Genomic DNA, 115,343 nt, shown 5'->3' on the forward strand with positions numbered 1-115,343 from the left:
CTGATTTGGTTTTTTGTTTTTTCTCAATAAACATTCTTACCAAATTAATCTACGAATTTACGAGTAAGGAGCTAGTTTCGTTCATGATAACTCGTCGCACTAGCGTGCTCCTGTGGGGTCTTCAGCTATTGCTTTTCCCGCTGGAGTCGCCGCCTTCCACTCCTTCGAGAGTGCAAACAACAACACGGACTTCGTATTTTTAGGCTAGACCTCTAGGCAATAGTAATTTTGCACCATGGAGAATGAATATACAAGTTTTTATTGCAGTTGGTGTGAGCGGAAGCCTACGAGAAGCCGACTGTCTCTTCCTCTACAAGCTTATGCTTAGTAGCCTATGCGTTGAGACAACTCGAAGCTTAGTCAAAATGTAAATGCTCGTTCCTGCGGGAACAGCGAGCCAGGCAAGACCACACAGGGCGAAGACCGTGGGGGCTTGACAGGTCGTCCTTGGAAAGGGAGTGGACCGTAGCGAATGACAACTAGATTCGAATTCTCAGGATAGACCCCCATACAAATACATTTGCACCATGGATGATGAAAAGTGCCGGCAACGGCTCCGCTCGCCGCGCGGTATCTAGGAGAAGAGCGCTCATAGATACCTTTGTAAAGATTGCGGCGGCTTCGCTCATTTTAGTATTTTGTTGAGGAAAATACTTACAATAATTTTCAAGTGTGGCAAACCATTTATTAGGAAAAATAACAGTGTATTTAAATGTTATGGAGGTTAGATAATGTATGGATAAGCAAAAGTTAGCACCCCATGAGTCGGTAGACTTACATGAAATAATAAACTTTAAAACACTGTGTTTAGCCAAATCAAAGTTAATGCAAGGACTTGTTTTTGACCAAGACCTTAAGAATCTTATGCAAAAGGACGTGGAACAAACCATAAAAGATCTGTCTGACTTACAAACAATTTATGAGCGGGCACCATTTGAAGCCCCTGTACCAGAAAGTCGTCCTACACCAATTATCAACTGAAAGGAAGGTAAACAACATTGAACCAAGATTATCAAGATCCCATTAATTCATTAAATGTTCCTGAGCTTGCAGATACAACATTTGCCGTGGACTTCCTTATCCGTTCAAAAGAAGGTGTGAGAAACATTGCTACAGCACTAACGGAAACGGCCTCACCTGATGTTAGAGCTCTTCTGAGGAAACAGCTTATGCAAGGCATTGCCATGCATCAAGAAATTACAGAACTTATGGTCGAAAAAAAATGGTTCCACCCCTATGAACTTAGTGAGCAGTATAAGTTAGACCGGCTTTCTGCCAAGAATACAATCATGATCGGCAATATGAATCTTTTTCCAACGGAAACAAATCGAAAAGGGATGTTCGATCGAACACCTGATGAACATTGACATTGGAGGTAACATTACATGAAGGCAGTAACCTATCAAGGCATCAAAAATATTGTCGTAAAAGACGTGCCAGATCCCAAAATTGAAAAACCTGATGACATGATTATTAAAGTAACAAGTACGGCTATTTGTGGTTCTGATTTGCACTTAATCCACGGTTTTATTCCTAATATGCAAGAGGATTATGTCATTGGTCATGAACCAATGGGGATTGTGGAAGAGGTTGGACCTGAGGTGACAAAGGTAAAAAAAGGTGATCGTGTCATCATTCCCTTTAATATAGCATGTGGGGAGTGTCATTATTGTAAAAACCACTTAGAAAGTCAATGTGATAACGCCAATGAGAATGGTGAAATTGGCGCTTATTTCGGCTACTCAGGGAATACTGGCGGATATCCTGGTGGCCAAGCAGAATACTTACGAGTTCCTTATGCCAATTTTACACATTTTAAAATTCCTGAAACCTGTGAAGAGCCTGATGAAAAATTAACGGTTATTTCCGATGCCATGACCACTGGCTTTTGGAGTGTCGATAATGCCGGTGTAAAAGATGGAGATACCGTTATCGTTCTTGGTTGTGGTCCTGTTGGTCTTTTTGCTCAAAAATTTTGTTGGTTAAAAGGAGCAAAGAGAGTAATAGCTGTAGATTATGTAGATTATCGATTGCAGCATGCTAAGCGTACAAACAATGTAGAAATCGTAAATTTCGAAAGCCAAGAGAACGTTGGCAGCTACCTAAAGGAAATCACAAAAGGAGGGGCAGATGTTGTCATTGATGCCGTTGGTATGGATGGAAAAATGAATGATTTAGAGTTCCTCGCCAGTGGATTAAAGCTTCAAGGTGGAACATTAAGTGCCCTTGTTATTGCTTCTCAAGCCGTTCGCAAAGGGGGGACGATTCAAATAACTGGAATTTATGGCGGCAGATATAACAGTTTTCCGTTAGGAGATATTATGCAAAGAAACGTCAACATTCGTTCTGGACAAGCTCCTGTCATTCACTATATGCCATATATGTTTGAATTAGTTTCCACTGGGAAGATAGATCCTGGAGATGTAGTCAGCCATGTGCTACCCCTTAGTGAAGCGAAACACGGCTATGAAATTTTTGATACGAAAATGGACGATTGTATAAAAGTAGTGTTGAAACCATAGGAATAGGAGGTTATAACGGATGGATTATGCTTTACATGAAGTCCTCGAGGTGCAAGAGTTGGCCGCATTTAAGACCGTTTGCTTAACGAAGTCGAAAACAATGAAAGGGCTAGTTTCCGATCCGAAGCTAAAGGACATTATGCAGCGAGATGTTGAGACTTCAACAAGACAGTTACAGGAATTTACCTCCATCTTATCCAAAGCAAAGCATTAGTTAGGAGATGAAGAAACATGAATAAAATAGTTGAAAAGTTAACCGGCATGGATGCACTAACGGACCAAGTAGTTGCCATGGACTTATTAGTATCAGCCAAAAGTGGAGTTAGAAATTATGCTATGGCAGTCACAGAAGCAGGAACCCCTGAGATTAAAGAAATACTTACTCGCCACTTAGAGGAAGCACTTGAGCTCCATGAACAAATCTCAAACTATATGATAGAAAAAGGATGGTACCATGCTTGGGATACGGACGAACAAATCAAGTTAAACTTACAAAATATAGACACAGCTTTAAAATTGCCTACCCTTTAAGGGGACTGACCCCCCAGAATGTTAAAGTCTTAACGCTCTGGGGGGATAAACGAATAAAAAACCAACCACTACTGTAATCTTACTCCCTTAAGCTGTTAGCTATTCCATCATACTTCTTCTAGCCATTGTAACTCTTCTTTTGTTAATTCAATCTTTGATCCTTTTAAGCACGATTGTAATTCTTCTTCGTTCTGTGCTCCAATAATGGCGCTAGTAGGGAAAGATTGATTTAGTACATAAGCTAACGCTATTTGAATGGTGCTTACTCCCTTTTCCTTGGCCAGCTTTTCTGCTCGGGCATAACGCTCCCAGTTTTCTTCATTATAAAACACCCGTACTAAGTCTTCGTTGCTTCGATCCTCAGGGGTAAATCGCCCAGTAAAGAAGCCCCTTGCTTGTGAGGACCAGGATAGGAGGGGCATTTGTTGTTCTTCGTACCATTGGCAGTCAGACTTATAAGCAGATATACACCCTTCCCAATAGGGTTCCTTTGCTTTTGCTAAGCTTAGATTTGGACTACTGAATGTGAAGCCAACTAACCCCTTGGAAGCTGCATATTCATTAGCCTCCTGTAAACGTTCTACACTCCAGTTGGATCCGCCGATAGCTTTAATTTTTCCAACTTGAATATATTCATTTAAGGCATCGATAATTACACTCACTGGTACGTTAGGATCATCACGGTGGAGTGCATATAAATCCACATAGTCGGTACCAAGGCGCTCTAAGCTTTCCTCTAAATCCTTCGCAATGGCTTCAGGGTTTACACGGACCCCAGTCTCATCGGGATGGGCTCCCTTTGTAAGGATAACAACATCCTCGCGGTTATTCCGCTCCTTTAACCAATTACCTATGGCTATTTCACTTTGCCCTCTACCATAAACGTGGGCTGTATCGATGGTATTGCCACCTATCCTCATAAAATTATCAAGAACAGCATTCACCTTTTCTTGAATGTCAGGGTTAAAATAATCTGAACCTTGGATAAGGGTAGACACTTGTTTGTCTAGACCTTTTATTGCAATGGTGTCCATGGTAATTCCCTCGGAGTTCATCTCGACCCGTCGTCTTTCCGTTGCTGATGCTAAGCAAGCATCCAACACCTTCATATTTAAAACGGCATCCCTTGCAGGGAACGTCAGTGCCTCTCCAGTGAGAATGCTTTTCCCAATAGCATCTGCTTGAAGAGCGTATTGGTTCAACTTTGGCACTTCCACTTCCCTACGTCCTTCCCCAGTAATAACAAAGAAATTATCACCTTCATTTTGGCCAACGACAAAGGCAGACGGAACTTCAATTCGACCTTCTGTCCCCACGATTTCCAATGTATTTCGGAAAGTGGCCCACATTCCGCAATCAAACGTTAGGGCAACACCTTTATCAAATTCCAGTATGCCAGAAGCCATCATATCCACATAATCATGTTTCTCTGAAAAGAAAGCATGAACCGTTGCAGCTTGAGGTTCCTGTCCTAACAGCATACGTGCAGCACTAATAGGGTAGACACCCACATCATACAAAGAACCACCACCCCATTCTTTTACATATCGAACGTTCCCCTTATCCTTGGCATTATTAAAGGTAAAGGTTCCGTGAATAGCGCGGACCTCTCCGATTTCACCAGAATCCATCATTTCACGTATCCTCGTATATCGAGGGTGATAGCGATACATAAAAGCTTCCGCAAACACAACGCCTGCTTTATTACATGCTTCCACCATTTCTTCTGCTTCTATCGCATCAAGGGCTAATGGTTTCTCGCACAAAACATGCTTCCCCGCTTCTGCAGCACGAATGGTCCATTCCTTATGTAAATGATTCGGCAACGGAATGTAAACGGATTCAATTTCAGGGTCTGCAAGTAATTCTTCATAGCTTCCATAGGCCAATGGTATGTTCCATTGTTGCGCCACTTCTTTAGCCTTGTCAACATCGCGGCTTGCAATGGCAGCTACCTCCCCCGTCTCTGACTGTTGAATACCAGGAATAACAGAATTTTTGGCAATATTAGCCGTTCCTAAAATACCCCATCGAATTTTCTTCATTATCAACCTTCCCTTCTTAATTACTGTTAGTTAGTATAAAACTATTTTGGTAAGAAAAGTAGAATAGCAGATTAAGAATCTTAATCCTCACCTAACTCCAACATAACATTTGTACACTCAGATTAGGCTCTTTACTAATTATTCTTCAAACAATTTTTCCCCTCGATGGAGTCTAATGGCAATTTTAGCTGTATGGGACGTATCTCTTGAAGTTGGTGCATGGGCTGCTAAATAACGACTGGCGGCAATAATCAACGTTTCCTGTGCCCTCCTAGAAATCTCGGAATCTTCCCCTTCCCACAAACGATGCTCCATAATCGCCCCCTCATACATTTGGAAGGTATGAAAGTCTGCATTTTCCCTAAGAAGAGCATGACCGAGAATGTTAAAAAATTCCTTTACGTCTCCCCCATTAGCTAAATAGTTTACCACCCATTTCGCCGCCTCGTCTGTTTGCTGTTGTTTATCTAGAAGATCAAGAAAGGCCTTAGGTTCCTCTACTTGCTGTGAAGGTTGGTTTGCTTTGGGCCTTCGAGCGGAAGGTATATTGAGAAAACGGTCTAAATAAATACTCATAGCCCCGTGAAAAACAGCACGAGTTAGTTCTGGCGTCGTTGATCTCCGTAAAGCTTGGTGAACGGCATGGGCATGAGTGAATGTATGTAACACCGTGTCCCAATCTCTAAATTCGTTTTGCACATGGAAGCGAGCTACCCGTTCCCCCGCCGCTAACGCTACTAATTGGGCAAGACGAACAGGGGATTTTCCCTTTTGTAACGCCTCTATTAATAGATTAACTGTTTCAACAGGATCATCACTTAGTAACTGCTCCACTAAGTGGTCCTCATTCAGGCCTATTGATTCATTTGCTTGCTCTTTGTTTATATCTATGTTTTCCAGTAAGGCAAAGGCTTTCTTTAGCGGCCCCACTAAATTAACCGGTGCCTGCCAACTGTGGGATTCCTCACTTCGACTAGCACTGCTTAATTCCGGTATCAGAGAGGTGAGAATATATTCCCGGTTTTCTTCTTGTAGCTGCTCTAGCATTTCAAAGGCTTTGTTATGGAAATCTAATGTGTGACCAATATTCATGTAAAAATGGTCCGTGATTGCCGTCATCATCATGTCAGATAGCTCCTCTGGCGTTGCCCCTAGCTTAATAGCAGTTAGTAAGACTCTCTCTGCTCCTTGGACATCACGAACTTCAATGTTATTTCTATACCATTTTGCGAGCTGGGAAATCTCCGGTTGTTCTGCTGCCTCATTTAATGGTAATGGGTCAAGTAAAAATCTTGTCCCCATCCCTGCACTTTCTCTAGCTACATGAACGAGCCCTTGGTATAAGGCGAGAATTTTCCCGTTTTTATCAAGGTACGGCAGAATATTGGTCATGGCCGTTAAGATAGTAAGTCCAGATCGCCACCCATTCCAACGATGCTTCGTACCAAACTCCACACCAATTTTGGCAATCGATTTCGTGTCTACTCCAGCCTCCACTAATCCTACAACAGCCTTAGCAATGACGAGACTAATGTTTTGTTCAAGACCATCCTTTAATCTCTTCTTCAGCTTGACCACCGTTTGCTTATCAAAGGGTTCAGGGGTAATCCACACTTCCCCATCCTTTATTTCCACGGGATAAGTGGGGACATCATCCGCCCATGGATCTAGCGTCCCTCCGCTTTTTAAGTCAAAACGGGCATGGTGCCAATGGCACGTGAGAATCCCATCACATGTACTTCCCATATGTAGTGGAAATCCGAGATGAGGGCATCGGTTATCTACGGCGTAAATGCTATTTTCATGATGGACAACAGCAATCCCGTGTTTTCCCCCTTTAACAACCTTTACCCCTTCCTCTTTCAACTGTTTCTCCGAACAAACATGTACCTTTTCACTCATTTGGACTATACCTCCTTGAAGGAAAATACGTTTGTTTGACATGCTGATCTTATGTTTTAACTCGATTGGAGTTCCTACCTAATATAGTATCACATACAGTCTGAATTTTCTCACAATATATATTTAATAGTGGTTTAGATGGGGGAGAATGGTTTATTAGAAGAATTAGGAGCGAATTTACATATTTTAATAAAAATTTGTAAATATAAGTTTGAATTTATTAAGCGCTGGGTAATGTACATAGGAATAAAAGTATTTCAAAGGAACATAAGCTTAAATTTAGGATAAGCTTTTGTTCTAGTTTTACACTGACGCGATCACGATGTTGCTACTATCTACAGTATTTAACGAGGGAGGAATTTTTGTGAATCGTTCTAAGGTGATGTACAAAAACGAAATGTATTTTATGTTATTCGAATATGCTAGTGGCCAGGTAGAAATCAAGAAAGAAAACTCCTATGCTAATGATATTAAATTAGTTAGAAAAGACGAGATTCACCCAGTAGAAAGCTTACATAACCTACAATGATAAAACAGCTATCAATATGAGACATACAAAAACGCACAGATTTGATCTGTGCGTTTTTCACCCGAATTAGACAAATTGGTTCTAGTCCCCACCAATGGATGAAACCCTTTTTAATAATGAGGTTTTTTCTTCCGGAGTTCCTTCGGTACTTGCTTTTTCCATTCGTTTAATATCCAGTTGAAGGAAGATGGAAATAAGGGCGGCCACTAGAATCAATCCGGTAAAAACATAGAACACTGGAATATAGCTTGCCGTAGCTTCCCTAATTTGGGATACGAGCATTGGTCCTAATATTCCCCCTAAGGACCATGTCGTTAATAAATAACCATGGATTGCCCCTAGCTGTTTGGTGCCGAAAAGATCGCCAATAAAAGCTGGCAAGTTGGAGAATCCTCCCCCATAACAGCTAACGACAATGAAGACGAGTGCTTGGAACAATAGGACATTTCCAATATTCGGCATTGTTAAAAAGGCTATGAATTGTAGAACGAAGAAGATGATAAACACCGTCGGACGGCCGATATAATCGGAAATGGCTGCCCAGCCGAGCCTTCCTCCACCATTAAATATCCCCATTAAACCAACCATCGTAGCTGCCCCAGCTGCCGATAATCCGACTACCTCTTGGGCCATTGGTGAGGCTACTGAAATCATCATGATCCCTGCTGTCACATTGATGAGCATCATGCTCCATAGCATCCAAAAGCGTCTCGTTCTAACTGCTTCCTTTGCCGTAAGCTGAGACAAATCCTTTTTCAGCACTTGCTTACCCGATTCAATTGCCTTCTTCATTCCCTCCGGCATCCAGCCTTTCGGAGGTGGAGCGATATACGACGCTCCAATCACCATTAGAATAAAATAACTTATTCCAAGAATATAGAAAGTTGCTGGAATTGTCACTGCTTCCATGAGAAACGCTGCAACTGGGGCAGTGATGAGTGCCCCTGCACCAAACCCAAGTACGGCCATCCCCGTAGCTAATCCTCTACGGTCTGGAAACCATTTTACTAGTGTGGAAACTGGTGCAATATAACCAAGCCCCATCCCTAAGCCGCTAGCAACCCCATAGGTTAGTATAAAAAGAGTTAAGGAGTCAATAGCAACGGCTATCCCTGCACCTGCCTGCCCTAGCCCGAATAGGATTGACGCGAGTATGGCTGATTTTCTAGGACCATTTCTTTCAACAAACGTTCCGAAGAAAGCTGCTGCAATACCGGCGAGGGCCATCATAATCGTAAAGGATAAGGTAATTCCAGTTACAGACCACCCCATCGTATCTCGAATGGGATTCGTATAAACACTATAAGCATAAGCGGCACCGATGGATAAATGAATAGCAATGGCGGATAAAGCGATTAACCATCTATTCTTATTCACTTGCATTCCGTTCCCCCCTCTTTGTTATACGTTCACCAAATTGTACGGGACCGGGTTTCCGAACTTTTCGTCACAAAATTGTGCGGGACCCGGTCCCGGTATTTTAGTCTTCCATTGTTGACAAGTCCCCTGTTGGTAGATCTAGCTCCCAGGCCTTAAGTACTCTCCTCATGATTTTTCCGCTTCTTGTTTTTGGCAACGAATCTTTAATTTCAATTTCCCGAGGTGCAGCATGGGCAGCTAACCCCTTTTTCACGAAATTACGGATGTCTTCCTCCAGCTCTGCACTTAGCTCATAGCCATCTCGTAAGGAAATGAAAGCTTTAATAATTTCTCCCCGGACAGGATCAGGTTTACCAATGACCCCTGCTTCTGCTACTGCAGGATGCTCCACAAGTTTGCTTTCAACCTCAAATGGACCAATCCGCTCCCCTGCGGTCATGATCACATCGTCCACACGTCCTTGGAACCAGAAATACCCGTCCTCATCCATGTACGCCGAGTCCCCTGAGACGTACCAATCTCCCGGAAGAAAGTATGATTGATACTTTTCTGGACGATTCCATATAGCTCTCATCATAGACGGCCAACCCTTTTTAATGGCTAGATTACCCATTCGATTTGGAGGAAGCTCATTCCCTTGGTCATCTACAATGGCAGCCACTACCCCTGGAATTGGTTTCCCCATGGAACCTGGTTTAATTTCCATAGAAGGATAATTACAAATAAGCTGTGCACCCGTTTCGGTCATCCACCACGTATCATGTATTCTCAAGTTCATTACTTCCATTCCCCACCGGACAACTTCAGGATTTAACGGTTCACCTACACTCAAAACGTGTCTTAAGGAAGATAGATTATATTTTTCAATAACTTTAGCTCCTGCACCCATTAACATTCGGAATGCTGTAGGAGCACTATACCAAACAGTCACTTTATTTTCTTCAATCGTTTGGTACCAATCGTCAGGGCTAAATCTCCCACCGCGGATTACATTGGAAGCGCCGACCAGCCATGGTGCAAATATTCCATAAGAAGTTCCAGTGACCCATCCCGGGTCTGCAGTACACCAATAAACATCGTCATCCCTTAAGTCCAGCACCCATTTTGCTGTTTGGTAATGCTGAATCATGGCATTATGGACATGTAAAACGCCTTTTGGCTTCCCTGTTGAACCGGATGTGTAGTGAAGAATCATTCCATCCTCTCTATCTACCCATTCAATATCTAAAGATTTACTGGCTCCATCGAAGCGTTCATAAAAATCTATTAGTTTAGCATCCTCCTTCACTTCATTCCCAACCACAAGGACCTTCTCTAGGTCAGGGAGTTCCTCTACTGGAACACGTCCTAATAATTCAGGGTTAGTAACAAGCACCTTTGCACCACTATCCTCTAAACGATCCTTTACTGCCCCTTCCATAAATGCCTCAAATAAAGGCCCTACAATAGCTCCAAGCTTCAATGTACCAAGGAGCAGGAAGTAAAGTTCCGGTGTACGAGGCATGAAAATAAACACCCGATCTCCCTTCGCTACGCCAATATCCTTTAAAACATTTCCTGCTTTGTTGGAGAGATCCTTCATCTCCTGGAACGTATACTCCTCATTCCGAATTTGATCGGAATAATATAGAGCTACCTTATTCGCCTTATCCGAGTTAGCATGTCGATCAATGGCCTCATAGCCCATGTTCACGCGGCCCGTTTCATTCCAGGTAAAATGCTGTTCTGCCTCCTGCCATTGAAAGGAGTTATATATGTCTTGGTAATTTCCTAGGTTGCTAGTTTCCGTTTGAGAAGAAATAGTTTTTGAGATCATTGTTTGCCTCCTTGGTTTTTAAAAATTTTTTCGTGCACTTTTCATCTGTGAAACCTTTCACCAATTTAAAGCGCTTACATTTTCCCTTGTAAACTTTCCAACATACTGATACTAGAAACTTAAAGATATATTTTCATATTTTAGAGGAGACAAATGAATTTGTGACAAAAATTTGACAGAAAGGAATATAAGTAGATAAAATAAAAATAAATTTGATCAATACGAAAAATTCTAAATATTATGTATCGGAGGCGTGGGATCTTGGAAAGTAAAGTAGTCCGACAATTTTCCAAATTTATTGAAGATTGGGTTCCAAAGGATGCTTCCATTGCCATTGCAGGGGGAGATAAGTACATCACTTATATTCCTGGAAACCATGACATTCGTATAAAACAAGGGCAGCCCATTCCTTCTGGCAGTATTACTGAGCGTGTGTACAAACAAAAACAGAAGGTAGAATCCTTTGTTGACAGGTCTGTCTTCGGTGTACCGTATTATGGTGTAGGTTATCCCCTAGAGGACAGGGAAACTGGCTTCACAGGGGCTTTAACGGTAATTTTACCGCCCAATTATTCTAAGGAAGCAATCCACCCCCTAACGTATATCGTTGGGAGGAAAGAGGATCTCTGGGTACCTTTATCACTGGAGCAAATTGTTTATATTGAAAGCTATCAGAAGAAAACGATCGTCTATACAAAGGATAATTCCTACCATTCTAAGTACCCTTTGAAAACATTGGAGATCCGCCTACCTGAATTGTTTATACGCATTCATCGTTCTTACATTGTAAACATCTCTTACATTAAACAAATTTCCCGGGATATTGCCTCTAATTTAGAGGTCACATTGAATACATCCAACCAGCCAAAACTAGCCATCAGCCAAAGCTATGTTCAGAGTGTCAGAAGGAAAATGGGGTTTTGAAAGAACGCTTGGGTCCAAACCCAAGCGTTTCTTTTATGTCAAGGGTAAAATCAGAAATATTTCCTATTGCATATGAATTATTAACATTTTTCAACATTTATGTTAAGAATGTTTACCATGTTTCCCCCACGATTTATAGTTAGGTCAACGAACTTTTATCGTGGGGGAATAAAAAATGAACATTAGAAACGTACAATTACCACTACAAACACTGAGCTTAGTTGCTGGCTTTATGGTATGGGTGATGTTATCACCGCTCATGCCGTATATACTACAAGATATTCCTTTAACAAGTAACGAAGTCGCCCTCGTAACAGCGGTGCCTATCATACTAGGCTCCCTTTTACGGATCCCATTAGGTTACTGGGCAAACCGATTCGGGGCAAGAAGAATTTTCTTCCTCTGCTTCGTTGTCCTGCTCCCACCCATTAATTATATTAGTTTAGCTACGAGCTTTATTGACTTACTCATTGGTGGTCTCTTTTTAGGGGTAGGAGGCGCGATTTTTTCCATCGGAGTTACTTCTTTGCCAAAGTATTTTCCGAAGGAACGGCACGGAACGATTAATGCCATTTATGCCCTTGGGAACCTGGGAACAGCCATTACCTCCTTCCTATCCCCAATTATCGCTGGAGCGATTGGCTGGAGTTCAACCGTTCAGCTGAGTTTATTATTAATGGCCACCTTTGCCTTATTAAACTTTATATATGGTGATAAACGGGAGCCTACAGTAACCACACCTTTACTAAAACAAGTAAAAGGTGTATATAAAAGCAGCACCCTTTGGCTCCTATGTTTCTTCTATTTCATTACCTTTGGGGCATTCGTTGCCTTTACGGTTTACTTACCGAATTTTTTAGTGAGTCATTTTGGGCTCAGTGCAGTGGATGCTGGGGTTCGCACAGCTGGATTTATTCTACTTGCCACATTAATTCGTCCACTCGGTGGATGGTTATCGGATAAATATAATGCATTAGTAATTCTCATGTTTGTATTTGGGGGACTTACCTTTGCAGGAGTACTATTAGCGTTAATGCCTAACTTCACCCTGTATACGATCGGCTGTTTAATAGTTGCCCTTTCTGCCGGAATTGGAAACGGCGCTATCTTCAAGCTTGTTCCACTCTATTTTTCTAAGCAAGCAGGAATCGTCAATGGTCTTGTAGGGGCTATGGGAGGACTCGGTGGCTTCTTTCCACCGATTATCCTAACCTTCCTTTACGGCATTACAGGCCATTATGCCATTGGCTTCATGGCCTTGTCCCAAGTGGCATTGGCAAGCCTGATTCTCGCTATATGGATGTTTTATCAGGAAAAATTAAGCCTTGCATCTAATGCCATTGAATCAACAGCGGGTGCCGTAATGATTACAGATACGAAGGGTCGTATAAAAATGGTGAACCCTTCCTTTGTGAAAATGACGGGCTATACATTTAAGGAAGCTGTTGGGGAAACACCGCGACTATTGAAATCGGAGGAGCATGGACCAGAATTCTACAGTAAAATGTGGCAGCAAATTAACAAAGAAGGTCATTGGCAAGGGGAAATTAGGAATAAGCGAAAAAATGGGGAGATATTCTTAGTTTTATTGTCCATTACCCCTATTAAAAACGAACAGCATGATATTATAGGCTACGTGGGAATGCTCACCGATATGGAAAAAAGCTTCACATTGCAACACGTTTGATACAATCAAAGCCCACTATGAGTTGTTTCTCATAGTGGGCTTTCGTTAGTGAAAAGCATTTTTAAGATTATAGCTCTTGCATATTTTCGGCAATAGTTTGTACATTTTCACCAACTAAATAATCAATTTCCTTGATTAATGTTTGGGTTTCTGGGTTTACACCAGCATATCCCCTATAAATAGTTCCCTCATCTACATTAACAAATCCTAACTCAATGGCAAATTCATAATTTACGTCGGTGACAACATCAAATTGCAAGCCGTATTCATCAATTATTTGTTGATGCTCTTGAGGAGTAGATGGGCTTATAGCAATAATATTAATACCATCGAATAGATCGAGATTTTCGTTCAGCTCAACTAGCTGACTAACACAAAGTCCTCAGCCAATTCCAGTGAAGTATAAATACAACGTTTTTTCCGTGGGCTCTAACGAAACGATCTCTCCCGCTGCATTAGGGAATGCTAACTGGAAAACTTCCGGGTTATATGTATCCACTTCACTTGCCCCATTATTCCCGCCACAAGCGGACAAAACGAGACTTATCAAGAGAAGAAAAAGCAACTGCCAATTTACATATTTCACATGTATCCCCTCCCTTCTTCTCTTATTATTAATGGATTATACTATCTAAAAAAGAATATTACCACGCACACACATTTTTTTCCTCTAATAGAGCTTCGTATTTGTTAAGTGAAAAATTACGATTAACATGGTAACCTTATTTTAAACAAGACGAAATGAGGAAAGGGAATATCATGATAATTAGACAAGCGAGACACGATGATTGGAAAGGGATTGCCCAGGTACATGTAGATTGTATGCACAGTGCCTATCAAGAGTTTTTACCATCTGATGTTTTAGATAAGTTTACATACGCCAATCGTGAAAAGCGTTGGGAAAAGGACCTGCCAAAGGCCATAGGTAAAGGAACCATGACATTTGTAGTAGAAAATAAACAAGGGGAAATTGTCGGCTTTGCCCTCGGAGGAACAATGCGAGATCCCCGTTTACGAATTAGTTACATAGGCGAGCTATACGGGATCTACGTCCATCCTGATTTTCAAGGACAGGGATTTGGGAAAAAGCTATTGGAAACGGTAGCCCAACACCTGGCTTCCCTCGACCTACCATCCATGGCACTGTGGACCTTTAAAGGCCATCCATCCTGCAGCTTTTTTGAATCCCTTGGCGGTGAGAAGGTTTATGATAAGAAAACAACGATTGCAGGAAAGGAACTAAAGGAATATGCCTACGGCTGGGATGATTTAAAAAGCTTTTCTGTTGCAGCGGAAGGATTGAACTAAAAGAATGACAGGCAGAAGGTTGAATCGGAAAGCAATATGGTGCCCTTTGTAGGACCATAGAACTTTGAAAGGTCACCATAAATCAGTTATGGTGACCCTTTTGTACCCAAATATAGTAGGAAAGGTAACTATGAGCTATTCAGAGTTATCCTAATGAAGGCTTATGCTTTTGTCCATTCTGTGGAAAGCTCCACATTTGCTGCTTTTAGGGTTTGAAAAACAGGACAACGGGCTTCAGATTTTATTTGCAGCTCTTCAATTCGTTCCGCAGGCTCATCCGTATCAAGGACTACTCTTAGTGATACAGTCTCAAAGTATGTTCTAACAGAGGGGTCTCCCATGAGTCCCCGAAGATCTAAGTTTCCGTCTGTTTTAAACTCTACCCCACGCAGGTTAAATTCCATTTCCTTTGCTACGAGGTTGATCACGACATTTTTGCAAGAAACTAGGGCTGCTAATAAGGTAGAAAGTGGGTCCGCTCCAGCATCCTTCCCGCCCATGCTCTCCGGTTCGTCCAAGACAAGGGTATGTTTTCCTGCTGCTACCTCTGTTTTCATTCCTTCACTTTTACCTGTAATACTCACTGTAAATTGTGTTGACATGACTATTTAAACCTCCTGTTTAGTTAATTCCACTTTAATGGCTTCTGCGGCCGCCTTTAAGTTACCAAGCTTTGCAGTGGCGATTTCCGGCGTATTCATTGGTCGTTGGGCAAACGTGCCAAACCCACAATCGGGATTTAGAAACAGTCGTTCAAATGGAATAAATTTGGCCGCTTCCTTCACCCGCTCCACAATTTGCTCCACTGTTTCCACTTCGGGAATACGGGGATTCACCACACCTAAACCAATTTCCATATCAGAATCCTTAAACTGCTCCAATGCCTGTAATTCCCCTGCCCGAGGTGTAGCATACTCTAAAACGAGCTGGTCAAGGTTTAACTTGGCTAGGTGAGGTATCAACGGGTAATAAGGGCCCCGTAACAAAGTATCCTCCTGTGTACTCCAGTTCCCCCTGCAAATATGGAGGCCAATTTTCGTACCTCTCCCCCTCATCCCTTCCGTCACTTTATTCAGTAGTCCCATGGCAAAGGCTAGCTCTTCCTCTGCATCGGCCTTCGCCGTCAAAGCACCACACATAAACGTACGGTTGGCATTCTTTTGGGTAAACACAAGCTCCGTCAAAACTGGTTCATCCAACTGGATAAATGGTACTCCAGCTTCAATCAAGTCTTCAATCTCTTCCCTTAAAACAGCCACGATATCCTCTGCTAAATCTTCCTTCGTAGGGTAGGCCTGGACAGATAATCCTTCTACCCACATGGAACGGGTGAGTAAATAAGGACCTGGAATGGCTACCTTAACAGCTTTTTCCGTGTGCTCCTTTGCAAATAAATACTCATCTAATGCAATGGGCTTCTTTCTGCTGATCTTCCCCGCCGCAGCCGGATTTGTTAAGGAAAAGGCCGGTACATCAAGGGTCCCGAGGATTTCCTCAAAGCTAGCCTTATCCTCCACATACTCTAGGAGGTCTGCTACTGACAGCATTTTCACATTTTCAATTTTGTCGGCAACGAAGGAAATGAAGTTATCCCGGCGCTGCTCCCCGTCAGTAATAAGGTCAAGCCCTGCTTCTTCTTGGTATTTAATACACTCAATTACTGATTCGTCTGCGATTCTATGAAACGCTTCTTCCGTAATTCTTCCGGCCCGCCTGTCCCGTAAGCCCTTGAGGACTTCCTTCGAACGGGGCCAGCTCCCCACAACTGTTGTTGGTAGAAGTGGAAATGTCATGTTTATCACACCTTATTTCGTAAAGTTATTACTAGACGATGGAAAAATTCAGTTGGATTTGGATTGAATCTTTTAAAGTCTGATAGATTGGCGAACGGTCCAACGTGATTTTCCAAACATCCAGTAGTTCCTGTTCGTCATTAGGGGAGGAAATATAAAGGGTCCCTATTACCTCTGTTACTTTTGGACTTCCTGTATCTTCTAGCTCCATATGATACAATACATTATCCAGCTTTCCCTTTAAGGTCACCTCCATATGGTCAATGACGATGTTTCTACGAGAACTATGGGACTTGAAGCCCACCACCAAGGAAGACGACAAGGAAGCTAGTAAATAATCCACGGCACTTGGTGCTTCCACCTTGGCACTGAATTCCGCCGGTTGCCCCACTAGGAAACTATGATTTCTAGAATGAACCTTCGCTGTAAGGCCATCGCTGTTACTAGTTCTAACTACCCATTGATATCCCTTTGCTGCTTGTAGGTCATCCTCTAAAGATACCGTTTTCCCACCTTTTTGCACAAAGTAACTGGTCCAGTTCTCCCCCAGTTCTGAACCTAGAAACTCATGTTTTGCCATGCGACACCAGGCAGGGAGGTCCTCCGCCACTGTTCTTTCGCGGCTTCGCACTTCTAACACCTGTCCCGCTGCTAACGGGTCCATACTTTTTTTTATAATCAAAAGAAGGCCTGAACCACAGTCCAGGTCTCCCCCATCGCACATACTATCCGCAATTAACTGAGACATGACTGAATTCTCCTTATTTAGTATGTAATGGATGCGGCACCTTCAGAAAGGAATTCCACAACTTTAGCACCACCAACGATGGTTGCTCCGTCTACTAGATTGTCTTCGTTTAGCTCGCGCTTCTTGTGACAAGGGCTGCATACCCAAATGATCCCTCCCGCTTCCACGAACTGATCCATTAAACCCTTCAGTGGTGCAAAACCTGGCTCATGAATATCATCAGCATATCCTTTTTCTGATAAGTAAGCGCCATCAATATTTAGGAAAACTACTACTTCCTTTCCAGATGCTACCGCTGCGTTGGCAACAACAAATGCTACCGTCGCTCTGTCTGTGTCGTTCTTTCCGTTTGTTAAGCTCACTAGAAATTTGTTTGTCATGTTAATTCTCTCCTTTTTTTATAAAAAAATGGGTTTTCATGAGTCCTTCACTTTGGCTGTAAAGAAGCGTATGGCCTTGCATACGGCACCATGCTGGAATATCTTCTACTGCCCCTAGATCGTAGGAAATAACTTCCATAACCTGACCTGGTTGTAGGGTCTTCATTTTCAGGAATACATTCATGATGAGCTCACCACAGCCAATGGGACCAGCATCGTAAACGAAATCAGTATTAATTTGTGGTTGTATAACTATCACCTCACAAATGGACTCTATTCTCTTTTCATTTGAATAACTTAAAGTTATAACTATAATAATAATATGTTATAAGGAGTTATTAGTAAATATGTATAAAAAATAAGTCACAAAATCGACAAACATTTGTCTTATTGAGTTGGTTCGTGGAGAATGAAACGGCAACTAACCTTATATCGTTGAATTCGCGTTTTAACATAATCCCAAACAAAAAGGGAGCGGCACGCCGCTCCCTCAACACTCTAAATCTTCTAAAAGCTCTTTTCCAATTCATCTACGATTCTACCTACATTTGTAATGGCGTCACTTATTACCTTCGTGGACGACATATCCAGTCCTGCATCTTGAAACAGCTCTAATCCAGGTTTGGATCCACCTAGTTTCAATACTTCTGTCCACTGCTCCCCTGCAGTAACCCCCTCCTGTTTGATCTTTTCCGCAATAACCGTAGAAGCGGAGATTCCTACAGAATACGTATAAGGGTACAAACCCATATAGTAATGGGGCTGTCTCATCCACGTTAGTTTTGCCCCTTCATCAATCTCCACAGTGTCACCCCAGAACTCAGAAAGAATATTTCCTTTTGTCTCACTAATCAGAGCTGTAGTTAAAGGTTGCTTCCTTTCGGCTAATTTATAAAGCCGTCTCAATAACTCCGCCTCCAACACATGGGTCACACAATTGTGATGGTAGCTCATCATTAAATACATATTTAACCACCGGTGCAATCGCTTATCGTCCCGTGTTTTTCGCAAATACTCCACGATCAAATGCTCCACTAACGTAGATGGCGACTCAACAAAAAACAGAGGCATAGAATTATTAATCAGACGTTGGTTTTCGTGGGCTAAAGTAAAATGGATGGCATGGCCTAACTCATGACCAAGAAGTAGCACGTCAAAAAGGTTTCCACCCCACGGATAGAAGGAATACCCATGTACCCCATGCACTCCGCCGCCGAAGGCAATCATTCTCCGCCCCACATTATCTGCCCGGTACACCCACCGCTCGGAAAAAACTCGGCTCATTCGGTCCTTATATTCTGAACCAAGAATGCTAACTGCTTCCGTTATAATTTCCCCTGCTTCTTCATAAGTAATTTGCGGATCAAAGTCCGGATCTAACGGAGCTTTCACATCTGCAAAACTAAGGTAATCCAGCCCCAGCTGTTTTTTTCGCAAACGGGCATAGCGCTGCATATGGGGAGATAGTTCCCTCTTAAAGGTGTCTAAAATCTCCTCAAAGAACTCAGAAGAAATAGCATCACATTCAAAGGTTGAATTAGTAGGTGATGCATACTGTAAATGCATATCTAAGGCAGATGGATATCCCCTGAGTTTTGCTAGGGTAACATTCTTCTGTATCTCAGAAGATAAAGTTTTTGCCAAGCCATGCTGATACTTCCCAAGTCCCTTTGATAGAGAATCATAGGCATTTCTCCGTAAAATCGTATCCGGTGAGGTTTCCACTTGTGTCATGTACATAAATAAGGAAATGGGGACTTCTTTTCCATGCCGGTTTTTTACAGGTTCAAATTTCATGTCAGAGGCTGTTATCGTTTGATATAACCCACTAGGGGCATTTAACGTACTTCCAAGAGAAGTAAGCACATCTTCTAAATCGGGGGAAAGAGTGTGCTCACGTGCTTTTTCGATTCGGTCTAGGAATTTCTCGTAGTTTACAAGTCCCTTTTCTTCCTTCTTATATTCCTCAAGTTTTTGAGTAGGAATATCCATAAGTCCATTCACATAGTTTGTCTTAACACTGTTCGCTTTTTCTTGTAAGTGTTGAGCTCGTCCCATCATCGTTTGGTTACGGGAGTCCGTTCCATCTTCTGTGTATTTATAGCTGGCATAGCTCACAACTTTCCCTAAATCTACTAGTAGGTTATCGTACGTACGGATAGCTTCCAGAACATCAGAAGCATTGGAAAAATAAATTGTTTGTGTTAAAAGCTCTTCCACCTCTCTCTCTAATTGGATAAAAGCATCCTCCCATGCTTTGTCGCTTTGGAAAATTGGTGTAAGATCCCATGTTTCCTCAACTGGTACTTGATCCCGAGTAATTTGGCTCATAACATTTTCCCCTTTCCTATTTTTTTAAGGCTGTTTTCTAATAGATTTGTATTAGGATGTCTATTTTTGGCTTGGATACGCTACAGTCGCCGCCTTCCGCTTCTCCAATGCCTTTAAAATGAAGCAACAAAGTTTGTAAAAACAGCCTTTTTTAAAATAATTATTTCGGGAATGGAAATAATTATTTGTATTAAGTATTCTTTATTCCTAAGGGATTTCCTCTAGAATTGTAAAAAAAACAGCATGGGAATCCCCATGCTTTATTTAAACAAATTGCTTTCTTTTAGTTTTCCTACTGCTTTTGATAGGATTTCTTTATCTTGAACTAAGGCGATTCGAACGTAGCCTTCTCCTGTTTTTCCAAAGGCATTACCTGGGGTTACTACTATTCCTGTTTCATCGATCAACTTGTAAGCAAATGCAGTTGAAGTATAAGGCTTCGGTACTTTTGCCCAAATGAACATGGAGGCTTTTGGCGAGTCTACATCCCATCCTGCCTCCCGAAGCCCATTGACAAGAACGTCTCTTCGCTCTTGATAAATCGCTCTTAAGTTTTCACTAAAATTCGATGTATGTGTTATTGCAGAGACTGCCGCCTTTTGGATAGGAGTAAACACGCCATAATCTAAATTGGATTTCAAGCGATTTAAGCCATCCACAATTACACTGTTTCCAACCACATATCCAACTCGACAACCAGCCATATTAAAGCTCTTGGAAAAGGAGTTAAATTCAACTCCCACTTCCTTCGCTCCCTCTGTGGCAAGAAAACTAGACGGTTTTTCCCCGTAATAGAGCTCGGAATAGGCAAAATCATGGAGTACTACGATATTATATTTCTTAGCAAATTGAACAACCTTCGTAAAAAATTCTGCTGTCGCTAAAGAAGGGACTGGATTACCTGGAAAGTTTAGAATCATGAGCTTCGCCTTCTCCCTTACATCTGAAGGTATCTGGTCTAAATCAGGTAAAAATCCATTTTCCTCTTTTAATGGCATGGAATAAGGGCTCGCTCCAGCTAAAGCAATACCTGTTGCGTATGCTGTATATCCTGGATCTGGTACTAGAATAATATCTCCAGGATTGGTTACGACCATGGGCAAATGAACGAGTCCATCTTGAGAGCCCATCGTCACGACTATTTCCTTATCCTCCGCTAGTTGAACGCCAAATCCACTAGCATAGTATTGTGATATGGCATGATGGAGGCCTTCTGTACCCGTTAAGGCATAGCCGTACTGAATAGGATCCATCACATTTCTTGCTAATTCCTCCATTACATATTCCGGTGGCGGTTGGTCCGGACTACCAATGCTTAAATCTATTATATCGCTTCCCTCTTGCCGTTTTTGTTTTTTATAGTTTGATAGTTCGTTAAAAATCGATGTTTGGAACTGTTCCATCTTATCTGAAAGGTTTATATTCATCATTTCCCCACCTCAACTCGAAGCTTTCATTAGTTAAAATTCTATCAAAATATCACTGTCAATAGTAATAATTTTTTATTTATCGTTTAATTTTATGGCTATGTTAAACTTTAATATTGATTTTCGCTACAGATCCTCCAATTACGCCTAAGGGTGTAATTGTCAAGCTAACTATGTCCATTATTGAAAAATTACTCTTCATTCTGATAAAAGCATTTAATTTCTTAAGACAAGATTTTCTGTTTTCTTCGATTCTTGTCCTCACACATCCGGATTCTGAGGGCAAAATTAGTATACTAACATTCACAAATTGTTAACTTTTTAAACTATGTTTAAGTGCTAAAATTAAGTCATCAAGATGCAAGAATTTGAGGGGGATTAAGGGGATGGAACCTTATGTTTTAGTTCATATTATTTTGGGGAGCATTTTAACTTTAGCAATTATCGTAACTTTATATTTTTTAGTGAGGCTTTTGCTTGCCCCAAAGGATAAAAAAACGTCTTATAAACCGTTGTTCCGTAAATCATTAATTTCTACAGTAGCACTTTACACTGGTTATATGATTATGATTTGGAGCAAGAACACATTTTTCTAAAAAAAGGGTGTCTTAAAAGGTATTGTTTTTAACCTTTTAAGACACCTTTTTTGTATAGTCCCTTCTGTTCTTGTCGTTTCAAGGTTCAATTTTTTTTAGTATGAGAGTCTACCCTGAAAATACAAATGCAATGTTAATTTGCCCTCTCGAAGGAGTGGAAAGCGTCCGCCTGTAACGGATTCGAGAGACAATGTACCATTTTCATTTTCCATGGTGCAAAATTTTGTTTGCATGGAGATCTATCTTAAATCTAAAACTATGTTATAGTAACGTTAATATCAAAATACGATATCAATTTTTAATAACAAGTACACTTTAATTACCTCCAGGGAGGAGCTCATCATGTTTCAATTAAACGAAGTCCAAGTAGGAAACATCCTATTTATCAATAAGCTTCATATTCCAGACAAAAGAATTACTTGTATTATGGGGGAAAGTGGTGGCGGTAAAAGCACCCTTATTAAATTACTGAACAACTTTATTCCATACGATCACGGGAAGATTACCTATAATGGTGAGGACTTACAACTTATAGATCCTATCCTCCTGCGTAGGAATGTAGTAATGGTGTCACAAGTTCCCGTTATGTTTGAAGGAACAGTGCAAGATAATTTACTCATTGGGCTAACCTTCTCGGAAAAATCCACACCTAAGGTGGAAAAATTACAAAAGATTTTATCTATCGTTTGTCTCCCTAAAGAACTGGACGTGGATGCAGAGGAATTATCAGGGGGAGAAAAGCAGCGACTCTCCCTTGCTCGCGCTTTACTGATGGAGCCTGAAGTCTATATTTTTGATGAGCCTACTTCGGCACTGGATGAAGAACTAGAGGATAAGGTAATGGGCAATATCATCGAGGAAATCAAAAGAAGAGAGAAAACATTAATCATGGTCACGCACTCGAAAAAGCTGGCCGCAACCTTTGGGGAAGTTATCGTTCATTTAAAAGGGGGAAAAATTACAAAAGTAAGAGAGGTAACAACCAATGGATGAGATCATTGAATTAGGGCTATGGCAGATGGCCGCTGCGTATGTATTCATTGTGCTCCTTTATTTCATATTAAAGGCACGGGGAATTAGTAGGGAAAAAGAATTGTTCATTGCCACCATTCGCATGACCTTACAACTTGTATTAGTTGGATACATATTAGCTTATTTATTTGATAACAACCATGTATTATGGATCATCCTCATCATTATTGTCATGCAGTTCTTTGCCATCGATAATATTTTTAAACGGGTAAAGCAGCCCCTTAGTAAAAAGCTTAAACAAATCATCATTATTTCTATGGTTACTGGTACGTTAGGAAGTATCTTTTATTTTATTATCGTGGTCGTTCAAGTTACCCCTTGGTATGATGCAAGGTATTTCATACCAATTGCGGGGATGATGATTGGGAATTCTATGACAGGAGTAGCCCTCGGGGTACAACGACTTGTGGACGGCATGTATGATCAGCGAGCTCATATTGAAACAGCACTCATGCTTGGGGCCACCCCTAAGACTGTTTCCAAGAAAATCGTTAATCAAGCCTTCGATGCAGCAATTTTACCTACCATTAACTCCATGGTAGGGATGGGGATTGTGTTTTTACCTGGGATGATGACAGGACAAATCCTTGCCGGGCTCTCCCCACTCACTGCTATTCAGTACCAAATTGCCATTATGTTAGGGATTGTGGGCTGTGTCTCTTTAACTGTTATTATGTTTGTTCAATTAGGTTATAAAGCCTTTTTCACAGAACGATCTCAGTTTAAGGCGAAGTTAAATTAACACTATCTTTACATTAAAATCATAGGAAAATGAAATTTCCCTTGATAAAATAATCGATGGCGAGGTATCGATAATGGAAAATAAAATTTTAAGGAAACTTTTTCTAGGTTTTATACAAATTCATATTTTACATCACGCAAAAGAAGAGCCTATATACGGTTCATGGATGCTAGAGGAACTGCAGTCACATGGCTACAAAATGAGCCCCGGCAGTCTCTACCCTATCCTGCACAAAATGGAAGGAGATGGTCTAATAACAAAAAAGGAACAATTAGTAGATGGGAAAATTCGAAAATACTATAGTATTACCCCCCGAGGAAACGAAGTACTGAAGGAAGCAAGGGAAAAGGCATACGAATTATTTAGAGAAATCAAGTAGGTATTATAAATGGATTTTACATAATTGGAGTGAGACGATGAACAAAGATAACAATCACGAAGTAAATAAAGGAAAAGGATCCCTGCTGGAAGTCTTTTTAGTAGCATTCCGGCTTGGATTAACCTCCTTTGGTGGTCCCATTGCCCACTTAGGATACTTTCATAATGAATATGTACGTAGGCGAAAGTGGCTTGATGAACGAAGCTATGCAGATTTAGTAGCCCTATGTCAATTCTTACCTGGCCCTGCCAGCAGTCAGGTGGGGATAGGAATTGGTGTCATGCGTTCCGGTTTGATGGGTGGGATTATGGCGTTTCTTGGATTTACCCTCCCATCTGTCATTGCTTTGATCATGTTTGCCTTATTTGTACAAGGTTTTGATATTAGTAGTGCAGGATGGATTCAAGGTTTGAAGATTGTCGCTGTAGCTGTTGTGGCTCATGCCATTTTAGGTATGGCTTCAAAGCTTACTCCCGATGCCAAAAGACGAACCATTGCTTTATTTGCGGTGATTCTAACTTTATTATGGCAAACGGTAATCACACAAGTAGTCATTATCGTTGCTGCAGGATTGATTGGCTTTTGGTTATACCGTGAGCAAAAGGCACCGGAAATATCTCATATTGAAGTTCCCATAAGTAAACGATTTGCTATAAGCTGCCTGACAATATTTTTTGGACTATTATTCCTTCTCCCATTCCTAAGGGAAATTACGTCTATCCACTGGATTGCTGTGTTTGACAGCTTTTATCGTGCCGGTTCCCTTGTATTTGGCGGCGGCCATGTAGTTTTACCCCTAATTGAACGTGAACTTGTACCAGTTGGCTGGATTACGGAAGAGGCGTTCCTAGCTGGTTACGGGGCAACACAAGCCGTACCAGGTCCACTATTTACCTTTGCCGCATACTTAGGAGCTATTATGGATGGTTGGAGTGGAGCCCTATTAGCAACGGCTGCCATCTTCCTTCCTGCATTCTTATTGATCTTAGGTACCCTTCCTTTCTGGGGTGTGTTAAGAAGCAATCCTAACATTCAAGGGGCTCTTTTTGGAGTGAATGCCGCTGTAGTGGGTATTTTAATTGCAGCTCTTTATCACCCAATTTGGACTAGTTCCATATTATCTTCTGTTGATTTTGCTTTAGCCGCTGTATTATTTGGAATGCTTGTGTTCTGGAAACTTCCACCATGGATAGTCGTGCTAGCAGGAGCTATCGGCGGAACCCTAATCAACCTAATCTAATTAAATTGCAGTGGGCGTTTCCAGTATTCTATTCTCCAAAAGTGCACAGGAACCACCCACTTTTATTCATTTTTTGGTAAGAGATCGTTTTGTTTAGACTTAGACTTTTTATCTTTCTGCAATCAACTAACATTGTATGGTATATTAGAGTCAATTGTTTTAATTTGAAGGGATGTTTATATAAATGAAAAAAAGTGTTGTTATTGCAGAGAAACCTTCCGTCGCCCGTGATATTGCACGAGTTTTAAATTGTCATAAAAAAGGCAATGGATTTTTGGAAGGGGATAAATATATCGTTACATGGGCATTAGGTCATCTAGTGACACTTGCTGATCCTGAAGCCTATGACGAAAAATACAAAGCATGGAAAATAGAAGATTTACCAATGCTGCCTAACCACCTAAAGCTAGTTGTTATAAAAAAAACGAGCAAACAGTTTCATGCAGTTAAGGGGCAGTTGAACCGTCCGGATGCAGGAGAAATTATCATTGCAACGGATGCTGCCCGCGAAGGAGAGCTTGTTGCACGATGGATTATTGAAAAGACGAGGGTAAATAAACCAATTAAACGCCTTTGGATTTCTTCTGTAACTGATAAGGCTATAAAGGAAGGCTTCCAAAAGCTGAAAAATGGGAAGGAATACGAAAACCTTTACCACTCTGCTGTGGCACGTTCGGAGGCAGACTGGTATATTGGCCTTAATGCAACTAGAGCGTTAACGTGTAAATTCAATGCCCAGTTATCTTGTGGTCGTGTACAAACACCTACCGTTGCGATCATTGCTAAAAGGGAAGATGAAATCCGAAATTTCAAACCAAAAACCTTCTATGGTCTTAAGGCTCAAACGAATAATGGACTAACCTTAACATGGCAAGACAATCAGACGAATGATAATAGAACTTTTTCCAAAGAAAAGGCTGATCAGCTTTTAGAAAAAACCAATAAGAAACAAGCATCTATAGTTGATATTGATAAAAAGCAAAAGAAAAGCTTTGCACCGCAACTTTACGATTTAACAGAGCTGCAAAGGGATGCAAATAAAGCATTTGGGTATTCAGCAAAGGAAACCTTGTCCATCCTCCAGAAACTTTATGAGCAGCATAAGGTATTAACCTATCCACGAACCGATTCAAGATATATTTCTAGTGATATCGTTGATACGTTAAAGGATCGTATCAAAGCTTGTGGAAATGGGTCTTCCTCCTATACAAAATTAGCAAACAAGCTTTTACAAAAGCCCATTAAGGGAAACAAATCCTTTGTGGATAATAATAAAGTTTCCGATCATCATGCCATTATTCCTACGGAGGAAACACCTATTATTGCCAATTTCTCTGATAAGGAAAGAAAGATTTACGATTTCGTTGTAAAGCGTTTTTTAGCCGTTCTTTATCCTCCTTTTGAATATGAACAAACGACGGTAAAGGCGGATATTGCCGGTGAATCATTTATTGCAAAAGGAAAAACGGTGATTTCATCAGGTTGGAAGGAAGTATATGAAAATCGGTTTGAGGAGGAAGGTAGCCAAGATGAAATGAAGGAACAGCTACTTCCTCTTATAGAAAAGGGAGACATCCTTTCTATTACATCTGTGACCCAAACAAAGGGAGAAACGAAACCTCCGGCAAGGTTTAACGAAGCTACTTTATTGTCTGCTATGGAAAACCCTTCAAAATTTATGAGTGGTGATGGAACTACGAAGGATTTAGCAAAAACACTAGCAAAAACCGGTGGACTTGGCACCGTTGCCACGAGAGCAGATATTATCGAAAAACTGTTTAATACGTTCCTTATTGAAATGAAGGGAAAAGATATATACCTCACTTCAAAAGGAAAACAGCTTCTTGATTTAGTTCCAGAGGATTTAAAATTACCTGCACTGACAGCGGAATGGGAACAAAAGCTAGAGTCTATTGCAAAGGGAAATCTACCAAAAAACAAATTTATCAATGATATGAAAGCCTATGCCAAAACGGTTGTCAATGAAATTAAAAATAGTAATAAAAAATATAAACACAACAACCTTACAGGTACGAAATGTCCTGAGTGCGGAAATAACATGCTTGAAGTAAAATCAAAGAAAGGTAAAATGCACGTTTGCCAGGACCGTGAATGTGGTCATCGGAAGAATATCTCCAAAGTAACCAATGCTCGTTGCCCGCAGTGTAAGAAAAAGTTAGAGCTTAGAGGTCAAGGTGAAGGTCAAGTGTTTGTTTGTAAATGTGGTCATAAAGAAAAGCTTTCTACATTTAATGAGCGAAAACAAAAAGAAAAAAATACAAAGCTCTCCAAACGAGAAGTTGCCAAGTATTTGAATAAACAAAACAAACAAGACGACGAACCATTTAATCCTGCCTTGGCGGATGCATTAGCTAAATTAAATCTAAAATAATGTAAGAAAAGAAAAGCACGGGACAACATATTCCCGTGCTTTTTATTATCCGTACTTCTATTTTATGTTGGATCAGGATTCTCTTGATACCTTCGTTTCCTAATTCTTATCTTCTCCCTTGAAGGATCTGTTACTGGCTTGATTTCTTCTCTAAATGACCTCAACATGGAAAAGCACATTAAGATAAGAACAAAGGTCAGTGGAAAGGCACTAACAATAATAGCTGTCTGCATTGCCTCTAAACCGCCAGATGCCATTAAAACAACTGCAGAAGCAGCTAAAATAAAACCCCAGCTAAACTTTACAATATTCGGTGGTTCTGTACTTCCGTTTGTTGTTTGCATTCCAAGAACAAAGGTAGCTGAATCAGCGGAAGTAATAAAGAATGTACTGATCAAGAAAATGGTGATAAAAGCAAGAATACCACTTAACGGAAGTTGTTCAAAAACATAAAACAAAGCTGTTTCAAGTGTTTGGCCAGATACGTCTAGTCCTAGATTATATTCAAAGAAAATTCCAGTTCCTCCGAATACACAGAACCATAACGTACAAACAACCGTTGGAATAACTAAAACAGCGACGACAAACTCACGCACCGTTCTTCCTTTTGAAACCCTAGCTATGAAGGTTCCTACAAATGGGGCCCATGCAATCCACCATGCCCAATAAAAAATTGTCCACCCTTGAAGCCATGCGGCACTTTCCGGGTCAAAGGGTGCTAAACGGAGCCCCATTTGGGGTAAGTTTTGAATATAGCTACCAAAGGTTGTTGTAAACAAATCCATTAAGAAAATGGTAGGTCCTAAAATTAATACGGCAAAGAACAAAAGTAGAGCAAGAACTAAATTAGTATTACTTAAATATTTGATCCCTTTCTTTATTCCAGTGCCCGCACTAATAATAAACAATACCGTAACAATTGCTATGATCAAAAACTGGATTGAAAAGGTATTTGGTATCCCTGTCAAATAACTTAATCCACCATTTATTTGTGCTGCCCCTAAACCAAGGGAAGCACATACCCCAAAGATCGTTGCAAAAACTGCAACTATATCAATAATCTTACCTGTTTTTCCTTTTACTCGATCTCCAAGTAATGGATACAGGGCTGCACTCATTAAACCAGGGTAACCTTTACGAAATTTAAAATAGGCAATTCCAAGGGCGATCGTGGCATAAATTGCCCAAGCGTGAAACCCCCAATGAAGATAAGTATAACGCAAGCTCATAATAGCTGCTTCATCCGTACCTCCCCCGATAAATGGAGGACTTGCAAAATGGGATATAGGTTCCGATACACCAAAAAACAATAATCCAATCCCCATCCCGGCGCTAAATAGCATGGCAAACCAGGTGGGACGGTTAAATTCTGGTTTATCTTCATCCTTTCCCAGCTTAATTTTTCCGTATCTGCTAAATATTAAGAAGAGAGCAAATACCAAGAAAAAGGTTGCTGCCAATTGGTAAAACCATCCGAAATTTTCTAAAAAGAAACCAAGAATGGTATTCATAACATTACCTAAGTGTGTAGGAAACAGAGCCCCCCATAATACAAAGATAATGGAAAGAATGATAGATACCCAAAATACTGTAGTCACTTTTTTCATAAAAAAGAACCCCCTCCTTTGGAAATATCTTTTGTTTTTCCAAAAGTATTTATGTGAGGGAATACTTTCTTAATGTTGGAAATTGTATGCATGTAGTCTAGTTACACATACAGCATGCTATACCTACCCTTCTATATCACGTTTATTGTAACCGATAGCACCAATAACGATCATTGTTGCTGCAATCAATGTTAATAATGTTAAATTAGTAATATTCATTTCTTCCACTGGTAATTGAGGTATATAGCCAAATGGTGTTAGGTTAGAAAGCCATAGTGGGAACTGGAGTAGTCCACCTAGATAAACCACAAAGTAAGAGAATACCAAATATAACCAAATAATCACTGTGAAGTTTGGGGCAACTCCAACTAATAGAACAGCAATCCCAGTCATCATCCATACGGCAGGTAGATACACCAATGCTGCACCATATATTGTACTGAAGGCTATTGGCTCATCCATTACTGGTACAGAGGCAGCCCATAAACCAATTGCAGCCAACGATAACATAACAAACCCTGTTATGAATGCGATAATTAAGTAGCTTCCAATTAATTTTGTACGGGACACTGCGTGACTTAATAAAAGTTCAGTGCGATTCTTTTTCTCCTCCCCTTTGAGCTTTAGGAATGCCATTAACACAGGGACTGTCCCTAACATGGACATGATTGCCATTAACATCGTAATAAATTGCTCCGTAAGAGAAAAACCTTCCATAGGGGTTAACATCTGTTCCATAATTTCTATATCAGAAAAAAATGCATCTAAATCACCAAATACGGAACCGTAAGAAGCACCTAATATAAACATACCAACTGCCCAAGATAGTAATGCTGTCCGTTGGATCCTATAGGATAAACCTAGGGGGCTTTGGAGCATAGGTGACGCATGCTTTCGACCAGGTTTCGACGGTAGAAAGCCAGCTCCTAAATCACGAATAGCACTTAAATAAAGAGACGCTACAATAAGAACGATCGAAATGACTAACATAAAGGTGATTGGCCACCAATAATTATTTACGTACACTTCTGACCTTAACACCCAGCCAAGTGGCGAAAACCAAGTTAGAGTTTCATTTGTCACGTCTCCAATGGCCCGGATAAGGTACGCTAAAATAAGGCCTCCCATCGTTAAACCAATAGTCCCACGGGAACTTTCCGAAAGCTGTGCAAAGAGAGCTGTTAAAGCTGCAAAAAAGATGCCTGTTGCACCTAAAGCTGAACCATATAGTAAGGAACCTTCCCAATCCATACTTTCAATACCAAGAGAATATAGTCCGACTCCAGTAAAAATAGCTAAAACCACATTCGTAGAAATCAGAACGATTAATGTGGCACTTAAGCTCGATAACCTTCCAGCAGGAAGAGAACGAATCATTTCAATGCGCCCGTCCTCCTCATCTGTTCGTGTATGTCGAGTAACTAGTAATATACTCATAATGGCTACTGCAATAGCAGTAAAGAGCAGCATTTGGTGGGCCATCATCGCCCCATAAGTGTAGTTATCTAGACCATATCCCTGACCAACCATCGCTGTCATTGCTGGGTTAAGCATCGTTTCCGCAATCGCTTGAAGCTCTGTCTCCGAAGCATACAAGTTAGTAAATGCCTCTGCCACGACAAGGGTAATTGCAACAATAGATATTAGCCATATGGGAATTCGAATCCGGTCTCGTCGGAGGATAAAACGGGCTAAGCTTCCCGTTTTCATAAAATATTGTTCAAACATTAAGGTCTACCTCCCGCTCCCGAGTTTGCAGATTTACTAGTACCTTCATAATGACGCATAAATAAATCCTCGAGGGTTGGCGGTGCACTCTCAAGTTTCGTTACCCCAAATTGACTAATGTACTGTATTATATTATCCAAATGCTCTGAATCCACTTGAAAGGAAAAGGCTTCCCCTTCCTTCACTAACTCATGTACACCCTGTAATGATGCCAATGAATCCATAGGCCGTATCGTTTCTACATATAGGTTTGTACGTGTAAGATGCCGTAGCTCCCCTAACGACCCCGATTCGATCATTTTTCCTTCTCTAATAATTCCCACTCTATCACACAATCTTTCCACTTCAGATAAAACGTGACTAGAAAGGAGTACACTTTTCCCTGTATTCTTCGCCTCTTGAACACACTCTTGGAAAATACGCTCCATTAATGGATCAAGTCCAGAGGTAGGTTCATCCAAAATATAAAGATCAGCTTCTGAAGCAAAGGCCGCAACTAATGCTACCTTTTGTCGGTTCCCTTTAGAATAGGTCCGACATTTTTTTGTTGGATCTAAGTCAAAACGTTGAATTAGTTCTTCACGTTTGCTTTTATTGTTACCACCTCTAAGTTTTATAAATAGATCTATAACTTCCCCTCCTGTAAGGTTTGGCCATAAATTTACATCTCCTGGAACATAAGCAATTCGTTTATGAATATCAACGGCATCCTTCCAAGCATCCTTGCCAAAAATTTTTGCTTCCCCAGAATCCGCTTTTAAGATTCCAAGAAGGACTCGAATTGTAGTAGACTTCCCCGCTCCATTTGGACCAATAAACCCAAATACCTCTCCTTTGTTTACTTCAATGTTTACCCCATTAAGTGCCGTAAACCTTCCAAATCTTTTCACGAGATTGCTTGCTTGTAAAATACTCAACCTCCCCATCCCCTCTCCTACTTGTAAAAGATTTTCTTTAAATCATCAAGATATTCATAAAATTCATCCCAATAAGGAGTTGCATCAAAAGTGGATAAGTTTACCCCCTGTAAACGCTGAAGCAATTCCTTCTCGTATCCTTCCATGGACCAACGGATAAACTTAAAAATTTTTTCCCCTTCCACATCTTCTCTAAATAATGATGTGTCAATGTTGTTGTATATTTTCGAATAGCCTAACGTTCTAAGTTCTTTATATTGCTTCTCTATTTTCTCTGGAAGGTCTATATTTTGATTCACTACAAAGGAACCCAAAAAGGTAAACACACCTGGATTTTTAACATTTGCTTTTAATTTGGCCTGCCCCGCCTGTTTATACCTCTCGATAAAATCTCGTTCATTTTCATCAATTTTAGATAAATACTCACTAATAATAAACTTCATACAATAGTCAAACAAATAGTGGTAAAGCTCTTTCTTACTCTTAAAATAGTAAAAAAGCATACCTTTCCCAATCCCAGCTTCCTTTACAATACGATTCGTGGAAGCTTTCTCGTACCCATGCTTTGCAAATTCCATAAGTGCTGCATCTACAATCCGCTTTTGCTTAGCAAAATCTAGATTTAAAAACGTCTCAGAAATAGTTTCTCACTCCTCCCCACCACATTTAGACCAAAGTGGTCGATTTGAATATATCACAATTCGACCACCTCGATCAATCAAATTTTTCCAATTATTTCAGGTTGAACAATTTGATATTTTTCAATGTAATTTCTCCTTCTGTTAAACTATTCTGTTTTTATTCCAGGAATATATTACCGATACCTTGTACCTAATTATGGTTATATTTCCGTAACTTTCTAGATATAAGGATTCATTTTACAAAAAATGATGATATTTGTCGCTAAAATAAAAGGATTTCATCGAATTTTATGGAATAAAAGTATAGTTTTTGGCAAGTGTCTAGGTAGACCTCCATGCAAGTGAAAATTTGCTCCATGGAGAATGAATATTTAAGTCTGCATTGGAATGAGCGAAGGTCCGCGAGACTCCTGTGGGAGAATGGCCTAGCCGAGACCCCACAGCGACGTAGTCGCGAGGAGGCTTGGCAGGTCACCCACGGAAAGGGAGCGGACCGTAGCGAATGAACAACCAGATTTGTATTTTCAGGGTAGACCTCCATACAAGTGAAATTTTGCACCATGTAGTATGAAAAGTGCTGGCAATGGCTCCGCTAGCCGCGCGGTACCTATGAGAAAACCGATCATAGCTACCTTTGAAAGTGTGCGGCAGTTTCGCTCATTGCTTCGGTGGCACAAAAGATAAAGTGCGCTCTTTTGTGCCACCTATTTTCAGGATAGACATGGTAAATGAAAAAGAAAGGGGGAAAAATACGTGTCAAAGGATAAGAATATACAGCAAGAATTTTTACCTCGTTCAAAAAAACATAAAAAGAGGAAACAACCCAAAAGATTATTCGCCATTCTCCTTGCAACCATTACTAGTTTCGTTATTGCAGCATCATCCCTTTCACTAGCTTTAGGCTATTGGAATGTCCCTGCATTGGAAACTAAATCTGTTGAAGTGTTAAAGGAATTAGAAGGGAATTACCTACCTTCAACGGAGCATTCCTTAAAAGATAAACCTTTTCTCCATATAACAGAAAGTTCTCAAGATGAGAGTCTACAAACAACAGAAAATAGGAGCGATATTGTCGAAGAAGAAAATGAGGAACCAAAGGAAAAGGTAGAGAAATTTGAAAAAGAAAAGAATGAAGCAGGGAATGATTCAAGCACTCAAGAATCAACTCCGCAGGAAAACGTAGGTAGTACACCTGAACTGAACCAGCCTAAATTTGTTGTTAATCACGAAGTACAACCAAAGGAGACGTTATTTAGTATTACGATGCAATATTTTTCTACCAGCCACTACCAAGAACGGATAGCAAAGTTTAATGATATACATAATCCATCTACAGAAATTAAAGCTGGTACCATATTGAAAATACCAGATCCCGAATTAGTTACTATCCATAAGGTGAAGAGTGGAGAAACCCTTTTTAGCATAACAAGAACGTATTATAATACAACGGAGCATCTTATCTCCCTTGCTAATTATAATAATATTGTGGATCCAAAGAGAGACGTAAAGCTTGGAATGGATTTGAAAATCCCCCATCCGACTATTCTTAAAAACGATGAAAAGGATACATATTCTGTTCATATAAATAAATCGAAGAATACACTCACCGTGTATTTTAATTCAGAAGTGGTACGATCTTTTCCTGTGGCTACAGGAAAGGAGCAATCCGTAACTCCCGAGGGGATTTTCCAAATAGTAAATAAAGTAGAAGATCCTTGGTATAGCCCAAAGGATATACCAGGTGGTTCACCTGAGAATCCACTGGGAAGTCATTGGCTCGGACTGAATGTACCTGGGACTAATCATTTTACTTATGGTATACACGGAACGAATGACCCATCCTCAATCGGAAAGCACGTAAGTTTAGGTTGTATTAGGATGCACAATTCAGATGTTTTATGGATGTACGATACGATTCCATTACATACATCCGTTTATATTTTTAGCGAATAAAAAGATGGATAGATAAGCAAACAATGAGCTTATCTATCCTTTTAATATTTTAATAGCTATTCGCTGTCGGATTTCTCTTCGTCTTTTTTCTCAGGCTTTCGATTTTCACTAGTAACTATAAGCTGCATTCGCTCAGAAGCTTCGGAAACTCCTGCAAAATTCTCTGCCTCTGCCACTAAGAAGTAGTTTCCATTAGCTAAATCAAAGCTCGTTTCAAACATTCCGTCAGCTTCCGTTTCTACTGTACCTAGCAAAGTACGTTGTCTACCTTGCTCCTTATAAATATGGACGGACGTTTGTAAATCGGCTGTTCCTGTTACCATAACTGGACTATCAGATGTTCTAAGTTGCTGATCATCCCAGACTGGAGTAGTAGGCTCTACTTGTTCTGCCTCCATGGCCCATCTCAATGCTTCAACAAATAGTTTTTTCCCATCACTTGTCCAGCCGTACTCCGGTCCAATCATATTCGTTACTGCAAAACTAGATAAGAAGAGATAAACATGGTCTTTACCTTTAAATTGATAGGAAATGCCCTCACCTCTCACACTCTCATCCACAGAAATCTGCCCTAAAACGGTTCCTGGCATATTTTCAAAGGCTGCAAATGGGCTCTTCGAACTGTGAATACGAATCATTTCATCATCAAAGGGTTCAAATATTGGGTGCTCTTCAGAAACCTTAACATGGACTGACCCTTGGTTATACCCATGATCTAGTAATGTTGGGTAGCCAAACGTTTTTCCATACAATGGAATAGATCCTTCCTTCACGCCATACGTACCGAGGAATACAAGACTCACTTCTCCGTCGTCTGCAGCTTTTGTTAAAGCTTCTAACTCTTCTTCTGTTCCTTTATTGGAGTTGACTATTATCAAGCGGTAGCTGGATAAGTCATTTGCTACATCCCAATCCCGCTCCTCAGCGAATAGTTCAAACCCTCCTAGGAATTCCGTTAGAGCACTGTTAATATCTCCGATAACGGCTAGTTCATAAGCGTGTAGCTGAACATCAAGTACAATGTCTTCTCCTTCGATTAGTACTTCGAACGTCTCATCCACATAACCATTACGTTTTACCGATAACTCATACAGTCCATCCCATAGGTCAGTAAATTCGTAACTTCCCTCTTCTTCCGTAACAACTTCCTCAATTACTCGATTTTCTTTCACATACGTAAGGATTACGTTTGCACCTGCTAGCTTATCCCCCGCAGCATTGGTTATTATACCGGATAATGTTGCACCTTCTAAGGAAGCTAGTTCAATTACAACTTCTACCGTATCTCCTACGGTTTCTACTGTTACTTCCAGCTGTTGTGATTCATACCCCCTTGCCGTCACTTCAAGGGTATAGGTTCCCTCACCGATACCAAAACGGAAATTTCCGTTTGCATTGGTGGTTGTTTCCATACCATTGTCGAGAATGGATACGATTGCCCCATTGATGGCTTCCCCTTCTGTATCCGTTACGGTACCAGTGATTTCACCGAGACTAGCGGAAATGGCCCAATCCACAGCGTTTAAATAAAGCTGTTTACCATCCTCTGTCCATCGCGATTCAGGATGTCCATATGTGTTTGCTGCAAGACCACCTAATAGAACGTGAACACTATTCGCTGTTCGGAAGCTGTAGCCTACTCCATCACCTAGAATTCCCTGATCAGCATGGGCAAGCTGACCAATTGTGTTGCCACTGTACCCAGTATAATAAGCATACTGTTGGTTGCTCGTTCCGTTGTTAAGAATTTCTATTTGATCCCCAACAGAGAATCCTCGGAAGATTGGATGATTTTCATTTACTGTTACTTGAACGGCACTAGGAACAAAGCCTTGAGTAACAGACTGTGGATCCCCATAAAAGCTTGCCAAATCGCGGATTGTACCACCGCCAAATTGGCTTGGGAAGATAATACTTGTTTCTGTTTCATCGGCCCTCTCTACAAAAGCGTTAAACAAGTCTTGATTCATACTAAAATGTCGATCGTTAAAAATTACTAACGCATAGTCTGCTAGACTCTCCTGTAATTCTAAGAAGTTTGAGTTCAAGTATAGCTCTGCTTCATATCCATCTGCCTCAAGTAAGTTCACAATTCGGTTACCTTGTAACGACGTTGCTAGTACTGCCACCGCTTCTGATTCCGACATGGTAATCGTCACATTGGTTTCTTGACCTGCTGTAACCTCAACTGAAATTACTTGTGGAGCAAAACCAGGAGCTGTAACCCTCACATCGTAAGTCCCTTCTGGAAGGGATACCCTAAACTGTCCTTCCTCATCAGTAGTTACTGTAGTAGGTGTTCCAACAACTTGAACAGTTGCACCTGAAAGGACACCACCAGATGTATCCACTGCCGTTCCACCTAATATTCCTGCCGCTTCAGAGGTTAAAACAATAGATTCATCAAGTCTTACCCCATTTTCCATCGTGAAAGAAACGGTTTTTTCCTCGTGACCAAAGGCAGTAATCGTCAGTTCATAGTTTCCAGCTGCTAATCCTAAATAGAATTCCCCTTTTTGATTTGTAGTAAGTGTTTTGCCTGTTTCATGGACATAAATCTCCCCTTGTACAGGTAAATCTTGATCATTCACAAGGGTTCCATGTAATTCACCTACGAGGGCTTCTTCTACCTCTAGTGCCCAAAGAATGGCATTGTTAAAAATTCTTTCCCTTTGTTTGTCAAAAACGGCTTCATTTCCAGGGTGCCAGGAGTGACTAAAGGTCATATTGGAAAGGAGAATCTCTAGAGAATCGATGGTTCGACCTTTATAGGCAACCATACTTCCAACCCGTTCATTATTCGGGTTCAGTACATCTACAATCGTCTCACCAGAATAGTCGTCGAACACATAATGGAAATTAGATGAAGCTGTTAAGTCAAATTGCTCCTCAACCTCTAAACCTTCCACTAATGGGTGGGATGCTAGTACTTTTCCTTGCATCAATGTCCCGCTTCCACCAAAGGCAATTTTCGGATCTTCCTCGTATTCATGAAGGAATCGGATACTTCCTCTACCTCCATGCTGCCCTGTCCAAATGACCGGTGTTCTTGAAACATCTAATTCCTTTAAGAAGTTCTGAAATACTTCCTTCGAAGGAATGAAGTTGTTATTAAAATCAGAGTTTGCAATTACTAAATCAATGTTAGCTAATTTTTCCGTTTCATCGTAGAAGAAATGCTCTACAATGTAACCACGTTCTGTTAAATATTCATCTAGAGTCACTGCACTTGATGAGGTAGCATCAACAATAACACCAATCGTTGGGGACGGCTTCAACTCGAGTTCCAGATGCTTTTCTTCCCTTTCTCCAAGGTCCACTTGAAGGACTTTTTGCACAAAGCCTTCTGCATTAATGACAATCTCATAGGATCCAGGCATCATCCGTGCCAATTCAAAGCGCCCCTGTTCTGAAGTTCCCTCTCGCGGAACACCAACCACATCCACGTGCGCGCCATTAATGGCAGAACCGTCCTGTTCATTCACAATAATACCCGAAATGGATCCTACACTTGCAGCTACTGGCATTGGAATAGCAATTGGTTCAGCATCACTATCCACTGTTACCGCAGCCGTTACCGTATCGTAACCATATGCACGGATCTCCATTTCATAGTCTCCATCTTTTATAGCAATGGAGAAGTTTCCTGTCTCCGGATCTGTTGTAGCAGAGAACGGTTCCCCGACTACTTCAATATCTGCCAACAGCGAATTACCATCTTCATCTGTAATTGTTCCTTCAATCGTGTTAAATCGCTCATTGGCTGCCCACACCATTGTTTGAACAAGCATTTCTAAAGCTTCATCCGTATAATGATCTTTATGATGGTTAAAGGAAAAACCATGTCCCCCTAGTAATATTTCCACACTATTGGCCGTACGCGGTTTAAAGGCAACCCCTATTCCGTGGGATTCATTACGAGATTCATGGGTGATTTCTGCCAACGGATAACCACTGTAACCATCGAAATAACCTACTCTACTATTGGAAGGAACTAGTAACTCAATAAACTCTCCAGCGTCCCTACCTGCGAAAATCGGGTGCTCCTCTAAAACAATGTAGCCAGCAGCAGATGTATTATCCAAAACCGTACTCCTGGAAACTGGATCTCCCCTTTGGAGTGATAATTGGTTAACACCAGCTGAAATTCCGTAAGAGTCTCCAAAAACAAGGCTTGTTTCATGCTGATCCGCAACCTCTAACAGCTCTCCAATTCGGTTCCTGTCTGCGGCAAGAGAAACTTCATTAACAAAAATAACATCGTAACGTTCCATATTATCAATGGCTTGCGAAATATTTAAGCCGTCAACATCTACTCCAACCTCGGCAAAAACAGCTTGGAAATTAGCTGAACTTGACCAATAATCCCCAATGACCGCAATGCTCGGTACTGGATTCATTTCCACCCTCAACTCACCATTTTGACGAGTTAAATCCACTTCCCTCGTTTCGGCGATATATCCTTCTTTTTCAAATTGAAGAGTGTATATTTCACCCGTCAAATCGGAGAAGGTAAACCGACCATTGGAGCCTGTGACTGTATCGTCAGCCAGTTTACCCTCTTCATTTTGAAGGGTAACATGGACATCGGCCATTTGTTGGTTCGTTACTCCATTAACAACAACACCAGTAATCGTTCCTGCAGCACTTCCGGAGACGACTACATCTACATTCATTGGTGATCCATGGGTGAAGGTCACCTCATATTTTTCCACATCATAACCCGATGCCCGTACCTCTAAGGTATACGTACCTTCATCATGATAAACTTGAAAGTCGGAGTCATCTCCATTTAACTCTGATTGGAAGGTGACACCCGTTTCAAGGATTTCGAAACTAGCTTCCACTGGAGCGCCAGCTTCATTTTGAACTGTCCCTGTTAATTGCCCATAGTGGCTGTCGAGTAAAAAGTCAATTCCATTAAATAAAATCCCTTGTTGTACTGGCAGCCAGCCTTGTAATGGTGATATCCAAGGTGCAGCCGCATGACTACCCAATAATAAGTGGGCACTGTTTTCAGAAACAGCTTTGTATGCAACACCAGTACCAACAAATCCTTGTGTTGTGCTACCGATACTTGCTAGATGTCGACCTGAATAGTCATTAAACCAAGCAAAATCTCCTGTTCGCATATATAAGGTGACGCGATCCCCTTTTTCGAAGCCCTCTAGGATTGGATGTACCTCATCCACCTGTAGTCTTACTTGACCAGAACCATTGTGATGGGCAATGAATGCTGGATCATGCATAAACTGCGTAAGTTGACGAATGGAACCATAGTTGGAGCCCCATGCATCTACAAAAATAATGTTCACATCATGATCATTCGCTATATTAACTAAATTTTTAAACGTATCTTCATCTGGTCGCCAGCCTCCAGATCCGTATGCTCCGTTTAGTAAAAGAATTTCATACTGATCTAAATCATCAATAACATCCCAATCCCTTTCTTCTGCTGTATAACCATTGACGTTTAAAATTGTTGTCATTTCCGATTGATAATCATTTAATACAGCGATATCAATTGGTTGAAGGGAGAGTGTCAACGTTGATGTTTCCCCAACTTCTACATTGATTAAATCCGTTTTAGTAACATAGCCTGTATGGGAAACAGTTAGTTCATATTCTCCTTCATAAACATCTTCTACTAGGAAAACGCCTTCCTTATTGGTCATACCTTCAATCGGCGTATCCGTAAGTGTCATTTGTGCATTTTCTAATGTATCTCCTGTCCTTTCATCGATGACAGTGATAAATAAACTCCCTTCCCCCGCCTCTTCTAGAACGAAAGTCCCCTCTTGTTCATAGCCTGACACAAAGGTCACGAGCTCCTGATGCTGTTTCTTTCCATATTTACCGATTCGAACAGTATAATCACCTGGCTCATGTTGTAATTGGAACGTTCCGTCTCCTTCTGCATATACCTTTTTACCAGTTTCCACCACAAGAGCATGGCCTTTTACTGGTTTCCCAGTTGGTGTTGTCATATTACCAGTTAAGATTCCTGGTGATTCATATACATGAATACTTGTTCTCGTTGGGACAATTACTTTCCCTGATGTGACAGGAACACCAGAAGTACTATAGTTATTTAACGTGAACTCATGTCTTGGTTCCCCAGTTAAAATATCCAACCCGTATAAAATACCATTCGTATTACCAACGTAAAGTGTCCCATCTGCAGTGACGGTTCCATTGTGAAGAGTAAAGCCAACGTCCCTATTTTCCCAAATTTCACTCCCAGTTTCCCTATCGAAAGCTCGAATAACGGGCTGTGATGCTGACCCTATCACCACGATGTTTTCGTAAACAACAGGTGATCCAGCCTGGGTATCTCCAATACTGGAGTTTTGCCACAATCCATCTCCTGATTGCGCATCAATAGCATGTAATGTTCCCCGCTCAGTGGAAAAATTCGTGCTTGCTGCATACACTACGCCATCGACGTAAACTGGTCGGGAGGCGAACCCTTCGTTTTTCAATGTAATTTCCCATACTTTGGTGCCATTGTCTACATCAAGTGCCCTAAACGTACGGTTATCGTAAGTACCGACGAATAATTTTCCATCGCCAATACTTCCACCGAAGAAGGACGGACCGCCTAACGGATGCGTCCACTTTACTTCACCTGTACTTGCTTCTATGGCAGTTACTTGTGCATTATCAGTCAAACCAGAGCTAACGTATAACATACCATCATGATAGAGTGGAGATTCATAGATTGCAGGTGACCCCACATTAACACTCCACAGCATTCTACCAGATATTAAATCTAAGGCGTAAATATGTCGATCATCTCCTCCTGAGAGATAGACAACGCCAGATTCAATCGTTGCAGAAGAGCGATTTATATTGCCAATCCGAATACTCCAAACTTCTTCGCCAGTACCGCTATTTAGTGCCGTAACCCAGCCTCGATCCGTAACAAAGACGATTTTCCCTTCCCCCGCTGCTGGAGTGGAGAAAAGGATTTGCCCCTTATTACCATTATTGTAAACCCAGGCTTCCTCTAATTTTTCTCCATCAATGGCATTGGCTGAAATGGCATTTCTACTCAAGCTATTGTTAGCCGTGCGCCAATCGGAATTTGCTATCGACTCCTGTGACTGAACCTCGATTGATAATTGTTTGGTAGCATCGACCGTTACTTCCAACTCGTTTCCTGAAATACCTTCACCACTCACATAGAACGTATACGTTCCTTCTGGAAGATCATTGATTTGAAAACTTCCTTGTTGATTTGTTCGAACGGTCGGAAGTGGCGTATCTTTTACTCGAATAAAGGCAAAAGCTACTGGTTCCCCGTCACTGTTTATTACTGAACCAGACACAGAATGACGTGGTGCCGAATGTAATAGGAACGTTTCCTCTGTCGTTTTCCCTTTTGTTACTACGATATTTTTTGTAACAGGGGCATAACCAAACGCAGATACCGTTACCCGATGATTCCCTTCCCGAACACGGAGGACGAATTCTCCATCCTCACTTACATTGTACTGAATCCCTTGTGAAGGAATTTGAATCGTAGCGGAGATGGCTTCTCCATCACTATTTACAACCTTCCCAGACAACTCACCAGCAAAAGCTGCTTCCGTTACTGCTTGGAAAACATTAATGATTCCATGTCCATATAAATCATTTGGAACAGAGCCCATATGAGGCTCTACCCTTGCGGTGCTCTCCAGTAATTCTCCTACCTCGTTCAAAGACAGGTTAGGGTTAGCCTGTAAAATTAAAGCTATGGCACCAGCAACATGGGGAGTCGCCATCGATGTACCACTGATTGTATGATATTTCCCACGCCCTAGAGCCTCCGGCCAAGCAGAGTAAATTTCGTGCCCTGGCGCAGACACTTCAGGCTTTAAATAGCGTACTTGCTCTCCCTCATCATTCGTCCAAAACACAGGTCCACGGCTGGAAAAGCTAGCAATATAGTCATTAACATCCGTAGCACCGACAGCAAAAGAGTCTGGAAAGCTAGCTGGTGATCCAATCGTTTGTGATCCCGGCCCACTATTTCCGGCTGCAAACAACGGGAATATTCCCGCCGAAACCCACGCTTGAACCCCTTCATAAAATTCTTGATTGTAAGTATTGGCATTTCCCCAAGAGTTATTAACGATATGTGGCGCTTTTTCGGGATCGCCTCCAGGTGCCATAAACCATTCAAATGCCTGGTGAATTGCGGAGGTCGTTGTTCCACCACCATCATTGAAAATCTTCGCTGCGATCCATTCTGCTTCTGGAGCAACACCAATCGGTTCCCCTTCTCCCCCACCTACTGCCGTTCCAGCAACATGGGTACCGTGACCATGGCCATCTGATGGACTAGAGTATCCTTGACCAGATAAATCAATCCATGAGTAAGTATGATCTCCATCTCTTCCACGATAATTATGTTGTAATGCTTCGTGATTACCGTCTACCCCTGTGTCCATAATCCCTACGACGATGCCTTCCCCTTTAAGCCCATATTCTCCCCAGACTTGTGGAGCAAAAATTTTTTCAAGACCCCACTCAGGAAGACGAGGTGCAGAGTCCTCCACCGTTATATCTGGTAATTCTATCACCCTATCTAGGGTAATTCTTTCAATATCTTCTCGTTCGGCAAGCTCTTTTAATCCCCCTTCCGAAACGGTTGCAGACACACCGTTTATAATCCAATAAGCTTGCTTTTGCTTAGCTTGTCCATTCTTTTCTAGTGCTTCAAGAGCATTTATTATGCCAGTTTGAGATGCTTTCGCTTTTGATTGTAGTTGCTCTTGTACAAAGCGCAGCCGTTCCGTACGTTTTTCCTGTCCCCTTGCCCGTTGAAACAATTCTTCCCTTGAAAGACTGCTTGATGCATCTTTTACTCGAATGATGACATCCACCATATCAGCTTCTTTTAATGCTTCATAGATTTCCTCTTCCACCTTTTTCTTTGAATCATCACTAGGGGCATTTGTTTCAAAATCAGGTGCCTCCCAGCCTAATCCAGACAAGATAGAAGCTAAGTCCCCCTCATCTTCATAACTTGTGTCAGCTTGTTCCTCTTCCAGAAAAAATTGTTCTTCCCTTTCCTTCTCAAGTTCTTCATCCTCCATTTGCAAGTCTATTATTCCATTATTTCCTGCCCCAACCATGCCTGGAAAAAAGGATGAAAATGTGAGTAAAAATATTAGGATACATATAAATCCTTTTCGAATGAAATGCTTCCTTGTTCTCCTCATAAAGCCACCTCCTAAACTAGTATGCTAGATTAATTAAAGAAACTAGTTGCTTACCCCTGCCATTTTTAAGATTATTTACACTATTCAGACAAAAAGGGTCCCTTTGTCCCTATGGGGTTGTCGAGAATTGTTAGTTATTTGGAATTGGATTATAGTAAGTCTATAAATAGAACTAAACAGGGTCTAATTTCTTTGCAGAAAAGGGGGGGTTAATAGGAGAAAAAAGACTGAGGTCACCCTTAACGTTAGTTAAAATAGCGTGTATATTAGGAATAAAGTACTATTCAGAAGGGATATAGAAAAGACATATCGGGAGCGTTAGCTTCTATAGCTTGCAAAAAATGTAAAATTTTTAGGGGGGAGAATATAAAGGAATCTCCCTCCAACGTTTTTAACATTGAAGGGAGTTCAATATTTAGGCTCCTAATTATCTCTTACATTAGGGAACCATTCGTTTATGGCTTGTTTATGCTTCTCGTGGTGTATTTCTTCGTTAATAACATTTTCCTTTGTGATTTCAATTTGACGTTCCAACTCTTCCATGTCTTCTCCGAGTTTCATTAGTTCTCGAGTCGCTAGAATAATCGCTTGCTGTGATTTTTCAATGGATCGAGTGAAAGAAGCCATTGCACCATCTGGGTTATGGAATCCATAGGAATTTTCCGCAGCCGGCATATCCCAGAACCATTGCCCTTCACGTACTAACGCTTGTGCTTCTTTAATCTTATCCTCATCAACACCGCGAGTGATCATTCGGTTTACGTAGTAGTGAGCAGATACACTAATTTCTTGTGCTCTTAATAATGCGTCTTTATGGCGGTATTGAATATCATTTACACGATTTTCTAGATAAGTAACAGATTTATCTCCGTGACAAGTTAAGCAAGATTCTTCCATAGTGTTCATTGGTGAACCCCAACGGTGAGAAGAAACTTTCTTTTTCCCGTCCACTCGTTGATATGGCATATGGCAATCTGCACAAGATACTGTTTGGTGAGGGCCATAGCTCCACAATTCATATTCAGGATGCTGTGCCTTTAGGATTGGTGTACCAGAAATAGTGGATACGTACTCTCCTTGGAAACCACCTTCTCTTGAGGCTTGATACTCGGAATACTCCCACATATCTTCGAATGTTAAACCATATCCCCAAGGGAAAGTGGTTTGACGATCATTTAATGGATCAAAATAATATTCTACGTGACATTGTGCACAAACGAGGGATCGCATGTCATGCTGTGTTACATTTTCAAAATCGAACCCTAATCGATCTAAAGCATCTGTCAATTGTGGAAGACTTATACGTAATTCCATTGTTACTGGATCATGACATGTAGAACATCCTACGGAAGCATGGCCCCATTCCGCAACGTTTCCATGTTCATCGGTCATCATCCCTTTATATTCACCAGCAAAATCCTCTAGCCACGGAAGTGCTTCATCATGATAGTTTAATTGATACGCCCTTTCAGGCCCAAATTCCTCTAGCATTGCTGGGAAAACCGTCGTTTTACAAGACATACAAGCGGAGATAGCATTAGGATTTTGTGTAATACGTCTTACATTCATTTGATCTTCGAATGCATAAGTATGTCCGCGAGTTAAGTTATATTCGACAGCGAATCCAAATCCATTCCATAGGATAGGTAAGAAAGGTTCAATGGAAGGATCATTCTTCGGTAAAACTTCTTTTTCATTCTCCATATTTTTCATGTAACTTTCCCAATGTAGTGGATAAATATCTTTAAACGCAAGGTTATTCCATTCATCAGGGTCTAATCCAGTATTTATTGGCTGTTCTTGAGCGTCGGAACTATTACAACCTATTAAGACAAGCATTAACAAGAACGATATTGCAATGAATATAATAGACTTTTTATAACTCTCCACTAATCTCATTCCTTTCCTTTTTTATTTAGATCAGCAAAATGGAATTGCTTCGGTTCGAACCATTCGGTTGGTCGATAATCACCACCGTTATGTGGTACTGTTCTGTGACAATCAATACAATTACCTTTGGAGTCATGATTTATATTCTGTAGACCAGGTTCATGACACATAATACAGTTATTATTGATTACTTCCTGCGATGAAGCCTTTGCATGAAGAACCTTTGGGATTTGGTTTGCACCAATCGTATTCATATACATATGACTCATTCCAGCCTTTGCTTTATACGGAAGTTTTTCCACTAAGCTATTATTTGGAACATGACAGTCGTTACAGTACAGTGATGCATGATTGGAGCTCGTAAAGCTTTCATAGGCAGATTCCATAATGTGACAGCTTGAACAAAACTCACCAGTGTCCGTAGCCTTTAAGGCTCCTGCAGTACCTGAAAATAAAGCAATTCCCAAGAAGACACCTATTGCTGTAAATAATAGAAGCTTTTTATCTAGGTTTAATTTCTTTAGCCTTTCCCCCATTTTTTTCTCCCCCTCCCTCATACTCTTGTTTATTAGCACTTATTTTCCATTTATTAGCCTTACATTGTGGTATTTCTCACAGTACGCATGTGATATCCCCCACACTTATATCATACTTTTTGACATTCTCACACATTGTGATAAATCGCACTTTTTTTGTGTCAGATATTTGAACAAAAACTCCTGCTTTCACCATAAAAAAACAGGAAAAACCCTTAAAAAATAAGGTTTTTTCCTGTAACAAAACTATAGAACAACTAAACAACTTATGAAGGAATTGTGAAATTCAATACTTTTTTATTCATATTTACATCAATGATGATCGTATCATGAATTTGTAAAAAAGCCATAAGTAAACTTACAAAAAAAGATGTAATTCCATCATTATTTTACACAAATTGGACAATAATAGATTATACTTAAACTATTACTATTACTACCTATCAGGAGGAAAAATTATCATGTCAGATCAACCAAAGAAAATTAGTTTACAAGAGGCCATTAAACAACAGCTTGCAAACAAGAAAAATAAGGCTGCTAACAATGGAACAGGAAATCCTTTTCAAAGTCAAACAAAGCAAATGAAAAGCCAACAATCGAAAAAAACAATGAACACACGAAGAAAAATGGGTGGTTAATAAACACAAGGATAGGAAAATGTTATTATTTAAACTAACTCGAAGGAGTGAAAGGCGGCGACTCCAGCGGGAAAAGCAACAGCTGAAGGCCCCGGAGGGCGGGTTTCCCGAGGAGACTGAAGCGTTGCCCGCGGAAAGCGTCCGCCTGTAACGGATTCGAGTCGATATTCCATCCTATTAGAAAACAATAAGCTTTTAGAAAGCAACCTATTATAAGCTGGTAATTAATTAGTTAAGTATGCTTTCAAAATCAAACCGTGAAAAGCTATCGCCTATAGCTTCTCACGGTTTTTTAGTTGATAGGATTGGATCTATCCCTTAACCAGGATTGAAGGAACTCAGGTAAATCTCCCTTTAAAGCTAGAGATACGTGACCTCCCTTCACCCGTTTATACGTTTTATCTTTACTTGAAACCAATGACATAATGGCTTTAATTTGCTGCTCTGGTACAATTTCATCCTCACTTGTTGAAATAACTAACAAGTTGGCTTTTATATTTCTTAAATTTATTCTATTTCCCTGGATTTGTAATTTATTTTTAATTAATTTGTTTTTAATGGCTAATTCATTGATTAATTGTTTGAGTGTGGCACCGGCAAAAGGAATATGATCTTTCAACCAGTCATTAACAAGCTCCCACTTTCTAACGAATTCTTTATCATCGGCTCTTTGAAGTAACGTTAGATATTTACTATAGTTCACTGGCGAAACTGACATACGCAGTATAAATTCTATATATTCAGCAGGGACTATTCCATACTCCTCTATTACCTGTTCGAGTGCCAGTTCTCCTCCCCTCAAAGCTACTTCCCACTCTTCAGGAATGGGAGATTGTCCAAAATCGAGGGGAGGTGCAAACAGTATAATATTTCTAATTGGTTCTTTAGCTAGTGCCCCATAGATAGTTGCTAGAGTTCCCCCTAAACAATAACCAATAATGGTAATTTCTCCTGCTTCTGAGTGGTATAAACTACGACGAACCCCTTTTTGAATATATTTAATGATATAATCATCTAGGGTAAGATCTTTATCCTCATATCCCGGCACACCAAAGTCTAGTAAATAAACATCATAGCCCTCCTTAACAAAGGCTTCTATCATACTCATTCCTGGTGACAAATCTAGGATATATGATTGATTGATTAAAGAATAGATAAGAAATAGAGGTGTTTTATACTTTTTCTTCTTTGCTGGATAATACCAAAGGGTTGCCTTGTTTTTTTTCCAAATCGCAGTTTTAGGGGTAAGTCCCACTTTTTTCTGAGGAAAAAGTTTATCTAATTTTCCTGCTTTTCTTTTCCTCAACCTTACCCCCTCCTATGGATCATTTTTTCTAAGGTTTCCTGAAGAGAATTGGTATTTAGGCTGTTATTTAAAAGATTCTCCCTGATTAAATTTCTTAAAGCTTCCTTCGCGTGTTGACGGTTATCCTGTTTTTCTTCTATTGGTTCAATGATGGACTTTCCTTTCTCTTGTGTTATTTCGGTGTTCTCCAATACACCGTCCTTTGTTAAGAGTAATAATTTCTCTTCTAAATCATCTAATTTCTCTTCTATTTGAACCGCTAGCTTTGCGATATTTGCTACCTCCTGTTTAGTTGGTAAATTCAGCTGTAATGCAATCACATCGGAGTACTTCCTCAAATTCTTTAGTAATTGTAAATGCCTTTTTAAGGCTAAATCCGATATTTTAACTACATTTGAATCGTTCCATTGTTTTTTTATTTTTGTGTTAAAATGATCTTCCGCTTTCATTCCAAGTAGTGTTATAAGTTCCGATAATTCTTGTTTTCCCTTTTGCATATTCTAACTCTTCCTTTCCTTAGATTTCTTTCAACCAAGCTTATACATTATGTATATACATTGGCTAAACATAAGTTCAAAAAATGTATTTTCGACCAACATGACAAATTCCTCAATTTCCGTCTCCTTCCACTTCTGTACAAGCATTCTCCCCTACCTCACATAGTCTGTTTTTAGAACAAGTTTGTGAGGAGGGTTATAAATGAAGCAACAGCTCCCCCCGGGACCCAAAGGGAAGTTTTTTGTTGGTTCTCTAGAAGAATTTCAAAGAAATCCTCTCCTATTTTTCAGAAATTTATTAGAAGATTATGGTGAGGTCGCTTATTTCCGTTTCGGTCCATTTCAAAAAGTTTTTTTAGTATCAGATCCGAAATTAATTAAGGAAGTTCTAGTAACAAAACAACGGTATTTTGTTAAATCCAGGGATTTAACTATGTTGAAACCAATTATTGGGGAAGGTCTCCTTACAAGTGAAAAGGATCACCATTTGAAGCAAAGGAGACTGATCCAACCAAGTTTTCAACAAAAGCATATTGGTCAATATGCTCAAGATATGATAGATACAACGAAAGCTTATCTTGATAGATGGGAAGACGGCGAAGAAAGAATGATAACAGAAGATATGATGAACATTACCCTGGGAATTATTTCGAAGACAATGTTCAATATGGAATTTACAAAAGGATATGACATCATTGGTACACCAATAGAAAACGTCATGAAACTAGCCATCAAAAGAATGAGGTCTATTCTACCATCACCACTATGGATTCCAACCAAAACAAACCGACAGTACAAAAAAGCGATAAAGGAGCTTGATAGCGTACTTTATAGTATTATTGATCAACGTCGACAATCAAAGGTCACTTCAGATGACCTCCTTGGAGTCCTAATGAAAGCACGGGACGAGAATAATAGAGTTGGGATGACAGATAAGCAACTCCGTGATGAATTAATGACCATCTTTTTGGCTGGACATGAAACAACAGCAAACGCTTTATCATGGACGCTATATTTACTTTCTCAACACCAAAGGGTACAAAAGAAGTTACACAAGGAAGTTGACCGTGTCATAGGTAATGGGGAACTAAAACCGGAGCACTACAAGAAACTAACCTATACGCAAAATATTATTCACGAATCTCTTCGCTTGTATCCTCCAGCTTATATGATTGGGCGCCAGGTAGATGAGGATGTTCCATTAGGAGACTATCTTCTTAAAAAGGGAGATATGGTTTTTATTAGTCAATATGTTATGCATCGACGTGAAGATTACTTTACTCACCCTGACGAATTTATACCTGAAAGGTTTGAGAATAGCCCACCAGACTCCCTTCCCCCGTATACGTATTTCCCTTTCGGAGGCGGACCGAGGATTTGTATTGGAAACCACTTTGCCTTAATGGAAGCTGTTCTTGTTTTGGCATGTATTGCACAGCATTATAAGGTAAAGCTAGCTCCTAATCACCCTGAAGTGAAACCTCAGCCTTTAATTACATTAAGGCCTAAAGGTGAGTTGCGAATGGTTGTGGAAAAAAGGAATATAAACGATTAAAAAAATCTATGGAGTGTCAAAAAGGTTATGGAAATTCCTTTTGACACTCCTTTTAACTTAGTTAGTGCTCTATGTGCGATTTATTAGCTTGTATGTTTCGATTTTTTGCTCTCTATGTGCGAATTTCAAGCTTGTATGTGCGATTTTTTGCTCTCTATGTGCGATTTTCAAGCTTGTATGTGCGATTTTCATGCTTATATGTGCTATTCGACAAAATTCACTACAGTTCGACTAACCCTTTTTAGGAATTGGACTTGAATCCTTTCCATATATATATAGTTGTTGAGGATAATTTATTCTACAACCTGAAAGAAGGGATTATTGTTGAATTATACAAATCGATTACAGCCATATGAAGCAGCTAACCATTTTATATATAAGTATTATCCAAACTGTGATGGTGCTCTCTTAGCAGGAAGTGTTATAAGGGGGGAAGCTACTAAAACCTCTGATTTAGATATCATTATTTTCGATAGGAAACTTCGTTCGAGCTATCGGGAATCCCTCCTGTTTATGGGTTGGCCTATTGAAGTTTTTGCAAATAACTTAACGTCCTACAAACAATTTTTTAAAAGTGATTATGAACAGGCAATGCCAACACACCAAATGATGGTGGTTGAAGGAAGGATTATTGTTGACAGGGGAGTGATAGCGTCCATAAAACAGGAGGCAAGACAAATGCTAGAAATGGGCCCTTTACCGTGGAGTAAGGAAATAATTGATACGAAAAGATACTTTATTACTGATGTCTTAGATGACTTTATTGGTGCAACAGACCGGGCAGAAGAAATCTTCATTGCAAATACTTTGGCAGAATGGATTCATGAATTTGTATTACGTACGAACTACCAATGGGTTGGTGAATCCAAATGGATCGTACGTTCTTTGAAACGATACGACCCTCAATTTACGGAAGAATTCGTTTCTGCCTTTGATGATTTTTATAGAAATGGGAAGAAACAAAAAGTTATTGATTTAACGGATAAAGTCCTTAGTCCATATGGAGGTCGATTATTCCACGGTTTTTCTGTAGGAAAATAATTTCCATTCTGCCCACAACAAAATTACTTAATGACATATACTATGAAAATAAGGTTGGAGCGACTATTTTACCGCTCCTCCCTTATTTTTGTTAGGACTTTTTTAATATATCTCCTACAAAAATATAGGTTTAAATTCACATTTATTCACAAAATGTTCATTTTCAAGAGAGTCTAAAGAAGGACAGTTAAGGTAATATAATATTATCACTACTATATTATAGGAGCTATTTTCTATGGACAGATTATCTGACGAAATGTTGATTGAAACATATTTCTTATCAGCTAAGTTAAAATTATCGGAAGAATTCTTGACACTGGTATTACTTGAAATTCACAAACGAAATTTACAACCACCTGTTATTACATAAATAACCGTTCATTATTTAGAACAAAAAATAGAGGGTGACTCAAAAGGCATGTTTCTAACCTTTCGAGTCACCCTCTATTTCATTCCTGGTAATTCAGGCTTTGAGAAGATTGGTGGTTCTCCCCCAAGTACCCTTAAAAAGGCTAATAGGTCTTTTTCTTCCTCTTCAGTCAAGTTAATTTCTGACATAAACATATGCATAAAGATACTCTTATTAGGGTGATCATCTCCGCCCCTATTATAGAAACGGATAACATCCTCTAATGTTTCTAGGCTTCCATTGTGCATATATGGAGCTGTATGTGTAATCCCGTATAAACTTGGCGTCCGAAATCTTCCCAAATCACCATCATCCTTTGTTACTCCATACCTTCCTTCATCCTCTGAATTTAAACCGATATTGTAATACATGTTATCCGATAAGTTCTCACCGCCATGGCAAGTAATACAAAAAGCCTTTCCAGCAAACAAATCTAAACCACGTATCTCTTCCTCTGTTAGGGCTTCACGGTCCCCTTTTAAAAATCGATCATAGGCTGTATCATTCACTACAATTAATCTTTGAAATGCTGCCAGAGCTTTACCAATGTTCTCTTCTGTAATACCATCATCAAAAGCTACTAAGAATAACTCCTCATAGCCTTCAATTCCCTTTAGTTTTTCCAAAAGCTCATCCAATGGCATATTCATTTCATGTGGATCTTGAATCGGTCCTAATGCCTGCTCCTCAAGGGAAGCTGAACGACCATCCCAGAAAAATGAAGTATAATATCCAGAGTTAATAATCGTTTGAGAGTTTCTTGCTCCATCCCCTCCATCAAACGTTTCAAAGGTAGCTCTCCCATCACCATAACCAAGTGCTGGGTCATGACATGTTGCACAACTTACTTCATCATTACCTGAAAGGCGTGGATCAAAAAATAATATTTACCCTAGCTCCAGAACTTCCTCTGTCATGGGGTTGTCTTCTGGTACCGGTACCTCTCCTAATGGAACAAGTCCCTCTGTAGTTAGAAGGCGATCAATCATTTGATCAAGCTCAGTAGATTCTGTTTCCAAATCATTCTCGATTGGGGTACCCACTTCTTGAACTATACTACTTTCTGATGCTGCACAGCCAAATAAAATAGAGTTTACTGTTAAAACAATTATGAACAAGGTTAGTCTATTTTTCATCAACAGAAAGCTCCTAACTTAAAAAAGTTTTTCTATTTCTATTATAAAGTTTGCACTGAAGCAAATGTATGTGATGATGTGAACAATATTTAACAATTAATCTGCTAATGGTGAACACCAAAAAGCTCCCACTAATCATCCAATAATTAGTGAGAGCCCAAGAATGAAAACAATCTTAAATTACTTAACCGATATTTTTCCTTTTGCTTCTATTCGGCGGCGGTGTAAAATTGGTTCCGTATATCCGCTTGGCTGCTCCGTTCCTTTAAACACTAACTCACATGCTGCTTGGAACGCCACAGAGTCCTCATAATTAGCAGACATTGGTCTGTAATCAGGATCATCCGCATTTTGCTCATCTACCACTTTAGCCATGCGCTTCAATGTTTCCATCACTTGCTCTTCCGTACAAATGCCATGATGCAGCCAGTTAGCCATGTGCTGGCTGGAAATTCGTAATGTTGCACGGTCTTCCATCAAAGCAACGTTATTAATATCAGGTACTTTGGAGCAACCTACTCCATGTTCAACCCAGCGGACAACATACCCTAAAATACCTTGTGCATTATTATCTAGCTCTTGCTGTATCTCTTCTGAACTCCAGTCAGGGTTCTCAGCGACAGGTATTTCAAGGATCTTATCCGTTAAGTCTTCATTCACTTTTTCTAGAAGCTCTTTCTGTACTTCCTTCACATCTACTTTATGGTAATGAAGGGCGTGTAACGTTGCTGCAGTTGGGGAAGGAACCCATGCAGTATTGGCCCCAGCCTTTAAATGACCAATTTTCTGGGTTAACATGGCACTCATTAAATCAGGCATCGCCCACATACCTTTTCCAATTTGTGCATGCCCTTGGAATCCAGCGGATAATCCAGCTAATACATTGGAATCCTCATAAGCTTGGAGCCAAGTGGAGGCTTTCATGTCGCTTTTGCGAATCATTGGGCCCGCTTCCATGGACGTGTGCATTTCATCCCCTGTACGATCTAAGAACCCAGTATTAATAAAGACAACTCTGTCCTTCACTTCTTTAATACACGCTTTTAAGTTTAAAGATGTTCTCCGTTCTTCATCCATAACGCCAATTTTTAGGGTGTTACGCTCTAAGCCAACCATATCCTCCACTCGATTAAATAACTCGTTGGCAAAGGCCACCTCTTTCGAACCATGCATCTTCGGTTTAACAATATAAACGGAGCCCTCTCTTGAATTTCTAAACGTTCCGTTGCCTATCAGATCATGCTTAGCAATAAGACCGGTGATCACAGTGTCCATGATCCCCTCTGGAATTTCCTCTCCGTCCCCCGTTAAGATCGCATTCGTTGTCATTAAGTGACCCACATTACGGACAAAAATTAATGACCGCCCTGTTAACTCAACCTCTTCTCCATTAGGAGCCTTGTAGATTCGGTCCGGATTCAGCTTGCGGGTAACTGTTTTTCCACCCTTTGTAAAGCTAGCTTCTAAATCACCTTTCATTAGACCTAGTAAATTCGTATAAACAAGTACTTTGTCTTCAGCATCAACAGCTGTTACAGAGTCCTCACAGTCCATAATCGTTGTTAATGCCGATTCCACTAAAATATCCTTAACACCAGCAGCATCTGTTTTTCCAATGGGATGATCTCCATCAATTTGAATTTCAAGATGTAATCCATTATTTTTTAATAATATGGATTCAGGTGCAGATTTCTCCCCATTGTAACCAATAAATTGGCTAGAATTCTTAAGACTAGTAGTTTCCCCATTTTGTAAGGAAACAACCAGCTCTCCATCCCTTACCATATAAGCTGCAACAGCCTTGTAAGAACCATTTGCCAACGGAACTGTCTCGTCTAAGAAATCCCTTGCAAAGCTAATAACTTTTTCACCCCGGCGAGGGTTATAGGAATTCCCTTGCTCTGCACCGTCCTCTTCACTAATAGCATCTGTACCATAGAGGGCATCATACAGGCTCCCCCATCTTGCATTAGCTGCATTAAGGGCATAGCGGGCATTATTTACGGGAACGACTAACTGTGGACCGGCAATATTGGCTACCTCATCATCCACATGATCCGTTGTAACCTTAAAATCTTCCACTCTAGGTTCTAAATAGCCAATTTCCTGTAAAAATCCTTTGTATTTTTCAAAATCTAATTTTCCTTGATTATGCTTGTGCCAAGCATCAATTTGTCGTTGAATATCCTCACGTTTTTCTAATAATTCCTTATTTTTAGGCGTTAACTCTTGAACTAGTTGGTCGAAAGAAGACCAGAAACCTTCACTTGATACTCCTGTCCCAGGAATTGCTTTTAAGTTAATGAAATCATAGAGTTCTTGTGCTACTTGCAGGTTACCTACTTTTACATATTGACTCAATTTATTCCCTCCTCATTTTCTAAAAAACTACTTTTCGTTCTGGGTATATTTTTCTATGAGTCTATTTTATAATAAAAAGTAAAATACACTAAATACATATTTCGAATGAACAATATGCCTTTTGGTTATAGGTAGGTGAATGCTATGGATATACGTCAATTGGAGTATTTTGCTGAAGTTGCAAAGGAGTTAAGTTTTACCAAGGCCGCTTCTAATTTACACGTCTCGCAGCCGTCCTTAAGCAAATCCATCAAAAACTTAGAAAACGAACTTGGTGTCCCCCTTTTTTATCGATCTTCTAAAAAACTGGAATTAACAGATGTTGGGGAAGCTGTATTAATCAATACGAAACATGTACTGGAATCCTTCCGAAATTTAACATATGAGTTATCAGATATAATGGAACTCAAAAAAGGGGAAATAAAAATCGGTATACCACCTATTATTGGTGCCGCATTCTTTCCTAGATTAATAAGCTCCTATAAAGAAGCTTACCCAGCTATTAATATAACACTCACTGAAGTTGGATCCAAATTAATAAAGGAAGGAATTGATGATGGTTCCCTCGATATTGGCCTAGTGTGCAACATTCCCATCCAACAGGATAACTTTGAGGTCCTTGAGTTGCTCAAAGACCCTCTGATGTTGGTTGTTCATAGTGAAAACCCTTTAGTAACCAAACAGGAAGTTTATCTTGACGATCTTGTTGATCAATCCTTCATTTTATATCGTAAGGATTTTTCCTTACACGATCGAATACAGGAGGAATTCCTTAAGAGAAATTTTCACCCCACTATTGTATGTGAAAGCTCCCAGAGAGATTTTATGATGGAAATGGTTAGTGCAAAGCTTGGAGTTGCATTACTACCAAGTAAGATAGCTCAGAACATCAACCATCCAAATATAAAAGCACTTCCTATCACTGATTGTAATATCCCTTTAGAATTAGGGGTAATTTGGAAACGAAACAAATATCAACCATTTGCAGTCAGAGAATTTATATCCATAGCCAAACATTATTTAAAAGATCATGAATTATAAGAGCGTGTACAAAACTCCCATGTCAGACACCACGATAAATGAAAACTTATTTCTTTGACTCTGGATGTTGATTTACGCTCCAGGCACACCCGAGACAGCTCGTGCCTTACGCTCCAATCAACTTCGTTTGAAAATAGCAATATAAACAAATTCAACACTAAAAGTACTGGCTCTAATTAGCATAATCTAGACTCCTGCACAGTCAAAGGGAAAACTGTGTCATAGCGTAGTATTAAAAGGGTGATTTCTCAACGTTGTCATCAAAGCCCCTTTTCATTTTTATAAAGGAGGATTTACAGAGATGTCACACAAACACGCAGACACTTTAGTCAGTGGATTTGCATTTGTATTAGTGGTGTTCATTCTTTTAGTAATTATTGGCGCTTTAGCTGTTGGAGGCGGCTACGGCTATTACTAATCATTAAAAACGCCCATTTATCAATATTATTTAAGAATCAGGGCGAACATCTGAACAGAGTCCACGCAGAAGCATAGAGTATTAATAAGGGAGTAACATTAGCTTCTCCCTAAGTCAAATTTATAAGGAGGTTGAAAAGAATGCATTTCGCAGGTGGTTTCGCGTTAGTGTTAGTGCTGTTCATCCTCTTAGTAATTATCGGTGCGGTAGGACTTGGATATGGCATTTAGTCTAAAATAGACTTAAAAGGAAGGGGGGTCTTAAAAGGTATGTTTTTAACCTTTTGAGATACCCCTCTATTTTACATATTAAATACAATTAAAGCCCATAGAAAATGTACTTTCTATGGGCTTTATTTTGAACGTTTAAATCCTTTTTTGAATAGGATATTGTTAGAGGGTGTGGTGATGTTGGCAAAATCATACAATGAACAGCAAACAATCGAAATCGTCAGGAACATCCATCGAAACCTCGCCATAATCACAGCTATTTTATTACTCACTGGTCAAATTACGATTATGGGGATATTTGTAACACCTCACGGCTTTCGGGTCACTTTAGCCGGCCCAATTACTGGTTTAAGGAGAATCGAGAGTCCAACAGGCAATCCAATTGTAAATTTAATCATTAGTTTATTAAATATTATCATTGCTAAATTATTAATTCTGGATCAATTTAATGTAACTGGAAGTGCCTTAACTCCAGATGGATTTACAATTAATTGCGGTGGGCCTATATTAGGTCTCCCACGTGTTACCCCGAAAATTCCTGATTTTAATAATTACCTAGATAATTTTCATAAATTGGTGTGTAAGTATTTCGACCTAGACCCTAAGGTAGTTAATAAGTATAAAAGGAAAAGGAAGAGGAAGAGGTGAAATAAATGCCTTTAACGGATATACCTGCTATAAAAACAGGTAAAATTACATCGTTTATTATTGGAATTTCTATCATTATATTCATCTATTTCTTTACAGAATTTAAGGAAGAGGAAGATTAAGTACTGAAAAAGTTCTCCAACAAAACTAAAAGGGAGAGCTTTTTGCGTTAAGGGGGAGAAATATTCACAGGACTGTAAACGATTTGTACATATATTGTAACAATTACAATCAGCACTTCTATTTAGCAACTTTATAATTAAGTTACAGTTATATTTATCGTTAGTTTAACAAAATACATGAAGTGCGGTGATGAATCATGCATGGTAAGTATTCACACGGTGGAAGGCACCCACACAGTAATGGGTATCCCCATTCTGGCGGCCATCCTCAAGGTCATGAAATTAGTACCATTGATTATAATGAAAATCCTTTTATTGTCATTTGGGAAGTTACTAGATCCTGTGAATTAAAGTGCGTTCACTGTAGGGCAGATGCACAAACGAAGCCTCATCCTAACGAATTAACCCATGAAGAAGGTATAAAGCTTATTGATGACATATACGATCTGGGTAATCCTATGCTCGTATTTACAGGGGGAGACTGTATGATGAGGAAAGATCTCTTTGAGCTTTCCGAATACGCAGTGAAAAAAGGAATGCGAGTGTCCATGACCCCTAGTGCTACAGATAATGTGACGAAGGAAAAAATGCAGCAGGCAAAGGAAGTGGGATTATCACGCTGGGGTATTAGCCTTGATGGCCCAACGCCAGAAATTCATGATCACTTCCGAGGAACATCAGGTTCGTTTGACCTAACAGTAGAAAAGATTAAGTACTTAAACGAATTAAATATGCCGCTGCAAATCAACACTGTTATTAGCCGATACAACTATGACAGTCTGGAGCAAATGGCGGCATTAGTAGGGGAACTAAAAGCAGTTATGTGGTACATCTTTTTACTAGTACCAACTGGTAGAGGGCAAATGGATGACTGTTTAACACCTGCCGAGCACGAAAAGGTATTCCGGTGGTTATATGAATTAGGGAAAACAGCACCTTACGACATTAAAACAACTGCTGCACAGCATTATCGACGAGTGGTCATTCAACAGAAATCCCGTGAAAGACTCATTGATAAAGGGGACATTCGGTATGAAGATTCCATTTCGGACACAGCTTACCTTATCGATGGATTAAAACGAGCACCAAAAGGAGTAAACGATGGAAATGGATTTATTTTCGTTTCCCACACAGGAGATGTTATGCCGAGCGGATTATTGCCCATTGTAGTTGGTAACATAAGGGAAAAGCCATTAAAGGAAATTTATCGAGAATCTCCAGTCTTAAAGGAAATTCGCAACCCAGATTTATATAAAGGTAAATGCGGTATATGTGAATTTAGATTTGTATGTGGTGGTTCCCGCTCTAGGACCTACGCTGTTACAGGTGATTATTTAGAAAGCGAGCCATTTTGTGTCTATATACCAGAAGCATTGGGAAAGAAGGAAAATAGTTCAACCATATAATGAATAATCAATCGGGTGACAAAAGGTTATACTTTTAAACTCACCCATTTTTAGTTTATACCCGTCTATTAACTATACGGGCAAGCTTTTCTTAACATAACATGTACTATCCCTCTTGAAAGGGATTTAATAATAAGGCACTACGAACCTTACCGCCCAGTCCATTCTCGTCCAAGAACAGGAGGGTTTGCCTAAGCGCTCGTCCTTTCATCCTGATCGACATTATTGGGGCTGCAATTGTGACAACTTGGTAACGAGAGAAAATAGGGGTCCGTACAAGTGCTCTTCCCTCCCTCATGTCAAGAAGGCATTGTCCCAAATGATATTGCTTCATTTGGGACATCCTTTTTTTACATATTGCTATTTCCATTTGTTCAGCAATTTTTCTCCTTCTTTCGTTAAGTAAACTTTTCCACTCTTTTTTCCTTTCATTAACTGTTGAACGGCTTCTTCTTTATGTTCTCTATTATTTTCTTTCTTGCCCTTTTTATTGAATAATCTAATTCTCATTATTTACACCACTCCCTTTCTAAATTAGACATCAGCTTCACATGTTTTCAAACTGTATTTTTCAATACATTTTATTCTAATTTTTTCTTTACATGATTTTCATTTAAAGAATTTAATTATACTGCATGGAACTTTTCTTTTTCTCTACTCTCACCTACACACTTTCTCCTTTCTTTACATAAGTTGTACTATCCCTAATTGAAAGGAGGGGGCTTGAAATGCATTATGGACACGGATTTGCAGGTGGGTTTGCTTTAGTGTTAGTCCTATTCATCCTGCTTGTAATTATCGGAGCAGCAGTTTGGACTTGGTAGTATAGGGCAGACCATCCAAAAAGGGGCAAGCTTCTTGCCTTTAATTAAAAATGGATGGCCTTTTGTTATGAATGGCCATCCATTTCTTTATGCTGTCTATTCAATGTAATTCTGTATAAAGCCTTCGTTGAACTAATATAGTATCAATAGGACATTCTTCTGCATCCCTACCATATTGCCAAGCCCAAACATTCCCTTCACAATCGGGAGTTATAGGGTTAAAACGTGGATGATTCCTCTTTGTCGTTACACCAGGCTCAGGTTCTGCACTCCAAAGAACAGTTTGTTCCCTTACTAAATTGCTTCTCCCAATTGCTTCACAGTAAGCGGCATTAAAGGGGCCTTCTGTGGGATCATGGTATATTCCCGGGCGATAATTACTGTTATAAAAACGTTCCACCCAAGCAATAATCCAATCAGCATCTACATTGAAAAAGCGTTCCACGTTTGCAAATATGAATACACCTTCTCGTATACCAAGGCGTTGGGCATTAAAAATTGCATTTTGGGCAGCTACTCTCCCTGCTTGGCTTCCGACAGCTTCCCGGAAATTATTGTAAATTGGTAACACTTTAATACCCCTGTCCTTTAAAAAAGCAATTTCTTCCCTTGTTAACCCTTCACTTACATTAGGTATAGTATTCAAATATCTGCCCCATACATCTGGTTTTCCAAAATTACTTTCCACACAATCATATAATTGTTGATTGGCAGCCGCTGCCGAATCCACTCCCCAAATAATATTAGGCACTCCTCATCCCTCCTTCATCTATTACTATATGTATGAAAGATCAGATGTTTCTTATGAGAATTTAGTATGAGGCACTTAAATATTAATAAAAAAGCTGCCCCCGTTAAGGACAGCTTGTAGATTTCATTTACTCTTCTTCCCAATCCTGCCATTCGATTTCAACGCCCCATTTTTTTGCTAATGAATCAAGCTTCTCTTCATATTCAAAGTAAAGCTCACTCGATTGTTCGAAAAGCGTTTCGCTATCTTCTCCACGGAGCCAAGCCTTTTCTGCTTCAATATGAAGCTTAATAGAATCATTATGAATCTCATGAACTTCTTTTAGCTTCTCCTTCTCTATTCCCTCACTGATCATTAAAGACCTTTCTAAAATTTCCTCAAGCCCTGGAACTAGTACCGTCTCAGTGAATGTAAATAGTTCTTCCTCCGACTCAACAAAAAGCTCTTGATCCATTAACGAAAAATAGTCGTTCGTTAATTGTTCCGTTTTCTCTAAATATCGTAACATTTCATCCGTATTACCAAGAACATTTTGGGCAAAAAAATATCCTGCATAGCTAATAAAAGCTATTGAAATAATGGCACTAACCCACTTTTTCATTTTTCCTCATCCTTCATCTAGGGGATATATAACAAGTTCATTATACGACTAAATTTGTTATAAACAATAGGTACCTTTTCCCAACAATCAAATAATGGAATTTCTTACACTAATGTTTTAGATTGACAACTGGAAGCAAATTTCTATAAAATAAGAAAAGATATTTCTACACCCGAAATAAAATAAAAAGTTTATTAATTAATATTTATTTTCGACGGATTGGCTTGTAACCACCGTCGTTTCTTTTATGATATGGCATTTTAATGTATGAGAAAGAGGTATATTATGACGGAGACATCTTCACCAACATTAAAACAAGCGCAAAAAAATAAATTAACCCTATTACTTTGTATCATTCTCACTTTTACTGTAATGAATGGTACGATGTTTAATGTTGCCATCCCGGACATTGCCGAAGAGTTTGGACTGCTCCCCTCTGAAGTTAGCTGGGTAATGACAGGATATATTTTAGTATTTGCTATTGGATCGTTAATGTATGGAAAACTTGCTGATATTTATCCAATTAAAACATTATTAACGATTGGAATTATCTTGTTTGCAAGCGGTGCTGCGTTAGGATTTCTATCCCAGAGCTACCCAATGCTCCTTGCAGCGAGAACATTACAAGCGATGGGAGGGGCCACTATCCCTGCTTTGTCCTTTATAATTCCTGCTCGATTTATGCCAAACGAAAGGGGAAAAGTCTTTGGAATTGTTGCTTCAACTGTTGCCTTTGCTTCTGGAGCTGGTCCCATTGCAGGGGGAGTAGTTGGAGGAGCACTAGACTGGAGATTTTTATTTATCTTTTCTATCCTTTCCCTCATTGCCATACCATTCTTAAGAAAATGGTTGCCAAATGAAGAAAAACGGGACGGAAAAGTAGATATTGTGGGAGCCGTCCTAATAGCTTTGTCTATTACTGGACTCCTTCTATTCATCACAGATGGCAGCTTATATGCCCTTGTATTTGCTATTGTTACAGCCCTCCTTTTTGGTTGGAGAACGGTAACCTATGAGCAACCATTTATTCAACCTTCCATGCTAAAAAATCGTTATTATACTTCCGCAATAATAACTAGTTTCTTAGGGACAGTAGCCATGTTTGGTATGATTTTCGTTATACCCATTATGGCAAGGGACTTATATTCATTGAGTACCGTCCAAATAGGTCTCCTTCTCTTCCCAGGCGCAATGGCTGCAGGAATTATTGGCCAATTCGGCGGAAAGCTGATTGATCGAAAAGGGAGCTATCCTGTTACAAGGATTGGCTTTACATTAGTAATTATTGGTACCATACTGATTTCTACCTTTACTGGATTTCCGCCATGGATTATTGCACTTTGTATTTTAGTACAATACATTGCATTTCCATTAATCCAAAGTTCTACCGCCAATTTATTAACAATTATTATCCCTAAGGAAAAAACAGGGGTGGGAATTGGCCTATTCAATTTACTGAACTTTTTGGCTGGTGCTATTTCCAGTGCTGTTTTTGGATCTATTTTAGACTTAAGTAATGTTTCTACTCTATTGAACCCTTTAGCACAAAATGGGGAAAACACCATTTACGCTAATTTATTTATTGGTTTAGCTCTATTATCTATTACCGCACTTCTATTTTTCTCCTTTATCTTTAAAGGTTTTGAAAATAACAAGGGGAAATAAAACCATTTACTTCCCCCTTGTTTTCCCCTCAATTTTATCCTGGATTTTTTTACTCCCATAAAAGGACTGCATGGAAAATGTATCATTGTCTTCGGTCACTAACCCTATTCCCCCTGACAAAAGAAGCATAATATGTTTAATGACTAATAACGAGGGGAGTTAAATTGATGCGTTTTAAAGTTCTTCCTCATAAACACAGCTCAGGTACAATGATTGTAAATCCGAAGACAGCTTCCACATGGAGAATTCCCCGCAGTGGTACTTTCCATTTCGGACTACGATATATTCGATTTATTCTAAAAGAAGATAATAAAATTCGAGAAAATGAGATTGCTCTTTCCGATAATATCATTTCTTACTTGGGAATTGTCCATTGTAATCGTTACGAACTATTCGCAAATAAAAAAGAGGTTTGGTTAGGGCCTTTTATTGGTATTCTAGTAGGGAGAAAGACTTTGCAAAATAAAGCGTGGTTAGAAAAATATTCAAGGCATTATAATAAATTAGGTGGAATGCTTGTAGCCTTTCGATCTAATAGGATAAAAAAAAGAACTATTAAGGGAGCCATGTACAACCCTCAAAAGAAAGAGTGGGTAGACAGTCAATTTTGTTACCCTTCTTCCATATTAAGAAGAACTTTATTACCAAATAAACATCCTCTTTTTTCTATTTATGGACGTAAGATAGCCAACCATCGAAGATATAATAAATGGTTCGTTTATAAAAAACTAAGCACTCTAGCAACTATCAAAAATCACTTACCCAAAACAGTCCTTTATCATAACCCTAAGGACATCCATGAATTACTCCGTCGGCATAATAAAGTTTTTATAAAATCTATCAATGGATCATCTGGCAGAGGTATTATAAAAATTACAAAAAAACACCATTACTTCCACGTTAGATGGAGAGATGGAAAAACAAAGGTGGAGCGTTCTCTACTAAGTGCATCACAGCTAAAAACATTTTTAAAGACAAAGTTGAAACCGAAATCTTATATTATCCAACAAAGTATACCGCTAATGTCGGAAAAAGGTCGGAAAATTGATTTTCGTTTGATCATCTTAAAAAAAGTGAATGGTGAATGGGATGATGTTGGATTCATTAGTAAACGTGGAAGAAAAAGGAGCATTGTAAGCAATATTTCATCGGGAGGTATTGCTGAAATGGGAGAAATAACGCTGAAAAGAAAGTGGAACTTAACTGATCCAGAGGTTCGAAAGATGAGAAGACACATTTCAACTCTTGCTCATGAAATTGCCAAAGGAGTAGAAAAGGTATTTGGTTCCTCTTATTGTGAACTTGCCTTAGATTTAGGAATAGACAAAAATAGTAAGGTATGGCTAATTGAAGTTAACTTTCTTGGGGATAAGACAATTGCTTTAGATGCAGGAAACCGTAAACTTTATTACGATACTATCAAGACTAATTTATTATATGTTAAAAAACTTGCTGGTTTTTGAATTCTTGTCGGGTTATCCCACCATTTATGCCATAATTATTGAATAGGTACTTAAAATAAAGAGGGAAAAAGCAACAGACTTTAAAGATATATCCAAAAGTCTATTGCTTTTTCTAATCTTACAATCTTGTTAATACAAGGGGATAGATAACGTTTTTTGATTGTTAACGATAATATGTTATTTTATATAAACTTTTTGTACCACTTAATGGTCTTTCGTAAACCTTCTTCAAATGAAACCAATGGTTCATAATTTAGGAGGTGTTTTGCTAGTTGAATATCAGCAAGTGAATGCTTTACATCCCCTACTCGCCCCTCTTGGTAATTCGGACGAACATTCTTTTCTAGTATATTATTAATAGAAGTAACTAGATAATTTAAATCATACCTTTGACCACAACCGATATTCACAACGTTTCCACTTAGCTTAGGTGCTTCAGCTGCTAAAAGGTTAGCTGAAACAACATTATCAATGTAAGTAAAGTCTCTGGACTGCGTACCATCACCAAAAATTGTCGGTGATTCGTTCCGTAGCATTTTATCGATGAATTTTGGAATAACTGCCGCATACTCCGAATAAGGGTCTTGCTTTGGACCAAACACATTAAAATAGCGTAAGGATATAGTTTCTAAACCGTGTATTTCATGATAAGCTTTGCAATAATGTTCTCCTGCATATTTACTTACAGCATATGGAGACATTGGGCTCCCTTGCATATCTTCTTTTTTGGGAAGAACATCTGTATTCCCGTACGCAGAGGAGGATGCTGCATAAATAAATCGGCTAACCTTATTCTTTACAGCTCCTTGTAGCAAAAGTAGCGTTCCCGTTACATTAGCATGATTTGAATCTAGAGGATTTTTTATGGATTTAGGTACAGAAGGTATAGCCCCTTGGTGGAAAATAATGTCAATCCCTTTCAACGCTTTTTCCACTGTTTCTTCGTCAGTAAAATCTCCTTCAATCAGTTCAATATCATTGAGAAAACTACATATATTTTCCATTTTACCTGTACTGAAGTTATCTAGAACTTTTACCTTTTCCCCATTGTTCAAAAGAGCATGAGCAATATTTGATCCAATAAATCCAGCCCCTCCGGTTACAAGATAGGTAGTCACCCGTTTCCCTCCCCATAGTCAATAAAGTTACAAAGTATTTTATGAAAATTATTAGAAACTGTGAGCAATTCATAAGCAGGACAGGCTTATTAACTTGGTACATGTTCCGTTCCCCACTCATCCATTTATTCCTTACGTCCTTGATCTACCTTATAAAGCAAAAGACATATCCCCCTATGGATAACGGGTTAAGTTTTTGAGTAGAAAATCTTTATTGACAGGTTAATTGGCAACTAAACTGTGACTCGTTTTAACAATAAAAATATCATAATAAAGGCTACAAAATAATCTTAATGGGTTCCGTAGCCTATCCAAAGTTGTAATTACAATAAAAAATGTAGGCTCAATTTTTAACTGTCTTTGTACTCAATTTGCGGTCAAATCACTATCAAAATAGCTCGGTTTACACACCTGAACCGAGCTATTTTAATTAATTTTTTTTAATTTTCTTCTTTATTTTATTGCTGGTTGATTCTCTGTTTGAGGAACGACAGAATTAATGATTCCGGAAAAGCCGGAGCTCCAGTCCTTACAGGCAGTGAGGATATATTCCTCACCTCTATTCTTCAGTTCTGTACAAACTCCTAACCAGAAACTTGCACTTTCATTTTCACCAATCCTAATGCAAAGAATACCTTTTATTCTGTCTGTATTAATACATAAAACACTATAAGCAGCCTTGTTAGAATTCGGTTGATATAAAGGATTGCTTAAGGGTATCTATCTATACATTAAGATATTTTTTTCATATATTGAAACTAAAAGAGGAACTTCTACTTTTGGGAGTGAATGGATATGATGTTTATCAAAGTAAAGAAAGTAAAAACTCATAAGGTGAATAAAATTTTTTTACCTCAAGAACTCTTTAATGCAATGGATTTAACCATCGTTTAATTATCTAGAAATATCCTTAAAATAAAAAACTATTCTGATATTTTTAATAGGAGTGTTAAGTGATAGTCTGGATATAAGGTAATGTTGTCAACAATAAGCTCTGTCATTTCTTTTTTCTTCTTAAATGGCAAATGAATCAGTCTATCCCTTATATTGGGTAATGAAAAAGTCTCTTTATAGATATTTTTTAATGATTTTTTTTCTTCCATCATCTTCTTGTCAAGTTTCTGGATTTGTAGATTATTTTCTAATAATTCTTGCGATAATTGATTAAGTTTATAGTCATACTGATTATGATCAATTTTACCTTCTAAGACTAGATCGAGCACTTTCATCTGTTTCTTTTGGATTCTATTTTGTTGTTCCTCAAACAGCTTCATCTGAGTAATTAAGTCATCACTTAAGGTGATATTTTCTTGTTCTAATATCTCCCCATAATTATGAAACTGTTCTTTAATGACAGTACATACTTTTGACCAAATCACTTGATCAACAATGGATGTGTTCCAATAGAGGCTTTGACAACTCTTTATTCTTCTTAATTTAGTGACACATGTGTAGTAGGCGTACTTGCCAGATGAGACATTTGTGACAATTGAGTGTCCACAATAGCATTTAGCAAGACCTGCAAGTAAATGCTCTCGCTTTGATGGGCGCCCCGAGTACCTACGATGTTTGGCAAGGGTTTGTTGAGCATTTCTGTATACTGCTTCAGTAATTAAAGGTTCAATGCTGATTGGGAACTGCTCTTCGATTGTACGAACACGCTTAACGCCTTGGTGATAATCTGTCTTATAAGTCATATATGTCCCCAAATAACTTTTATTATTAAGAATGCGGCTAACAGTTGATGGGTACCATTTACTCCCTCTTGGTGCAGGAACATGGCATTGAGTTAAAGTCTTGACAATCTCACCACAGCTTTTACCTTCTGTGCTGAGTTTAAAAATTAATTGGACAACCTTACTTGCAGCAGGATCGACTTTAAGCTTATCTTCATGCGTATCGAAAGTGTAACCATATAAACGAGGGTCATAACTCAATTTTCCGTGCTTTTTGAGTTTGGTCATTCGTCCTCGAATCGTTCTTTCACGGATTTTTTCTCGTTCGTATTGTGCAAATATTCCCTGTAGTTGATAGTACATCATACCTTCTGGTGTATTTTTCCATTCAAATTTAATAAATTCCAAACGTACGTTGTTCTTCAGAATTTCATCTGTAATAATTAATTGATGGGTTAATTGACGGGTTAAACGGTCTGGCTCATAGACGATGACAATATCGGGCTTTTCTTTCCCATTGATGAGTTCTCTAAGGCGGTTTAATCCAGGTCGATCAATGATGCTTCCGGATACATCATCTTTTAGGATGATTATATCCTTTTTTGTGTAACCCAATTCCAGAGCTTTCCTCATACAATTTTCAAGTTGACTTTCAATGCTGTAACCTTTGTCTGCCTGCTCTTCGGTTGAGACTCGCACATAGATGATTACTTTGTTCATTTAATGCTCTCCTTTTTAAAAAGTAATAATAGAGCAAAGCGGTTATCTTTTGGACTAGGGTTAAGTTTTGGAATTATAGAGGACTTTGAGTATGTTTAATAAAATTCTTTTAGATTGCATTGAATCTTTTGAGTATAACAATTTTGTCCTAATGTCGGATGGTTCTAAAGCTTTGCGAGCCATTTTAATTCCTCCTATACCTATCGTTTATCTAAGCCTTTATCTTTTCCGCTGAATATATATATGAGTAAACAGATTGACATATTCAGCTAGGTAAATATTACCAAGTTCTTTCAGGTCCAATTCTAAAAAGTAAAACTTTAGTCTTAACTAAGGAATTGACATATCAATTATGTGTGGGACAGTTAACTGAAGAAGTGTATTTAGACACTCATGAAGAAAAAAATGAGAATATTTACGTTCATGAAGGACTTTTTAATCGTTTATTATTGTTAGATGATAAACCTTTAAATATATGGAAAGAAGACCGAAGGATACGTCTAGGCCCTGTTGTTGCGGTTTTTGTTAATATGTGGTTTATAAAAAAGTTTGAACGAAATACATTATCTACTTTTGGAGAGAATCATATGCGTGCAGGAGACGCTGCTCATTGTTTAACCTACTTCTTCTCAATTAAGCACATTAATTGGAAAGATAAGAAAATCAAGGGGTATATTTATGATTCTGATAAGAAGCAATGGTCGTCATCTTGGTTTCCATTTCCGGATGTGATCTACGATAGAGGGGCATCGTTTAGGCAAGAACAAAAGTCGGTAGTGAAATTTATCCGACAACAATTTAGAAAAGATGCTAGTATTAAGTTTCTCAATCATTTAGATGCATTGGGAAAGTGGGAAGTGCATAGACATCTATCCAAACATTCTAAAATGAATAGACATCTGCCTGAAACCATCCAATACTCGATGTTTAAAGATATTAAGAGGATGCTAAATAAACACCGCTTCATTTTCTTGAAAGCTGTCTATGGTAGTCGTGGAGAAGAGATTATGTCCATAGAACAAAAACGAAAAAAGTATATTCTCATATATAACGACGGGGGATTGAAGCGGGTTAAAGTTAAGAAATTGAAAAAAGTCAAAAACTATGTTAAGAATTTTATAGATCCTAAAAAGCGTTTTATCGTTCAACAAGGTATTCCTATTATGAAATATAATGATTCTCACTTTGACACAAGGGTTTTAATGATTAAAGATGAGAACGGAGAATGGCAAGCGGTTTATAACCATGCTAGTGTGGCCAAAAGGAACTATTCTATTACAACAGTTAATCATCAAGCAAAGTACTATGAAGACATATATAACGACTTAATAGATGAGAAAAATATACCTACTGATGAAGAAGTTCGTAAATTCGGGGTTGAAGTTGCCGAATTAATCGATAAAGAAATGGGACCATTTGGTGAAATTGGTCTAGATGTTACGGTTGATGAAGAGGGGCATTTATGGTTATTAGAGGCCAACTCTAAGCCTGATAAATTAGCTTCTCCAGGAATTGAATACAGCGATAAGGTATTACCACAGTATTTATCTACTATTGAGTATGCGAAGTTTCTATCCAAAACTAAAAACAGTGATCAAGGAGCTGACTTCCAATCTCCTTTCAAAAAAATGGCTCAAATCATATCTTCTGTTAAAAATACAAAGAAAAAGTTAGTTGTCGGGGCCTTCGTTAGCATAGGGCATATGAAAAAAATGTTAAACCAAACACCGGTCTTTAGACACTTAGAGCTAATGAAAGCTAATGATAGAGAGCACATAGATTTTTATTTCTTTTCAATTAAGGATATTGATTTGATTAATTACAGGATTAAGGGAGTTTACTTTAATCAAGAAAAAGGAGTTTGGAAACAGACTGGATTTCCATTTCCAGATGTGCTTTATGACAGAGGAGGAGGAGTCTTAAAAAATCAAAAAATAGTCTCAGATTATATCAGAGAACAATTGGAGTTTTCAGGGAAATTAAAAAAAATAAATCCTGTTTACACATTTAATAAGTGGGAATTGCATCAAAAGTTATTAGGGCAGAAAGAGATGAGTACTTATCTTCCTTCGACTAGGTTATATAAATGTCCTTATGACATTAAGAAAATGTTTAAACAAAATAATGAATTGTATCTGAAAAAATGTGAAAGTAATAATGGAAAAAATATTGTCAAAATCAAAAAAGAACAGAATGACCGTTACACATACAGTTATATTAATCAACAATTGGTGCAAAAAACGGTTGATAGTTTCAGCGAACTCCTGCATGACCTTCAATTCATCCTTAAGAAAAAAGAAGTCATTATTCAAAGTGCGATAAATGTACTCAAAGTTAATAATCGTCATGTTGATATGAGAGCAACCATTCAGCGTAATGGAAAAGGAGAGGTTGAAATAGTTGCTTATCCAGTTCGTATCGGCTGTCCAAATTACCCAATTACAAGTACTAGAACAGGATCTCAAGTTTGTCGTTTTGATGAATTTTTTAAAAATTATATGTCCTATTCAAAGAATGACATAACACGTCTTAGAAAAGAAGTAGAGGAATTTCTACTTACAAGCTTTAAGAGTATTGAAAAGGTTTACGGTGTTTTCGGTGAACTGGGACTTGATTTTGCTCTCGATCAAAAAGGGTCGTTATGGTTCATTGAATGTAATGCAAAACCAGGAAACGATTCGCTGTACATGTCTCATAAAAGAGAAATAGTTAAGAAAGCTTTTTTGAATCCATTGGAATATGCTAAATACATTAGTAACTTCGATAATGGTCAAAAAATTAATATTTAACTAAAATCCTTTGAAAGGGGGAGTGCAGTGGATAAATTCACCGGAGGGAGTATAAATAGTTTTGTGTAAATGGATTTATACTCATGTCACTTTTTGAAAAAATGCCGATGTAATAGGATTTCATTAAAAATTTTTATACTAGATCGGGAACCTTCATTTTTTTGATTTTATAAATTTGCAATATGTCTTTAAGCTCCTTGTCTATCTTTGTCAAGGAGTACTTTTTGCTGCCATCTGGTAAGTTAATATCTACTAGGTGAATTCTGCGGAGGTAATGTAAAATGACCCTTGCTGTATTATTGTAGGATTCTCTTTGTTCTAAATATTCAATTGCCATAACGAGAAAGTAAGCAATTACACATACATATACATGCCCCTTTACACATTCTTCTTTTCTATGATACATTGGTCTTATATTCAAATCATGTTTAATGATTCGAAAAGCGTTCCCCACCTTATTTTGGTTTTTATAAATTTTAATTAATTCCTCATCTTCATATTTTTTTTCATTCGTTTGAATGACAACAGTTCCGTCTAGTCTCTCATCCGCTTTTATTTTGTCTTGTTTAATTTCATACTTCAAAGAAAATCCTAGAGAATTTTTTGTCGTCATCCACCGTTTCAATGTAAAGTATTTACCAGCTGTATTTCTTTAGATATGATTTCGGCGCGTTTCATAGCTTCATCACGAGTTTTAATGTTTTTATTTTCATCTAGACTTTTATTCAGTTGTTCGAGTTCTTTCTTAATTGCGTCCACACAGTGAAGTCGATAATTACGATCATCTTCTCTTTTTTGTGTATTCAAACAAAGTAAGAAACGTTGTCCATATATTTCCGGAAGGAACTTCGCATATAAATCATCTTTGATTTTTCGCATACTTAATTCCGTAATGGAAACATCACTTAAATACTTTTTCGTCCACGTCCTAGGAATAACCATCACATATTTTTGCTTGAGTTCTCTTATTGACTCAATATTTTTTGATGTTAACATCCCCCTGTCCCCCACAAAGACAACCTCTTCAATAGGGTATCTTTGCTTAAGGTCTGTAACAACCTCTGAAACCGTCGTCTTATCTGATTTTTACCAGAATAGATATTACATTTAATGGGAAATCCATCGGAAGTTGTCACTAAACCAATGACAACTTGTTCTTGATCTCTCCGTTTATCTCGGGAATATCCAAACTCAGCGATGATACACTTGCGCCCTATAAAATAACTACTTGTAATATCATAAAATAGTTCTCGATCATTTTGGTTAAACCGCTTTAATGCCCATTGATACAAACAGTTTTCGACCTTAAAGAAGTTTTCTGTCAGCATTTCCAAACTACGATAAAGCGTTTGGAGATCCATTTCTTTTTTCAAATTTAAAAAATGTGGCAAAGATGTATGTGGATATTCTTCGGTTAAAGCTAATTTACTGTCAGGTTGCGAAATACGTTGAAACACAAGACCTTTTATGTAATCGACGGCTGTTCGTACAGTAATATGACGATCCATTGATGTGAATGATTTTCGAAAAGTCTTGAAACATACCAATTTGGTTACAAATGGAATCAAGTAAGTAATAATCGCCATAAGGAACGGATTTAGAAAAATCCACTTTATCAATATTTGTATAGGCATCAAAGTCTTTAGAAAATGCAATTTTAAGTTTTTGGGCTTTTACTTTGTCTACACTACCAAAGTAAAAGATGTGCCTATGTTTTGTCTTTCCATTTTCACGATAAGATTCCACTAACTCCGCGTAGTAATAAGTTTTATCGCCCCTTTTTCGAGGGGTCACCTTCACAAACATGATTTCCCTCCACAAACTAGCCTTGACTACAATAATATAATATGAATTAGGAAATCAAGATAAATACAGATCTATCAATATATTTGTCTAGACTACAAACGGTGTGGAGAATACTATGGAATCAAGGTTTATGGGCTTTTAGTGTGATTTTGGCTTGAACATGAGATTAACTATCTATTCATCTATGAAGGCCTTTGCAGAGAAAAGAGAACAAGAAAATAAAGAAAAAGAAAAGCAAAAAAGGGCAAAGATAATAGAACATCTTAGCGACGATTTAAGTAAGGTAAGGCAACTTATTAAAAATAATGAAGAAAAGTTGGAAAAACTAAACTAATTGAAAGGTAGATATTACATACTTAATGAAGTGTCTACCTTTCCGTCCATTTTGTTTTTTTTTGGTAAAATTGTAATACTTACCTATTACTTAAGGACTATTTTTTCATAGAATATTGTATATTTTGAAATAAAGGAGATGAATGAATAAATGGCAAGAATAATTAAGCTTCACGTAGAGGCAACAGCTGAAACAACTGTAGAAACGCAACCGGACATACAGCGTTTTTTTTATGAGTTAGATCAAGACCAGACGGATACAACTTTCACTATTGAAGTAAATGACTTTGAAGATGACACGGGGGCTACACCTACAGCACTACCTGAATTAGCAGAAGATAACTCTTATTACAATGTGTATATTAACGGAGTGCTTCAAATGGATGAGACCTCCTCTTACACACCTGGAGAACAAGGAACTGGTCAGTTAGCAATTACCGTCCCTGATGATCAAACAATTACAGCTGGAACTCCAGTCATTCTAGAAGTATCTAATTTTGGTCCTGATGCGGAAACGGATGTAACCATTACTACGTAATTAACATATTATTTATATAGCTAATTTATCAATAGGGTGACAACTTACCAAGGAATAGTAACTGTCCCCTTTTAAGTAATGTACAAGGGGGAGGGAGTACAATGTATTTAGCAGAGAAAAATAACCAACAATTAGCAGGGGGCTATTTATGCGATAAATCAGGAAATCCCATCCCATCCCACCATCCAAAGGCTTTTAAAATAAAGGTAATTTCCATAACTGCTATCAACCATAATAAAACATTAAAAAAAGTAAAACTATCCATATCTGGATTTATCAATACAGAGCTAAGTAAAAAGTACCCGCAATGTCGAACAAAGCCTATACCATTTACTAGAATCCAAACTGTTGAACTGATACTTCCTGATGACGGAAAAATCGATTTCAAAATAATAAATTTCCATTGTGTATGTGTTGATCTAGGTTATTTACAATTCGAAGTAAGCTTCTGTTTATTTGCTGAGACTTATAAACGAGTAAACCTATTAATCAAAGGTACAACTATACAATCCCGGTCTACTAAACAATTATCTTTTTCTACAACTCGATCCAATTGCAAGTTTAATAAACATTGTATTCATGTAGAAAAAATATACGATTGGGTTAAGGTTCCAACCTCTTTCACTTTAATAGGGAAAGATCACCTCTCATGCCCATTAAAGGTAAAAACCCAATTTTATTATGCTATAGCAAACGGTAAAAGCAGAATTTATACAGAATCTCATGGAGAAAAAGGTTATGAAAGTACAAAGATTTACGATCCAATAGAGGTAACAATCATCAATTTATATGTGAATGGCGTATTACAAGACCCTGCATCATATAAAGTTAAACGAAATCAATTAATCTTTCAGACAGAAGATGTTCCAAGGAAAAAGGTTCCGATTATTATCCAATTTATTAAAGTTTTTAATCATGATAATCAATTGTTAAATGGAGAAACGGAATATTTTACTGTACTTTCTACCGGGTCAAAAATCCCCTTTCCTAAGCATGTTCACCTTCCAAACCCTGATGAGTACTCTTACGTAAACCTCTATATCAATGGAGTGTTGCAACCTCAAGAAAATTACACAATAACTGATGGGGAGTTAATATTATTAACAGAAGAAGATCCACGAAAACACGTTCCTATCATTGTACAATTTGTTAAGATCTATCAAATAAATGGTAGGACAGTGACCGGGGAGGTTGCCACCTTTTGTGCAGCTTCTGATGGAAAAAGTTCTATTTACAAAGAGGATGCCGAATGTCTGCTTTGTTCACCAATATCTATTCCAGAGCAATCAGAGTATTCATTTAGTAATTTATTTATTAACGGCGTGCTACAACCAAATAAAAATTACGTGGCAGATGGCCAGTTAGAACTAATAACAAGTAATTTACCAATTAAACATGTACCGATTATATTACAATTGATAAAGCTAAACGAAAAAAACGGAATATTGGATTGTTGTGAAATGCACAAACATGGAAATAAAAAAGGCAGGACCTAAAGCAGTGAATATCGCTCTTGGTCCTGTTTTTTTCTATATATTCTTTAACTTACCGAGTATCATTAATTTATCTAGCACTAATTCACAAATACTTTGATAATTTTCTATTCAAATAAGACATAAAATACATATGTTTTCACTCTTACATTAAAAAAATGGGGATTAAAGGAGAGCCCATTATAAACTAATACCTCTCATTTATACAATTCAAAGAACCATTCTCTCTTTATACCACTTAACCGTCTTCCGCATGCCTTCCTCAAATGAAACTTTTGTTTCATAATTTAATAGTTTCTTAGCCAATTGAATATCTGCAAGTGAATGCTTCACATCCCCTGCCCGGTTGTCTTGATATATCGGGTAAAAATTTTTTTCAAGTATCTTATTAATACATGTAACTAGATAATTTAAATTATGCCGTTTCCCAAACCCTATATTTACAACTTCCCCACCGAGCTTAGAGGCTTCTGCAGCTAGAAGGTTAGCAGAAACTACATTATCAATAAATGTAAAATCTCTGGATTGTTTACCGTCTCCATAGATGGTGGGAGACTCGTTCCTAATGAGCATATCAATGAATTTTGGAATTACTGCTGCATATTCCGAATAAGGATCCTGCTTTGGTCCAAACACATTGAAATAACGAGGGGATATTGTTTTTAAGCCGTATATTTCATAATAAACTTTGCAATAAAGCTCTCCAGCATACTTACTCACAGCGTAAGGAGACATTGGATTTCTTTGCAGATCTTCACGTTTTGGTAAAATAGCAGAATTTCCATACGCAGAGGATGAGGCTGCGTAAATAAATCTACTAACCCTGTTTTTTACAGCTGCATCTAATAATTGAAGGGTCCCTGTTACATTAGCACGGTTAGATGCTAGTGGAATTTTTATAGATTTAGGTACAGATGGAATAGCTCCTTGATGGAGGATGATTTCCACCCCTTTTACTGCCTTATTGACAGTTTCTTCATTTGTAAAATCCCCTTCAACTAATTCTATATTTTTGATAAATTCTTGGATGTTTTCCTTTTATCCAGTACTAAAATTGTCCAAGACCTTTACTTTTTTCCCTTTTTTCAAGAGGGCTTCAACAATATTGGATCCAATAAAACCCGCCCCTCCAGTTACAAAATAGGTAGTCACCAGTTCCCCTCCAACTCGTCAATAAAGTTTCAAAGTATTTTATGAAAGATTATTAGAAACTGTGAGCATAGCATAAGTAGTACTGCTAATTAAGTCGGTATAACTGTGCCTTTTCCCATTATTCTTTACGTCATAGATCTACCTCAAATAACAAAAAACAGTCCTTCTATGGAAACGTGTTTTGCTTCACAGCTGTTCATATAATTTCACAAGTTGTCTAGCTACTTGTTCTGAATCATGGTATTTTTCAACATACTGTCTTCCTTTAACCCCTAATTTGTATCTTTGGGTCATGATTTACAACCATTTTTTTAAAAACTTATAAATAGATTTTGGTGTAGCATTAACGATCGGAAGCTCCTGTGGATACTTATAAATTAAATCTTTGCGAATATAACAGATCACGGGTTTTCCACTAGCCATTCCTTCTAAGCTTGCAACCCCGAAGGAACCGATACGTAGTTGATCAATGATTATGTCCGCTTGTCTATAAACCTCCATAAGTTCATCATGTGGCAATTTTGACACCAAATTACATCTGAAAGAATAGCCATTTCGATATAACCGTTTGATAGCATCCATGACAAATTTTGAACCTTTTACTCTGTAATGCGATGGTGCATGAACAATTAATGGAATACGGTTGGTTACTTCAGGGTATATGGGTTCAAAATCCTCAAGGGGAATGGCTTGGCAAATAACATGAACGTGTTTATAATAGTCTTTTGCATAAGGAAGTAGTTCCTGGTCGGCAACAATTGCATGATCGGAAGACAATTTTTTTATTACCTCAATCCGCTTTTTTTCATTCCTAAAGTTTTTCTTTATTTTCACATAAGGATTTTTATATCGATCCCGGGCAATGGAAAAGTCTACGGACATCGGACCCTCGTTGTTGTAAGACTAATTCTTACCAAATTGTTTTAAATAAGCAAGGTCACTGTAATCTGGTAAAAAGGTATTGCCGAAATGGAAGTGAAAGATATCGTATTCTTTGGCAGCTCCAGCTAAAAATTCACGTCGTTTCTGCATCCTTTCAGCCTTCGGTAACCGTTCTAAATCCAGACATATATCAGGTTGAAATTAAAAAATCCCTTTATAAAAAAAGCAGGACATAGCATCTACCCCCATTTCTCTTAAAGCTTGACATTGGACAATCATTTGTCCACCAAATCCGAGGTGAAGTACTTTCAAAACTAGCAACCTCCTTAGCATTTGATTTACTTCTTGTACCCCTTTTAATTTTATAATCATTATATGAAATACCAATATTTAAGCAACGCTATTTATATGGAGACATAGGCATTCCTCGCATATTTTCTTTTTTTGGCAGAACATCCGTATTCCCATAGGCAGAGGATGATGCAGCATAAATAAACCTGCTAACCTTATTCTTCACAGCACCTTGTAGTAAAAGCAGCGTACCCGTTACATTAGCTTGATTAGAAGCTAATGGATTTTTTATGGATTTAGGTACAGAAGGAATAGCCCCTTAGTGAAAGACAATGTCAACCCCTTTTAACGCTTTTTCAACTGTTTCTTCGTCAGTAAAATCCCCTTCTACCAGTTCAATATCATCGAGAAAATGATATATATTTTCCTTTTTACCTGTACTGAAGTTATCTAGAACTTTTACCTTTTCCCCTTTGTTAAGTAAGACTTGAACAATATTCGATCCAATAAATCCAGCCCCACCAGTAACAAGATAAGATACCACTTTATACACTCCTCACTATTAAAAGCACTAAATTATCTTATGTCTTAATTTATCACTTTGAAATAGGAAAAAGTGGAATTAATTTAGGTTATATTGTTTTTAAATTAGTAAATACATGTTGTCTCATACCATAATAAAAGGGGACCTTATGGAGAAAGTATATATAAAAACATGTCCGTCATTTGGACATGTTTTTATAGTTTTTCATACAGTATTGCTAATTGTGAAGCTATCTGTTGTAAATCATGATGCATTTCAGCATACTGTCTTCCTTTAACTCCTAATTTATATCTTTGATCAGGATTTACGATAATTTTTTTAAGAACCTTATAAATGGATTTTGGTGATGCATTAAGGATCGGAAGTTCCTGCGGATACGTATTAGTTAAGTCATTGCGAATATAACAGATCACAGGTTTCCCAAGGGCCATTCCTTCTAAGCTTGCAACTCCGAAGGAACCTATTCGTAGTTGGTCAATAATAATATCTGCTTCTTTATAGAGTTCCTTAAGTTGATCATGGGGCAATTTTGATGCTAACTCACATCTGAAAGTATAGCCATTTTTATATAAACGCTTTATAGCATTAATAACAAATTCTGAACCTTTTACTGTATAATGTGATGGTGCGTGAACAATTAAGGGGGTATGATTACTTACTGAAGGGTATTTAGGTTCAAAATCATCAAGAGGAATAGCTTGGTGTATAATATGAACGTGTTTATAAAAGTCTTTTACATAAGGAAGTAGTTCATGATCGGCAACAATAGCATGATCAATATAGGAGGACATTTTTTTTAATACCGCTACTACCTTCTTTTCATTTTTGAATTTTTTCTTTATTTTCACATAAGGATTCTTATATTGATCTCTGGCAATGGAAAGCCTGCGAACATCGGAACCCCGATGTTGTACAACCATTTTTTTTCCCAATTTCTTTAAATAAGCAAGGTCACTGTGATCTGGTAAAAAAGTTTTACCAAAATGGAAGTGGAAGATATCATATTCTTTCGCTGCTGCTGCTAAAAGTTCTCGCCGTCTCTGCAGCCTTTCTTCTTTTGACAATTGGTTTAAATGGAGACATATATCAGGTTGAAATTTAAACTTTCCTTGATTAAAATGACACGATGTTGCATCCACACCGATTTCTTTTAATGCTTCACATTGGACGATCATTTGGCCACCAAATCCGAGATGAAGTACTTTCAAAACTAAACCTCCTTTGAGCAAAGTTTATTCCTAACATATTATATTGAAATAAACGGTTTAATGTTCTGAACCGATATAATAAAATAGCGTTTTTAAGAAAATAAAGTTTAAAATCCTGAACATCCAGTGCTAACAGTTAATTAATTTAATCCTGATTCACTAAGAGTGAATAAAAGAATGAAAAATGACCAGCAATTTTTATCAATGGTTTGAATAAGATATAGGAAACCTTCAAATGGGTAAACAAGATTGTTGAATGAAGGGCTATTATAGATAGTGGGAGGTTGAATGAGTTGGATACAGAAAAAGGACCTGATTTTTATAACACAATTTCAAAGTTGATCTTTTACCGTTGGAGCAAAGTCTATATAAAGATTTATATTAACATGCAGCCCTCTTTCTACCTCAACCACATCGTTGTGAAAAGATAGTTGAACTGGGTTGTGGGACGGGCCGATTTGCCAAGCATTTAAATAAAATAGGGTATAAAAAGTACCTAGGAATTGATTTTTCCATTAGCCGTATTCGTCAAGCAAAGTTATATGTACCTGAATTTATTTTTAGTGTTGTGGATTTATATGATGACTCTGTCATACTTAGATTACAATCTTTTAATATATTTGTTATGCTAGAAGTACTTGAACATTTAAGTAAAGATAGAAAAGTATTAATGAGATTACCTAAAAGAAGTCGTATTATTTTTTCAGTCCCAAATTTTGACTCTGCTAGCCATGTGAGAGTATTTCATAGTGAAGAAGATGTCAAAATAAATATAATGATATTTTGGATTTCACACAAGAAAAAAGTGTAGTTTTACCGGTGCCAAATAATAAAAACAAGAAGTTTTTTTGTTTAGTTGTTTTAAATAATAATATTCTATATTTTTATTGATTTACCATTTGTTAGCATTAAATAGATAAATTTTATTCTCAATTATAAATATAAATACGTATTAATCACATTTTTTTTTGTTTTTCATAATATAGTACGAAATTAAATTATGTTAATTCGAAAAAAATAATGAAGTAAAAAAGTTTAGAAAAAAAGACAAAACCAACAAGGAAAGTAATAAAAAACACAGAAGAAAGATAACAAAAAGAATACGTTCTAAAAAAAAAAGTAAAGAGAAGATCACTCCAAAAAACTTTAAACCATTGAAAAAGAAATCACGGAAATAAAAAGAACAAAAAGGAAGTGCAAAAGTTGGATAGTCAAAATAAACATTTAACTCCTTTACGTTTCCCCCCCCTTTACCCTAATCATGACAGTCAGCTTATAATTCCAAATCAAGCAAACGAAAGGGATATTATCAAACTAAAAGAAAAAAGTATTTTACACTTACCTAATAATCCTGCTGGCCAAATGAGTACACAAGCACTAGCACTTAGAAATCTTAGCTTATCAGTATCCTTTTGTTCATATTCAAGGTCACGCTATGGATACCCTACCGATATTACATCACCATTAAACGGTGTTCCTATTACAGAACATGACCCTGCTATGATGAGCTTCACTATTAATTCAACGGATAAGTATGACATTTTTCATTTTCATGCCGGGCAAACCTTTACAAGATTTAATTATACGGACCTTCCCTATCTAAGTTTATTCAACAAAAAATTAGTCATGTCGTTTTGGGGGTCAGAAGTAAGAAGATATTCTTTGGCTAAACTAAATAACCCGTATACTAGGGTAGCCAATCATAAAAATTTCGAAGAGAAAGAGATTCTAGGGAGACTTAATGTTTTATCACGCTATATTGATGCTGTAATCGTCCCTGATTATGAACTTTTTGAGTATGTAAAAGGATATTTTAAGAAAATTTACATTATACCTGCAGCCATTGATTATAAAGATTTCTCCCCATCATACCCTAATGTGAACATAAAAAAACCTTTGATCGTTCATGCACCTAGCAATCAGTATCTTAAAGGAACAGATTATGTACAAAAAGCAATTAGCAACCTTAAAAAATATGTTGATTTTGAATATGTTCAGGTTGAAAAAATGGCAAATCAACAAGCACTTAATTGGATAAGAAAAGCAGATATTGTAGTCGATCAACTTTGCTTAGGTATTTATGGTACGGTAGCTATTGAAAGTATGCTATTTGGCAAACCAGTCATCTCATTTATACGTGAAGACATACTGAAAAAGTACCCATCCGGACTACCGGTTGTTTCGGCCAATCCTAACACCTTAGAAAAGAAATTATACAAGCTTATTAAAAAACCTAAGCTACGATACAAGCTTGGTGTAAAAGGGCGGTCATATGCCGTGAATAATCATGATCCGTTTAATATTGCACGTCAATTGGTCAATGTTTATAACGATTTATAATATAAGATAAAACTTAAATGAGGGAGGATATTCATGAAAAAAGTTTTGGTCATTAGCTATTTCTTCCCACCTGTCAGCGCCGGACAACGCAGCCTCAAATTTGTAAAATATCTTCCACATTTCGGATGGATGCCGGTGGTACTTGCTCCGGAAAAGTCTAACTACCCCAAAGTTGATATAACATTGTTAAAGGAAATACCTGATTCTTGTAATGTTATTAGGGTAAAGGACTGTGAAAATTTATCAGCAAATCCTTATATAACAATCAATGAATTTATGAAAGGGTGGTTCCCAGAAACGGTAAAAACCGGATTACCTCTACTCGAGAGACACGACATTGATGTTATATATAGTGTTTCTGCTCCTTATATTTCTTTATTGTCCGGATTAGCTTTAAAAAGATTGACCGGAAAACCTTTAGTGATTGATTTAAGGGATGAATGGACGACAAATCCATTTATGCAGAAAGATCGTTGGAAAAATGATAGAGTGTTTAACAAGAAATTAGAAAAACTAGTTTTAAACGAAGCAGATGCTGTCATTTCAGTTACTGAACAAATTACAAATACTTTATTTCACTTATCTGGGAATGAAATGAAAAATAAATTTTTCACCATATCCAATGGATTTGATCCTGATGACTTTCATCATATTAATCATTTACCAAAAACGAATAAATTTAAGATATGTTATATGGGTTCCGTATATGGACACATAAGAAACGTTTTTGATATTTTTTTCCAATTCCTTGAGAATTCAATAAGAATAGATGAAATTAAAAAGACTGACATCGAGATAAGTTTAGTTGGTTATCTGGATAACATCCGTTTCCCAAACGAATGGGCATTAAATGATCTTGTAAGTAGAACCGGTTACGTCAATCATCATACTGCCTTAAAAGAGGCAGCATCGTCCGACCTTCTTTTATTGCTGATAGACCCTAAGCAAGGAAATCAAACTGTAACGAGTAAAATATTTGAACTTATAAATCTTGAAAAACCTATACTAGCTATCGTACCTCCTAAGGGTGCAGCAGCTAAGATTATTAATGAGACGCGTACTGGTGTCGTTATAGATTCGAATAATCCATCAGGAGCAATCCCATATGTCATTAAGTATTTAAACGCTTGGAAAGAAGGAAAACTTGGAATCTTACCAAATAAGAAAGAGATTCAAAAATATGATCGTAGAAATTTAACTAAAAAATTATCCTTAGTTATGAATGAATTAATATAAGCACTAATAAACATAAAAAATGGTCAGCCGCATTAATCGGATGGCCATTTTGCTTACGAAAAGTTTTTAATTTTTTTCAGTTGTTTCTTATTACTGTTGCGGGGATCCCTACTGCGGTTGAATCAGCTGGTATGTTATCAATTACAACGGCACCTGCGCCAATGACAGAATATTCATTAATTGTCTTTAACGGTATAACGACAGAACCTATTCCAAGTTGTGCTCCTTTCTTTACTGTTACTCCACCAGCCAAATTAACACCAGGTGAGAGATGAACAAAATCTTCTACACTGCAATCGTGATCAACCGTACTTCCTGTATTAATAATCACATGCCTGCCGATCTGTACATTTGCGTTTATAACAGTTCCCGGCATAACTAAGGTCCCTTTATTAACCCTTACTTTACTTCCAATAACTGCTGATGGATCTATCAATGTAGCGTAAGATAAAGAAAAGGGTGTAAGGTCATTAACAATTTGTTGTCTATCTCGATTATTTCCTACGGCTATAAAAACATCATAATCGTGAAAGGATTTTTCATCCAGAAACTCGTTTAGGGTACAAAGGTAACCTTTTTCATATGGTCGTGGTTTATCATCAACATAACCGATGATTGAATATCCTTGTCGTTTGGCAACATCAGTGACAACTTTACTATGTCCTCCCATACCAATAATGACAAGATTTTTCATCAAAATAGACACATCCTTTTTTTGACTTGATTTTTAATCTTATGCTAAAAAAAGAGTGTTACTACCATTATTAATTACAAAAAATTGAGGTGGAGAATATTAAGGTAAAAACATTTATTTAGAGGGAGATCGATCTAGTGAGTAGAAAGGACTATTATCAGCGTTTAATCAGAAAATTCCCAGAGGGAAATTTAGGAGGAGGATTAGAACCCACGTTTACAGGATATTCTCACCAGCCAATGACATAAGGTATACTACTTTCCTCTGAAGCTCTTTACTACAAAAAGATCCTAAATGAATTTAGCCATATAAGAGCCTACGAAGTAATAACATGACTTTTAGACCATGCTGAAGATGACGGAGATGGAAAAAACCGGATGGGAATTACCTCGAGTATATGGTGCATTTTCCAATGGATCCCTCCCCCCTTCCAACCATCCTTATACTATTACGACTTCTATTGTTATGGATAAATGCAATGTCATCCCCCAACTTGTCATCAAAGAATTTGAGAAGACGCACATGAAATTTTGGTGGCTTTTAGTTTGCATTGGTGCAAAAGTGTATCGAGTAGTCACAAGAATGGTGTTTTTTTGGTATAGTACCAATAAAGCAGATAATTACTTTGTACCAAATTTATCCGCAATGTTTTTAGTAAATCTATCAACTTTATTAAATGAACAAAGTAACATCTTTAATAACAACCAAATTAAGTTGATTTAAGAACGACTAGAGGGATCTGCTGAATTTATCATTCAAAATGTAAAACTTGAATCCGGTATTCTTGTATGGTCCTATACAATTTACAATAAACTCTGAAAAAAAGTTGGGAATCGGAATGACATCCCCCTTTATTTGCAATATGATAAAACAACTAAGGAAGACAATTTCATAGAAGTAATCAATAGTAATTACGGTTCTTTTCCAAATCTCCGGCTATTACCCGATAACAAGAATAAAACCTTTTATCCTCGTCACACTGCGTTTGTATTATGGGGCTCGCGATAAGTATTCAGTAATTAATGGAATAAAACGAAAAGCGCGGATGTCCCATGTTTTGGATTATTTAACATACGAGGACCATAATTGAAAGTAATGCTTAAGGATATTTTCGCCAGTGATGGAATGTAAAACATATAATAAATAAATATGAACTTTATGGTAATATCCTGCAACTTTAGGCTCAAGTCCGTAAACTAAATGTGCCAAGTCATACGTTGTGTGTTCCCCTAGATCATAATAAGGCAAAATATGTTTTAACGTCTTAATACCTTGTTTAAAATAATCACCGGCTAAGTTTGATACTTTAGAATTGCAAGTAGAAGTAACTTTCCACCAATCATAAATACCAAGGAGAGTGAACATAAAGCCGTTCAACGTATATGATGCGGGGTTTATGGGATATTCTTCAAAAATAATGTATTTGTCTAGAGATGGATGTAAATCTTTCATAGTATCCATTGTTCCACCCCTTGAAACTGGGCTTATTAAAAATTCAAATACCGAGTTTCCAGCTAATAAAAAACTATTGTCTTTTGTTAAATCGTACGCTCTTGCATAAACACTCAAAGCCTGCCCCTGAGCCATTCCAGATACCCATCCTTTTTCTAACTTTTTTAAATAATAATTATAAGAAAATGGATAACGTAAGGCTCCTAAATCATCTTGCATCATTAATAATTGATTTGTCCCTTTCATAAACGCCACTTTAGAATTTTGACCATTTACATACTTTCCATGCATAGAAAGTGTATATTGAGATACTGTAACTGGATTATAGTAATACTCGTTTCCATATTTCACTTTGGGTAGGCCATTTGAATCTAGGCGAACTTTTTCAGAATGACGATAGGATTTATATATACCCCAGTTTAAATAGTCGCCAAATGTATCATAATTCTGAAGGTATGGGCGATAATCCAAACCTGATTTATACTTTATTAATGCCTTATTGACTAATTGTTTGTATTCTGGCTTTACATTGTATTTTGGCCATACTTCCATGATAAGCCTCCTTTTTTAAACTTGATTAAAATTTATAATGTTTTGACAGATAGAAATACCTGTGCATTACCTACTTCCATTATTGTTGAAATGTATGTTTTAAACATTCAATAATTCTATCTTGGTCCTCCTCGGATAAATTTGAACCTGAAGGTAAGCAAACACCTTTTCGAAATAGGTCATCTGACACACTGTTATTATTGTGAGGATAATAAGGACAATTTTTAAAAAGAGGCTGCAAATGTAACGGTTTCCAGACCGGACGTGCTTCAATGTTTTGGCCCTCCAAAGCATCAATGATTTGTGTCGGCGTAACACCGGATTGCTCTGGATCAATGGTTAAAGCCGTTAACCATCTTGTGGATCGTCCATACGGGGCCTCGGGCATAAATTCAATCCCTTTAAAATTCTTTAACGCCGAAAAATAACGTTTAAATACTATGCGGCGTGCCTCAATTCTTTCATTTAAAACTCGTAGTTGTCCCCTTCCAATAGCAGCCAAAACATTACTTAAACGGTAGTTGTACCCAACCTCACTATGTTGATAATGCTTTGCGGGATCACGAGCTTGCGTTGCCCAAAATCTAGCTTTTTCCAACCCTTCAAGATCTTGTGACACTAATATTCCCCCACCGGAAGTCGTAATGATTTTATTACCGTTAAAAGAATATATACCGAATCTTCCGAAAGTTCCGCTTGCTCGGCCTTTATAGATCGCCCCCAACGATTCTGCTGCATCTTCAATAATGGGGACACCATAACGTTCACAAATAGATAATAAAGGACTCATATCTGCACTCTGACCATAGAGATTTACAATAATAACGGCTTTAGGGATCTTCCCTTTTTTTTCACAATCTTTAAAAGCCTTTTCCAAGGCATTTGGCGACATATTCCATGAGTCTGGTTCAGAATCTATGAAAATAGGTTCTGCCCCTTGGTATAGTATTGGATTTGCACTTGCCACAAAAGTCAATGTTGAACAAAAGACGTAATCCCCACTTCCTACATCTAATAGTTTTAAAGCCAAATGTATAGCTGCTGTACCTGAACTTAATGCCACTGCATCTCCGATATTAACAAAGTTGGCCACTTCTTTTTCAAAGGCTTCCACATGAGGGCCTACAGGTGCAATCCAATTTGACGAAAAGGCTTCTGAAACAAGTTGTTGTTCATAGTAACTCATATGAGGGGGTGAAAGGTAAATACGTTTAGTACTCTTAGTCATTGGACCAACTCCTTGCAATAAAGTTACACAAATCGATCATCAAACTCTCGTAGAAGACACATTTTGGATAATCCTTAGAAGAGTATTCCGGAAGTCATCCGAAGAATTTTTTAGAGAAACTTCTAGTTTTTTTAACTCACGTTGAAATTGTGTATAGTTTATTGACATTGTAGAGGCAATTGATATATCAGGATGTTTACTTGGAATTGACCGTTCATCGTTATAGAACAATGATTCACTTAACTTTTCCCCGGGACGAATACCTGTGTATTCAATTTTTATATCATAATCTGGTTCATATCCTGACAAACGAATTAATGTTTTAGCAAGGTCAACTATTTTAACGGGTTCACCCATATTTAGAACAAATATTTCTCCTCCCGAAGACAATGAACCAGCCTCTAAAACAAGTTGAACAGCTTCAGGAATGGTCATGAAGTAGCGTACCATATCAGGATGGGTAACGGTAACAGGCCCTCCCATTGCTATTTGTCTCTTAAAAATAGGGACAACACTTCCCCGACTTTCTAAAACATTTCCAAACCTTACAATTGAAAACTTAGTTGAACTTTTTGCGGCAAGCTGTTGGATAAGAAGTTCCCCAAGCCGTTTCGTCATTCCCATTATATTTACAGGGTTTACTGCTTTATCGGTTGAAATGAAAACAAAACGTTTAACTTCATATCTATCAGCTGCTTCAGCTACAATTTTTGTCCCAAATACATTGTTTTTTATAGCAGCAACTTCATTTTTTTCCATCAAAGGTACATGCTTATGAGCAGCGGCGTGAAAAACAACTTCGGGGCGAAATCTGTTGAATACATCATCTATGAGCATTTGATCTTGAATATCAACAATAAGAGATACAGTAGTCACACGGGGCATACTCTCGTTTAATTTAGTTTCAGTTTTTTGAATACTATTCTCTCCATGACCAAGAAGTAGGACCATTTTAGGGTCACACTGAGCCACTTGATAAGCAAGCTCACTGCCAATGGAACCTCCAGCACCAGTTACAAGAACCACTCTATCTTGTAAATAATTATTAAGTTGATCAATTCTATGCTTCACCATATCTCTCCCTAGTAAATCTTTTACATCAACACCCCGTATTTCTTTTACAGAAATTCTCCCGTGAATTAGATCTTGTAACCGAGGAAGAATCTGAATATGTGCTTTAGTTTGTTTACAAATATGAACAATTTCCTTAATCTGTGATTTAGGTGCAGATGGGATAGCTACAATAATAGTAGAAATATCATATTTTTTTACGATATTCGGAATATCCGTTCTCCGCCCTAAAACAGGAAAACCTGAGACCTCGAGTTTCTGTTTTTTATGATCGTCATCAACAAATCCTATAGGATAAAACTCTGCTTCGTTAGATTGTATAAGTTGTTTTACTACCATACTTCCCGCTTCACCTGCTCCTATGATCAACGCCCTTTTTCTTAGAGACATAGAAGGTTTATTTAATTTTTTTACAATCATCCACCCTATGCGAAATCCACTTAGAAATATAATGGATGTCATCCAAAGTAAAAAATATAACGAAATCGGTATGGAGCCATTAAAAAACATTATTTGAATAATTATATTTAAAATTGAAGAAAGTGTTATAGATTTAAATACTTTGATAATTTCATACAGCTCAGAATAGCGCCATAAGGTTTGGTATGATTTGAAAATTTTAAGAAAGAGAGAACTAAAGATTATGAAAAGGATTGTGGAGGTTATAATACCCGGTGTTAAATGTTTTATTTGTATACTATTATTGATAATAGCAAAAGAAGAATAACCGCTTATAATTAGAAGGGCTATATCAACAAAAAATAGTAAAATAATCCGTAGTACATACTTCATCAAATTCCTCCTTTTTTTCCGGTCCCATGTACATATTATATTCAGGAGGTTGGTTATTGCTTAGACGAAAACCCATAATTAAATATAATGTAAAAATCACAGGTTCTTATTTTTATATTCTAGAGCCCTTAACGAAAGTTTTTTTATTTGGAAAGTACTGAATAAATGGACCTCAATCTACTTTCCATCATTTCCCATCCATAAGTTGATCGAATAACTGACCGAGCATTCTCGCTCATTTTTTTTAACAATAAACGATTGTTATATAATCTGACAAATTGTGTTGCATAATCCTCTGCTGTTGCCTCTCCTTTTTTTATGACAATTCCACATTTATGTCTTTTAATAAATTCTTCCATTTCATGAGCGGCATTAACCACTACAGGAATTCCACTATTTAAATAACTAAAAAATTTGTTTGGAAGTGCGTATTCCCGATTTGGAGTGTTTAATCTAAAATTGATATAACCAATATGAACATTACTTAATTGTTTCGGAAGATCATGATAATCGACCCAGTCTACCCACTGAATATAAGGATTTGATTTCATCTTTTGCATCACACCTTGATATTCTGGTAATTTTGGCATACCACCTATTATTTTGAATTTAAAGTTAATTTTTGTTTTGCAATGGTTTATAATTTCCGCAATTTTCTCAGGGTCCCCTTTATCTTTTGTTAAAGAGCCTTCATAGGCAATTGTCAATAATTTTGATGAGAAATCCTTCGGTGGTATTTGTTTTTCAAAATGAGGGGAATTGTATATAACGGTAATTGGAACCTTTGGATAACGCTGGGCATATTGAGATTTAAGACCGTTTGATACCGTAATGATATAATCTACTTCTTTCATTAATTCTTTCATAAGTAAGTTGTCACTTTCCAATTCATGTGCATCAAAAATGACTTTAATGTTACGTTTCTGTTCATTTCTAAGAATTCTCTTAATTTGAACTGCATCATACAAAGTTTCCCATTCATGAGCATGGTAAATATCTGCTTGTATGGCAAGTGCTTTTTGTGCTAGCCCATCTATAAAATAAGATTGAGCCCCATTTCTTAACTCTTCTATCATTTTCCTGATCATAACTTTTTTTTCTTGCCCTAATGGATAATGTGCATCGTAAGTAACAAAATGGATACCATCGTAATAAAACTCTTCTTTCTGAAAAACAGGTTTTTTGCCAATTGTAAATAATTTCCCTTCTCGTTTTCCTGCGACAATTGTTACATCAAACCCCATTTTTTTTAAACTTTTTGCTTCTTTTTCAAACACTCGGACATCAGTAAATGAATGATGCCTTATAAGTTTACATATTTTCATCCCATGTCCTCCTTGTAAATCCCTAAATTACACTAATATATTCGATAATCATAATATTACCGTTATATATTTTTGTTCAATTAAATATATTGTATTGAGACTGTTTTCATTTTTAACAAATTATTTTAAACAGTGATATTTCTCATTTTATAAAATAACATGGCGGGAACGTTTAATTTTAAAGAGGTGAACAACTTGAAGATCATTACTGTAATCGGAGCACGACCTCAATTTATTAAAGCTGCATGTATAAGTCGACTACGCCCTTCCATTGTCAAAGAAATCATTATCCATACTGGGCAACATTATGATGACAATATGTCGACGGTGTTTTTCAAACAGTTACATATTCCTGAACCAGATTACTATTTAAACGTCGGTTCAGGAACACATGGAACACAAACTGCACGTATGATAGAGGGAATCGAAAAGATATTATTCAATGAAGAACCAGATATCGTTTTGGTTTATGGGGATACGAATTCAACACTCGCAGGTAGTTTAGCAGCATCTAAACTCCATATACCAATTGCCCATGTGGAATCAGGCTTGCGGAGTTTTAATAAAAAAATGCCTGAAGAAATAAATAGAGTGATTACAGATCACCTCTCATCACTTTTATTTTGTCCCACACACACCGCATTGGATAATTTGAAAAAAGAAGGAATTGTTTCTAACGTCCACCTTGTTGGGGATATTATGCATGATTCCGTACTCTATTATAAAACCAAAGCACATAAACAATCAGATATCCTTACTCGATTAAACCTTTCAGCTAAAAAATTTTATTTAACAACAGTTCATCGAGCAGAAAACACAGATGATCCTAATCGTTTAACTTCCATTCTTAAAACGATAAGCCAACTGGATCATGATGTCGTTTTTCCTTTGCATCCACGTACAAAGAAACAAATAGAAAAACATCAGCTCCATATCTATTTGTCTTCTCCCCACATTAAAGTAACAGATCCCCTAAATTACCTTGATATGCTAATGCTGGAAAGCGAAGCTAAAATGATTTTAACTGATTCGGGGGGCGTTCAAAAGGAAGCTTATTTGTTTAAAGTTCCTTGTATTACTCTTCGTGATGAGACAGAATGGATTGAAACTGTAACTGAAGGGTGGAATCATGTGACAGGTGTTAACACCCAGCTTATTTTAAATACAATTGATCAATTTAAGCTCCCACCAAAACATCCGGCTCTTTTTGGTAACGGAAGAAGTGCCGAAAAAATATGTCAAATCCTTTTAGAATTCTTGAAATCTATAAAAAAAAAATAACGAATGCGTATCATACATTACAACTGGAAAATCTAGTGTTTTTTCGGTTTATTATTTCATATAAATTGTGTATTATCGGACCATATTTTTCTGTAAACATTAACCAACCTTTGTTCCATATGTTCCCAACAATAAGTTTGTTCCATCGTCTTACGGGCATTTATGCTCATTCTTTTTAAAACATCCTTTCGTTCATGTAAATACAATATGGCCTTAGCATAATCTTCTGGTGCTGGATTATATTTATCAAGTACAAGTCCACATTGATATTTCCTTATAAAATTCCCCATTTCATGACACTTATTGACAATAACAGGTACGCCGTTGTTAAGATAGCTGAAGAATTTGTTCGGTAATGCATAGGAACGATTTAGTGATTTACTTACATCAAAATCAATCCACCCAATATCAACATCCATCATATATTGAGGAATATCCGTATATTTAACCCACCCTAGTTGGATAAACTTATCTTTAAGTTTATCAGGGACAGACAATGATTCACCCGTTTGTACGCCGCCGATTATTTTAAATGTAAAATCAATCGATTGAGAGCAAATATTGGTAATGGCAAATAATTTCTCTTTACTTCCTTTCATTTTATGAATAGATCCTTCATAACAAGCTACTAAACCATCTTTTTGATAATTTTTTTGCTTATACTCCTTTGCCAAAAGGGGGGTATTATATATTACTTCAACAGGTATGAATGGATTCAATGATAAATACCAAGCTTTTATAGAATCTGAAACAGTAAGAATATAGTCAGTTTCTTTCAACATATAGAATAGCATTTTACGTAACAACTCTACTTTTCTTTTGTTTTTGTGTTTCATTTCTAATGGATCGGGGACAAGTTCGTGGCTGTCATAAATTAATTTAATGTTTTTTCCCTTTTGTTTTTTCATTGCCCGTTTAATCCCAATGCCGGAATAAAGAGATAAAAATTCGTGTGCATGGTAGATATCAGCATTTTGCGCAAATCCTGTTTTTAATAGCGGATCGTTAAATTTATATTTTTCACGTGACTTTAAATTTTTTACCATTTTGTTAAGCTTCTCTCTCTTATCATCATAAGTGACTATTTTAATTCCTTCGTGGGTAAATTTCGACTGTCGGAACTGATCAATGAATAGAGTTCCATCAATATCATATAAGTACCCCTTTTTTCGAGGTACAACTAATGTCACGTCGTAACCTTTTTTCATTAAACTTTTGGCTTCTTTATGAAAAATACGTGCATCCAAAAACGGGTGATGCCTGACCAACATACACACTTTTTGACTCAAGATTAGCACCTCTTCTTAAAACAAATAATAGATCCTATCTACTTTCTCCTGTAAACTTCTTCAGTACTGAAATAATATATTCTTGTTGTTCGTTTTTTAGTTGTGGAAACATAGGTAATGCAACTGCACGTCTCGATAGAACTTCTGAGATTGGAAAAGCACTTTCTTTATAACCTAAATAGGAAAATGCTTTTTGCAAATGCAGAGGACACGGATAATAATGTCCTGTCGCTACACCTTTTTTCTTCAAATAATCAGCAAGTTGCTGTCGTTTTTCACTTTGTATAATATATAGGTGATAAACACTCCTTACATCTGGATGATTGAAAGGAACGATGAGTTCAAGATCTTGAAGATGTTTGGAGTATATGGCGGCCTTCTGTTGTCGTAATTTATTCCATTCATTCAAATGCTTCAATTTAATTCGTAAAATAGCTGCTTGTAATTCATCTAATCTGCTATTATAACCTATTATTTCATGGTAATATTTCTTCCTGCTTCCGTGGTGAGCTAAAAGGCGGACCTTCTCTGCAATATCTTTGCTATTGGTAACAACGATCCCCCCGTCACCATAACCACCTAAATTTTTCGTTGGAAAAAAAGATACACACCCGACATGACCAATACTCCCAACTGGTTCACCTTTATAAGTTGCTCCTAAAGCTTGGCATGCATCTTCAATAACATACAAATTGTGTAGCTTTGCAATATCCATAAAAGCTTCCATATCAGCAGGTTGACCGAAAATATGGACCGGAATAATTGCTTTCGTTTTTTCAGTTACTTTTTCCTCTGTTTTTTCCGGACATAAATTATACGTTTTCTCATCAATATCAGCAAAAATTGGTGTTGCCCCCACCCTTGCTATAGCTTCAGCTGTTGCAAAAAATGTATAGGGAGATGTAATCACTTCATCACCAGGACCTATCCCACAAGCATCTAATGCCAGAACGAGAGCGTCGGTTCCGTTAGCAGTAGATACAGCATATTTAGCTTTTGTATATGCTGCCATCTCCTGCTCAAATTGACGTACTTCAGGACCGCCAATGTATTGACCACTATCTATTACACGCTCGATAGCATGCATTATTTCATTCTTTAAAGATAAATACTGTGCTTTTAAATCCATTAAAGGGATGTTCATTCCTCTTCCCCCTCCCCTTTATCAATAACTGTTTGATCAATAGAAATAACTTTTGCAGGAACACCGACAACAGTTGCATAATCAGGAACATCCTTTGTAACTACTGCTCCTGCTCCAACAATACAATATTCCCCAAGTGAAATTTCAGGTAATAACGTTGCATTGTTCCCAATACTTGCTCCCTTTTTTATATAAGGACCTTTCAGAATAGTTGGTTTCCTGCTCATATATTTATCATTCGACGTAGATACTTCAGGTCCAATGAAAACATCATTTTCTATGATCATATCAGCTGTAATATATGCTCCTGTTTGAACCATACATCGACTGCCTATAGTCGTCCGGCATTCAACTTTAGAATTTCTGCCAATGACTGTTAAATCTCCTATGATCGTATTTTCACGTATACTTGCTAAGTCACCCACTAGTACATTTTCACCAAGTTTTGTACCTGAATAAAGGACAACTCCGTTTCCCACTTTGCTCCCTTTTCCTATAGTCAAAGATGCTTGTTGAGCTACTTCATGTTTAACACGCTCGTTTTTATAAGGCTGGCAACCTAAAACAGTATGAGAACCTATCACAACGTTATCCCCTAACTTCGTTCCCGAAAGTAAAACAGTATGATGTCCAATTTTAACGTTCTCACCAATGGTTACCCCTTCTTCAATGACAACATGATTTCCCAAAACACATGATTTCGGTATATTTTGACTATTCATTAGACTTACCCCTCTTTTTCTTTAATTGATAGTTAATCATTTCTTTGGTGGAGAATTGTTGGAGTGGCAGTGTTATTGATTTCTTCTCCAACATTGATTTATAGATAGCGAGGACAGTCTCAAGTGATCCTAATGTGGTATCAGCAGACACTAATGGTTTTGTTCCATGTCTGATGGAATGTATGATATCTTCGTATAAAGGGGTATGAGAAATAGCAGCTATCTGATTTATCACATTTTTATCTTCTGGCCTTTTAGCTTTGAAATTCCAATGCTTGAAGTTGTTCAACCTTTCACCTTCAAGAGAAACATACCCTTTTTCACCAAATAAACTTAAAGATGTTTGAAGATTTTGATTGAATATACCAGTTGTTCCTTCCACGATTCCAAATGATCCATTAGCATAATGAAGTATAGCAACCCCCACATCCTCAGCTTCAATCGGATGAACGAATGTCCCACCTTTTCCATAAACAGAAACGACCGGTCCCATCACCCATTGAAGGAGATCAATGTAATGAATACATTGATTCATCAAGACACCACCGTCTTTTTCCCAAGTCCCTCTCCATGGACTTGCTTTGTAATAATCCGCCGTTCGATTCCATCGAACGGTTACAACACCGTATAATAACCCTCCAAAGCGATCATCAGACATAGCCTTTTTGATAGCTTGTATTTGAGTTAAATACCTTGTTTGTAAGGAAACCGCAAGAACACACCCCAATCGGTTGGCTTCTTCCACCACTGATCGAGCTTCCTCGATCGATAATGCCAGAGGTTTTTCCACGAGAACATGTTTTTTAGCTTGCAAAGCCTGACGAATGAGTGGAATATGGGAATCAGTACTTGTAGCAATAACGACGAGTTCTATTCCATCATTTTGTAAAAATCTTCTGGCGTCTGTATAGGTTGATAGATTGGTATATCGGCTGAGATCTATTTTTTTTAGAAAGGTATTGATTTTTTCCTCATTAATATCACAAAGAGCAACTAGCTCGATCTCTTCCTCAAGTTCAATCATCGATTTGGCATGTTGTTCGGCAATTTTACCACATCCAATGAGTCCAACTTTTATCGGTTTAATTTTGACCTCCTCCTTTCCCTTTCAGGTTACAAGCGCACAACATGGGTAAACGAATCTTTAATTTCGTTTTTCGTATCAAATATTAAAGGCGCATGATCTATAATAGAGTCATAAGAAATGCTGCTATGATTGGTTAATATTACAACACAATCACTTCTGTTTAGTTGATCCGTTGTCAATTTCTGGCTGAAATATAGTTGATTATCTACCTGTAATTCATTGAGCAATGGATCATGATAACAGACATTAGCCCCCTCTGTTATCAGCTTCTTAAAAATGGTAACTGCAGGAGACTCTCGAACATCGTTAACATCCTTTTTATATGTCATGCCGATTAGCAGAATTTTGCTGTTTTTTAAATCCTTTCCTTTTGCTTTTAACAGGTTACCAATTCGCTCTACAATATATTGAGGAATGTAATCATTGATTTTCTTTGAAAGGTTAATAAATTGCGTGTCCATATTATATTGTTGAGCTTTCCATGACAAATACAAAGGATCTACTGGGATACAATGTCCACCGATTCCTGGGCCCGGGTAATAAGGAATAAAACCAAACGGTTTGCTGCTCGCTGCTTCTATAACTTCCCATATATCAATTCCCATTTCATGACATATTGCTACTGTTTCATTCATAAATGAAATGTTAATAAATCGTTGAGCGTTTTCCAAAAGTTTCGTCATTTCAGCTGCTTTTGGGGAAGAAACTTGGACGACTTTCTTAAACACTTGACGATATAGTTTGTTGATCTCTTCCAAGCATCTATCTGTTACTCCACTTACCACTTTCGGAATGTCTTCAAGCAAGTATTGCTTATTTCCAGGATCTATTCTTTCTGGTGAATAACCGATGAAATAATCAACACCTACTCTTTTGCCATTTTGTTCAAGTATTGGAACAATAACCTCTTCCGTTGTCCCTGGATAGGTTGAGCTTTCTAATACGATAAGTTGACCTTTATTAACATATGGAGATATAGATTTTAATGCTATTTGAATATAGCTTAAATCAGGGTATTGATAGTCTCTTAAAGGGGTTGGTAGACAAAGTATGCAAGCATTTGCATCATTAACCTTATGAAATTGATCGGTGACTTCAAAAGATCCTGTTTTAAATAACTGTTGGATAACGGAATCGTCAATATCTGCTAAATAGCTTTTACCTTGTTTGAGACTTTCCAGTTTTTTATTATCAATATCAATTCCTATAACATGAAAGCCATTTTGAACAAATAACTGTGCTACAGGAATACCAACATAGCCTAATCCTATAATCGCAATTTTGCTGAACCTTTCCTCATTGGATTGTTGCATGGTTAAGCGCCCCTTTAAAAACTCATTTCTTACAAGTATTTGTATGGACTACCTTTTACTTTGGTGATGGTCACTTATATTAAATTCTTAAAAATAGTTATGTATGGAAGGTCAAGAAAAAAGAAAAAAGAAAGAGTATCCTCCCCTTTCTTTCTATGAAAACAACAATTATTTACTTGTAATATATTTAGCATAGGCAAGAGGATTCAAGAAGGCTCTACGAATCGTAGCTTTATCATACGATTTAATTAATGCTGCCTTCGCAGATTTTGCATTACATTCAATTAGCCATAATTCCCCATCATTATTGAGGACAAAATCGATTCCTAATTCCCCAAAAAACCCGTATACATCCTCAACACCTTTATAGATCGTTATTAAAAATTTGTTTATTTTGTCCTGTATTTCCTCTAATCGTTCATCAGAATAATGTAACTTTTCCTTAAAGTAATTATCCAACGAATAAACAGAGGCGTTCGTTCTCATGCTCGTCACTGGAGATCCTGTATCACTAACTCTTACTGTTGTTGCTACAACCTCTATTTCCCCATCACCGTTACGTTGCACCTCTGCTCGCATATCTGTAATACTGTTTTGATTACTAGTTTCTCCTTCGATAGCCTGTTGTATAATAGCACTTCTTCCTTTTAGTATTTCCAGCAATCTCTGATTTAGTTCAGGTAAAGTATCAACATTCTTCACGACAAGTTGATTACTGTAATAAGAATATACAAACCCCCCTTCAGGCTTCTTGTTAACGCGGATAACGTTGCGGCTATAACGCCCTTTACAAGGCTTAATATAAATCCTATCACACTGATTAAACATATCATTTAAACTTTCTATCTGTTTATATTGAATAGTGAGGGGGAGATGCTTTACCATGTCCGTTTGCTGTACTAACCGATTATACACATCCCATTTATCAAAATCAGCTACTGGATTCAGAAATAATACCCCATACTCTTTCAGCTTATCTCGAAAAGCTTGAACACTTTTCTTCCCGTCAGATCGCCGATAATATAATACGTCCGGGAAAGGAAAATTTTTCTGTGTCCACTTTCCAGTTTTAGTACAAAAGTACGTACCTTTTATCCTTTTTTTGTTTAAATCCGCATCCTTTTTTGAAAAAAAGTATAAATCTACACCTACCTCCATATTTGCTTGACAGAGTTCGTTAATCTTATAAATAAAAGATTGTTTTTTTAGTTTTCGAATAACAGAAAGACTTACAAACACACCTACTAACGGCTTGATATCAGGCTGACTTCCAAAATGATTCCTATTTAAAAATGAAAGCATATTATTATTCACCTCCATCTTATACCTAATCTCATTGGTCTTAAAAGGAAGCCTTGTACTATAATATGAAAACTACTCATTTCCCGATTAAATATACAACTAGAATTAAAGATTTATCTAAAAAAACACAAATTCACTAGTGAAGAGATAGCTAAATACGTTCATTTAATAAAAAAGCATAAAACCTTCCAATGACTATTTAATGGAAGGTTATTTGATGTGTTCATTTTTTAGTGTATAGGCTATATTAATAAGCCTTTTTATAGGAAATCTTGACAAACCATTAGCTTCTTTAATTCTGGTGTCTTTCAATCGCCAAGCTTATTAACTTATTAATAAGCTCATGATATTTTATCCCGCTAACTTCCCATAACTTTGGATACATGCTTTGTTTTGTAAATCCTGGTAATGTGTTAATTTCATTTATAATTAAATCATTATCTTTAGTTAAAAAGAAGTCTACCCTAGCTAAACCTTCACACTGTAAAGCTTTAAATGCTTTTATTGCCTTTGTTTTGATCTCCTGGGTCACCGTATCTTCTAGTTCAGCAGGAATAATTAATTTTGTTCCCTTTTCATCCATATATTTAGCTTTATAAGAGTAAAATGAATTTTGGGTTACAATTTCTCCTGGTAAGGAAGCAATTGGCTCATCATTCCCTAACACAGCACATTCTATTTCTCTTCCAACTATTGATTCTTCCACTATAATTTTGGAATCATAACTAAATGCAATGTCTATTCCCTTATAAAATTCTTCTTCTGACACGACTTTACTAATCCCTACTGACGATCCTTGGTTAGCAGGCTTAATAAACATCGGTGTTCCTAGTACATCTTTTACTTCTTTAAAATTGATCGTTCCTTTCTTATTTTTTGTAAATGTCATGGAGTTGGCCACTTTTAACCCAGCATCCCGGAGGAGCCGTTTGGTGAAATCTTTATCCATACTGACAGCAGAAGCTAACACACTAGACCCAACAAAGGGGATATTAGCCACTCGGAATAGTCCTTGCATACTGCCGTCTTCACCTAAAGCCCCATGTACTAATGGAAATAGGACATCTATTTTTCCTAATGACTTCCCACTTTGTAATTCTAGAAATTGTCCCCCTTTTTCTCCTAAAACCAGTGCAATGGTCTTACCTGATTTTTTTAATTCTATTGAGTCTGGGCAATGGCTATTTACAAGACAGGTATCTAAATGATCATAAAGGTTCCATTCCCCATCTTTCGAAATTCCAATAAGAAGTATGTCATAATTTTCCTTATCAATGGAATCGTAAATACTTCTTACGGATTGTAATGAAACCTGGTGTTCTGTTGATTTTCCACCAAATAGTAAAGCCACTCTTTGTTTCACTTTTACTCCTCCTAAAATAAAGCTTTAGAGGTTCTTTCGAGAAATGTAATTATTTTTAACGTTTCTTTTTATTAATAGCAAGGCTGTAATTGGCTATAAATTCAGACGTATCTTTCATATACATACGGTGCGACCCTTTTACTAAAATGACGCTGTTAGGTTTAATATATTTTTTTAACGTTTTGTGTAAGGGTTCACGGTAGGTAAAGGAGTAAACGTTTTTAGACGGGTATCCCGCAGCAATAGCACCCTTTTTAATCCAACTGGCCTTTTTTCCTAAAACAAATACTTTATTGACTCCCTTCTTTGCTAGATACCTACCTACTTCTTGATGTCCTTTCTTAGTGTAAGATCCTAATTCAAGCATACTTCCTAATACTGCTATTTTTTCTTTACCCTCGCCCAGTTTCATGAGTACATCCGTTGCTGCTTTTACAGATTGAGGATTGGCATTAAAGGTATCATCTATTAAGAGAGAATTATTAGGTAGAGGAATAACTTTTAGTCTTCGAGCTGGGGCCTTGTACCTTCTTAACCCAACTCTTATTTGTGACGGAGTAAAACCTAATTTACGAGATATAGCGATGGCAAATAATGCATTGATTACATTATGTTCACCAAATGTTGGAATAAAAAAACTTTCTAATTTTTTATTTAATGAAACTTGAAAAGTCATACCATTATTTACATATTGAATATTTTTCGCCTGATAATGAGCTTTATTTTTTATACCTACTGTCACGATTTTTCCTTTAAAATTCTTTTTTGTAAGCAATTTAGAATTTTCATCATCATTATTTAACAGCAGTGTTCCCTTTGGATTCATATATTTAATCATAGCTGACTTTTTTCTAGCTGTTGCTTTTATACTATTTCCAAGTTTCCCATAATGGGCTGTTCCTACATTTGTTATAACACCAAAATTTGGTTTAATATGGCGAAAATGGTATTTACCCGCTGCCCTGCCTAAGCCCATTTCTAAAATAACGGCCTTATGGTGAGGTCTAATCGATTTGACCATTTCCTTCGTGTGCTTAGGCAAATTACGATTCCCTGGTGTTTTCAATACATTTTTCCAATTCGTTTTTAGAACAGAATAAATAAAAGCCGTCGTTGTTGATTTTCCTGCACTCCCGGTCACACCAATGACAGGAATTCTAGGGTTCCTTGATGCCATAAGCTTACCTCCTCTAAAGATTTTTTACACTTTTCTATTCGTACTTCATCTTATTGATTTAAAAGAAAGCTTGTGTAACTGATAGCCTACTTTGATTAAAAAAAGGCCTTTCTACCATAAAAAGAAACCCAGCTTCATTGGTGTTTTATTTCATTTAAAACTAGGACTTTATAATGGGAAGTTGTTCATTATTCATCATTAGTCCATACATTTTTATAACTGACACATATATTATTTTAAAGTTTAAGAGGCATAAGGTGGTGACAAAGATGAATGCTTCTTTAACCATCGGTACTTTAACCACGAAAAAATTTATAAATAAATTATTAAAACAAAAATCTCTGACAAAAGAGAATGTAAGATTAAAGTTTTATGCATTGGTTAATGAAAGTAAAAAAGCGAAAACAGATCTTTTTTTCTTTTCCATAAATGATGTAAATATAAAAAAACTTACTATTTTCGGAACTTATTATAATGAAGAAAAGAAAAAATGGCTCCAAAAAAACTTCCCTTTTCCAGATGTATTTTATAACCAAATTGCACGAGGACTTGATAACCCAGGACGTCCATTTCGTCAATTACGTAGAAAACTCATGGAACAAGGGGTTACACAACTCAACTCGAAAAACGATTTTGATAAATGGGAGCTGTACAAAGAGCTTTCTAAAATAGAGGAAGTTGATCCATACTTGCCCCGTACAAAACGATTTTATGAATATGAGGATCTTAAAAACATGATCCATGCTCATCCTTCTGTTTATGTAAAATCAATCCATGGTAGACGAGGAAAGGCCATTATGAAAATAATAAAAGATTCCCCAAGAGGCTTCCGTTGTCTGTTTTATTCATCCAAACTGGAAATATATAAAGTCGACACACTGAGGAAAGTGTTAAAAATAGTAAAAAAATTTTTTGGTGATAAAACCTTATTAATACAACAAGCAATTAATTTGTCTAGTTACACTAACCGTATATTCGATATGCGTGCCGAAATACAACGAGATGGGAGGGGAAACATTAGGATTGCTGGAATTCCTGTGCGGGTAGGCCAAAAAGACTCCCCAGTCACTAGTTCTAGAACAAAATCGGAAATCTATCCGTTTGAAACCTTCTTCAGAGAAAAACTAGGATACTCTCGGCGTGAATACAGAAAATTATTAAAGAAAGTGAATCTATTTTTAGAAACTGTCTATAAGAATACAGAAAAAATATACGGGCCTTTTGGAGAGCTTGGGATTGATTTTGGATTAGATCAGCAAGGAAGGCTCTGGCTCATCGAATGTAATGCAACATCAGGTAAAAAAGCATTTATACAAGCTTATAACGAAGATACCATCATGGAATCAAAAAGAGTTTTGTTGGAATATGCAAAGGGGCTGATTGACGAAAAAAACGATTTCCCCTGACAAAACCATTGGGATTTTAGGTGGAATGGGACCTATGGCAACAATGGATGTTTTCAGAAAGATCATCCTTCATACACAAGCGGAAAGGGATCAGGATCACCACAAAATCATCGTTATGAACAATCCTAAAATTCCTTCAAGAAATGAAGCGATCCTAAAATCTGGTCAAAGCCCTTTAGAACAATTAATCTTATCAGCGAAGGCTCTCGAAGAAGCAGGTGCAGATTTTATTATTATGCCATGCAACACTGCCCATCTTTGGTACGATGACCTTCAGAAGGAAGTAACCATTCCCATTCTAAACATGATAAAAATTACCGCTGAAACACTGAAAAATACTCCTTACAAACATAAACAAATTCTTCTTTTAGCTACTTCAGGAACCGTTTACTCTAAGTTATATCAAAAGGAACTTGAATCTGCAGGGCTTTTTCTTTGTGTTCCATCTAAATCAGAGCAAAAGATCATCTCCTCATCCATTGAAGCTGTCAAAAGGGGGTTGATTAAGAATAACCCTTATTTAAATTCTCTTAATAAAATAATAAAAAAATACTATTCAAAAAACGTCACTATTATACTCTCAGGTTGCACAGAAATTCCATTACTTTTTCCTCATTTGGAGAACAATTGTGAAAAAATAGATACGAACTTACTCCTAGCACAGGCTGCTATTCACAAAGCTAGAGAAGAGCAAAAGGTAAACAAGGTAGGTGGAATAAATATGCAGACGAAACATATTCAACTATCTGGTAAAGTTCAAGGAGTAGGGTTTAGGAGGTATACGTACAAGCAAGCCCTCCTATACAACATTGTTGGCTGGGTTAAAAATAATCCTAATGGGACAGTAGAAGTTGTTGCTCAAGGGTCTTCAGAAAACATGAAGCTTTTCATAAAAAGACTTAAAAAAGGCCCTAAAAAAGCAAGGGTTACAGAATTTAAATGTTTATCTGTGACTCATAAAACAAATTATACAAATTTTAAAATAAGATCTAAATAATTTCATAAACCACACCTAAAAAAGCAATTACTTCGTCAAGGAGAATAGTGTAATTTACCATTTGTTTTAACTATGATAATTCACCTATTTATGTAGCAGATGCCGTTACTAAATAGGAGAATGCTTATTATAGTATAGTAAGTCAATTTTAAAAAAAAAGGTGATATTAAATGCGGTCTGATACAAAAGCAAAAAAAACGATAATAGGCGTTTTATTACCAAGAACTACCATCAAGAGATTGGAACAACAAAAATCCAGCTTGCGTTGGGATGAAATGGTTCAAGCAAATAAAAGGTGGAAAACGAAACTTTATTTTTTTTGTTATGAAGATATCGATCTAAAGAACCAAACGATAAGTGGCGTTTTCTACAATGCTCGTTTAAAGAAATGGAAAAGGAAAGAATTCCCTTATCCTAATGTATTGTACCGCCGTGTAGGTAGTTTCAATAACAAGGGGAAAGAATTTAAGCAGCAGTTAGATAGTCTAGGTACAAAGATATTGAATTATGAACGTATTTTTAATAAATGGGACCTTCATCAACATTGTGAAAAAAACGAATTCCTGTGTTCTTACGTACCTACTACCATTTCTTATGAAGATTCTGAAAGCCTATTGCATATGCTTAACAAATATCGTGAACTGTATTTAAAGAAATACAGCAGTGGCCAAGGGAAGCATGTTATAAAGGTCTTAAAAAATTCAGAAAACAATTATGAATGTCACCATTTTAGAAAAAGATTAACTGTTAAAAAGTTTGAAAGCTTCTCCTCGTTAGTGAACTATATCGAGAAATTCTTTCGCAATAAAGGATTTATCATTCAGCAAGCTATTCAATTAAAATGTTATAATGGCAGGCCATTCGATATTCGAGCAGAATTACAAAGAGATAATAACAACCAAATAAATATTATAGGAATTATGGTACGTATTGGGAAAGAAAATTCACCAGTTACCACCCATGGAACTAGCTACACATTAGAGGATTTCTTTATAAATAAATTAAACTATACAGAGACAGAGTTTTCCAAACTAAACAATGAAATAAATATCTTTTTAAAAAAGGTTTACGAAAATATTGAGGAGATGTATGGATCCTGTGGTGAGTTAGGAATTGATTTTGCAATTGATCAGCAGGAAAAAATTTGGTTTATAGAAACCAATGCCCAAACGAAAAAAGTATCACTAAAGAAAGCCTATGGAAGAGAAAAAGTGTATGAATCGTATAAAAATTTACTTGGGTATGGAAAGTTAATAACGGAAAAACCTGGATTATTTATGAAATCTGCTAAAAAAACATATGACCACAAAAGCTATTCGTTAAAATAATATTTTTAAAATCGAGTAGGGGGCGCGTTTACGCGCCGACCTCTCACATTACCGTACATAAGTAACGGTCGCTTCTGACATCAAAAAAAGTGTTACGGGTAATGCCCGGAACACTTAAAATAATATTCTTTATCATTACTAGAGGAGGATTATGTTGCTAAATATATCCTCCTTCTTGATTTGCTATATATTTTGCATATTCTAAAAGGTTAACACTTGACCTTCTTAATCCCTCCTCGCCATAAGCTTTTTTCAAAGAAACTTTTGCTGACTTGGAATTGCACTCTATATACCATATCTCTCCATTTTTGTCTAAACCAAAATCGATGCCGATCTCCCCGCACACCCCATATAAACTTTCAATGGATTTATAAGCTATTTCTAAAAAATCTTTCATTTTCAAATTTATTTGTTCAAATTCTTCATCAGAATAGTCCAAGACACTTTTAAAAAAGTCTTCCGTTGTATAGCTTGATGCATGTGTAGTGATAGGAGATCCTTTTTGACCACTACGAGCACAGATTGCAATAATTTCTATCTCGCCTTGCCCATTTCTTTGAACCTCTGCCCGAAAATCAACCAAGCTATCTTCAATTGATATTAAATCAATTCCTTGCTGCATTAAAATATCATCTTTACGGAAGAATTTTTTTATTTTTTGAACAAGCTCTGATAAAGTTTCCACATTATTTCGTACCAGGCCTTTTTTAGAGTGATAACTATAGTCATAACCGTTTATTTCGTTTTTTTGAATCCTCATTACTTGTTCTCCACGGCCACATTTGTGTGCTTTTAAATAAACAGTGGTATATATATTTATCATTTCCTCTAATCCTTTTTTGTTTTTATACCGTTCTGTCCATGGTAAATAGGAGTTCATCTCATCCATTTCCTTTAAGCCTTGATAAACTTCCCATTTATTAAAGTTATTTTCATAATTTAATCGTTTGACTCCATGTTGTCTTAATTTTTCCCTTAGCTTTTTATATTTTCGACTCGTTAGACTAGGTGTCCTTCTATATAAAACATCGGGAAATGGGAACTCTCTTTCCTCCCACATGTCTGTGTCATAATTAAAATATAATCCTTTAATTTTATTATTCTCAAAGTCTATGTTTTTTAATGAACAATAAAATAAATTAGTACCAACCTCTTTGTTTGCTTCAACCAGCTTTCGCTTTAAATGTTTTTTTCGCTTTAACTTTTTCATATAACGGGAGGTTGTAAGGACCGCTATATATGGTTTGGATATAGACTCATTGTTCAAAAACATTATTTTATTCATCTGCCTTTCTTTTTATAAGTGGTAATGGATAAAAGAAGTATCATAAAAACATATCGTAGGAAATTGAGAAGATTCTAGTGCAGTGATAGAAAAAAGAGTCCTTTTAATAACGAAGGGCTGTGTTATTTTTATATATAGAACAAACATATCTAAAGGGAATTTTATTACGGTAAACCCATATATTTTTCCGATAGGGTTGAAAGTTTGCTTCTAAAAACCAAATATTTTCCTGTTCATCTATTGCAAAATCAAGCCCAAATTCAATAAAGTTGCTGGACTTGTCGGCTAATTTTTCAGCTATGTCCTTACTTAACCTATAAAGTTCTTTTTTCGTCCTTTTTGAAATTATTTTTTTCAGTGAATTAATTGTAATTCCACCTTGGTCTAAGTTAGTAACATCCCAGTTTTCTTTACCTAATCGACCTATCGCTCCCGTAACCTTCCAGAAGTCACCAGGATATTTTTGTGGAGAAACTCGTACATCGAACTTTTTATTAGTAACACGTTTCAAGTCAACTCCTTGCTGGACATAAAACTTTTCTGGCTTAGGAAAAGTTCGATTACAGAACTTCTCAAGTTCAGACTTTGGAATCTCCAATAATTGTACCGCTTGTTTATTATAAAATTTAATGATTATATTTTTCTCCTTCCTCTCGAGAGTATAAATGTTATTTCCTTTCTTGCTTCTTCTCCTTTTAATAAAAACAAATCCATATTCTCGTAATAACCTGGACAACGTTTTATAGCTTAATGGACGAGTTTTCAGAAGGTGTTTTCTAATGGAAGGAAACTGCTTTAAATACATGTGATCATCGTACTTATCCCGTTCCTTTATACTGCATGCATTGAAAAAAGTTCTGTTTTTTTCTTTTTGAAGGGTTTCTATTTTTTCTCTTTGCCTTTTATTGAAAATGGATGAATTACATTTGTAGAGGTTTATATGTGGAATAGAAACCACTTCTTCTCTTATTAGATCTTTCTTATGATCATAGACATAACCATCTACAGTTAATTTTTTCATATCGATCTTTTGAATTGAGTAAAAACAGACATCAACATGATTTTCCTTTGCTAATTTACAGTAAAAAGAATAATAATCATCTTCCCTATCCTTTATTTTTTTTTCAGAAAGGACAATGCCAATCATATATCAACCACCCCTCATCCCTTTCCATTTGACTCACTTAAAAATAAGACAGGTTCTAAATGCATATAAATCAAGAACGGAGCCTTTTATTTATAGGCTCTGTTAAAGAACTTTTTAACAAAGTTGATTTTCGCTTCAGATATTCGCTTCAATCAACATCAAAATCTAACAGCGCTTATTAATAAAATTTCATTGTTTTTTGGTTATCGTCATCTAACCTATACTATTCGCCCCCCTAGAAATTCGTATAGACAATTGTGGTTAATATTGTAAAATACTTCGCGATCTTTAAAGGAGAAATAAACCAATGATTACAATATATCCAGCAGAGATAATAAAGACCGATACAGGCGTGAGATTACAAGCCCCCTTTAAAATGAATAATATGGAAAATGTACTTTGGTATGAGGTTGAGGAGAAATATGGTGACTTTTTAACAACAGAAAGAGCCGATGCTTTTGTGGTTGGATTATTGTGGTTGGCTATTAAAAAAGTTCAAAATATTGAAGTTGTTGCTCCCATCTCAGAAAGACTGTATTTTACTTTAAATAATTACTTGATCCCTGTCTTATCAAAACAATATGGTAAAAAAACAATAAAGATTAGGTGTTCTGAACTTGCTGGGCAACCAGTAGGAAATACTGGGGCGGTTGGTACTGGACTATCCTGTGGCATCGATTCATTTAGTACCATCTGTGACCATTTGCATAGTGAATTTCAGAATTATAATATCACCCATTTCACTTTTTTTAATGTGGGATCTCATGGGGGAAAAAGAGCTCAAAAACTCTTTACAAGAAGGGCAAACAACTCGAGAGCATGCGCTAACGAGCTTGGAAAAGAGTTGATAACTATCGATAGCAATATAAGTAAAGTTTTAAGAATGCGTTTTGAGTCAACACATACCCTTCGAAGCATGTCTGCCGTGTTAACCCTTCAAAAATTATTTAACGTATATTACTATGCATCCTATGCACCGCTTGATTATTTTCATATGGATAAAAGAAATCCAGCCTATTTTGATCCCTTTACGTTGAACATGCTATCTACAGAAAGTCTACACTTGTTTTCATCAGGGGTTAACCGAACAAGATTTGAAAAAACTCGTATGGTTGCCCATTACGAACCATCCTATAAATATTTGAATGTGTGTGTGAAAAGTGCAAAAAATTGCAGTAAATGCTGGAAATGTCTTCGAACATTATTATCCTTAGAGATCATTGGGAAGTTAGATAACTATGGATCTATCTTTAATCTTAATAGGTATTATAAAGAACGGGCCAGATACATTTCTAAAGTATTAGAAAAATCCAGCTCAGATATATTTCTAAAGGAAATTCATGATGAAATGGTCCGCACAAACTTTAAAAAGTAAAAGAAACTTTACATTTCACATCTATATATTTTTCGATTTCCCGCTTCCGTACTTCCCATTAGTTGTATGGTTGAAAATATTTCTTTCAGTTCTTTTGGTACTTCAGAGTTATGAGTTGTTTCAAAATAGACAACTTTTTTCGTATGATTGATTAGGTTGTCAGCAAGAATTTTATGATTAAAATATTCTTCTCCAGCGAATACAAAGGTTGTATCCGCTTTTTCTAATTGACACGGCTGTGAGAAGTCGACATTTTTGAAATAACAAGGCTTAGCAAATAAAGTATTTGCACGTATAGCCGCAGTTAATAATTGATTACTTACATCTAGCCCCATAACCTTAGTGGCCCCTTCCATGGCAGCATAAAAGGAATACATGCCATAACCGCACCCTACATCTAATACCGTTTTGCCCTTTAAGTCTTCACTTTTTATATAAGGCAAGTTAGTTGATGAATCGTTTTTATCTAGGTTTCCTGTTATTATTTGCAACAGCTTTTGGTACGTTTTTCCATCATCGTTTACTCCAGAATATCTACTTGGTTGTTTCGTAATTTTTTTCAAATGCCTTTCCATTGATATTTCCTTTGCTTTAATCTCCCTGCCTAAATATAAACAAATAGATGCCCGATGGTTCCCATGTATAACCACATATTTCCCATCCATTCTTTTACAAACTTTAATGGGGGATTGACAACCATCATGAAGAATGTCACTTAGTAAGGTTTCAAATTTCTTTAGCTTCCTCTTCTTTTCTTCTATTCTATTTTTACGAGGTTTGAGATACCCCCAAGATGCCTGTAAATAATCTAAATATAACACGTCATTTCCTAGCAAAAACTGATAATGTGGTGTTTCGGTGAGAGGAACGGTATGGTAATGTTCCCCAAATAATTCCGCAGTCCCTATATGCTGCTGTCCAAAAAATAATTCCTTTGGGTCTATTAATCTTTCTTTCATACGTAACCCCCTTCACTAATGGTAATCTTTAAAAATTATAATACAAAAAATGAAGCCTTAATCTTTGGTGATTACATCGACGGCATCGTATAAAAGTTGATACAGTCGTTTCTCATATTCCTTTTTCTTTTCACTCATTTTCTCCCTATATTCCTTACTTTCATGGATGAGCTTATGACACTTTTCTAACACCTGTTCTCCTAATCTTGCTTCATCCGTTCTAATAACTAAATCTTCGCATTGGAGAGAAAGGGCAAAATCCATGCATTTTGCTCTATATCCAAGGGAGATAAATGGCGTACCAACTGCTGCAGAAAATACATTAGCATGCAACTTGAAATTAATGGTAAACAAGCACCTTTGTAACATTTCTCCAAGTTCCTCAATGGGATAGACAGTATCAATGAATCTCACATTCTTTCGATCATCCAAGCCTTCCACCAGCTTTTTCATTGCCGATATATCTTTATACCACATTGGGAATAGGACTATCTTAAAATCCTTTGCTAACGATGAAATGACTGATTGCATCTCCATACGGATGTTATGTTCATCCCTACCGTATAAACGATTAAACGTCGTACCCCAATTAACACCAATAACCTTGTCATTCATCCATGACAAACCTTGCTCTTCCATTATTTTTCCTGATTGCTCCTGTATAGAGAGCAATAACCCAGGATCTCCGCAGATTCCTATCTTATTACTATTGCAGCCTATTTCTTTTAGATAGTTTTTCGTATTCGGACCTCTTACACCAACAAGACAACTATTATCAACGGCCCTTCGAAGTATTTTAGCGCTTTTAGGAAGTTTTGAATGGAAATCCCCATTCCAGGTTTCTTCATTCTTCCCATCCTTGCCAGACCCCCAAATCATGGTGGGAATCCCTTGACTTTGGGCAAATAAAAGCATTTTAGCATTTTTGGAGGTTAGAAGGGAGCCACCACCTAAGACAACAAAGTTAGGATTATAGTCTAAAAGATCCTCTTTGGTAAAGGTGCCGGCGTAGACAGACTTTATCTCCACCTCTCTCTTTCTTGTTCTTGCAGCCTCTCCCATTTTTTCAACGAAAATATCACGACATACATCATCACCAAGATTACCAAAACCGACCCAACCAAGATAGAGAATTTTATTCATGAATACCTCCCCCTCCATACCATAGATTAAGGTCTAATTATTCAAAGCACATTATTCTTCAGCACCTTTTTGTTTATCATAAAATTGATCCCTAAAAATACGACGTTTATCTTTCTGTTTCCATATTTCCGGATAAGCAAGACCATCCATTACATGGCCAATTTCAAGGGCAACTTTATTTTGCTCCCTTGCTAGCCTGGAACTTAGAATCAAACCAGGTACACCAGCACCTACTAACGCAATATCCCAACTACCTTTAGACTGGTTGAGTTCGGAAAATACAGGCTCGATATCCTCCCAACTTTCTAAATTATACGTATTACTCACAATCAATCTCCTTTTCTTCAATCGTTTTGCTGCATTAATGGCTTCCCTTCCTACTAATACTACTTTGTTTTTCTTGATTAATTCGTGAAAATATCCTCGCTTATATAAATCATCATTAATAAAGGCATTGGTGATATAAGGTGGTTTAATATGATGCTCTTTTAAATAATCTCTGCACTTATTATATGTCCCCTTTCCTTCTGTTCGGAGCCCTACAATATCTGCAGTAACTAATGCAGTATGCATATCCTTCATAAGTGCTGCTGGGGGAGGGTACGGGATGCCCATAAAAGGAAATATCTTTTTTGCCCTTGCACCACGCCACCTTTCGTGCCAACGATTGGCTAAAAATGTGACAGGTACATCCCCAAGCCGAATAAGGGAAAGGGGATGGTTGTTCTCTATTGCATGGTCGATTATTTCCATAACCTTTTCTGGCCAAATACCTTTTCTTTGATATATCGCTTCCAACCTTTCAAATCGGTTCATCGTTCCTCCTCCCTTGTTATGTTAAATAAAGTAGTTAACCAGTCATTTATTGTCTTCTCCACAGTCCAGGATTTGAGAATATTCTCCCTTGCTCCAATACCTAACTCCTTTAATTGTTGGCGGTTAGATAATAGAAATGTTATTTTTTCTATGAACTCCTTTGGATTATCGCTATTTAAAATTAATGATTGCGCTTCGGGAGAAGCTGCTGTCTTTACATACCCAACGTTTGTGGAAAGGACTGGGATTCCGCACGAATAAGCTTCCATGGCTGGTGCGGGTCCTCCTTCATTTGCGGAAGTAACAAGAAGTAAATCAAAGCTATTATACAGTACAGGCATTTCTTCTATTGATCTCATATTTTCCTTCGTTGATTCTATAAACGCAACAGCTGGGTTATCCTTAAACGCCTCCACAATAGGTTGATAAAGTGTTTCGTAATTTTTGCCAATTCGTCGTTTATTACCTACCCAACCGATGACAAACGGTTCTTCGTGTGGGGGCTTCTTATCTTCCATTGGCTTAAAATGATCGCTATCAACAAAATGTCGAATATATTCTGTTTGCGGGGCATACTTTCTTAAAATCTCTGTAAGGTTAGGGCTTATTGCTCCTAATCTATCAATTTTTTTTAACGTTTGACGAATAAATGGGTAGTTAGGTTTTATACGTTCCTCCCATTCTTTGAATGTATGAATGTTTGTTGTAAAGTAATTAAAACCACCTACTTGTGAAGAATCTATTCGCACTTTTTTCTTTAGTAAATGAGCTGCAGTGCCTATGCTTAACGTTGAAATGACATCATATTCCCGGTTAATTGCTTCGGCACCCTCTTCTTTAATAAGCTGCTTCATTTTCTTTTCCGCTATAATCTCTAATTGAGGGTGATATTTTTGTATAATCCGGGCTTTATATCCTAATATCCACCAATCCACATCATAAATGAGAAGGTGTTTCCCCATACAGTTTCACCCATTCCTTTTCCCTTAGGTTATCCCCTATTTTACTTTCCTTACCTACAAATCTAGAAATACAGTTTACAAACTCTTTCACACGAATAGCCGTTGAGTGATTCTCCCTTACCATTTCATACCCTCTTTTCGCAATTTCAAGACGTATGTCTTCATGCTTCAAATAATATTTAGCCTTTTCAAAATAATTATCCTCATTAATTGCAACGAAGGTTTCTTTATCTACAAATCCTAAGTCAGCTAATTCCTGCGATGCTGATCCCAGTACTAATGTATTACATGCGGCTACCTCATAATATTTCGCAATAGGGTATTTATAGATAGAGTCGTCTGTTAGGAATATCTTGGCCCTGTTTATTTCACGTGCATAATTTTCCCCGATCAAAGCCTTTGCTTTTTCTTCCTCTGTGAAATATCGATAACCTGGATGCTTATGCCTTACAAAACCTTTTACTCCTTTCATTTCTTGAGCCATTTTTGCTCGGAACGGGTAGGTTTTCTTGCTTATTACTCCCATTAGTAAATAATCGATCCGTTTCCTTAGTCCATAATCTTTAAATATGGGAGTATAAACATGATGGGGAAGCCACACAAATTTATCCGTATACTGTGGGTGAAACCGTGAAAAAGCATCACGGTATAAACTAAAAATTAAATCTATCTTATTTTTTTCTACGAAACTTCTAAAAAACTCGTGGTTCCCATGTAAATCTGTATATAAAAATCCTTTTGGAATATTTACACGATCTAACCCAAGTAGTGGTTTAGTCTTTTTCAAGTCATCCATATAGATAAAATCCGGTGTAAAATTTAACTTGCTAAGGATATCTTCCATTTCTCCACCCTTAGTAATAAACTCTACATGGACATCATCTAATTTTGCTATTTCCCTTTTAAAATACTCACGGTTCTCTTTTACATAATTTTTCTGATCAACCGTACAATACAATATTTTCAATTTATCGTTAAGATCGGTCTTAGCAACCTCTCGATGTAATCTATCTTCCGTTGCTTCTACTGTCAGCTTTCCTACTCTTTCTGTCTCTTTTTCTTTCTCTTTTTCATGTGTTTCCTCTTGTATTGTTTCTTCTGACTTTTCCGTTTCCTCTTTAATTCTTTCTAATCGTTCTATTTTCAAATAACCATTTTTATTTTTTGTAAATACTGGTGTGTATTCATTCCCCCACTTGTATAAATAATGGGAAATGACTTTTTTTCTCATTACATTTCTTATCTCAATGGATTTCCTTCCTGAAAGTTGGTTTTGGTGGATCATACAATTGTATAGTAGTTTATCAATCCAAAAAACTGGGTATTTTTCTACTATTTTCAAACACATAAGACGATCTTCCATCATTCGGCCTTCCACAATATTATTCGTCTCCCATCCACCCACTGCACGAACTGCCTCGGTTCTGTAACATCTGGGCGTAACCATATAGGTTAAATACTGCAGAAAATCGTATTTATCCGTGAACTGTCGGTGACGGATAAATTTTATTTTCTTTAACCTCCCATTAAGCTTTCTGTATAAGTTACTGTTTCCATAAAACAAAGCCGTGTTTCCATCGGCTTGTTGTATCGCATCGACTAATTCTTGTAATGTGTTACTCTCAAACCAATCGTCGGAATCTAGCTGTACGAAGTATGGTGTATCAATAAAACGAAGGGCCGTGTTTAATGCACTGGATATACCTTTGTTTTCATTACACTTAATGAGACGAATTCTCTTATCATGTAAGAAGGGGTTTATAATATTCACTGTTCGGTCCGTTGATCCATCATCAATTATTAAAAGTTTCCAATTTTCATATGTCTGGTTTATAACACTTCGAATGGCCTTATAAATTGTTTTTTCCCGGTTATAGACAGGCATTACAACCGTCATCGTTAGTGAAGTCATTTTATCCCCCCTAAGACACTTCTGGAAAAATAATCAGTTCCTTTCATTTATTCGTCCCCCATAACCTAAAAATGTTTTGATTTTGATGATGAATATGTTTAAAAGCATTTTTAGTATCTACAACTATCCTTGAATGTTTGGCTATCATTTCGTAATCATACCAATCATGATTTGTCACTAGTAAGACACAATCATATTTATTTAGTTCTTCATAATTTAACGCTATGGATTGTACTTCCATGCCATTTTTATCTTTGAAGCTTTGAACATAAGGATCGTTATAGGTAATATGTGCCCCTTTCACTTTTAGTGATTCATAGATTTCTAGACTTGGTGATTCACGTAAATCCCCTAAGTTCGCCTTGTAGGACACCCCTAATAACAGTATCTTAGATCCATTTATTGCCATCCCATGGGTATTTAGTATATCGCCTACTTTATTAACCACATGTTTTGGCATAGATTTATTAATATCTTGTGCAAGTTCTATATATTTACAATTAAAATTAATGCCTTTCCCTTTCCAAGCGAGATACATAGGATCTAGCGGAATACAGTGACCACCAACTCCCGGTCCTGGATAAAATGGCATAAACCCAAAAGGTTTCGTACTAGCTGCCTCAATCGTTTCCCATATATCCAAACCTAATCTATCGCACAACATGGCCACTTCATTAATAAAGCCAATATTGATACTGCGGAAGGTATTTTCCAGTAACTTCGACATCTCTGCTACTTTAGGAGAAGATACTGGAACTAGTGTATCAACTGCTCCTTCGTATAAACACATTGCCAATTGGCTGCATAATTTCGTTGTTCCACCTATCACTTTTGGAGTGTTTTTCGTATTGTAGTTTGTATTACCGGGGTCCACACGTTCAGGTGAAAAACAAAGAAAGTAATCTTCCCCTACGACATACCCTTGTTTTTCCAGCTGCTTTTCAATTAATTCTTCTGTCGTCCCTGGGTAAGTTGTGCTTTCTAAAATGATTAATAACTCTTTATGCATATACTTTCTTATTTTATCTACAACTGATTCAATGTAAGAAACATCGGGGTATTGGTATTTGGTTAAAGGAGTGGGAACACAGATGCTAATCGTATCTAATTTGTTAATGGTGGAAAAATCATTTGTAGGGATAAGCCTTTTATTATTTACTGCGGTGCGAACATCCTCATCTGCTACCCCCGTTATATTAGAGTTACCTTCCTGTAAATGTTTGAGTTTTTCTTCATTAACATCAATTCCAAACACGGTATATCCCTTTTTGGTTAATTCCACCGCTAACGGTAAACCTACATATCCAAGACCAATGACACCAACGTTCGCCGTTTTTTCCGTTAATTTTACTTTTAAGTGATTATAACAATCGTTCCCCTTCATACATAACCCTACTTTCAGCCTTTAACTTCTTCTCTCTATTCCACGAGGGATCTGAAATTATCCGTATAGTCTATAAGTCTTCCATTTCTATAGAAATTTTTTTCTTCGCTTTTCCACGTATGATGATTAGGATCCGCCTTCCTTATGCACACATAATTGGCTTTGCTGGAAGCATAAATTTTAATGTTTTTTTCTTTGCATTTTTTTAAGAACATTCTATCTCCGCCCATGTTCTTTGGAGGGAACTTAAGTTTACGGAAAACCTCTTTCTTCAAGCCTAATGTAGCCCCAAAAACGTAATTAACAAACGTATTTTCATTACCTTCATGACGAAGAAGAAGTGCTTTTTGACTTTCTAAATAGCAATAGCTTGTAGTTTTACCTACTATATCTGCATTGCTATTATAGAAA

98 protein-coding genes and 6 pseudogenes (1 of these 104 running past the window's edge) are annotated in these 115,343 nt (G+C 37.4%); 41 read left to right on the forward strand and 63 right to left on the reverse strand.

Annotated elements, in window-relative coordinates:
* The first annotated feature begins 735 nt into the window (after positions 1-735).
* From J2S74_RS12865 to J2S74_RS12885, 5 genes are read left to right on the forward strand one after another with little or no spacing between them, the layout of a single operon-like run.
* A complete protein-coding gene (locus J2S74_RS12865; RefSeq protein WP_307326201.1) occupies positions 736-981 on the forward strand; it encodes a spore gernimation protein GerQ in 246 nt (81 codons plus the stop codon).
* 17 nt (positions 982-998) lie between these two features.
* Positions 999-1,367 (forward strand): spore coat protein, encoded by a 369-nt coding sequence (locus tag J2S74_RS12870; protein ID WP_307326202.1) that lies wholly within the window; start codon positions 999-1,001, stop codon positions 1,365-1,367.
* 18 nt (positions 1,368-1,385) lie between these two features.
* On the forward strand, positions 1,386-2,522 hold the full coding sequence (locus tag J2S74_RS12875; protein WP_307326203.1) for a zinc-dependent alcohol dehydrogenase: 1,137 nt from the start codon (positions 1,386-1,388) through the stop codon (positions 2,520-2,522).
* Positions 2,523-2,541: 19 nt separating this feature from the next.
* Positions 2,542-2,736: a hypothetical protein gene (locus J2S74_RS12880; protein WP_307326204.1), complete on the forward strand. Its 195-nt coding sequence runs from the start codon at positions 2,542-2,544 to the stop codon at positions 2,734-2,736.
* A gap of 17 nt (positions 2,737-2,753) precedes the next feature.
* Positions 2,754-3,053 (forward strand): spore coat protein, encoded by a 300-nt coding sequence (locus J2S74_RS12885; protein ID WP_307326205.1) that lies wholly within the window; start codon positions 2,754-2,756, stop codon positions 3,051-3,053.
* A gap of 107 nt (positions 3,054-3,160) precedes the next feature.
* On the opposite strand, the gene J2S74_RS12890 is transcribed toward J2S74_RS12885, so the two are convergent.
* The 3 genes and pseudogenes from J2S74_RS12890 to J2S74_RS12900 all read right to left on the reverse strand — a co-directional run bounded on the left by J2S74_RS12890 (position 3,161) and on the right by J2S74_RS12900 (position 7,000).
* Positions 3,161-4,087, reverse strand: a complete 927-nt coding sequence (locus J2S74_RS12890) for an aldo/keto reductase (RefSeq protein ID WP_307326374.1) — start codon at positions 4,085-4,087, stop codon at positions 3,161-3,163.
* A gap of 18 nt (positions 4,088-4,105) precedes the next feature.
* Positions 4,106-5,098: pseudogene (locus J2S74_RS12895) on the reverse strand (Gfo/Idh/MocA family protein); the annotation flags it as partial.
* Positions 5,099-5,236: 138 nt separating this feature from the next.
* A complete protein-coding gene (locus J2S74_RS12900) occupies positions 5,237-7,000 on the reverse strand; it encodes a Rieske (2Fe-2S) protein (RefSeq protein WP_307326206.1) in 1,764 nt (587 codons plus the stop codon).
* A gap of 364 nt (positions 7,001-7,364) precedes the next feature.
* Between J2S74_RS12900 and J2S74_RS12905 the strand changes: the two genes are divergently transcribed.
* Positions 7,365-7,529, forward strand: a complete 165-nt coding sequence (locus J2S74_RS12905; RefSeq protein WP_307326207.1) for a hypothetical protein — start codon at positions 7,365-7,367, stop codon at positions 7,527-7,529.
* An 81-nt stretch (positions 7,530-7,610) separates the two neighbouring features.
* Here J2S74_RS12905 and J2S74_RS12910 read toward each other — a convergent pair whose 3' ends face one another.
* Positions 7,611-8,912, reverse strand: coding sequence for an L-lactate MFS transporter (locus J2S74_RS12910; protein ID WP_307326208.1), 1,302 nt, complete (start codon positions 8,910-8,912; stop codon positions 7,611-7,613).
* 97 nt (positions 8,913-9,009) lie between these two features.
* Complete coding sequence (gene acsA, locus J2S74_RS12915; protein ID WP_307326209.1) at positions 9,010-10,725, reverse strand: acetate--CoA ligase; 1,716 nt, start codon at positions 10,723-10,725, stop codon at positions 9,010-9,012.
* Between the two features lie 261 nt (positions 10,726-10,986).
* On the opposite strand from acsA, the gene J2S74_RS12920 reads away from it, so the two are divergent.
* Positions 10,987-11,649, forward strand: a complete 663-nt coding sequence (locus J2S74_RS12920) for a LytR/AlgR family response regulator transcription factor (RefSeq protein ID WP_307326210.1) — start codon at positions 10,987-10,989, stop codon at positions 11,647-11,649.
* Positions 11,650-11,824: 175 nt separating this feature from the next.
* Positions 11,825-13,336, forward strand: coding sequence for a nitrate/nitrite transporter (locus tag J2S74_RS12925; RefSeq protein ID WP_307326211.1), 1,512 nt, complete (start codon positions 11,825-11,827; stop codon positions 13,334-13,336).
* Positions 13,337-13,403: 67 nt separating this feature from the next.
* Here the strand turns inward: J2S74_RS12925 and J2S74_RS12930 are convergent.
* Together J2S74_RS12930 and J2S74_RS12935 are read right to left on the reverse strand one after the other, a co-directional pair.
* A pseudogene (locus J2S74_RS12930) lies at positions 13,404-13,700 on the reverse strand (redoxin domain-containing protein); the annotation flags it as partial.
* Positions 13,701-13,718: 18 nt separating this feature from the next.
* Complete coding sequence (locus J2S74_RS12935; protein ID WP_307326212.1) at positions 13,719-13,922, reverse strand: hypothetical protein; 204 nt, start codon at positions 13,920-13,922, stop codon at positions 13,719-13,721.
* A 173-nt stretch (positions 13,923-14,095) separates the two neighbouring features.
* Here J2S74_RS12935 and J2S74_RS12940 point away from each other — a divergent pair, with 173 nt between their 5' ends.
* On the forward strand, positions 14,096-14,644 hold the full coding sequence (locus J2S74_RS12940; RefSeq protein WP_307326213.1) for a GNAT family N-acetyltransferase: 549 nt from the start codon (positions 14,096-14,098) through the stop codon (positions 14,642-14,644).
* A gap of 161 nt (positions 14,645-14,805) precedes the next feature.
* Here J2S74_RS12940 and J2S74_RS12945 read toward each other — a convergent pair whose 3' ends face one another.
* The 7 genes from J2S74_RS12945 to J2S74_RS12975 form a co-directional block, all read right to left on the reverse strand.
* Positions 14,806-15,246 (reverse strand): OsmC family protein, encoded by a 441-nt coding sequence (locus J2S74_RS12945; RefSeq protein ID WP_307326214.1) that lies wholly within the window; start codon positions 15,244-15,246, stop codon positions 14,806-14,808.
* 6 nt (positions 15,247-15,252) lie between these two features.
* Positions 15,253-16,437, reverse strand: coding sequence for a cobalamin-independent methionine synthase II family protein (locus J2S74_RS12950; protein ID WP_307326215.1), 1,185 nt, complete (start codon positions 16,435-16,437; stop codon positions 15,253-15,255).
* A 31-nt stretch (positions 16,438-16,468) separates the two neighbouring features.
* On the reverse strand, positions 16,469-17,185 hold the full coding sequence (locus tag J2S74_RS12955) for a sulfurtransferase TusA family protein (RefSeq protein WP_307326216.1): 717 nt from the start codon (positions 17,183-17,185) through the stop codon (positions 16,469-16,471).
* Positions 17,186-17,202: 17 nt separating this feature from the next.
* On the reverse strand, positions 17,203-17,565 hold the full coding sequence (locus tag J2S74_RS12960; RefSeq protein ID WP_307326217.1) for a DsrE family protein: 363 nt from the start codon (positions 17,563-17,565) through the stop codon (positions 17,203-17,205).
* 1 nt (position 17,566) lies between these two features.
* The gene (locus J2S74_RS12965; protein ID WP_307326218.1) at positions 17,567-17,824 is read right to left on the reverse strand and encodes a sulfurtransferase TusA family protein; all 258 of its coding nucleotides are present in this window, start codon (positions 17,822-17,824) and stop codon (positions 17,567-17,569) included.
* A gap of 248 nt (positions 17,825-18,072) precedes the next feature.
* Entirely contained in the window at positions 18,073-19,896 is a 1,824-nt protein-coding gene (locus J2S74_RS12970; RefSeq protein ID WP_307326219.1) for a M3 family metallopeptidase, read from the reverse strand.
* A 260-nt stretch (positions 19,897-20,156) separates the two neighbouring features.
* A complete protein-coding gene (locus tag J2S74_RS12975; protein WP_307326220.1) occupies positions 20,157-21,323 on the reverse strand; it encodes an LL-diaminopimelate aminotransferase in 1,167 nt (388 codons plus the stop codon).
* Positions 21,324-21,709: 386 nt separating this feature from the next.
* Between J2S74_RS12975 and J2S74_RS12980 the strand changes: the two genes are divergently transcribed.
* From J2S74_RS12980 to J2S74_RS13005, 6 genes are all read left to right on the forward strand, one after another.
* Positions 21,710-21,919, forward strand: a complete 210-nt coding sequence (locus J2S74_RS12980) for a hypothetical protein (RefSeq protein WP_307326221.1) — start codon at positions 21,710-21,712, stop codon at positions 21,917-21,919.
* 342 nt (positions 21,920-22,261) lie between these two features.
* A complete protein-coding gene (locus J2S74_RS12985; protein WP_307326222.1) occupies positions 22,262-22,912 on the forward strand; it encodes an ABC transporter ATP-binding protein in 651 nt (216 codons plus the stop codon).
* Complete coding sequence (locus tag J2S74_RS12990) at positions 22,905-23,693, forward strand: ABC transporter permease (RefSeq protein ID WP_307326223.1); 789 nt, start codon at positions 22,905-22,907, stop codon at positions 23,691-23,693. Before J2S74_RS12985 ends, J2S74_RS12990 begins: the two co-directional genes overlap by 8 nt.
* A 73-nt stretch (positions 23,694-23,766) precedes the next feature.
* The gene (locus J2S74_RS12995) at positions 23,767-24,072 is read left to right on the forward strand and encodes a PadR family transcriptional regulator (RefSeq protein WP_307326224.1); all 306 of its coding nucleotides are present in this window, start codon (positions 23,767-23,769) and stop codon (positions 24,070-24,072) included.
* 37 nt (positions 24,073-24,109) lie between these two features.
* On the forward strand, positions 24,110-25,312 hold the full coding sequence (gene chrA / locus J2S74_RS13000; protein ID WP_307326225.1) for a chromate efflux transporter: 1,203 nt from the start codon (positions 24,110-24,112) through the stop codon (positions 25,310-25,312).
* Positions 25,313-25,496: 184 nt separating this feature from the next.
* Positions 25,497-27,704 (forward strand): DNA topoisomerase III, encoded by a 2,208-nt coding sequence (locus tag J2S74_RS13005; protein WP_307326226.1) that lies wholly within the window; start codon positions 25,497-25,499, stop codon positions 27,702-27,704.
* Positions 27,705-27,766: 62 nt separating this feature from the next.
* On the opposite strand, the gene J2S74_RS13010 is transcribed toward J2S74_RS13005, so the two are convergent.
* The 4 genes from J2S74_RS13010 to J2S74_RS13025 all read right to left on the reverse strand — a co-directional run bounded on the left by J2S74_RS13010 (position 27,767) and on the right by J2S74_RS13025 (position 32,597).
* Entirely contained in the window at positions 27,767-29,311 is a 1,545-nt protein-coding gene (locus J2S74_RS13010) for a glycine betaine uptake BCCT transporter (RefSeq protein ID WP_307326227.1), read from the reverse strand.
* A gap of 123 nt (positions 29,312-29,434) precedes the next feature.
* Positions 29,435-31,039, reverse strand: a complete 1,605-nt coding sequence (locus J2S74_RS13015) for an ABC transporter permease (RefSeq protein ID WP_307326228.1) — start codon at positions 31,037-31,039, stop codon at positions 29,435-29,437.
* Complete coding sequence (locus tag J2S74_RS13020; protein ID WP_307326229.1) at positions 31,039-31,956, reverse strand: ABC transporter ATP-binding protein; 918 nt, start codon at positions 31,954-31,956, stop codon at positions 31,039-31,041. The genes J2S74_RS13015 and J2S74_RS13020 overlap by 1 nt, the downstream gene beginning before the upstream one ends.
* Positions 31,957-31,973: 17 nt before the next feature.
* Positions 31,974-32,597 (reverse strand): TetR/AcrR family transcriptional regulator, encoded by a 624-nt coding sequence (locus J2S74_RS13025; protein ID WP_307326375.1) that lies wholly within the window; start codon positions 32,595-32,597, stop codon positions 31,974-31,976.
* Positions 32,598-33,350: 753 nt separating this feature from the next.
* Between J2S74_RS13025 and J2S74_RS13030 the strand changes: the two genes are divergently transcribed.
* On the forward strand, positions 33,351-34,550 hold the full coding sequence (locus tag J2S74_RS13030; protein ID WP_307326230.1) for a L,D-transpeptidase family protein: 1,200 nt from the start codon (positions 33,351-33,353) through the stop codon (positions 34,548-34,550).
* Between the two features lie 56 nt (positions 34,551-34,606).
* Here J2S74_RS13030 and J2S74_RS13035 read toward each other — a convergent pair whose 3' ends face one another.
* The 3 genes from J2S74_RS13035 to J2S74_RS13045 form a co-directional block, all read right to left on the reverse strand.
* On the reverse strand, positions 34,607-43,762 hold the full coding sequence (locus tag J2S74_RS13035) for a carboxypeptidase regulatory-like domain-containing protein (protein WP_307326231.1): 9,156 nt from the start codon (positions 43,760-43,762) through the stop codon (positions 34,607-34,609).
* Positions 43,763-44,185: 423 nt separating this feature from the next.
* Complete coding sequence (locus J2S74_RS13040; protein ID WP_307326232.1) at positions 44,186-45,661, reverse strand: ammonia-forming cytochrome c nitrite reductase subunit c552; 1,476 nt, start codon at positions 45,659-45,661, stop codon at positions 44,186-44,188.
* A complete protein-coding gene (locus J2S74_RS13045) occupies positions 45,658-46,188 on the reverse strand; it encodes a cytochrome c3 family protein (protein WP_307326233.1) in 531 nt (176 codons plus the stop codon). The genes J2S74_RS13040 and J2S74_RS13045 overlap by 4 nt, the downstream gene beginning before the upstream one ends.
* Before the next feature lie 461 nt (positions 46,189-46,649).
* Between J2S74_RS13045 and J2S74_RS13050 the strand changes: the two genes are divergently transcribed.
* On the forward strand, positions 46,650-46,826 hold the full coding sequence (locus J2S74_RS13050; protein WP_307326234.1) for a hypothetical protein: 177 nt from the start codon (positions 46,650-46,652) through the stop codon (positions 46,824-46,826).
* A 292-nt stretch (positions 46,827-47,118) separates the two neighbouring features.
* On the opposite strand, the gene J2S74_RS13055 is transcribed toward J2S74_RS13050, so the two are convergent.
* Entirely contained in the window at positions 47,119-48,132 is a 1,014-nt protein-coding gene (locus tag J2S74_RS13055) for an alpha/beta fold hydrolase (protein ID WP_307326235.1), read from the reverse strand.
* Between the two features lie 2 nt (positions 48,133-48,134).
* Complete coding sequence (locus J2S74_RS13060; protein ID WP_307326236.1) at positions 48,135-48,629, reverse strand: hypothetical protein; 495 nt, start codon at positions 48,627-48,629, stop codon at positions 48,135-48,137.
* 202 nt (positions 48,630-48,831) lie between these two features.
* Here J2S74_RS13060 and J2S74_RS13065 point away from each other — a divergent pair, with 202 nt between their 5' ends.
* From J2S74_RS13065 to sda, 3 genes are all read left to right on the forward strand, one after another.
* Positions 48,832-50,184, forward strand: coding sequence for a cytochrome P450 (locus tag J2S74_RS13065; RefSeq protein WP_307326237.1), 1,353 nt, complete (start codon positions 48,832-48,834; stop codon positions 50,182-50,184).
* Between the two features lie 324 nt (positions 50,185-50,508).
* Entirely contained in the window at positions 50,509-51,225 is a 717-nt protein-coding gene (locus tag J2S74_RS13070) for a nucleotidyltransferase domain-containing protein (RefSeq protein WP_307326238.1), read from the forward strand.
* A gap of 235 nt (positions 51,226-51,460) precedes the next feature.
* Positions 51,461-51,595: a sporulation histidine kinase inhibitor Sda gene (gene sda / locus J2S74_RS13075; RefSeq protein ID WP_307326239.1), complete on the forward strand. Its 135-nt coding sequence runs from the start codon at positions 51,461-51,463 to the stop codon at positions 51,593-51,595.
* A gap of 74 nt (positions 51,596-51,669) precedes the next feature.
* Here sda and J2S74_RS13080 read toward each other — a convergent pair whose 3' ends face one another.
* The 3 genes from J2S74_RS13080 to J2S74_RS13090 all read right to left on the reverse strand — a co-directional run bounded on the left by J2S74_RS13080 (position 51,670) and on the right by J2S74_RS13090 (position 55,131).
* Positions 51,670-52,521 carry a cytochrome-c peroxidase gene (locus tag J2S74_RS13080; RefSeq protein ID WP_307326376.1) on the reverse strand — a complete coding sequence of 284 codons (852 nt, stop codon included), beginning with the start codon at positions 52,519-52,521 and terminating at the stop codon, positions 51,670-51,672.
* Positions 52,522-52,770: a hypothetical protein gene (locus J2S74_RS13085; RefSeq protein ID WP_307326240.1), complete on the reverse strand. Its 249-nt coding sequence runs from the start codon at positions 52,768-52,770 to the stop codon at positions 52,522-52,524. It abuts the gene before it with no gap.
* 180 nt (positions 52,771-52,950) lie between these two features.
* Entirely contained in the window at positions 52,951-55,131 is a 2,181-nt protein-coding gene (locus J2S74_RS13090; protein WP_307326241.1) for a malate synthase G, read from the reverse strand.
* A 144-nt stretch (positions 55,132-55,275) separates the two neighbouring features.
* On the opposite strand from J2S74_RS13090, the gene J2S74_RS13095 reads away from it, so the two are divergent.
* The 5 genes from J2S74_RS13095 (at position 55,276) to J2S74_RS13115 (ending at position 58,996) form a co-directional block, all read left to right on the forward strand.
* Positions 55,276-56,172 carry a LysR family transcriptional regulator gene (locus tag J2S74_RS13095; protein WP_307326242.1) on the forward strand — a complete coding sequence of 299 codons (897 nt, stop codon included), beginning with the start codon at positions 55,276-55,278 and terminating at the stop codon, positions 56,170-56,172.
* 301 nt (positions 56,173-56,473) lie between these two features.
* Entirely contained in the window at positions 56,474-56,590 is a 117-nt protein-coding gene (gene yjcZ, locus J2S74_RS13100; protein ID WP_307326243.1) for a sporulation protein YjcZ, read from the forward strand.
* A gap of 140 nt (positions 56,591-56,730) precedes the next feature.
* Positions 56,731-56,820 (forward strand): YjcZ family sporulation protein, encoded by a 90-nt coding sequence (locus tag J2S74_RS13105; RefSeq protein ID WP_307326244.1) that lies wholly within the window; start codon positions 56,731-56,733, stop codon positions 56,818-56,820.
* Between the two features lie 180 nt (positions 56,821-57,000).
* Positions 57,001-57,468 carry a hypothetical protein gene (locus J2S74_RS13110; RefSeq protein WP_307326245.1) on the forward strand — a complete coding sequence of 156 codons (468 nt, stop codon included), beginning with the start codon at positions 57,001-57,003 and terminating at the stop codon, positions 57,466-57,468.
* Positions 57,469-57,787: 319 nt separating this feature from the next.
* Entirely contained in the window at positions 57,788-58,996 is a 1,209-nt protein-coding gene (locus tag J2S74_RS13115) for a TIGR04053 family radical SAM/SPASM domain-containing protein (protein ID WP_307326246.1), read from the forward strand.
* Positions 58,997-59,356: 360 nt separating this feature from the next.
* On the opposite strand, the gene J2S74_RS13120 is transcribed toward J2S74_RS13115, so the two are convergent.
* Positions 59,357-59,506 carry a hypothetical protein gene (locus J2S74_RS13120; protein ID WP_307326247.1) on the reverse strand — a complete coding sequence of 50 codons (150 nt, stop codon included), beginning with the start codon at positions 59,504-59,506 and terminating at the stop codon, positions 59,357-59,359.
* Between the two features lie 218 nt (positions 59,507-59,724).
* On the opposite strand from J2S74_RS13120, the gene J2S74_RS13125 reads away from it, so the two are divergent.
* Positions 59,725-59,820 carry a YjcZ family sporulation protein gene (locus J2S74_RS13125; RefSeq protein ID WP_307326248.1) on the forward strand — a complete coding sequence of 32 codons (96 nt, stop codon included), beginning with the start codon at positions 59,725-59,727 and terminating at the stop codon, positions 59,818-59,820.
* 100 nt (positions 59,821-59,920) lie between these two features.
* On the opposite strand, the gene J2S74_RS13130 is transcribed toward J2S74_RS13125, so the two are convergent.
* On the reverse strand, positions 59,921-60,571 hold the full coding sequence (locus J2S74_RS13130) for a glycoside hydrolase domain-containing protein (RefSeq protein ID WP_307326249.1): 651 nt from the start codon (positions 60,569-60,571) through the stop codon (positions 59,921-59,923).
* Positions 60,572-60,698: 127 nt separating this feature from the next.
* Positions 60,699-61,172 carry a hypothetical protein gene (locus J2S74_RS13135; RefSeq protein ID WP_307326250.1) on the reverse strand — a complete coding sequence of 158 codons (474 nt, stop codon included), beginning with the start codon at positions 61,170-61,172 and terminating at the stop codon, positions 60,699-60,701.
* 285 nt (positions 61,173-61,457) lie between these two features.
* On the opposite strand from J2S74_RS13135, the gene J2S74_RS13140 reads away from it, so the two are divergent.
* Complete coding sequence (locus J2S74_RS13140; protein ID WP_307326251.1) at positions 61,458-62,837, forward strand: MFS transporter; 1,380 nt, start codon at positions 61,458-61,460, stop codon at positions 62,835-62,837.
* A gap of 167 nt (positions 62,838-63,004) precedes the next feature.
* Entirely contained in the window at positions 63,005-64,300 is a 1,296-nt protein-coding gene (locus tag J2S74_RS13145; RefSeq protein WP_307326252.1) for a YheC/YheD family endospore coat-associated protein, read from the forward strand.
* Between the two features lie 182 nt (positions 64,301-64,482).
* On the opposite strand, the gene J2S74_RS13150 is transcribed toward J2S74_RS13145, so the two are convergent.
* The 3 genes and pseudogenes from J2S74_RS13150 to J2S74_RS13160 all read right to left on the reverse strand — a co-directional run bounded on the left by J2S74_RS13150 (position 64,483) and on the right by J2S74_RS13160 (position 67,814).
* Positions 64,483-65,418, reverse strand: a complete 936-nt coding sequence (locus J2S74_RS13150; RefSeq protein ID WP_307326253.1) for an SDR family oxidoreductase — start codon at positions 65,416-65,418, stop codon at positions 64,483-64,485.
* Between the two features lie 459 nt (positions 65,419-65,877).
* Positions 65,878-66,102 (reverse strand): annotated as a pseudogene (locus J2S74_RS13155) (transposase); the annotation flags it as partial.
* Between the two features lie 239 nt (positions 66,103-66,341).
* Entirely contained in the window at positions 66,342-67,814 is a 1,473-nt protein-coding gene (locus J2S74_RS13160; RefSeq protein ID WP_307326254.1) for a recombinase family protein, read from the reverse strand.
* Positions 67,815-68,170: 356 nt separating this feature from the next.
* Between J2S74_RS13160 and J2S74_RS13165 the strand changes: the two genes are divergently transcribed.
* Positions 68,171-70,603, forward strand: a complete 2,433-nt coding sequence (locus tag J2S74_RS13165) for a YheC/YheD family endospore coat-associated protein (RefSeq protein WP_307326255.1) — start codon at positions 68,171-68,173, stop codon at positions 70,601-70,603.
* 133 nt (positions 70,604-70,736) lie between these two features.
* Here the strand turns inward: J2S74_RS13165 and J2S74_RS13170 are convergent, their stop codons facing one another.
* From J2S74_RS13170 to J2S74_RS13185, 4 genes are read right to left on the reverse strand one after another with little or no spacing between them, the layout of a single operon-like run.
* The gene (locus tag J2S74_RS13170) at positions 70,737-71,216 is read right to left on the reverse strand and encodes an IS1634 family transposase (protein WP_307326256.1); all 480 of its coding nucleotides are present in this window, start codon (positions 71,214-71,216) and stop codon (positions 70,737-70,739) included.
* Between the two features lie 8 nt (positions 71,217-71,224).
* Positions 71,225-71,599, reverse strand: coding sequence for a hypothetical protein (locus J2S74_RS13175; protein ID WP_307326257.1), 375 nt, complete (start codon positions 71,597-71,599; stop codon positions 71,225-71,227).
* The gene (locus J2S74_RS13180; protein ID WP_307326258.1) at positions 71,593-71,976 is read right to left on the reverse strand and encodes a hypothetical protein; all 384 of its coding nucleotides are present in this window, start codon (positions 71,974-71,976) and stop codon (positions 71,593-71,595) included. The genes J2S74_RS13175 and J2S74_RS13180 overlap by 7 nt, the downstream gene beginning before the upstream one ends.
* 58 nt (positions 71,977-72,034) lie before the next feature.
* Entirely contained in the window at positions 72,035-72,409 is a 375-nt protein-coding gene (locus J2S74_RS13185; RefSeq protein ID WP_307326259.1) for an IS1634 family transposase N-terminal domain-related protein, read from the reverse strand.
* Positions 72,410-72,563: 154 nt separating this feature from the next.
* Between J2S74_RS13185 and J2S74_RS13190 the strand changes: the two genes are divergently transcribed.
* The 3 genes from J2S74_RS13190 to J2S74_RS13200 all read left to right on the forward strand — a co-directional run bounded on the left by J2S74_RS13190 (position 72,564) and on the right by J2S74_RS13200 (position 74,776).
* Entirely contained in the window at positions 72,564-72,743 is a 180-nt protein-coding gene (locus J2S74_RS13190) for a hypothetical protein (protein ID WP_307326260.1), read from the forward strand.
* Positions 72,744-72,893: 150 nt separating this feature from the next.
* A complete protein-coding gene (locus J2S74_RS13195; protein ID WP_307326261.1) occupies positions 72,894-73,280 on the forward strand; it encodes a DUF4183 domain-containing protein in 387 nt (128 codons plus the stop codon).
* 101 nt (positions 73,281-73,381) lie between these two features.
* Positions 73,382-74,776 carry a DUF4183 domain-containing protein gene (locus tag J2S74_RS13200; protein ID WP_307326262.1) on the forward strand — a complete coding sequence of 465 codons (1,395 nt, stop codon included), beginning with the start codon at positions 73,382-73,384 and terminating at the stop codon, positions 74,774-74,776.
* A gap of 207 nt (positions 74,777-74,983) precedes the next feature.
* Here the strand turns inward: J2S74_RS13200 and J2S74_RS13205 are convergent.
* The 5 genes and pseudogenes from J2S74_RS13205 to J2S74_RS13225 form a co-directional block, all read right to left on the reverse strand.
* Positions 74,984-75,925 (reverse strand): annotated as a pseudogene (locus tag J2S74_RS13205) (SDR family oxidoreductase).
* 297 nt (positions 75,926-76,222) lie between these two features.
* A complete protein-coding gene (locus J2S74_RS13210; RefSeq protein ID WP_307326263.1) occupies positions 76,223-76,807 on the reverse strand; it encodes a glycosyltransferase family 4 protein in 585 nt (194 codons plus the stop codon).
* A 21-nt stretch (positions 76,808-76,828) separates the two neighbouring features.
* Positions 76,829-76,957: a hypothetical protein gene (locus tag J2S74_RS13215; protein WP_307326264.1), complete on the reverse strand. Its 129-nt coding sequence runs from the start codon at positions 76,955-76,957 to the stop codon at positions 76,829-76,831.
* A gap of 250 nt (positions 76,958-77,207) precedes the next feature.
* Positions 77,208-77,651, reverse strand: a pseudogene (locus J2S74_RS13220) (NAD-dependent epimerase/dehydratase family protein).
* 185 nt (positions 77,652-77,836) lie between these two features.
* A complete protein-coding gene (locus J2S74_RS13225; RefSeq protein ID WP_307326265.1) occupies positions 77,837-78,850 on the reverse strand; it encodes a glycosyltransferase family 4 protein in 1,014 nt (337 codons plus the stop codon).
* A 418-nt stretch (positions 78,851-79,268) separates the two neighbouring features.
* Between J2S74_RS13225 and J2S74_RS27430 the strand changes: the two are divergent.
* The 3 genes and pseudogenes from J2S74_RS27430 to J2S74_RS13235 all read left to right on the forward strand — a co-directional run.
* A pseudogene (locus J2S74_RS27430) lies at positions 79,269-79,661 on the forward strand (class I SAM-dependent methyltransferase); the annotation flags it as partial.
* 392 nt (positions 79,662-80,053) lie between these two features.
* Entirely contained in the window at positions 80,054-81,190 is a 1,137-nt protein-coding gene (locus J2S74_RS13230) for a glycosyltransferase family 4 protein (protein WP_307326266.1), read from the forward strand.
* A gap of 33 nt (positions 81,191-81,223) precedes the next feature.
* Positions 81,224-82,426 (forward strand): glycosyltransferase, encoded by a 1,203-nt coding sequence (locus J2S74_RS13235; protein WP_307326267.1) that lies wholly within the window; start codon positions 81,224-81,226, stop codon positions 82,424-82,426.
* Positions 82,427-82,502: 76 nt separating this feature from the next.
* Here J2S74_RS13235 and J2S74_RS13240 read toward each other — a convergent pair whose 3' ends face one another.
* The gene (locus tag J2S74_RS13240; RefSeq protein WP_307326377.1) at positions 82,503-83,120 is read right to left on the reverse strand and encodes an acetyltransferase; all 618 of its coding nucleotides are present in this window, start codon (positions 83,118-83,120) and stop codon (positions 82,503-82,505) included.
* Between the two features lie 345 nt (positions 83,121-83,465).
* Between J2S74_RS13240 and J2S74_RS13245 the strand changes: the two genes are divergently transcribed.
* Positions 83,466-83,843, forward strand: a complete 378-nt coding sequence (locus tag J2S74_RS13245) for a hypothetical protein (protein WP_307326268.1) — start codon at positions 83,466-83,468, stop codon at positions 83,841-83,843.
* A gap of 339 nt (positions 83,844-84,182) precedes the next feature.
* On the opposite strand, the gene J2S74_RS13250 is transcribed toward J2S74_RS13245, so the two are convergent.
* The 4 genes from J2S74_RS13250 to J2S74_RS13265 form a co-directional block, all read right to left on the reverse strand.
* Complete coding sequence (locus J2S74_RS13250; protein ID WP_307326269.1) at positions 84,183-85,124, reverse strand: D-glucuronyl C5-epimerase family protein; 942 nt, start codon at positions 85,122-85,124, stop codon at positions 84,183-84,185.
* A 79-nt stretch (positions 85,125-85,203) separates the two neighbouring features.
* Complete coding sequence (locus J2S74_RS13255; RefSeq protein WP_307326270.1) at positions 85,204-86,352, reverse strand: DegT/DnrJ/EryC1/StrS family aminotransferase; 1,149 nt, start codon at positions 86,350-86,352, stop codon at positions 85,204-85,206.
* Between the two features lie 39 nt (positions 86,353-86,391).
* Positions 86,392-88,215 (reverse strand): polysaccharide biosynthesis protein, encoded by a 1,824-nt coding sequence (locus tag J2S74_RS13260; RefSeq protein WP_307326271.1) that lies wholly within the window; start codon positions 88,213-88,215, stop codon positions 86,392-86,394.
* A 143-nt stretch (positions 88,216-88,358) separates the two neighbouring features.
* Positions 88,359-89,540, reverse strand: coding sequence for a glycosyltransferase (locus tag J2S74_RS13265; RefSeq protein WP_307326272.1), 1,182 nt, complete (start codon positions 89,538-89,540; stop codon positions 88,359-88,361).
* 195 nt (positions 89,541-89,735) lie between these two features.
* Between J2S74_RS13265 and wecB the strand changes: the two genes are divergently transcribed.
* Positions 89,736-90,821, forward strand: coding sequence for a non-hydrolyzing UDP-N-acetylglucosamine 2-epimerase (wecB, locus tag J2S74_RS13270; protein ID WP_307326273.1), 1,086 nt, complete (start codon positions 89,736-89,738; stop codon positions 90,819-90,821).
* A 56-nt stretch (positions 90,822-90,877) separates the two neighbouring features.
* Here the strand turns inward: wecB and J2S74_RS13275 are convergent, their stop codons facing one another.
* The 8 genes from J2S74_RS13275 to J2S74_RS13310 all read right to left on the reverse strand — a co-directional run bounded on the left by J2S74_RS13275 (position 90,878) and on the right by J2S74_RS13310 (position 100,218).
* The gene (locus J2S74_RS13275) at positions 90,878-92,110 is read right to left on the reverse strand and encodes a glycosyltransferase family 4 protein (RefSeq protein WP_307326274.1); all 1,233 of its coding nucleotides are present in this window, start codon (positions 92,108-92,110) and stop codon (positions 90,878-90,880) included.
* 34 nt (positions 92,111-92,144) lie between these two features.
* Positions 92,145-93,254, reverse strand: a complete 1,110-nt coding sequence (locus J2S74_RS13280) for a DegT/DnrJ/EryC1/StrS family aminotransferase (RefSeq protein ID WP_307326275.1) — start codon at positions 93,252-93,254, stop codon at positions 92,145-92,147.
* Positions 93,251-93,976, reverse strand: a complete 726-nt coding sequence (locus J2S74_RS13285; protein ID WP_307326276.1) for an acyltransferase — start codon at positions 93,974-93,976, stop codon at positions 93,251-93,253. The genes J2S74_RS13280 and J2S74_RS13285 overlap by 4 nt, the downstream gene beginning before the upstream one ends.
* A complete protein-coding gene (locus J2S74_RS13290; protein ID WP_307326378.1) occupies positions 93,969-95,063 on the reverse strand; it encodes a Gfo/Idh/MocA family protein in 1,095 nt (364 codons plus the stop codon). The genes J2S74_RS13285 and J2S74_RS13290 overlap by 8 nt, the downstream gene beginning before the upstream one ends.
* Before the next feature lie 26 nt (positions 95,064-95,089).
* Complete coding sequence (locus tag J2S74_RS13295; protein WP_307326277.1) at positions 95,090-96,376, reverse strand: nucleotide sugar dehydrogenase; 1,287 nt, start codon at positions 96,374-96,376, stop codon at positions 95,090-95,092.
* A gap of 168 nt (positions 96,377-96,544) precedes the next feature.
* Positions 96,545-97,678 carry a YheC/YheD family endospore coat-associated protein gene (locus J2S74_RS13300; RefSeq protein ID WP_307326278.1) on the reverse strand — a complete coding sequence of 378 codons (1,134 nt, stop codon included), beginning with the start codon at positions 97,676-97,678 and terminating at the stop codon, positions 96,545-96,547.
* A gap of 292 nt (positions 97,679-97,970) precedes the next feature.
* Positions 97,971-99,041: a D-alanine--D-alanine ligase gene (gene ddlA, locus J2S74_RS13305; protein ID WP_307326279.1), complete on the reverse strand. Its 1,071-nt coding sequence runs from the start codon at positions 99,039-99,041 to the stop codon at positions 97,971-97,973.
* A gap of 55 nt (positions 99,042-99,096) precedes the next feature.
* Entirely contained in the window at positions 99,097-100,218 is a 1,122-nt protein-coding gene (locus J2S74_RS13310; protein ID WP_307326280.1) for a UDP-N-acetylmuramoyl-tripeptide--D-alanyl-D-alanine ligase, read from the reverse strand.
* 269 nt (positions 100,219-100,487) lie between these two features.
* On the opposite strand from J2S74_RS13310, the gene J2S74_RS13315 reads away from it, so the two are divergent.
* The 3 genes from J2S74_RS13315 to J2S74_RS13325 all read left to right on the forward strand — a co-directional run bounded on the left by J2S74_RS13315 (position 100,488) and on the right by J2S74_RS13325 (position 103,949).
* Entirely contained in the window at positions 100,488-101,624 is a 1,137-nt protein-coding gene (locus tag J2S74_RS13315; RefSeq protein ID WP_307326281.1) for a YheC/YheD family endospore coat-associated protein, read from the forward strand.
* Positions 101,599-102,621, forward strand: a complete 1,023-nt coding sequence (gene cuyB, locus J2S74_RS13320) for a cysteate racemase (protein ID WP_307326282.1) — start codon at positions 101,599-101,601, stop codon at positions 102,619-102,621. Before J2S74_RS13315 ends, cuyB begins: the two co-directional genes overlap by 26 nt.
* Before the next feature lie 170 nt (positions 102,622-102,791).
* Entirely contained in the window at positions 102,792-103,949 is a 1,158-nt protein-coding gene (locus J2S74_RS13325) for a YheC/YheD family endospore coat-associated protein (protein WP_307326283.1), read from the forward strand.
* Between the two features lie 157 nt (positions 103,950-104,106).
* Here J2S74_RS13325 and J2S74_RS13330 read toward each other — a convergent pair whose 3' ends face one another.
* The gene (locus J2S74_RS13330) at positions 104,107-105,159 is read right to left on the reverse strand and encodes a YheC/YheD family endospore coat-associated protein (RefSeq protein ID WP_307326284.1); all 1,053 of its coding nucleotides are present in this window, start codon (positions 105,157-105,159) and stop codon (positions 104,107-104,109) included.
* A gap of 178 nt (positions 105,160-105,337) precedes the next feature.
* Complete coding sequence (locus tag J2S74_RS13335) at positions 105,338-106,381, reverse strand: YheC/YheD family protein (protein WP_307326285.1); 1,044 nt, start codon at positions 106,379-106,381, stop codon at positions 105,338-105,340.
* Positions 106,382-106,688: 307 nt separating this feature from the next.
* On the opposite strand from J2S74_RS13335, the gene J2S74_RS13340 reads away from it, so the two are divergent.
* A complete protein-coding gene (locus J2S74_RS13340; protein ID WP_307326286.1) occupies positions 106,689-107,756 on the forward strand; it encodes a hypothetical protein in 1,068 nt (355 codons plus the stop codon).
* Between the two features lie 8 nt (positions 107,757-107,764).
* On the opposite strand, the gene J2S74_RS13345 is transcribed toward J2S74_RS13340, so the two are convergent.
* The 7 genes in view from J2S74_RS13345 to J2S74_RS13375 are tightly spaced (at most 57 nt apart) and all read right to left on the reverse strand, a layout consistent with a single transcriptional unit that may run on beyond the window.
* Complete coding sequence (locus J2S74_RS13345) at positions 107,765-108,715, reverse strand: methyltransferase domain-containing protein (RefSeq protein WP_307326287.1); 951 nt, start codon at positions 108,713-108,715, stop codon at positions 107,765-107,767.
* A 57-nt stretch (positions 108,716-108,772) separates the two neighbouring features.
* Positions 108,773-109,858 carry a polysaccharide pyruvyl transferase family protein gene (locus J2S74_RS13350; RefSeq protein WP_307326288.1) on the reverse strand — a complete coding sequence of 362 codons (1,086 nt, stop codon included), beginning with the start codon at positions 109,856-109,858 and terminating at the stop codon, positions 108,773-108,775.
* Positions 109,859-109,909: 51 nt separating this feature from the next.
* A complete protein-coding gene (locus J2S74_RS13355) occupies positions 109,910-110,674 on the reverse strand; it encodes a GT-D fold domain-containing protein (protein WP_307326289.1) in 765 nt (254 codons plus the stop codon).
* Complete coding sequence (locus J2S74_RS13360; RefSeq protein WP_307326290.1) at positions 110,671-111,636, reverse strand: glycosyltransferase family 4 protein; 966 nt, start codon at positions 111,634-111,636, stop codon at positions 110,671-110,673. Before J2S74_RS13360 ends, J2S74_RS13355 begins: the two co-directional genes overlap by 4 nt.
* Positions 111,611-113,548 (reverse strand): glycosyltransferase, encoded by a 1,938-nt coding sequence (locus tag J2S74_RS13365; protein WP_307326291.1) that lies wholly within the window; start codon positions 113,546-113,548, stop codon positions 111,611-111,613. The genes J2S74_RS13360 and J2S74_RS13365 overlap by 26 nt, the downstream gene beginning before the upstream one ends.
* 43 nt (positions 113,549-113,591) lie before the next feature.
* Positions 113,592-114,932, reverse strand: coding sequence for a nucleotide sugar dehydrogenase (locus J2S74_RS13370; protein ID WP_307326292.1), 1,341 nt, complete (start codon positions 114,930-114,932; stop codon positions 113,592-113,594).
* Between the two features lie 35 nt (positions 114,933-114,967).
* A protein-coding gene (locus tag J2S74_RS13375; protein WP_307326293.1) for a glycosyltransferase family 2 protein crosses the window boundary here: on the reverse strand, positions 114,968-115,343 show its 3' portion. It continues 305 nt past the right edge of the window; the window shows 376 of its 681 coding nt (coding positions 306-681); the start codon falls outside the window, past its right edge — the gene reads right to left on this strand; its stop codon occupies positions 114,968-114,970.

Origin of the sequence: Evansella vedderi, assembly GCF_030813435.1 — a bacterium.
GTDB lineage: Bacteria > Bacillota > Bacilli > Bacillales > Salisediminibacteriaceae > Evansella > Evansella vedderi.

Bases quoted from the DNA above. Each gene is read 5' to 3' on its own strand.
- J2S74_RS12880 (WP_307326204.1), top strand. From the start codon at position 2,542: ATGGATTATGCTTTACATGAAGTCCTCGAGGTGCAAGAGTTGGCCGCA.
- J2S74_RS13060 (WP_307326236.1), bottom strand. From the start codon at position 48,629: ATGCAAAAGGGAAAACAAGAATTATCGGAACTTATAACACTACTTGGA.
- J2S74_RS12875 (WP_307326203.1), top strand. From the start codon at position 1,386: ATGAAGGCAGTAACCTATCAAGGCATCAAAAATATTGTCGTAAAAGAC.
- chrA (WP_307326225.1), top strand. From the start codon at position 24,110: ATGAACAAAGATAACAATCACGAAGTAAATAAAGGAAAAGGATCCCTG.
- J2S74_RS13345 (WP_307326287.1), bottom strand. From the start codon at position 108,715: ATGAAAGAAAGATTAATAGACCCAAAGGAATTATTTTTTGGACAGCAG.
- J2S74_RS12955 (WP_307326216.1), bottom strand. From the start codon at position 17,185: ATGTCTCAGTTAATTGCGGATAGTATGTGCGATGGGGGAGACCTGGAC.
- J2S74_RS12910 (WP_307326208.1), bottom strand. From the start codon at position 8,912: ATGCAAGTGAATAAGAATAGATGGTTAATCGCTTTATCCGCCATTGCT.
- J2S74_RS12990 (WP_307326223.1), top strand. From the start codon at position 22,905: ATGGATGAGATCATTGAATTAGGGCTATGGCAGATGGCCGCTGCGTAT.
- J2S74_RS13140 (WP_307326251.1), top strand. From the start codon at position 61,458: ATGACGGAGACATCTTCACCAACATTAAAACAAGCGCAAAAAAATAAA.
- J2S74_RS13120 (WP_307326247.1), bottom strand. From the start codon at position 59,506: ATGAGAATTAGATTATTCAATAAAAAGGGCAAGAAAGAAAATAATAGA.
- J2S74_RS13125 (WP_307326248.1), top strand. From the start codon at position 59,725: ATGCATTATGGACACGGATTTGCAGGTGGGTTTGCTTTAGTGTTAGTC.
- J2S74_RS13160 (WP_307326254.1), bottom strand. From the start codon at position 67,814: ATGAACAAAGTAATCATCTATGTGCGAGTCTCAACCGAAGAGCAGGCA.
- J2S74_RS13360 (WP_307326290.1), bottom strand. From the start codon at position 111,636: ATGGGGAAACACCTTCTCATTTATGATGTGGATTGGTGGATATTAGGA.
- J2S74_RS12900 (WP_307326206.1), bottom strand. From the start codon at position 7,000: ATGAGTGAAAAGGTACATGTTTGTTCGGAGAAACAGTTGAAAGAGGAA.
- J2S74_RS13105 (WP_307326244.1), top strand. From the start codon at position 56,731: ATGCATTTCGCAGGTGGTTTCGCGTTAGTGTTAGTGCTGTTCATCCTC.
- J2S74_RS13215 (WP_307326264.1), bottom strand. From the start codon at position 76,957: ATGCAGAAACGACGTGAATTTTTAGCTGGAGCTGCCAAAGAATACGAT.
- J2S74_RS13015 (WP_307326228.1), bottom strand. From the start codon at position 31,039: ATGTTTGAACAATATTTTATGAAAACGGGAAGCTTAGCCCGTTTTATC.
- J2S74_RS13300 (WP_307326278.1), bottom strand. From the start codon at position 97,678: ATGCTTTCATTTTTAAATAGGAATCATTTTGGAAGTCAGCCTGATATC.
- J2S74_RS12960 (WP_307326217.1), bottom strand. From the start codon at position 17,565: ATGACAAACAAATTTCTAGTGAGCTTAACAAACGGAAAGAACGACACA.
- J2S74_RS12950 (WP_307326215.1), bottom strand. From the start codon at position 16,437: ATGACATTTCCACTTCTACCAACAACAGTTGTGGGGAGCTGGCCCCGT.
- J2S74_RS13185 (WP_307326259.1), bottom strand. From the start codon at position 72,409: ATGTTTGTGAAGGTGACCCCTCGAAAAAGGGGCGATAAAACTTATTAC.
- J2S74_RS13045 (WP_307326233.1), bottom strand. From the start codon at position 46,188: ATGGGGGAAAGGCTAAAGAAATTAAACCTAGATAAAAAGCTTCTATTA.
- J2S74_RS13210 (WP_307326263.1), bottom strand. From the start codon at position 76,807: ATGTCCGTAGACTTTTCCATTGCCCGGGATCGATATAAAAATCCTTAT.
- J2S74_RS12945 (WP_307326214.1), bottom strand. From the start codon at position 15,246: ATGTCAACACAATTTACAGTGAGTATTACAGGTAAAAGTGAAGGAATG.
- J2S74_RS13040 (WP_307326232.1), bottom strand. From the start codon at position 45,661: ATGAGATTAGTGGAGAGTTATAAAAAGTCTATTATATTCATTGCAATA.
- J2S74_RS13050 (WP_307326234.1), top strand. From the start codon at position 46,650: ATGTCAGATCAACCAAAGAAAATTAGTTTACAAGAGGCCATTAAACAA.
- J2S74_RS13315 (WP_307326281.1), top strand. From the start codon at position 100,488: ATGAATGCTTCTTTAACCATCGGTACTTTAACCACGAAAAAATTTATA.
- J2S74_RS13135 (WP_307326250.1), bottom strand. From the start codon at position 61,172: ATGAAAAAGTGGGTTAGTGCCATTATTTCAATAGCTTTTATTAGCTAT.
- J2S74_RS13200 (WP_307326262.1), top strand. From the start codon at position 73,382: ATGTATTTAGCAGAGAAAAATAACCAACAATTAGCAGGGGGCTATTTA.
- J2S74_RS13255 (WP_307326270.1), bottom strand. From the start codon at position 86,352: ATGACTAAGAGTACTAAACGTATTTACCTTTCACCCCCTCATATGAGT.
- J2S74_RS13005 (WP_307326226.1), top strand. From the start codon at position 25,497: ATGAAAAAAAGTGTTGTTATTGCAGAGAAACCTTCCGTCGCCCGTGAT.
- J2S74_RS13115 (WP_307326246.1), top strand. From the start codon at position 57,788: ATGCATGGTAAGTATTCACACGGTGGAAGGCACCCACACAGTAATGGG.
- J2S74_RS13010 (WP_307326227.1), bottom strand. From the start codon at position 29,311: ATGAAAAAAGTGACTACAGTATTTTGGGTATCTATCATTCTTTCCATT.
- J2S74_RS13265 (WP_307326272.1), bottom strand. From the start codon at position 89,540: ATGAAAATATGTAAACTTATAAGGCATCATTCATTTACTGATGTCCGA.
- J2S74_RS12985 (WP_307326222.1), top strand. From the start codon at position 22,262: ATGTTTCAATTAAACGAAGTCCAAGTAGGAAACATCCTATTTATCAAT.
- J2S74_RS12970 (WP_307326219.1), bottom strand. From the start codon at position 19,896: ATGAGCCAAATTACTCGGGATCAAGTACCAGTTGAGGAAACATGGGAT.
- J2S74_RS13280 (WP_307326275.1), bottom strand. From the start codon at position 93,254: ATGAACATCCCTTTAATGGATTTAAAAGCACAGTATTTATCTTTAAAG.
- J2S74_RS12995 (WP_307326224.1), top strand. From the start codon at position 23,767: ATGGAAAATAAAATTTTAAGGAAACTTTTTCTAGGTTTTATACAAATT.
- J2S74_RS12940 (WP_307326213.1), top strand. From the start codon at position 14,096: ATGATAATTAGACAAGCGAGACACGATGATTGGAAAGGGATTGCCCAG.
- J2S74_RS12885 (WP_307326205.1), top strand. From the start codon at position 2,754: ATGAATAAAATAGTTGAAAAGTTAACCGGCATGGATGCACTAACGGAC.
- J2S74_RS13175 (WP_307326257.1), bottom strand. From the start codon at position 71,599: ATGTTAACATCAAAAAATATTGAGTCAATAAGAGAACTCAAGCAAAAA.
- J2S74_RS13310 (WP_307326280.1), bottom strand. From the start codon at position 100,218: ATGGCATCAAGGAACCCTAGAATTCCTGTCATTGGTGTGACCGGGAGT.
- J2S74_RS13355 (WP_307326289.1), bottom strand. From the start codon at position 110,674: ATGAACCGATTTGAAAGGTTGGAAGCGATATATCAAAGAAAAGGTATT.
- J2S74_RS12975 (WP_307326220.1), bottom strand. From the start codon at position 21,323: ATGAATATAAACCTTTCAGATAAGATGGAACAGTTCCAAACATCGATT.
- J2S74_RS12865 (WP_307326201.1), top strand. From the start codon at position 736: ATGGATAAGCAAAAGTTAGCACCCCATGAGTCGGTAGACTTACATGAA.
- yjcZ (WP_307326243.1), top strand. From the start codon at position 56,474: ATGTCACACAAACACGCAGACACTTTAGTCAGTGGATTTGCATTTGTA.
- J2S74_RS13245 (WP_307326268.1), top strand. From the start codon at position 83,466: ATGCTGAAGATGACGGAGATGGAAAAAACCGGATGGGAATTACCTCGA.
- J2S74_RS13235 (WP_307326267.1), top strand. From the start codon at position 81,224: ATGAAAAAAGTTTTGGTCATTAGCTATTTCTTCCCACCTGTCAGCGCC.
- J2S74_RS13240 (WP_307326377.1), bottom strand. From the start codon at position 83,120: ATGAAAAATCTTGTCATTATTGGTATGGGAGGACATAGTAAAGTTGTC.
- J2S74_RS12890 (WP_307326374.1), bottom strand. From the start codon at position 4,087: ATGGACACCATTGCAATAAAAGGTCTAGACAAACAAGTGTCTACCCTT.
- J2S74_RS13340 (WP_307326286.1), top strand. From the start codon at position 106,689: ATGATTACAATATATCCAGCAGAGATAATAAAGACCGATACAGGCGTG.
- J2S74_RS13285 (WP_307326276.1), bottom strand. From the start codon at position 93,976: ATGAATAGTCAAAATATACCGAAATCATGTGTTTTGGGAAATCATGTT.
- J2S74_RS13295 (WP_307326277.1), bottom strand. From the start codon at position 96,376: ATGCAACAATCCAATGAGGAAAGGTTCAGCAAAATTGCGATTATAGGA.
- J2S74_RS12980 (WP_307326221.1), top strand. From the start codon at position 21,710: ATGGAACCTTATGTTTTAGTTCATATTATTTTGGGGAGCATTTTAACT.
- sda (WP_307326239.1), top strand. From the start codon at position 51,461: ATGGACAGATTATCTGACGAAATGTTGATTGAAACATATTTCTTATCA.
- J2S74_RS13365 (WP_307326291.1), bottom strand. From the start codon at position 113,548: ATGACTTCACTAACGATGACGGTTGTAATGCCTGTCTATAACCGGGAA.
- J2S74_RS13170 (WP_307326256.1), bottom strand. From the start codon at position 71,216: ATGACGACAAAAAATTCTCTAGGATTTTCTTTGAAGTATGAAATTAAA.
- J2S74_RS13035 (WP_307326231.1), bottom strand. From the start codon at position 43,762: ATGAGGAGAACAAGGAAGCATTTCATTCGAAAAGGATTTATATGTATC.
- J2S74_RS13250 (WP_307326269.1), bottom strand. From the start codon at position 85,124: ATGGAAGTATGGCCAAAATACAATGTAAAGCCAGAATACAAACAATTA.
- J2S74_RS13370 (WP_307326292.1), bottom strand. From the start codon at position 114,932: ATGAAGGGGAACGATTGTTATAATCACTTAAAAGTAAAATTAACGGAA.
- acsA (WP_307326209.1), bottom strand. From the start codon at position 10,725: ATGATCTCAAAAACTATTTCTTCTCAAACGGAAACTAGCAACCTAGGA.
- J2S74_RS12925 (WP_307326211.1), top strand. From the start codon at position 11,825: ATGAACATTAGAAACGTACAATTACCACTACAAACACTGAGCTTAGTT.
- J2S74_RS13330 (WP_307326284.1), bottom strand. From the start codon at position 105,159: ATGAAAAAGTTAAAGCGAAAAAAACATTTAAAGCGAAAGCTGGTTGAA.
- J2S74_RS13145 (WP_307326252.1), top strand. From the start codon at position 63,005: ATGCGTTTTAAAGTTCTTCCTCATAAACACAGCTCAGGTACAATGATT.
- J2S74_RS13335 (WP_307326285.1), bottom strand. From the start codon at position 106,381: ATGATTGGCATTGTCCTTTCTGAAAAAAAAATAAAGGATAGGGAAGAT.
- J2S74_RS13085 (WP_307326240.1), bottom strand. From the start codon at position 52,770: ATGAAAAATAGACTAACCTTGTTCATAATTGTTTTAACAGTAAACTCT.
- J2S74_RS13065 (WP_307326237.1), top strand. From the start codon at position 48,832: ATGAAGCAACAGCTCCCCCCGGGACCCAAAGGGAAGTTTTTTGTTGGT.
- J2S74_RS13325 (WP_307326283.1), top strand. From the start codon at position 102,792: ATGCGGTCTGATACAAAAGCAAAAAAAACGATAATAGGCGTTTTATTA.
- J2S74_RS13195 (WP_307326261.1), top strand. From the start codon at position 72,894: ATGGCAAGAATAATTAAGCTTCACGTAGAGGCAACAGCTGAAACAACT.
- J2S74_RS13260 (WP_307326271.1), bottom strand. From the start codon at position 88,215: ATGAAGTATGTACTACGGATTATTTTACTATTTTTTGTTGATATAGCC.
- J2S74_RS13350 (WP_307326288.1), bottom strand. From the start codon at position 109,858: ATGAATAAAATTCTCTATCTTGGTTGGGTCGGTTTTGGTAATCTTGGT.
- J2S74_RS13095 (WP_307326242.1), top strand. From the start codon at position 55,276: ATGGATATACGTCAATTGGAGTATTTTGCTGAAGTTGCAAAGGAGTTA.